Raw genomic sequence first — 110115 nt, 5'->3', positions numbered from 1 at the left:
CGGCCGGTTGATGCGACTCAGGAGCGGCCGGCCGAACGCCGTAAAGGTCCCCGTTGCTAGGCTGAGGTGATGTCCTCGAACCCCGTAGCCCTCATTACCGGCGCCTCCCGGGGCATCGGCCGCGCCATCGCCGAGGAGCTCGGCTCCACCCACCACCTGCTGCTCGGCGGGCGTGACCTCGGCGCGCTCGCCGACCTGTCGTCGTCGTTCCCGTCGGCGGAGCCGTTCGCCGCGGAACTGCGCGACGCCGGCCAGGTGGCCGCCGCCGTCGCCGGTATCCCCCGGCTCGACGTGCTCGTGCACTCCGCGGGCGTGCTGCGCATGGGCGCGGTGGCGGACGTCGCGGACGACGCCTGGCGGGAGAGCTTCGAGGTCAACGTGTTCGCGGTCGCTTCGCTCACCCGGGCACTGCTGCCCGCACTGCGCTCCGCCGGGGGGCAGATCATCGCGATCAACAGCGGCTCGGGGTACGCCTCCGGTGCGGGCTCGGCCGTCTACAGCGGCACCAAGTTCGCCCTGCGCGCGCTCACCGACGCCCTTCGCGAGGAGGAGCGTCCGCACGGCGTGCGCGTCAGCTCCATCCACCCCGGCCGCGTCGCCACCGACATGCAGGAACAGCTCCAGGCATGGGAGGGCAAGGAATACACCCCCGAGGCGTGGATCCAGCCGGACCAGGTGGCGAAGGCCGTGCGCCTCGCCGTCGATGCCACCCGGGAGTCGACCATCGAGTCGCTGAGCATCCGGCCGTCGGGCATCAGCCTGGGCTGACGGCTGACGGCTGACGGACGACGGACCTGCCGTGCGTGCATCCACCCGTGGTGCGCATTCCCGGGGTATCTGCTCCCCTGCGGGGGTGAAGTACCCCCGGGTCTGGACACCCGCCGCGGCGGACCGCCCTGAGGCATGACCAGTTGCGAGACGGTTGCGGGTGGAAGGGCGCCTTTCGTCAGGCCGGGTGGACCACGCGGGGCTTGCCGAACTGGGTCTGCACGCCCGGCGAGAACAGCACCGATTCCGGCGGGCCCTCGACGCGCAGGCCAGCCGAACCGAGGAGGGCGTCGTCGAACTCGGTCAGCACCGCAGGGTGCAGCGGCCACGGCGTATGGGTGTTCGGGATGTACAGGGTCCGCCCCGCGAGGGTGCTGTGCAGCCCGAAGCGCGCCGTCAGCTCGAGCGAGAGGTGATCGTCGGCGATGGTGTCGACGTCGGGCCGGACCGCGAAGCGCGTGCCACCCTGCCTCCGGAAGCGGTCGACGTCGTACCCGTACTCCTGGTCCGGACCGGATCCCCGGACGATGGGCGCGCACCGCGACCACACGTACGGGATACCGCCGGCCCGCGCGGCGAGCACGACGGCGAGGCGTGAGGCGTCGAGGGTCACGAACACGACTCCGCGCGTCCCGTCCGGCCCCCGCGAGTAGAGGCGCACGTTGATCTCGGTGAAGCTGCCGAAGAACGGCACGGGCAGCCCTTCGCCGATCCCCGCTCCGACCATCCGGAACCCGATGAGGCCCACCCAGGAGGAGCCGTCCACGACGTCGGGCACGACGCCGGCCGGCATGTAGCGCGCCACGGCCTCCGGCGCGATCCGCCAGTGCAGGAACACGGCGTCCGCCCAGAACTGGTCCATGATGACCGGGCGCGGCAGCTCCGGCGCGAGATGCCAGCCATCGGGCCGCGTGTCACGGGGCGGTACGGCGTGCGCCTCATGGCGCGTCTCAGGCTTCGGCACGGTCATATCAGCGGCTCCCCGCGGTCGTCGGGATGGTGGGTGATTCAGTCCAGTCCACCATGCGCGCAGGTCGGACCGCGCACTCGTCGGGGCCGGGCCACACGCGCGCGGGGCCCGACCTCAGAAGGCGTAACGGATCCGGCAGTAGGGCAGGTGCGTGGCGGCGAGGCGCAGGAACTCGTCGAGGTAGCCGCGCTTGTCGTAGGCCATGTAGCGCACGTTGGCGAAGCCGTTCTCCGAGCGCTTCGTCTCCTGGAGCTCGGGCCGCCAGAGGATCTCCTCCGCCTGCGGATGCCACCCGAGGTTCACCTCGTGCAGCTGCTGGTTGTGCGTGAGGAAGATGACCTCCGCGGCGAGCTGCTGCTTCGCTGCGGGCGAGAGGGCGGCGTCGAGCTGCTGCAAGAGCTCCCGCCAGTCCTGTTGCCACCCGGGCGTGACGATGACCGGGGAGAAGTTCACGTGCACCTCGTAGCCCGCCTCCACGAAGTCGTTGATGGCGGCGATCCGCTCGGCCACCGGTGTGGTCCGCACGTCGACCATACGGGCGAGCTTCTCCGGCATGAGCGAGAAGCGGATGCGGGTACGGCCCTGCGGATCCCACCCGAGCAGCTCGCGGTTCACGTACTTCGTGGCGAAGGAGAGCTTCGCAGTGGGCAGATCGCGGTACAGGTTCACGAGGTCCTGCACGTTGTCGCTGACGAGGGCGTCCACCGAGCAGTCGCTGTTCTCCCCGATGTCGTACACCCAGGCGGTGTCGTCGCATTGGTTCGGTTCCAGCTTCATGCCCTGACGGCGAACGTGCCGCTCGAGATAACCGCTGATCTGGTCGATGTTGGCGAACACCGTGATGGGGTTGCTGTACCCCTTGTGCCGCGGGACGTAGCAGTAGGCGCACGCCATGGCGCACCCGTTGGCCGTGGACGGCGCGATGAAGTCCGCCGACCTGCCGTTGGGTTTGGCCGTGAGCGACTTCTTGACGCCGATGATCAGCGCCTCCGTCTTGATCCGCACCCAGCGCTTGACGTTCGCCTCGTCACCGCTGAGCTCGGGGATGCGCCAGTGGCTCGCGACCTCGACGACGTCCGCCTCCGGCCAGCGCGCCAGGATCTCCTGGCCCCGCGGGAGCGCGGCAGCCGCCGGCTCGACATAGATCCGACTGATCTGGAGCAGCTTGGTGGCCTGCAGCATGGAACCCTTCTCGTGGCGGCGAATGCATCAAGACTACGAACCGCCACCGACACTTCCGGGGCCCGGCGATCCGCACCTACGCTGGTCGCATGGCGCTCCCGGAAGAGGACGACGACGGCGCGAGGCACGGCGTCGTCGACCTCGGCCTGCGCGACTCCGGAGGGCGATCGGGCGCATCCTACGCGTCCGGCCGAGCGGGAGGCACAGGCCCGGCACCGGTGGCAGGACCAGCCACGTCGGTGGGCACGGTGGGGACGACGGGCGTGTCCGGGCCGCGACAGGAATCGGGAATCGACGACGACGCAGGTGCGATCGACGCCCCATCGGCAGGACCCCCCTATAGGCCGAGGAGCCGACGTCGGGCTGCCGCAGTCGCCATCGCGGTGCTCGCCGTGCTCGTCGTCGCCGCGAATCTCGCGCCGCGCGACCCCGGAGCAGCGCCCGAGCGGGGCGTCCGCGCGCAGGATCGACCGCTCGCGGTCTGCGAGGCCGTCGCCTTCGCGAACCAGACGGGCGGACTGCCGTCGAAACCGGCCGTGCTCCCGCAGCGCGCCACCGGATACTTCTCCTTCATGGACGCCGGGAGCAGATCCGCTGTTGCGAGCGGGCTCTTCTACCGGGACGGCTCCGTGTCCCTGTGCCGGCCCGTTGCCGACCCTGGGAAGGGCGAGCCGCGTCCCGAACAACCCGAGCTGCCGGCCCTGAGCGACAACCGCACCTACGCCTACGAGATGCGCGGCGGCGAACTGACCCTGGTGGGGGAACGGGCGGCGGACGGCACCATCACGCGTCGAGAGGAGTGAGGTGAGCCCGCTCGTGCCACGCCGCACCGGGGTGTCGCGCCGATCTTGCGGAATTCCTGCGTCCTGACGGCGGTCGGCGCCCGGATCGCGATGACAAAATTACTCCGACGGAGCACACGCCATCGGAAATCCCCTGTCGCGGCGATCGAAGTCAGAAGAGGTTTCAAGTCGATGAGTACACCACGCCCGCCCGCTGCCGGGGGCTCTGCGGCCCACACCCGTCCCACGCTCCTCGTCATGACCGGTGGTCGCGAGGCCGAGCGCACGGGAGCCATGGCCGACCGCCTGGCACTGGAGACCGAGCATCTCATCGAGGCCCTTGAGGAATCGGTGGCGCGGCTGGCGCTCGCCCACCGCGCCAGCACGCCGCTGGTCCAGGACAAGATCGCCGACGACGAGGCGTTCGCCTGGGTGCAGCAGTCCATCGAGGACGTCTCGGCCACCCTGCGCGGCCTGTCCCTCGGCCGGGTGTCCGTGGACGACGGTTCCACCGAGACCGCACTGCGATCGGTCAGTAACCCCGCCTGATCTGCCTCACGAGTGCCTGTGACGCAGTACTGACGCGCGTTGCCCGATGACCTCAGGCGGCGTCGGGAACGTACTGCTCGTACTGTTCGAGAGTTCCGTCCACCACGGGCATCTCGATGTCGGTCACGGTGCCGGCGACGCTCAGGGAGAGCACCGTCCTGGCTCCCGCGGCGTCGTCCGACGTCCGCAGCATCGCCTCGTTCGTGTCCAGCGGCAACTCGCCGTCAGCGGGCACCGTGAGTTCGAGGCGGTCGTCGTCGTCCTCGACGACCACGATCACCTCGTCCTCCGTGCCGTTGACGAGTGTTCCGAGCAAGCGCGCCGGCTCGCCCTCCCCCGCCGTCACGAGCAGCATGCTGCGGACCTCGATGTCCCCGACCGAGCCGTCGGAGCCAACGGCGATAGCGGCCCTTGATTCCTCGGCGGGCGTGCCGCAGGCGGCGATCGAGACGAGTGCGGCAGCGGCTGTGAGGGCGTGCAGGACGCCGGTGGAGCGACGCATCGGGTTCCTTCCGTGGGAGGTGGGGTCGCTCACCACTCTAGGGAGGCACCGTGTCGGTGCGGGTCTCGATGCCGCAACGTTTCCGCCGGCCGGACGGAAACGGGCGGAAGACGTCGGGCGGATCAGATGGACTGACGCGCCCGGATCCCGGCCCTGCCCATGGCATCCGTGTACGCGGACTGGATGTCCTTGAGCCACAGTTCCTGGTTCGCCGGGGTGCCCTTGAAGGCACGCTCCCCGGGCGAGCGGACCTCGTAGATCTTGAAGCCCCGCTTCGCGATGGCCCTGTTCTCGAGCTTCATGAGGCGGCGGGCGGCCTTGTGGGCGTCTGCTCCGTGCGCCACCAGCGCCGATGCGCGGGGGACCTGCTGCAGGAAGGTGAGGAGCGGCTTCACGCCGTCGGCGATCTGGTCCATGGTGAGCGCGCGGTCCTTGCCCTCCGGCAGGTACCAGGGGTGTGCGTTCCACGGCATGATGGCGTCGGGACGCAGGCCCACGGCCTCGTAGATCTGCGCCATACGGATGCTGCTGGGGTCATCGTTCTCGAAGGAGACGAAGCCGGACGGCAGGGATGCCCCGGGGTTGGAGAAGAGACTCACGATCTTGCAGCCGTCGACGTCGTGGACGGGGTCGATGTACGGCACCTCGGAGCCCGGCTTCGCCTCGGCCAGGGTGTCGCACAACCGGTTGACGTCCTCGATCTGCGGATCGTATCGCTGTTCCCACTGCTGGGCCCTGTACGTGGGGTCTGCCATGCGCTGTACCAATTCCGCCTCCTCGCGGACGGCGCCAGAGGTGGCGCGAACATGTCCGCAGACTCCAAGACTACGCCAGTCGCCGTCGGGCGCCTTCGACGCGCGCCCTGACGGCAGCCCGGCGACGGGCTCTGACCGCTGCGCGGCGCTCTCGCTCACCAGTCGTGGACGGTGCCGTCGGAGAGGCGGTTGTAGGGCAGGTAGGCCTGCTGGTAGGGAAACGACGCCGCGGCCTCCTCGTTGAGCTCCACGCCCAGGCCCGGCGTGTCGCCGGGGTGCAGGAAGCCGTCCGTGAACGTCATGGACTGCTCGAACACCGTGGTGGTCTTCTCGCTGTGCTCCATGTACTCCTGGATCCCGAAATTGTGGATCGCGAGCCCCACGTGCGACTGCGCCGCCAACCCCACCGGTGACACGTCCGTGGGCCCGTGAAACCCCGACTTGATCTGGTACTGCGCCGCGTAGTCCATGACCTTCTTCAACGGGCTGATCCCACCGAAGTGCGTGGACGCCGCCCGCACGTAGTCGATGAGCTGCTCGCGGATCAACGTCTGGAAGTCGAAGACCGTGTTGAAGACCTCACCCACCGCCAACGGTGTGGTGGTGTGCTGCCGGATCAGCCGGAACGCGTCCTGGTTCTCCGCCGGCGTCACGTCCTCCAGCCAGAACAGGTCATACGGTTCCAGCGACGTCCCGAGCTTCGCGGCCTGGATCGGCGTCAGCCGGTGGTGCGCATCGTGGAGCAGCGGCAGTTCCGGACCGAACTCGTTGCGGACCGCCTCGAACACGGTGGGGATGTGCCGCAGGTACGCCCGGGTGTCCCAGTCCTCCTCCGTGGGCTGCGCGCCCCGGCCCGCCGGCTCGAAGTCGTACCGCTCCCCCGTCGCCTGGGCCTGCGCAGCCACCCCGTAGAGCGCGGTGATACCCGGCACCGAAGTCTGCACCCGGATGGACGTGTAGCCCTCCTCCAGGTGGTGCCGGATCGAGTCGAACAACTCCGGGATGTCCCGGCCGGAAGCATGCCCGTAGGTGCGCAGCGCCGTCCGCGACGCACCTCCCAGCAGCTGATAGACCGGCATGCCGGCGGCCTTGCCCTTGATGTCCCACAGCGCCATGTCGACCGCGGCGATGGCGGCCATCGTCACCGGACCCCGACGCCAGTACGCACTGCGGTACAGGAACTGCCACGTGTCCTCGATGCGGTGGGGGTCACGGCCGATGAGCAGCTGGGTGACGTGCTCCGTCAGGTAGGACGCCACCGCGAGCTCACGCCCGTTCAGCGTCGCGTCCCCCAGGCCCGTCAGCCCCTCGTCCGTCGTGATCTTCAACGTCACGAAATTACGGCTCGGGCTCGTCACGATCACATCGGCAGCAACGATCTTCATGCGTCCTCCTGGGGGTAGTCCACGTAGGCGAAGCGCCGGCTGTCCGGCGCCCAGCTGTTGACGTTCACCGTGCCCTGGCCGCCGAACAGCGCGACGGCGTCCCAGGCGTTGCGCGCGTCGGCGTCCGCCACGCGCAGCACCACGGGCTCGTTCCCGGGGTGCCCCTGAACCCCGGGCGCGTAGCTCAGGTAGACGAGGCGGCTGCCGTCGGGTGCGAGGTGCGGGAACCAGTTGACCCGCTCGTCGTGCGTCAACTGCTCCACGCCGCTCCCGTCCGGGCGCATGCGGAAGAGCTGCGAGTGCCCGGGCGTGGTGGCGGCCCGCTCCGAGTTGAAGTACAGCCACCGGCCGTCCGGGCTGTACTCGACGCCGTCATGCGGGCGGTCCGTCTCGGTGAGCCGCCGGGTGGCGCCGTCGGCCACGTCCACCGCATAGATGTCGTGGGCGGGGTCGCTCTTCGCGCGGCCCACGTGCACGAGCGTGCGTCCGTCCGGCGAGACGCCGTGGAGGTACCGGGCGTGGAGGCCGTCGTCGGGCCTCGTGACCCTACGGGCGTCCCCGCCCTCGGTCGGCACCTCGTACAGATGGCCGTCCTGCGAGGAGAGGTAGAGGAAGCGGCCGTCCGCGGAGAGCACGTGATCGTTGTTCGCGTCGGTGACCGTCCCGGTGAACAGCACCCGCGGCTGACCACCGGCCGCAGCGGCCGTGCGGTAGAGCAGTCCGTCGCAGTTGAAGACGAGCCAGGCGCCGTCGGGCGTCCAGTTCGGCGCCTCGATGACGAAGTCCTCGGTCTCGAAGACGCACGAGGACGTCCGCGTGCCCACATCGAACACCATGAGGCGTGCACGTTGCCCCGGGAGCAGTCGGCGCCACGGCCCCGCGGCGTGACGCGGCCCGTCCGTCGTCGTGGTTCGCTCGTTCACCGTCGTCCTCCCGCGTGGCCCTGGGCAGCTCGGTCCCGAGGGGGCGGCGCCGCGGACGTCCGCAGCGCCTGCCCGGCTCAGGAGAGGGTGGAGGCGAAGGGGTCCCAGTCCTCGGGCAGGGGCTCCGCGGCGGTGGCCGTGCTGGAGAGCGAGACGAACTCGCCGGCATCCACACTCTCCGAGATGGAGACCATCGCGTCGAGGACGTGGAAGGCCATCTCGCCCTGCGCGCGGTGCGGGCGGCCCTCGCGGAGCGCCCGTGCCATCTCGAGGACGCCGCTGCCGCGCGTGGAGGTCGCACCGACGGCGGGGATGGTCTCCGGCTCGTCGGAGCCGCGACGCGTGATCGTGAGGTCTCCGGTGAAGTTGTTCGGGTCAGGGAACGCGAGCGTGCCCTCGGTCCCGGTGACCTCCACGAAGCCTGCGCGCTTGAGCGGAGAGTCGAAGCTGAAGATGCTCTGCGAGGACTCCCCGTTGGCGAACTGCGCGATCGCGCTGACGTGGGACGGCACGGTGACGTCGAAGACCTCGCCGGCCTTCGGACCCGATCCGATGGTCCGCGTCTCGCGGGACTTCGAGCCGAACCCGGCCACCTTCGTGATGGCGCCGAAGGTCTGCACGAGGGTGGTCAGGTAGTAGGGGCCGATGTCGAACAGCGGACCGGCCCCCTCCTGGAAGAGGAACGCGGGGTTCGGGTGCCAGGACTCCGGGCCGGGCGACTGCATCAGGGTCAGTGCCGTCAAGGGGACGCCGATGTCACCGCGCGCCACGAGCCGCAGTGCGGTCTGCAGCCCGGCCCCGAGGAAGGTGTCCGGTGCGCAGCCGAGACGCAGGCCGGCCGCGTCCGCGGCCTTCAGCAGCCCGAGCCCGCTCTCGCGATCGAGCGAGAAGGGCTTCTCGCTCCACACGTGCTTGCCGGCGGCGACGGCGGCGGTGGCCACCTCGACGTGCGCCGCGGGGATGGTCAGGTTGACCACGATCTCGACGTCGGGGTGGTTCAGGGCGTCCTGGACGCCACCGGAGGCGGCGACGCCGAACTCGGCGGCGCGGGTCGCGGCGACCTCCTCGAACATGTCGGCGACGATGTGCACCGTCACGTCGGGGAAGCCGGTCAGGTTGGTCAGGTACTCCTTGCTGATGACCCCGGCGCCGATGACGGCGACTCCCACGGGCCCTGTGCGCTGGGTGTGCACGGCGTCGCTCATTTCTTTCCCTCGTTCAGGTAGGTGAGGCTGTCGGCGACGGCCGTGAAGACGTCCCCGTCGAAGTCGTCGAGTTCCACCACGGCGGCCTCGAGGCCCGGAACGGCGTCCAGCACGTCCCAGACGCGCATGGAGCCGTGACCGACGGCCACCTGCTCCCTGTCGTTCTTGGTGAGCGGGCCGTCCTTGATGTGGACGAAGCGCACGCGGTCACCCAGGCGGCGCAGCAGCTCGGCGGGGTCTTCGCCGCCCACGGCGGCCCAGTAGGTGTCCACTTCGAGGACCACGGCCGGGTCGAGGTGGCGGGCGAGCACCTCCAGCCCGGAGACGCCGTCGATGCGCTCCTCGAGCTCGAACTCGTGGTTGTGGTAGCCGACGGTGATGCCGTACTCGGCACCCTTGCGCGCGGCGGCGTTGAGCGCCTCGGCGGTGGCCTTGATGTCGGCTTCGGCGGTCCAGTGGCTGCGCTCCACGTGGGGATCGATCACGGTGCCGATGCCGAGCTTCCGCGCGGCCTCGAAGATCTCGTCCTGGTCGGCGCGGAGCAGGGGCGCGTGTCCCGAGGGGGCGCTGAGGCCGTTGGCGAAGAGGGCTTCGGCGAGTTCGTCCGCGGTGGCCACGAAGTTGTAGGGCTCCACCGCGGTGTAGCCGAGATCGGCCACGCGCTTGATGGTGCCGGGGAGGTCCGCCCCCATCGCTGTCCGCAGTGTGTAGAGCTGGAGTGAGTACGTCACTGGAGGGTCTCCTCGTCGAGATCGGGGTGGAACTGAACCGGTTCAGGCACTACGACGAACCTAGGTGATATGTGGAAGGGGGTCAAGGAATTCCTCGCGCTAGGGTGGTGCCCATGGCCAGAGAGACGATAGCGAGCCTCGCCAAGAGGCTCGGCATCTCGAAGGCCTCCGTGTCCTACGCCCTCAACGGCCAGCCCGGCGTCAGCGAGCTCACGCGGCGCCGCGTCCTGGACCTCGCCGAGGAGCTCGACTGGTACCCCAGTTCCTCCGCCCGCGCCCTCTCCCGCTCACGCGCCGGCGCCGTGGGCATGGTGCTCTCGGCGGACCCCCACCTCATCGGCACCGAGCCGTACCACATGGGCCTCCTCGCGGGCATCGAGACCGCACTGGCGGAGGGCGATCTCGCGCTAATGCTCCGCATGGTCACGAAGGACCCGGCCCACGAGCGCGCCACCTACGAACGGTGGGCCGGCGAGCGCAAGGTGGACGGCGTGCTGCTCTTCGACCACCTGCGCGAGGATCCCCGCCCCGCGCTCCTGGAGCGTCTCGGGCTCCCGTTCGTGCTGCACGGCGCCCCGATGTCCACGGCGCCGCACGGCTTCTCCAGCACGACGGCGGACCACGCCGCGGATTCCGCCACCATCCTCGACCACCTGCGCGGGCTCGGGCACCGGCGGATCGCGCACGTCTCCGGCCCGCAGCTGTACCTCCACGAGGAGGAGCGCATCCGGAACGTCCGCCGGTGCGCCGAGCAGTACGGCCTGGAGGTGGTGCACCACGAGGCCGACTACTCCCTCGAGTCCGGGCGGCACGCGGTCACCGCGCTCCTCGGCGGGGCATCCGGTGACGCCTCCGGTGGGGGATCCGGTGAGCGACCCACCGCCGTCGTCGTCGGGAACGACCTCATGTCCATGGGGGCCCTGCTGGCCCTCCGCGCGCTGGGCCTGCGCTGCCCCGAGGACGTGATGCTGGTGAGCTGGGACGATTCGCTGCACTGCCAGCTCTCCTCCCCCGGCGTCACCTCGCTCGCGCGGAACCCGTGGCGCCAGGGGCGGGTGGCGGCCGAACTGCTGCTGGCTCTGCTGGACAACGGGCAGCCCCGGACACAGGCCATGCCACCGAGCGAACTCGTGGTGCGGGCGAGCACCGCCGCGTGAGCGCTTCGGAATAGTCGCGTCTTCCGCTGTGTCGCTCATCTTGCTCTCATCCGTGCTGGTTAGCCTGAGCAGGTACGGCTTCCCGCCGTGACCTGCAGCCGGTGACTACCTGGGGATCGCCGGCCGAACCACGAGTGAGGTACGCATGCGAGATCACCAGGGCCCCGAGTCCGCCCACGGCCGCCCGCGGGTGCTGATCGTCGCGACCGGCAGGGACCGCGGTGCACTGGCAGCCGTCCGCGCCTTCCACGCCGCAGGATGGTTCGTGGGCGTCGGCACGCCCGAGGGCGGCGGCGTCCTCGGCTCGTCGTCGGCCTGCGACGCCACCTACGTGGTCCCGAGACCACGGAACGACGGCCTGGCCTTCATCGCCGGCGTGAACGCCGCCGCGGCGGACGGCTACGACCTCGTGTTCGGCGGGGGCGACGACTGGATGGCCGCGCTCTCCGCCTACCGCGGCGAACTCCTCCTGCGCGTGGCGCACCCCGCGTTCGACGTCGTCGAGACGGTCCTCGACAAGGTGCGGCTCGGTGAGTACGCCGCGAAGGTGGGGCTTGCCGCCCCCCACACCGAAGTGGCCACCGACGAGGCGCTCGCGCACTGGGACGGCCCCGTGGTCGTGAAGTGCCGGGAGCACTGGGCACCCCAGCAGACCCGCCCGCTGCGCATCGAGGCCAAGCGTTTCGCCTCCGCCGACGCCGCGCGGCCCCAGGTCGAGCGCATCCGCGCCGCAGGAGCCCGCCCCGTGCTGCAGGCGCCGATCACCGGGACGCTCGGGGCCGTCATCGGCGTGTTCCACGAGGGCCGTCTGCTCGGCCGGACACAGCAGGTCTCGCCGCACCTCTGGCCCACACCGAACGGCGCCTCGGCGCGCGCCGTCACCGTCCCCGTGGACGAGGAGCTCGCCGCAACGGTGGAGGCCCTGCTGCTCGAGCTGGGATGGCACGGCCTCGTGGAACTCCAGTTCCTCACGGGCGCCGACGGCGTACCCCACCTGATCGATCTCAACGGCCGCTTCTTCGGCTCCCTCGCGCTCGCGGAGTCCGCCGTCGACGGCCTGGTGCGCACCTGGGGCGAGACCGTCCTCGGTGTGGACACTCCGCACCTCGCGGACGGCGCGGCCGGACGCCGGTACTCGTGGTTCGCCGGGGATCTGCGGCGTGCGCGCCTCGAGCGGCGGAACGGCCTGCTGCTCGACGTCGCCTCCACCGTCCGGTGGTCCCTCACCGCCCGGCACAGCACGTGGAGCCCGCAGGACCCGTGGCCCTCCCTGACGCTGGCGCTCGGCAGGGTGGGTGGCCGTCGCTACGTTCAGGTCCTGCGGCGGGCCGCGCGCAGCATGTCCAGAGGGACCAGGCGCTCCGGTGCCCGCAGGAGTACCAGCCCGGCGATGTAGACGGCGAGGACACCCACGCCGACCACGGCACCGACGAGCAGCGGCGCTCCGCCGTCGAGGAGAGCGAGCAGGCCGGCGCCGCTTCCCATCGCCACCGAGCCGATGACCACGGCCCGGACCAGGAGCTTCCGCGTGCGCGCGCCGTCCACCGCCCCGTGCCGCCGTGCGAGCAGCACGCCGTTCGCAGCGGCCGCCGCCACGAGGGAGACGCTCGTGGCGAGCGCGATGCCCGCCACCCCCATCACGGGTGCCAGCAGGAGGTCCCCGACGACGTTCACGACCATCGCGGCGAGCGCCACGAGCACGGGCGCCCGGGCATCTCCCAGGGCGTAGGACGTACTCACGAACACCTGCCGGACGCCCATCGCCACGAGCGCGGGGGCGTACCAGAGCACCGCGACGGCGGTGGCAGCGGCGTCGTCCTCCGTGAACGCGCCCCGCCCGTAGGCCACCCGGACGAGAGGGAGCGCCGCCACCACCAGGACCAGGGTCAGCGGGACCAGGACGGTGACGGTGACGGACAGGCCGCGGGTGACGAGGCGCCGGATCTCCGGCGCGTTGCCGGCCGCCGCGCCGAGAGCGGGGTAGAGCGGCACGAGCAGCGAGGCGATGAGCAGGGTCTCCGGGAGGTTCACCAGGCGCCAGCCGTAGGAGAGCGCGGTGATGGCGCCGTCCCCCAGGGTGGAGCCGACCGCCCGGTCCACGAGCGAGTTGACGTTGCCGATCGCGCTACCCACGAGCAGGGGCGGCATGAGGCGGGCGATCTCCCGGAAGCCGCGATCACGCAGCGCGAACCGGGGGCGGATCCGCAGGCCGATCCCGCGCAGTGGCGGGAACTGGAGGAGCAGGCGGGCGGCCGATCCCACCACGAAGCCGACGGCGAGGGCCTGAATACCGAATCGCGGCCCGAAGAGCCCGGCAGCGCCGATCATGATGATGTTGAAGGGCACGCCCTGCAGCGAGGACCAGACCACGCGCTGGTGGGCCTGCGCCACGGCGGCCAGGAGGTCCGTCCCCGCCACGAGCACCACGGCGAGCAGCATGATCCGGGTGAGCGTCACGGCGAGGTCCGCCTGCTCGCCCTCGAAGCCGGGAGCGAGCACGGCGGTGATCGGGGCGGCCAGCAGGCCGACGACGACGGCGCCGAGTCCCAGCACGATCATGGCGACCGTGATCGAGGTGTCGAAGGAGCGGTGACCGCGGCAGGTATCGCCCTCGGCGGCGACCTCGCGGGAGACCACCGGGATGACGGAGCGGGCCATCGCGTACGCGATCAGCCCCAGCACGACGTTCATCAGGCCCTGCGCCACGAGGTAGGCGTCGAGCTCGGGGCCCGCGCCGTAGACCGCGGCGATGACGACGTCGCGCACGAAGCCGAAGACCGTGGAGACCGCCGTCAGGGCGGTGACGACGACGGCGGCACGGGACACGCTCACTTCCGCCGCCTCCTGATGCGTGCCCGGTTCGGATCCCGATCATTCTGGCACGGCCGGGCCGTTCCTCCGTGCGTCACCCCGCCGGTCCTCCCTCCGGCGTGGGGCCGGGCGTAGGGTCGGACCACGGCTTCACCAAGGAACGCGTGCCCTCGATCCTGCTGGTCGACGGCATGGGGGTGCAGGGTGATGCCCACGCGGGTGGAACCGTCCAGCACCTCTCACGCGTCCGTGCCGATCCCACCCGGCCCAATCTGCGGCAGGTGCACCTGATCCCCGCCGAATTGTTCGACGACCTCGAGCGGGACGGCTTCACCGTGGGACCCGGTGACCTGGGCGAGAACATCACCACCCGCGGCGTCGATCTCCACGCCCTCCCCGTCGGCACCCTGCTGCTCGCCGGCCCGACGCCGTGATCGAGGTGCACGGCCTGCGGAACCCCTGCTGGCAGATCGACCGCTTCCAGGACGGACTCCTCAGGGCGGTGCTCCCACGGGACAGCGACGGGACCGTGCACCGACGAGCGGGGGTCATGGGCACCGTGCACCGCGGAGGTGTCATCATGGCCGGCGACGCCCTGACAGTCGAGTTACCCGCGACCCCTCATCGACCCCTCGAGCGCGTCTGACCCCCGGCGCCGTCACCCGGACGCGTACCGCAGCGCGGTGCTAGGTTGGATCGCAGTGACATCCTTCTTCTTCCTGTGACCTCGAGTCCCTCCAGCAGCTCCCCGGCGCTTCCCTCGGAAGCGGTGATCCCGTGCGCCCCGGAAGGGAACTCCTTCGTGAGTTCCCCTGGCACCCGGACCCCCGCCGATCCCACCCGGAGAAGGCATCATGAGCACACCCTCCACCAGCCACCCCACCTCCCCCGCCGAACGCCGGCACCTTCGCCCTGACTGCAGCCGGTGCTTCGCCCTGTGCTGCACGGCCCTCGGTTTCTCCCGCAGCGCGGACTTCGCCGTCGACAAGCCCGCCGGGACTCCCTGCCGAAACCTCGACGCCCGATTCTCCTGCACCATCCACGACAGCCTGCGCCCGCGGGGCTTCACGGGATGCACCGTCTTCGACTGCTTCGGAGCCGGCCAGAACGTCGCGCAGAACCTCTTCGAGGGGGTCAGCTGGCGCGCGGCACCCGAGACGGCCCCTGCCATGTTCGCCGCCTTCGCGACAGCCCGGAAGCTGCACGAGATGCTCTGGTACCTGGCCGAGGCAGCGGTCAGGACCTTCGATCCGGAGACGTCGGAGGCGGCGACGCGGCTGGGCTCGATAATTGAGGCGGCCCTGACCGACAGGCAGCGGATCACGGCCCTGGACGTCGACGAGGTGCACATAGAGGTGCGTGCGGTCCTGATGGACGTCAGCGAGGAGGTGCGCTCCTCCTACCTCGCGACGGGCGGTGAGCACCTCGGCGCCGAGCTCGTCCCCGGAGCCGACCTGATGGGGCGGCGGTTGTCGCGGAGGTCCCTGTGCGGTGCCGACCTCCGGGGTGCCTACCTCATCGCCGCAGACCTGCGGGGCAGCGACCTCTCGGGCGCGGACCTCCTGGGCGCGGATCTACGGGACGCCCGCCTCGACGGCGCCGACCTGTCGACGTCCCTGTACCTGACGCAGGCGCAGGTCGCGGCCGCCCGGGGGGATGCGACGACCCTCCTCCCCGGCGATCTCGAGCGACCGCCTCACTGGTCCTGACGGAGGAGCGTGAGGTCTCGCCGGACGTAGCGCAGGTGCGCCCACTCCTCCTCGAGGATCACCCGGAGGCAGTCGCCCACGGTGGGGTGCCAGTCGCCGCCACCCCACGGGTTCTCGCGTTCCTCCGCGAGGAGGTCCTTTGTCGCCGTCGCCAGGACATCGGTGACCTGCTGCTGGCGCTCCTCCCGGACCGCGAGGACCTCCTCGTAGGACGGCGGGTCCTCGCGGAAGATCGACAGGTCGAATCCCGCCTCGGCCGCCCCGGTGAACATCAAACCGATCTCGTGGAACGGCTGCGGTGTCCCGAGGATCCCGCGGCCGAGCCAGGCGTCGGTCGCCAGGACCAGATGCCGCAGGGTCTGGGACAGCGACCACTCGTCCGGCACGTGCGCGTCGACCAGCTCCATCGGGGTATCCGCCACGGTGCCCTGCCACGCTGCCTGCACGGCGAGCCACCCCTCACGCAGGCCGTCGGGGGTCTGCGCCTTCTGCAACTCGCGGCCGGGGAACAGCCGGTTGAGCTCGGCGTCCACCAGCGGCACCACGTCGACCCCGTTGACGAGGAGTCTGCCGAAGAAGAGGTCATGGCTGTCGATGTCGAGTCCGTCCACGTCGACGCCGCGCATGGTCATGCCGCTGACGTCGGAGAACCGGAGGGTGGCACCGCGGAAGCCGGTCCTGACGAAGGTTGCGCCGTCGAACTCTCTCGTACCGAAGTAGGTCGTCATCGCCTCATTGTGGGGTGGACGGGCGTCAGGAGCCAGAGGTGCTGGCCCCGACATCGTCGTCCCGCACGTCCGGTCAGGGCGGCACGGCACCCGTCCCGGCGGCGATCAGGCGGAGTCCCTGATGATCAGCCGGTAGCTCAGCGGCGCCTTCGAGCTGCGGGTCCGCTCGTCAGCTCCGTCCATGATGCTCGCCAGGACATCCACCGCCCGGCGTGCCAGGTCCGACTTGTCGATCGCGAGGGTCGTGAGTTCGGGGGTGACCAGCTCACCGACGTCGAGCCCGTCGATGCCGACGACGCTGATCCTCCCGGGGACCGACACCCCGGCGCGGATCAGGCCCTTGAGGGCGCCGATCGCGAGGATGTCGTTGTAGGCGAGGATGGCGTCCATCGCCGGGTAGCGGTGGAGCAGTTCCGCGGCCGCGACCATCCCGCCGGTGGTGGTCTCCTCGGCGCGGAACTCGGATCCCACGGACCACGGCAGCCTGTGTGCCTGGAGGTACCGCCGGTATGCTGCCCGACGCGCGGAGTCCATCTGCACGGTGTCGATCATCGCGATCTGGCGGCGCCCGGCAGCGACCAGGTGGTCGAGCGCCACCTCGACGCCCGCCGCGTGGTCGAACTCGACGAAGGAATCGAAGCCGTCGTCGGCCGACCCGTCGAGGATGACGGTGGGGATGCCGCTCACGGCGCGCTTGAACACGTCGAGCGGGAGGGCTCCCACGCTGCCCGCCTGGCACCCCGTGATCACGAGGGCGTCGACGCGCCGGAGCAGGGATCGCAGCCGCGCTCCGGCGGTCTCCTCGGTGTCCCCGACGTCGCAGAGGATCACGCTCCATCCGCGCTCCGCGGCGATGCGACTGAGGGCTGCTGCGAGCTCGGGGTAGTAGGGGTTCCGCAGGTCCTCGACGACGAAGCCCACCGTGGTGTCCCTGCCCCTCACCAGGCCCTGCGCCGCCCTGTTGGGCCGGTAGTTCAGGGCGCGCGCGGTGTCGATCACGCGCTGGCGGGTGACGTCGCTGATATCCGGCAGGCCGTTGAGGGCACGGCTGACGGTCTGGCGTGACACCCCGGCTTCCCGTGCGACATCGAGGATCGTCGCGGCCTTCGGTGTGCTTGCCATGCCCGTCAGCCTAGTGCTAGCGTTCCGTGAACGCTCCCGTGAACGTTCACGGACTGCGTCTCACCCCCCACACGGCGGGTATGTGCTGACCCGTCGCACCTTCCCGCTCCCCGCGGTGGCGGACGCGCGGGTCGACGACGACAGGTGGCAGGACATGACAGATGGGGACCACCGGAGTGAACGTGATCTGCGGGCCCCGACGCTCCGGGATGTCGCTCTCCGGGCGGGCGTGTCCGCACAGACCGTCTCGCGCGTGGTGAACAACCAGCCCATGGTGCACCGTGAGACCCGGCGGGCCGTCGGGGCCGCCGTCGGCGAATTGCGCTATCGACCGAACCGGGCGGCACGAACCCTCGCGACGCGACGCTCGCAGCTGATCGGCGTCGTACTCCCGCCCGACGGGCGGACCGACCACGGCGCGTCCCTCCTCGCGATCGACCACGCCGCGCAGCAGCGCGGGTACGCCGTCGTCGTCCGGCACATCTCGACGACGGCGCCCGCACTGACCCGGGGACAACTCACCCTGCTCGTGGACCTCGGCGTCGAAGGGCTGATCATCGCGTCCCCCGCAGCGGAGCTCGTCGAGGCGGTCGCGGCACTCGCCGCTCCGGTCCCCGTCGCCTATCTCGACGCGGCCCCGGACGCCGGCCACAGCCCGGACTCCTGGTACGGGCAGGCCGCGAGGACCGCCGTCGACCAACTCGTGGCTCTCGGCCACGAGCGCACCCGGAAGGCCTGACATGACCGCCACCCGATCCCCGTCCCTGCGGCCCGGCCGCGACCCCGAGCGCGCACGCCTCGGCGTCAACGTGCTGTTCTTCACCAACGGCGCGATCTTCGCGAGCATCCTCCCCCGGTACCCGGAGATCAAGGAGGCACTGGACCTCACGAACACGGCGTTCGGTGCCGCCGTGGCCGCCTTCCCCCTCGGCGCCCTGGTGGCGGGACTCGCCGCCGGCGCCCTGATCCGGCGGTTCCGGTCCTCGCGCGTGGCGATCGTCGCGACCCTCCTGTGCGCGGCCGGGATCCTGCTGGCGGGCACGGGCACCAGCTGGCTGCTGCTGGCCGGCGGCCTCTTCCTCGCGGGGGCGATGGACTCCATCACGGACGTCGCCCAGAACTCCCACGGGTTGCGCGTGCAGAAGCTGTACGAGCGCTCCATCCTCAACTCCTTCCACGCGGTCTGGAGCATCGGCGCCGTCGGCGGAGGGGCGGTGGGAGCACTCGCGGCGCAATCGGGCACGCCTCTCGCACTCCACCTGGGGCTCACCGCCGTGGTCTTCGGGGTGGCCGCCTGCGCCATCTACCCGCTTCTGCTCGCCGGACCGGAACCGGACGAGGAACCGGACCGAGATCCGGCCGAGGAACCCGGGGTGGAACCCGACGGGGAACCCGCAACGGACGGGTCGACGGCGGACCGCCGGGACCGCCGCTCGCCCGGTGTGGCCGGGTACGCCGTCCTCCTCGCGCTCGTCGTCATCGCCTCCTCCGGTGCCATCGTGGAGGACGCCGGGAGTTCGTGGGCCGCCATCTACCTCAGCGGCTCACTCGCCGCCTCGTCCTTCACCGCCGGGCTCGGGTTCATCGCCCTGCAGGGCATGCAGTTCGTCGGGCGGCTGATGGGGGACCGCCTGGTGGACCGCTTCGGTCAACGGCTCATCGCGCGCCTCGGAGGGCTGTGCGTCCTGCTGGGGATGGGCGGAGCGCTCGCGTTCCCCAGCATCCCGACCACGATCGTCGGCTTCGGCCTCGCCGGACTGGGCGTGGCGACGCTCATCCCCGCGGCGATGCACGCAGCGGACGAGCTGCCCGGGTTCCGGGCCGGGACCGGCCTGACCCTCATCAGCTGGCTCCTGCGCCTCGGGTTCCTCGTCTCGCCGCCGGTCATCGGTGCCATCTCCGACGCGACCGAGCTGCGGTACGGGCTCCTGATCGTCCCGTTCGCCGGTCTGCTCGTGATCATCCTGGCCCGCGTCCTGTCCCCGAGGGCACGGGCCTGACGTGCCCGTCGCGCGCCGCACGTCGCGGCGCGCGTGAGCTGCCCGTCCGTCTGACAGGCTGGTCCGGTGGACGACGCGACGCTGCAGCAGAGGATCGAACGCTTCTACGAGCAGGAGTTCGACGACGACGACCCCGCGGGCACCGTCGCGCGGATGACGGACCTCCTCGCCGACCGGCCGGAGGGCGACGCCGAGGCCCTGTTCGAACTCGCGGGTGTGCACGACGCCCTGGGGCTGGAGGAGCAGGCCATACCCCTCTACCGCCGCGCGATCGGCGCCGGGCTGGAGGGTGAGAGCTCGCTCCGCGCGCCGATCCAGCTGGCGAGCTCCCTCCGCAACACGGGAGGTGCGGCCGAGGCCGTCACGATCCTCGAGGGCATGCCCCCTGCGGGCCCCGACGAGAGCGCCCGTCTGGCCTTCCTCGCCCTCGCCCTGCACGACGACGGGAGGCACGGCGATGCCCTGAGGACGGCCTTGCTGGCACTGATACCCACGCTCGACGGCTACAAGCGCTCGCTCACCGAGTACGCGGCAGAGCTGCGCGGCTGACCGGGTGGGTGTCGACCTGCTCGCGGCGAGTACGCGGGAAATCACGGCGGCGGCATCGGCGGCGGATGATCCCCGTCAACGGGCCGCGTTGGACGAGATCCAGCACCACCTCCGCGAATTCGGACAGGACGCCCTCCGGGAGTTCCGCGAGGAGTCGGGCATCACCGGCGAGACCTGGTTCTCCCCCGTAGTTCTCGACGCGGACATCCACGCCCTGTCCCCGTCCTTCGGGCCCTGCACCAGCCACCTCGACCTTGCGTACGCCGCCGTGGTCCCGCGCAGCGCCGGGATGAGCGTCAGCGCGGAGAGCGAGGATCTCCAGTGGTGGCCGCTCGATGCCCTGCCCCCGGGCGGCGTCGGCGGCCTCGCGGAACGCGCCGACCGCGTGCTGCGCATGGTCGAACGGCAGCGTCGCTCCGGCGGCACCTGAGGTGTGACGAAAGCGGGGAGGGTGTGAGGACGGGACCGGCGAGGGTGCGGTCGTGAACGGATCACGGCGAGTTCGCCACGGTCGTGACGACGCAGGCCCTCCTCGCCCTCCCGCCGGCCTGACCGGCCTCCCGCGTCAGGAACTCCCGGGGCCCTGCGGCGCGAGCGCCCACGCCGCGATGGTCGCGGCGACCTCGGCCGGCGGGACGCCCACGGTGTTCACCACGTGCGCCTCCGCACCCAGCCAGGAGCGGATGGCCTCGTCGTACGGCTCGAGGTACCGGAGCCGGAACGAGGACGGGCCGAGCACGGAATCGTCCATGATCCGCGCGCGCAGCGTGTCCTGGTCCGCGTGCAGCACGACGTGCCGGACCGGCACCCCGTACGAGGCGAGGCCCTCACTGATCTCGCGCCAGTACTCCTCGACCAGCACGGTCATGGGAATCACGAGCGTGCCGCCGGTGTACTCGAGGATGCGCCGGGCCGTCTCGACCACGAGCGGCCGCCAGGGCGGCCAGTGCTGGAAGTTGTCGGTCTCGGGCAGCCCCGGGTACACGTCCATCAGCGTCTCGCCGACCTTCTCGGCGTCGAACACCTGCGAGTCCGGGATCAGCTGCTGCACGAGCCGGGCGGTGGTCGTCTTCCCTGCGCCGTGGGTGCCGTTCAGCCAGACGATCATGGGCCCATGCTAGCCACGGCGGCCCCGACGACGGTCTCCTACCCGGCCGTCGCGAGTGCCGCGCCGAGCGCCAAGGCGTCGCCTGCGAGCGAGAGCGCCCCCCGCACGCCCGACTCGTCGGCCAGGGCCGGCGCCACCACGTAGCCGCTGGCCACGTCCGTGAGCGGATGGTCGCCGAGCGCGCCCCCCACCAGGACGGCGAGCTGCGCACGCACGGCGTCGAGCAGCCCGGGCGTCTTCAGCACCCCACCCCCCGCGATGATGCGCTGCGGTGCCGCCGCGTACGTGACCGTGGCCAGGAGCTGCGCGATGTAGTAGGCGGAGAGTGCGACGGCGTCGCGGCGCAGCGGACCGAGGTCCGTCCCGGGCCGCCCCCAGCGGGCGGTGATCGACGGACCGGAGGCGAGGCCCTCCAGGCAGTCGCCGTGGAACGGGCAGACTCCCGCGAAGGTGTCGGCGGGGTGCCGCCGGATCACCAGGTGACCCATCTCGGGGTGGCTGCGCAGCGTGAAGGGCGCACCGTTGACCACGATCCCGGCGCCGATCCCCGTTCCGACCGTCACGTAGGCGACGTCGTCGACCCCGCGGCCGGCGCCGAAGCGGTGCTCACCGAGCGCCGCCCCCGTCACGTCCGTGACGACCCGCACGGGGGTCCCGGGTGCCAGCCGGAGGTTCGCCACCAGATCGGTGTCCTGCCAGCCGGGCTTCGGGGTCGACGTGATCCACCCGAAGCGGGGCGACGAGGCATCCACCTCCACCGGGCCGAAGGAGGCGATACCGACGGCGTCGAACCTGCCGCGGACGGCGTGGGGCGCGAGGAACTCGCGGATGGCACCCAGGGTGCGCTCGGGCGTGGTGGTGTCGATGCGCGCCTGGTCCACGAAGGTGCCGGGTTGCAGCGGGTCCGCGACGGCGCAGATCACCTTGGTGCCGCCGGTCTCGATGCCCGCGATCACCGTGGTACATCCCCTGGTGCCGCCGACGCCGCGCGGGAGCCGAACGCTCCCGCACCGCTGAGCGCGGCACTGTCACCGATGCACCGGATGACCGGCGAGCGCTCGGCGACCGCGAGGTCACCCCCGGAGAGCGCGCCGCCGTCGCGCCTGCTGACGGTGAGGACGGCGGTCTCCCCGGGCAGGAGCGTCAGCATCATCTCGTCAACCGCGAGCTCGCGTGCCGGTACGTCCAGCGCGTCGGCCAGCCGGTCCGCGAAGAGGCAGAGGTCACGGAGCAGCGTGTGTGCCTCGATGGACACCCGCACCACGCCGTCGGCGGCAACGGCGTGGGCCGTGAAGGACGGTTCGGCGATCACGAGGTCGGCGTCGGGCGCGAAGAACCACGTGGAACGCAGCCCGTCGACATCCGCCACGAGGAACTCGGACGTGCTCGCCACGGCGAAGGACGCCGGCAGCGGCCCCCGCGCGGTGCCGTCGGCCGCGGCGGTGAGGGTGATCGCCTCCGAGGCGATCACCTCGCCCTCCATGGTCAGGCGGCGCACGACGACGTCGGCCGTCCACGCGGCGAGGCCGTCGTTGACGATCACGACCTCGAGGCCGTCCGGTCCGGTGGGATCGGACGTGCCGCCCGCCGTGACCGGCACGATCGCCAGCAGGTGGTCGGCGAAGGAGCGGCGGAGCGCGTACCAGACGGGCTTCTCGATGCCGTCGCCGTCCACCGCGGACCAGCTGAGCACGGGCCAGCAGTCGTTGAGCTGCCAGATGACCACGCCGGCGCACCGCTCGCGGGTCCGCAACCACTCGGCACCGGCGGCCTGCGAGCGCGCCTGCACCATCTGCGTCAGGTAGTGCCAGTCCTCCGCGGCGGTGGGCTCGCCGAAGTAGGGAGCCATGCCGCGGGCCAGTTTCTCCATGCCGTCCGCGGCACGCATGTGGTGGGCCACCTGCGGGTTGTCCGGCACGAGGTCACCCTCGGTCACGACCCTGCGGAGGGTGGACCAGGCCGGGGGCGCGCACCAGCCCATCTCGGACACGAAGGGCGGATCGACATCGCGGTAGTGCACGTAGTCGACGTTGTTCCAGACCTCCCAGATGTGCACGGGCCCGGACTCGCGGCCGTTGGGGTGCTCGTCCAGCGACCCGGACCACGGGCTGTTCGGGACGTACGGGCGGGAGGGGTCCAGGCGCGCGATGACGCCGGGCAGCACGTCGGTGTAGAAGGCCGCGCCGTAGGGCCGGTCCTCCAGGATCTCGGGCCAACCCCAGTCGTACATGCCCCACACGCACTCGTTGCCACCGCACCAGATCACGAGGCTCGGGTGCGAGGAGAGCCTCGCCACGGCCTGCTCGGCCTCGGTGGTGACGGCCGCGATCATCGCCTCGGACTCGTCGTACGCGGCGCACGCGAACAGGAAGTCGTGCCAGACCATGAGGCCGCGCTCGTCGCAGCCCGCCATGAACTCCTCGGTGGAGAAGTACCCGCCGCCCCACACGCGCAGCAGGTTCGCGCCTCCCGCCACCGCCTGGTCGAGGCGCTCGCCCAGGCGCTCCTCGGTGACCTCGGCGATGAAGGGATCATCGGGAATCCAGTTGTAGCCGCGCGCACGCACGCGCCGGCCGTTGACGACGAGCGCCCAGCGGGAACCGAGGGCGTCGGGCTCCTCCTCCACCACCACCGTGCGCAGGCCGATCCGCCGCTCACCCACCGCGTGGGCGCCACCGTCGTCGTGCACCTCGACGTGGAGGCCGTAGAGCGGCTGGCCGCCGAGGCCCACGGGCCACCACAGCTCGGGGTTCTCGACCGTGAGGTCGAGTACGGTGTCCTCGCCCGCAACCGGCACGGTGACCCGCGCGGCCTCGCCGCCGTCGGGCGCCGTCAGCACGCCGGTCACGCGGAGACCAGCCGCCGCGGCGGCCGTCTCCAGACCCACGCTCACGGAGACGCGGGCGGATCCGCCGTCGAGCGCGACGACTGGGCGGATCGACGCGATGCGCGCGCGGGTCCACGCCTCGAGGCGGATGGGCTGCCAGATGCCGGCGGTGACGTAGTGCGGCCCCCAGTCCCAGCCGAAGTTGCACGCGCTCTTCCGGACGAACGGGTAGGGCTCGTCGTAGGGGCGGGGCAGCTCGCCGACCTCCGCCTCGCAGGCGTGCGCGGCGTCCCAGGCGGAGCCGAACGTGATCTCGAGCAGGTTCTCCCCCTGGATCAGCAGGTGCGCCACGTTCCAGCGGTAGGCGATGTGCTGATCCGCCGTCGTGGCCACCTCGTGCCCGTTCAGGCGGACGGTCGCGAAGGTGTCGAGGCCCTCGGCGACCAGTTCCAGGCGGTCCCCGGCAGGCTCCCCGTCCCAGTCGAAGCGCCTGGCGTAGGTCCAGAGCGAGTGCCCGATCCACATCTGGTCGGCCTCCCGCAGCCCCACATCGGGATCCTCGAGCAGACCGGCGGCCAGCAGATCGGTGTGCACCTGGCCGGGCACGGTCGCGGCGATGGCCTCGCGGGAGGTCGCGTACGACGGCGAGCCCTCCGGTCCGTCGGTCCAGGTGAGCTGCCAGGCGCCGCCGAGGTCGAGGGACTGCGGGGCGGGGGTGGGAACGTTCATGCACGTGCTCCAGGTGGTTCGGGCGGCGCCGGTGCGGCGCCGGTGTGGTCTCGGTGTGTCGGTGCTGGGTGCCCGGGCGGGTCAGGCGCTGAGGCGTTTCTCCGGGTTGGGTGCGGCCTCCGCGAGGAGCCGCGTGTACTCGTGCTGGGGGTTCAGGATCACGTCGTCGGCCGGTCCGCGCTCCACGATCTCCCCCTTGTACATCACCAGGATGTCGTCGGAGAAGTGGCGGGCGGTCGCGAGGTCGTGCGTGATGTAGAAGACCCCGAGGTTCTCCTCGCGCTGCAGGTCGGCCAGCAGGTTGAGCACGCCGAGGCGGATCGAGACGTCGAGCATCGAGACGGGTTCGTCCGCCACGAGGATCTTCGGCTCGGGTGCCAGCGCACGGGCGATCGCGATGCGCTGACGCTGGCCGCCGGAGAGTTCGTGCGGCTTGCGCTCGGCCATGTCCGGGTCGAGCCGCACGCGTTCCAGCAGCGCGGTGACACCGGCCAGGACCTCCTCGCGGCCCGTGGCCTTGCCGTGCAGGATCAGCGGCCGCCCGATGTGGTGGGCGATCGAGTGGTACGGGTTCAGGGAGGCGAACGGGTCCTGGAACACCATCTGCACGTCGCTGCGGTACTGGCGGAGGCCCGCCCCGCGGCGTCGCACCGGCTCGCCGTCGAGCATGATGCTGCCCGACGTCGGCTTCTCCAGCTGCATGAGCAGCTTCGCGAGCGTCGACTTCCCGCTGCCGCTCTGGCCCACGAGGGCCACGGTGCGGCCGCTCTCGATCGAGAAGCTGACGTTGTTCACGGCCTTCAGGACGCTGGACCTCATGCCCTCGCGGAGCTTGTACTCCTTGACGAGGTCCTGGACGGCGAGGGTGCTCATGGGCGGTCTCCGTTCTGGGTCCGGGAGCCGCCGCGGATGAAGTCGCCGCGCGCTCCCGTGAGGCTGGGGAAGGACGCCAGCAGGCGCTTCGTGTACTCGTGCTGCGGGTTGGTGTACAGCTCCACGGCGTCGCCGAGCTCCACGATCTCGCCCTCGCGCATCACCGCGATGCGGTCGCTGATCTCGAGCAGCAGCGGGAGGTCGTGGGTGATGAAGACGGCAGCGAACCCGAGGTCCGCGCGCAGCCGCGTGATCTCCCGGAGGATCTCCCGCTGCACCACGACGTCGAGGGCCGTGGTGGGCTCGTCCATGATCATGACCTGAGGGTCCAGCGCCATGGCCATGGCGATCATGACGCGCTGCCGCATGCCGCCGGAGAGCTCGTGCGGGTAGGAGCGCAGCCGCCCGCGGTCCACACCCACGCGCTCGAGGAGGTCGCCGCACTTCGCTCGGCGTTCCTTCTTCGACAGGTCCGGGCGGTGGGTGGAGAAGATGTCCTCCATCTGCCGCTGGATGGTGATGACGGGGTTGAGCGAGTTCATGGCGCCCTGGAACACCATGGCGATCTTGTCCCAGCGGAAGGCCCGCAGCTCCTCGCCGCTGAGCTCGTTGAGGTCGATCGAGTAGCCCTCGCGGGAGTGGAAGTGCGCGCTCCCGCCGGTGATCACGGCCGGCGGCTTGAGCAGCCGGTTGATACCGTAGGCGAGCGTCGACTTGCCGCACCCGCTCTCGCCGGCGAGTCCGAGGATCTCGCCGCGCCCGAGGGAGAGGGTCACGTTCTTCACGGCCTTCACCACGCGCTCACCCTTGTACTCGACGCTGAAGTCGTCGATGGTCAGCACGGGGTGCTCGCGCGCCTGGGCGGCGCGCTGTCCGCGCTCGTCGCGGTCGGGGCGCGCGACGTCGTCGTGCCCTGCTGTGGAGGACGCGCGCCCCTCCGCGCGATCACCGAGGTCCTCGATGCCGACGGCGTGGGCACCGCGGTCCGCGCCGCTCACAGGGCATCGTCCTTCGTGGCCGCACGGAGCTCGGCCTTGCTGATCTTCCACGAACGCCGCGCGGCGCGGGTCTGGGAGCGCAGCTTCGGGTTGATGATCTCGTCGATCGAGAAGTTGATGAGCGCCAGTGCCGCGCCGAACAGGGCGATCATGAGTCCCGGCGGCACGAACCACCACCAGGCACCCAGCCGGAGTGCGAGGCCGTTCTGTGCGTAGTAGAGCATGGTGCCCCAGGTGAAGGAATCCGCGGCGCCGAGGCCGAGGAAGGAGAGCCCCGCCTCGCCGAGGATGGCGAAGATGATGGCGAAGACCACCTGCGAGGCGAGCAGCGGGATCAGGTTCGGGAGGATCTCGACGCCCAGGATGCGCCAGGACTTCTCACCGGAGACCCGCGCCGCGGCCACGTAGTCGCGGTTGCGCACGCTCAGGGTGAAGCCGCGCAGCACGCGGGCGGAGCCTGCCCAGCCCGTGAGCGCCAGCACCACGGAGACCAGAAGGATGCTCTTCTCGGGCACGTAGCTGGAGATGATGATGACCAGCGGCAGCCCGGGGATCACGAGCATCACGTTGCTGAACAGCGAGAAGGACTCGTCGAGCCAGCCGCCGAAGTAGGCGCCGATGATGCCGAAGAAGGCCGAGAGGAAGAGTGTCAGCACGCCCACGATCAGGCCGACCGTGAGGGAGCCGCGCGTGGCGTGGGCCAGCTGCGCGAAGACGTCCTGTCCGGTCTGGGTGGTGCCGAGGAGGTAGCCGTCCGCGGGGCCGGCGAGCCCCACGTTGTTGACCTCCGACGGATCTCCGACGAGGAACGGGGCGACGATCCCGAAGAGGGTGATGCCGCCGGCGATCGCGAGGCCGATCGCGAGCTTCGGCGTCATGGGGGGCAGGGAGCGCTTCGGCCGGGTGGACCGGGCGCTCGCCGCGGCGATCCCCGGATCCTGGGTGGTGGTTGTCATGGCGATCCTAGGTTCGGGCCCGGGTGCGGGGATCGATGAACGAGTAGAGGAGGTCGACGATCAGGTTGGCCCCGAGGACGGACAGCGTGATCACGAGGAACAGGCCCTGCATGAGCGAGTAGTCGTTGCTGCCGACGGCGTTGAGCAGGGCCGAGCCGATGCCCGGGTAGGAGAACACCGCTTCGGTGACGATGGAACCGGCCACCACGAAACCGAGCGAGATCGCGAAACCCGCCACGGACGGCAGGACGGCGTTGCGCGCGGCGTAGGTGGTCATGATGCGGCGCGGGCGGAGACCCTTGGCCTCGGCGGTGAGGATGTAGTCCTCGGAGAGCGTGGACACCATCATGTTGCGCATGCCGAGCATCCAGCCGCCCACCGAGGAGATCACGATGGTGAGCGCGGGCAGCGTGCCGTAGTAGACGACGCTGCCGATGAACGCGAGGTTCCAGCCCGGGCGCACCTCGTAGACGTTGTACCCGCCGTTGAGCGGGAAGAGGTCCCACATGCCGCCGAGGACGAACAGCAGGATCAGCGCGAGCCAGAAGTAGGGCACGGACTGCAGCATGGTGGTCACGGGGATCAGGTTGTCCAGCCACGAGCCGCGTTTCCAGCCCGCGAGCATGCCGAGCGCCACGCCGAGCACGAAGGAGATGACCGTGGCGATGCCGATCAGCCCGATGGTCCACGGCAGGGTCTGGCCGATGATGTCGGTGACGGAGGCCGGGAAGAAGGCCACCGAGGTACCGAGGTCGAGGGTGACGAGCTTCCCGAGGTACTGCCAGTACTGCACGAGGAGCGGGGCGTCGGTGTTGGTCCCGAGGAGCAGCTCCACCGCCTCGCGAGCCTCGGGCGTCACGGGACCGCGCTGGGCGAGCTTGGCGAGCATGATGTCCACCGGGTTGCCCGGCAGGAGGCGGGGGAGGAAGAAGTTGACCGTCAGGGCGGCCCAGAAGGCCACGAGGTAGAACCCGAGCTTCTGAAGGATGTATTTCATGGGGAGGGACTTTCCACGGCTGGTCGGGTACGGGCCGGCCGTCGGGCGGGAGTCCCTGGGGACACCCCACTCGACGGCCGGCGCCGGCCTGGAGGACTGTTACTCGGCAGGCGTGATGCTCTTCAGCACGATCCCGTTGTCCCAGGCCTTCCAGGTGGCCGCGAGGGCGTAGGGGTCCTCGTTGGTGGGCCAGCCGGTGGCGCGCTCCGTGTTGAACTCGGTGAGCAGGGAGTTCACGTAGATGGGGATGTACGGCATGTCCCGGACGATCTCCTCCTGGATGATCCCGTACTGCTCCTTCTGCACCGCTTCGTCGTTCGTGGAGCGTGCGGCCGCCAGGGCCTCGTCCACCACCGGGTTGGTGTAGCGCGCGGTGTTGTTGTTCAGCGCGGACTCACCCACCGGCGTCGTGTTCGCCGAGTTGTACCACTTCTCGTACGCGTAGTACGGGTTGTTGGAGGGCTGCAGGCCGATCGACTCCAGCGTGAGCTGGTACTGGCCGATGTTGAGGTTGTTCACCCACTCGTTGTAGGTGATGGCCGTGGGGTTGAGCTCGATCCCCACCTCGCGGAGCTGCTGCGACATGGCGTCGTTCAGCGAGATGAAGTCGCTGTACCCGGTGACCGTCTGGATGCTGAGCGTGAGGCGCTCGCCGTCCTTCTCGCGGATGCCGTCACTGCCCTCGGTCCAGCCGGCCTCCTCGAGGATCTGCCGGGCTTCCTCGACGTTCGCGGTGGCCGGGGTCTCGGCGTTCTCGGGATCGGCGATCCAATCGGCGTCGCGCTCCGGGAGCACGAGCGTGGGCGATGCCGTTCCGGCGAAGCCGCCGCCGGCCAGCGCGTTCAGCTGCTCGCGGTCGATGCCCTGGTAGATCGCCTGGCGGACGGCCGGGTCCGTCTGCGGGCCCTCGCAACCGAGTTCCTCGTTGGAGCAGGTGAAGATCGAGGCAGTCAGGGCCGGGGTGTTGACGTAGGAGAGGCTCTCGTTGTCGGCGAGGATCTGCTCCAGGCCGGGGAGGAACGAGCTCATCCAGTCCACCTCGCCCGCGAGGAGGGCGCCGGTCGCGGCGTCGGCCGTGTCGAGGGAGATGTACCGGACCTCGTCGATGGCGGGCTTCCCCTCCTCCCAGTAGAGGTCGTTCTTCTCGAGGAGGTAGCTCTGCGCCGTGAAGTCGGCGACCTTGAACGGGCCCGTGCCCACGGGGTTCGAGTTGATCTCCGTGATGGGGTCCGCCACGTTCTCCCAGATGTGTGCCGGGACGATCCCGCGGTTGCCGAGCACGCTCGGCTCCTGCATGAAGGAGTTCTCCTCGAAGGTCAACACCACCGTGGTGTCGTCGGTGGCCACGGCCGTGGCGGCGAGGCCGGTGGTGTTCAGCTCCGGGGTCTCGTTCACGAGGTTGAAGGTGAAGGCGACGTCGTTCGCCGTGAACGGCTCGCCGTCGGACCACTGGACACCGGCGCGGGTCTTGATGGTCAGTTCCGTGCCGTCCTCGTTCCAGCTGAACGACTCGGCCAGGAGGGGCGTGGGCGGCTCGTCGGAGGCCGCGTTGTACCAGAACAGCGGCTCGAAGATGACGCCCAGCGTGGGCTGGAGCGCCGTCGAGGAGAAGGGGTTGAAGTTCTCGGAGATGGTGCCGGTCGCTCCGTTGAAGACGCTGATCGCGGTGCTCTCCGAGCCACCGTTCTCGTTCGCCGCTCCCCCGCCGCCACCGGCACAGCCGCTGAGGGTGAGGGTTGCGACGCCGAGCATCGCCGCGGCGGCCAGGCCCAGTCGCCTGCGGCCCGAGAGTGTTGAGGACATCTTTGTACCTTTCATCTGTGGCGGCGACAATGCCGCGGACAGGCCGACCGGATGGACCGGGACGAACCGTTGACTACTTTCTTAGGCCACTTTATTATCTAAGTCAAGTAAGTCTGTGACCTATGTCTCACGCTCTGAACCAGCCGGAATGCCTTCAAGGGAGAACAGCATGCTTGGTCGTACTCAGCACTCGCGCACAGGACGAACGGTCGCCGCACTCGGGGCCGTGGCAGCACTCGCCGCAGGGCTGCTCTCCGCCGCTCCGGCCTCCGCGGCACCACCGTCGCCCGACGTGCAGCGGAGTGGCCCACCCGTGGCGGTGGATCTCGCGGACGGGAAGGCGACACCGGAGACCCGCTCACTGTTCGCGTACCTGCAGTCGGTCCGCGGCAACGGGATCCTCTTCGGTCACCAGCACACCACCGACTACGCGGTGACGGATCCCGCCCCGAACGGGCTCGCCTCCGACGTCAAGAACGGCGTGGGTGACTTCCCCGCCATCTTCGGGTGGGACTCGCTGATCCTCACCGGGGACGAGCGGCCCGGCATCTCCGGGGCGACGCTGGACCAGAACGTCGACGTGCTGGTGGACGGCATCAAGAAGGCGGACGCCCTCGGCGGCATCAACACCATCAGCTCGCACTTCCCGAACTTCGCCACCGGTGGGCGCTACAACGACACCGGCGGCAACGCCGTGCGGCAGATCCTGCCCGGCGGTCCGAACAATGCCGCGTTCCTCGAATACCTCGACGCGTTCGCGGACGTCGCCGAGGAATCGGTGGACGAGGACGGCAAGCGGATCCCGATCATCTTCCGGCCGTGGCACGAGAACAACGGCGGGTGGTTCTGGTGGGGCGCCGGCCACACTACCAGCGCCGAGTACCAGGAGATCTTCCGCTACACGGTCGAGTACCTGCGGGACGTCAAGGGCGTCCACAACTTCCTCTACGCCTACTCCCCCAACGGGACCTTCGGCGGCACCACCGAGACCTACCTGAAGACGTACCCCGGCGACGACTACGTGGACATCCTCGGGTACGACCTCTACGACGGCACGAACGGCAGCCAGCAGTGGCTCGACTCCCTCGTGGCCGACACCGCGATGATCTCGCGCATGGCGGACGAGAAGCGCAAGGTCTCGGCGCTCACCGAGTTCGGCATGAGCGGGGCCCTGAAGCCCAACGGCCAGAACCCCGACCTCGCCTGGTACACGAGCATCCTGAACGCCCTGCGCAGCAACCCCGATTCCGCGAAGACGGCCTACGCGCAGACCTGGGCGAACTTCGGGTTGGAGCAGTACTTCGTGCCCTACCCCGCCTTCGGAACCACCCCCGAGCATGAGCTCATGCCCGATTTCCGCGCATTCCACGCCGACCCGGCGAGCTACTTCGCCGGTGATCTGACGAACGTGTACGAGCGCCGCACCCTGCCCGTCCAGCAGAAGGCGACGGTGCACATCGTCACCCCCACGGACCGCCAGCGTGTCACCGGCCCGACGACGACGGTCCGCGTCAGCGCGGCGGGCGTCAGGAACCCGCAGGCCACCTTCTCGGTGGACGGCGGCCCGGCACAGGCCCTCACCCTCGACGCCGCAGGGTACCTCTCCGGCTCGTACACCGTGCCCAACGGCAACCAGGAGTCACGGACCGGCGTGCTCCGCGTCACCGTCACGGAGGGCAACGGCAAGGGCAACAAGGCCACCTTCACCGATGAGGCGCTGCTGCTCCTCGGCCCCGCACCCGTTGCCGTACCCGGGGTCGTCGACACGTTCGAGGGCTACTCGGGCGACGACGTCACACTCGACGAGGTGTACACGAGCGCCGGCGTCAACGCCATCGCCCACTCCGCCGAGAACAAGGCAGGGGGAAGCTACGGACTCTCCTACAGCTACGACTTCGCGTCGCAGAACTACACGGGGATCGGCCGCACGGTCGATCAGGACTGGTCCGGCTTCACCTCGCTGAACGCCTGGATGCTGCCCGACGACTCGGGCACCGGCGCCACGCTGCAGGTCGTGGCCGACGGCGTCTACTTCGAGTACAACGTACCGCTCTCGGGTACCGCACCGCTGCAGGTCTCGGCGCCGTTCTCCGAGTTCAAGCCGGCCTCGTGGGACACCGCGAACGCGGGCGCCGTGCTCGACGCCGGGAAGCTGGCGAACGTCACCCAGTTCAGCCTCTACCTCGGACAGGGCCAGAACGGCGTCCAGCAGGGCACCATCTACGTGGATGACATCATCGCCAGGTAGAGCACGCAGCACACGAGGGACCGGCGACGGCGGCCATCGACCGTCATCGCCGGTCCCTCCTCTGTGCTGCCGGTGTGGCTTGTCGGTGCTGTCCCGGCGCCCTACATTGAGCCCATGAGCCACACCGACGCCTCTCGCCCCGGCCCCGCGCAGCCCCCCGCAGCCGGCGCGTCGGTCTCGTCGCCGACCTCGCAGCCGGCGTCTTCGCCGGTGTCTTCGCCGGTGTCTTCGCCGGTGTCTTCGCCGGGCTCGGCGGCGGGCTCGGCGGCGGGCTTGGACGCGGGCTCGGCGGCGGCGGAGGACGCGGCGGCACGGGGCCTCGCCGTCGAGCTCGTGAGCCGCGACGGCGAAACCGATTTCGGCGACCTCGCGGCGGCGCAGGGGCTCTCGGAGGACGACGGCGTGAAGACCCTCGTCGTCAAGATCAGCGGTGGCACCCCGGTCTTCGTCCTGATCCCCGGCACGAGACGCCTGGACTGGGCGAAGCTGCGCGCCCTCCTCGCCGTGAACAAGGCCTCCCTCGTGACACCCGAGGCCGCGCTCGAACTGACCGGGTACCAGCCCGGCACCATCACGCCTCTCGGCAGCCGCACGGCGCTGCCCGTCTACGCCGATGAGCGGATCACTGGCCGGGTGGGTATGGGATCGGGTGCGCTCGACACGCTGCTCTTCACGGACGCCGAGGCCCTCCTCGCCTCCCTCGGCGCGGTCGTCGGGGACGTCACCTCCGCCGTGACGCGGTGAACCGGATCCTCAGTCCAGAACCCGGGCGTAGCAGACGGAGTGGTCCTCGCCCGCGTACAGGCCGAAGTTATCGATCCGCCGGTACCCCTCACGCTCGTAGAAGCGCATGGCATCGGGCTGCTCCGTCCCGGTCTCGAGCAGCAGCTCCCGGCAGCCCCGGGCGCGCGCCTCGTCCTCCAGATCACGCAGCACCGCCGTGGCGACGCCCTGGCCGCGCAGCTCCGGCCGCACGTACATCCGCTTGATCTCGAACCCGCCCTCACCGAGCGGACGCAGACCGCCACAGCCCACGGCCTCGCCGTCGGCCGTGCGTGCGACCACGAAGTAGGGCACGTTGTCCGCGGTGGGCGGCTCGCCCGGTTCGTGGTCCTCGCTCCCGTAGCGCACGTGCAGCTCCGCCTGCTGAGCGGTCCGGAGGAGCACGGCGTCGGGGGCGTCGTACGTGGTGCGATCGATCGTGAGGTGCACGGGTCTCCGTTCGGCGGCGGGTGTCAGCTCCATCCTTCAGGATCCGGACCCCCGCCTGCATCACCCGTCCGGCTCGGCCTGCAGGTGGACCAGCACCGCCTGCTCGGGACTGAGCACGCCACCGGCCTCGACGACGTCCGCAGGCTGTCGCTTTGGTGAGGCACGGGACGGTCAGGGTGTGCCTCGGGCCACGGGACCAAGCCCTTCAATGCGTGCACACCGGGGCGGGCGCCGCATGGTGATCGAGGTCCGCCTATCGCTGAAGGCCCATTGGTACTAAGTTCATCTACTGAAGATAGTGACCGATCAGAGGACATACCGTGCTGCAGGGAACCATCGTCTTCGCCGGTGACAGCGTGACGGATTGCGGCCGCCGCGAGGATCCCGAAGGGCTGGGTCACGGCTACGTGCGTCTCCTCGCCGGCAACGAGACGCTGGTCGGCGCCCGGGTCCGCAACGCGGGCGTCGGCGGGGATCGCCTGGCCGATCTCGGCGAGCGCTGGCACCAGGATGTCGTCGCCCTCGAGCCGGACCTGGTCACCGTGCTCATCGGCATCAATGACACCTGGCGCCTGTTCGACAGCGGACAGCACTCCGACCCGTCGGCGTTCGAGGATCGCTACCGCGGCCTGCTCGGCGCGTTGGGACCCGCCACGCGCATCGTCCTGATGGAGCCCTTCGTGCTGCCGATCGACTCAGGGCAGGAGGCCTGGCGCCCCGACGTGCAGACCCGGATCGACGCCGTCCACCGCCTCGCGGTCGAGTTCGGAGCAACGGTGGTGCCGACGGATCGCACACTCCGCGAGAGGGCCGCGACCCTCGGGGCAGAGGCACTCGCCGCCGACGGCGTGCACCCCACACCCCTGGGCCACCAGGAGATCGCCGACGCCTGGATCAGGGCCGTGGAGCGGTGACCGCGGCCGACGAGCGGAGGTCGACGGCCCAAAAGGTTAAGCCTTCAACTTCCCGAGGCCCTGAGCTACCATGGACCGTGATCGAAAAGACCCGCCGCCGCGAGTCTTCCCGAGGTAGAATCATCGACCTCATCCGCTCCTGGGGGCCGATCAGCCGGGTGGAGTTGGCCGAGAAGACCGGGCTCACCCAGGCCACCATCTCCACGCTCGTGAGAACCCTCCTGTCCGAGAACATCGTGGTGGAATCCGGCCGTGGTGAATCGACCGGCGGAAAACCCCGGATGTTCCTCGAACTGAACCCTGCATCGCGCCTCGGCCTCGGCGTGCACATCGGGCAGGACTACATCACGTACATCGTGGCCGACCTCCGCGGGCACGTGATGGCGCGGCGACGCGTCGAGGGCCCGGGAGACACCAGCCCCCTGACCGTGGTGAGCCGTATGACGCGTGACATCGACGCGCTCATCCTCGAGTCGGGCGTGGCACGGTCGAGCATCGTCGGGCTCGGCATCGCGGCGCCGGGTCCGCTCGACCGCGTGGCCGGCACCGTACGGTACGCGCCGTCCCTGGAGATCTGGAGCGACTTCCCCATCAGGCGGGCGCTCTCCTCCACCACCGGCTTCCACTGCGAGTTCGACAACGACGCGACCGCCGCGGCGATCGGCGAGTACTGGCTCGGCGCCACGGAGGGGTACTCCACCTATGCGTCGGTGTACATGGGCTCCGGCATCGGCTCCGGGATCGTCATGGACGGCACCATCTACCAGGGCGTCAGCTCGAACGTCGGGGAGATCGGTCATGTGAGCGTGGACGCCAGGGGGTTGCCCTGCCCGTGCGGGAACATCGGCTGCCTCGAGCTGTACGCGAGCCCGAAAGTGGTGGTGGCGCAGGCAGCCGCTGCCGTCGTAGCCGGGACGCTCGACCTCCCGCTCACAGGGGTGATCTCGGAGGACTTCGCGGCCATCGGTTCGGCAGCGACCGACGGCGACGAGACGGCGCTCCGCCTCATGCGGGAGTCTGCCGAGTACGTGGCCAGCGCGGTGATCTCCATGGTGAACCTCCTCGATCTCCAACTCATCGTCCTCGCCGGAAGCGCCTTCTCCACGGCCGGGAGCTTTTATGTGGACATCATCTCCAGTGCCCTGGCGGAGCGCGCACTGGCCCGCGCCATCCATCCGGTCGAGGTCCGGCTCTCGGTCAACGGGAACGACGCCGCGGCGCTCGGCGCCGCGACCCTGGTGCTGCAGGACAGGCTGTCCCCGCGCAGCCTCAGATCGGTCTCCTTCGCCTGAGGGACCTGATACGCCCGATGCGCGGCCGGCGACTCCGGAGCGGGTCAGAGCGCTATGAGGGCATCCACGATGTCGCACGTCTCGGTCCGCGTGGTGTAGTCCGCACGCACGTCCATGAGCCGGATGGTGCCGGTGGCGTCGCTGACGAGCACCGTGGGGAACGGGATGGTCGTGGTGCGGTCCATCGCAGCACCCACCACGTCCATCCCGAGCGCAGCCCGTGCGCTCATCGCCTCCTCGCTCGGAGTCATGACGATCCCCAGGCTGCGGGCGAGTGCGTTTCCCTCGTCGCAGTACAGGTCGAGCGTCACTCCCTCCGCCCGGGCGGAAGCGGCCGCCCTGTGCGGATCCTGCGGGCTGACCGCGAGGAGCCTCGTCCCGAGGGCGTCCACGACCGGTCGCAGCTCCCGCTGGTAGGTCCTCAGCGCGATGGTGCAGAACGGGCACCACGAGCCGCGGTAGAAGACGATCACGGCGGCGGCACCGACGAGCAGCGTGCTCAATCGCTCGGACGAGCCGTCCACGCCGCACAGCACGGCGTCCGGCAGTTTGTCACCGACCACCGCCGTGTCCCTCGGCACACCGGCACGCCGGAGGTCCTGCTGCTCGCGCTCGAACACCCTCGCGAGCTCGGGGCCGATGCGCGCGTTGAAGGTGGGTAGGAAGTTCTCGACCTGCGACGCGATCGTTGCCGTGAAGTCCGTCCTTCGCTTCATTCGCTCTCCTTAGGGCAGGCATCGACATGCCCGCACCCACACCCATTGTGGCGGAGGTCACCAACGATTCCCAGTAACGGCTCGCACGCGCCCGGTGTGGGATGCGCGAACAAAGGACCGCTTCACCCGCGCCACGGCACGTGTTCGGAAACCGACGGCTCAGCAGGAGCCCTCTGCGCTTAACCTGCGCGGATCCTTTGGCACACTTCAGCGGAAGTCCGCCCTACTGTGCTTCGTCCGGCGGCAGAATAGAACCAGACCGCTGACACCCCGGCAGATCCTTCAGCCCGGAGCAGGCGCTCGACGACAACGGCAAACCCGGCGTGAGCCGGGGACGCAAAGCCACGGGACCCACGCGGTCAGCCGGGCCACCGAAACCAGTGAGGTCACATGTCTCCCGCCCTTCGCTCCCCGTTCCCGGCATCACTTCCGAGCCCAGCTGTCCTCCGCCTCGTGATCATCGCGGTGACGAGCGTGCTCCTTCTCGTCGGTCTGACGCCGTCGTCCGCCGGTGCGGCCGCGACGATCAGCCTCAGCAGCGCGACGGGCGCGCCCGGAGCCGCCGTGACCGTGACGGGCGCGGGCTTCCCGAAGCGCGCGACGACGACCCTCACCGCGGGTTCAGCGACGGTCACCGTCACGACGACGTCCACCGGCGCCTTCCGCACCTCGATGGTCCCGGCGGGTTCCGGCGCCATCACGGTGACGGCGACCGCCGGCACGGTAGCGGCTCGCGCCACCTACACCGTCACGCCGGCGCCTACACCGGCCCCATCGCCCGTCGACCCGGCCGTGAACCCTACGAAGGGCATCCGGTTCGGCGTCGGCACCAACGGCGGCCCTGCGGCCGCAGCCGAACTCGACGAGGTGGCGCGCCTGGCCGGCGAGGCGCCCTCGATCGTGCTCTCCTACAAGGACTTCCGGCAGCCGGCCCCCATCGCGGAACTCGACGCCGTCCGCGCGCGTGGCGCGGAGACCCTCCTGACGTGGGAGCCCTGGGCCTGGGGTGGCGGCGTCGACCAGCCCGCCTACTCGCTCGACCGCATCACGGCGGGCGACTACGACGCCCACATCCGCGAGTGGGGCCTGGCACTCGGCGCCTGGGGCCAGCCCGTGTACCTGCGCTTCGCGCACGAGATGAACGGCGACTGGTACCCGTGGGCCGAGGGTGTCAACGGGAACGGCGCGGGCGACTACGTCGCGGCCTACCGCCACGTCCATGAGGTCATGGCCTCCACGGGTGCCTCGAACGTGCGCTGGGTCTGGAATCCGAACGTGCCCTACTGGGGTTCGACCCCCCTCGGCGGCCTCTACCCGGGCGCCGGGTACGTCGACGTCGTGGCCCTCGACGGCTACAACTGGGGGACCTCGCAGTCCTGGAGCGCATGGCAGGAGCCGGAGGCACTCTTCGGCGAGGGCATCGCGCAGCTGCGACAGCTGGCTCCCGGTAAGCCGATCGTCATCGCGGAGACCTCCGCGTCCGAGCTCGGCGGCTCGAAGGCAGGGTGGATCAGCAGCCTCTTCGGCTACCTGTCCGCCCAGCCGGACGTCGCCGCCCTCGTCTGGTTCCACATCGACAAGGAAGCGGACTGGCGCATCAACAGCTCCACGACGGCGTCCGATGCCTTCAGAGCGGGGCTCGCCGCACGTCGGTGACTCCGGTGCAGGTCGCTCCTGTAGGTGGCGCGTTCCGCAGGCGCGTCAAACTCACGAGGTGTCGTTTCTGCCGCATCAGGTCGAGACAGTAGTTAGCGTGCTTGAGGGTGTCCCGTTTAGGGCGCCATCACCGGGCTTTTTCTCGGGCGGGGCATATGGGAATCGCTCTGATCAGGCGTGAGTAAGTCAAGCTGTCAGTTCGCACGGTCGCCTGCACAGATGCTCAAGGTCGTCTGCACGGCCGCAGACCGACCGGCTTACGGGCGCCTCGGAATCCGGATCTAAGACTCGTTTACAACCGAGGCAATTTCGTCCGCGATTTCGGCGATCGTGTCCGTGGCTGTGTTTCGAGCGATCTTGTCCACAAGAGAAGGGGACTGCCTTGCGATCTCGTCTCGAGATACTTCGTGCCAAATCGGAAGCATGCGTTGATCGCCGTTGACGCTGAGCCCGATGATTCCATCGAGTTCGTACTGAGGCCAGCCCTTCGCGAAAAACGAACTCGACAGGATGACGATGCCGAAGGCGCTGTGGGCTAGTCCGTAGTCGATCTTTCTGCGTAGGCTGTCACCGATCCGCAACTCGGTCTTGTCGAGCCACACCTTAAGCCCACGTTCTCGCAACGCAATTGCAAGAGGTTCAGCAACGGAAGACTTGTCTTCACTCGCGTGGGAAATGAACACGTCCCACGTCTCACCGTCTTCGTTCGGAACAACGGGCGGACGTTCGTGTCGGATCCCTTGCAAGGACTGTTGCGACGCCGACTTCGCGACAGGTAACGCCGGGGGTTCAACGGCAACCGTTGAGCGCACACTCCCCGCTTTCAAACCCATCAGGTCAACGGTCAAGTACCAGCTTCCTGTGCGCGGGACCGTAATCCGGAAGGGAGAGGTCTTGACCAAGCCTCCAAAGAACTTGTGCGCTCTGCCGTTCTTGTATGAATTGAAGTTCGAGCTGTCCATCAGGCGCACATTGGCGGCTTTGGTCAGTGTCACGACCACGGTCGCCCCCTTGTCGAGGCGGTTCCAGTGATACTTCGTAAACGGCAAGCCTGCCATTTCGCCCTACCTCCCCGACCTTGTGTGGCCGTATTGTTCACCCTGGCCCGCTAGGACCTTATCGAACCACACGCCCCGGACACGCTGGCTTCTCGGAGCCTATTAGGCTTAGCAGCTCCCGCGTTGCAACACATGAGGATGCCGACCTCACCGACGATCTCGACAATCAAATCCCCAGAAGCCCGAATCAGGGTTGTCATGATTGAACGTGCCCCTCGGCGTCTGAACCAGAATCGGTCAAGGATCCTTTAGTGGTCATCCGGTAGGACGGCGCGGCCAGTCTCGTACTCGAGGAAACCGTCCTCCTGAAGCTGCGACGGCCGACCAGCAACTCCCTGAGCGAGATCCGCAGGGCAGGAGAACGCGATGAGGCTCGGAGACATGACGTCAACCAGACACCCCTGTTCCGCCAGCTCCGACGATAAGCCGTGCCAAGCATTTGGGAGATCCGAGGTAATGAGAACCCGGAATGTTGAAGCACCAGATTTCTGCGCGATACCTACCGCGACGTAGGGCCCCTCTGCTGACCGAATCCCTTTGACCAGGTCCCCGAAATTCACGTCGTAGAGGTACATGGGCACGGCGACAATTGTCAGTTCGTCGTCACTTTCGGGATGCGCGAGGAGTCCCTCCCACGCTTCCTCCGTGTCTTGATCAGGAGGCAAAGCGAACCAGACTGTTTCTGTTGGGCCTGCAGCAGCGGGTACCGGCTCCAGGGCCCCTTCCACCCAGTGAGTGACGAGGGAAGGGTGTTGTATGTACCTCGGCGTGAGCTGACACTAACCGCTACGAAAGTGGTGTCCTGCTGCAGGATCCTTGATCGGCACAAATTAAGTATCGTCTGTGATGATCCATCGGGACGTGTTCTTAGAGCGAAAGAGACCATACCAGTGAAGGAATTTTCCCCAGTTGCATTCGTGCGGAAACTCAGGATGAAACGTGCGGTAAGAGTCTTCTTCGTTTTTTCGATTATGACCGTTTTGGCGCGCCCGTCGTAGTTGGGCTTCTCGGCCACAATACAGGGATGCCAATCGGGCTGATCGTTGTATTTTTGATGACGCGTATAGTGATCTATGCACGGTCGGACCCGGTCTACGCACGAACGACATGAAATCGCTTGCAATTCCCGTAAGGAATCAGGGATTGCCCCGCCTGCTGACATGATGACCATTGATCTCGGGCGGTGACCCTGCGGTCACTGCAGAGCGGAGAAGAACGGCACAAGCACCGCGATGCAGAACAGTAGGGCAGCAATAGCGGCACCGAGTCTCATCTGCGTCCTGCGGAGAACGTCCCCTCCACTCAGCTCTACGCGCTCTTTCCGCCGGGATTCCCAGTCGAGCACCTCACGCTCATACGGGGTACCCCCGACCACTCCGGATCGGAGAAGTGCGAACCGCTCGGAGGTGTCCCACTCGTCGCTGCTGCGTCGGTCGCCAAACGGCGGCAGGGTCCAGTTTGTTCGCAGGCCTTGGAGCAAAGCCAGGACTGCTTCCATCGGTTTGTTCTCAAGAAAATTGCGTTGTGTCCAAGCCACTTTTGCGCGTTCCAAAGGGAACCCAAGTTCCACCTCGTCTCCTTCGCGTCGCACCACAAACGCCACCCGGGGTGGTGATCCGGCGGCGCCTCGGGGCGCCGTCAACTTTGCGACATGCACCCAGTGGAAGGATGCGACCACTTTGGGCCTCGGGCCACGCCCGAGGAAAGTAACGCCGTCGCGTTCAGCCATGACCGTGAAAAGCCGTGGGAGACCGGCTTGCTTCAGCCCGGCGACCTCCGGCCGGACCTTCTGCAAGGCAGCCAGGAACGTGGCGTCGCGCCGGCCCTGTAGCACGGTGTAGTGATTAAGCTCTGCGGCAGTCTGGAAGAAGCCATTTTCACGAGCGTCAAGGAAAGAACACATTGTCGCAGCGAGAAGTGCGCCCAGCACGGCTTCTAGCAGAAGGAGCCGGACCGACAGATCCTGGGCCGCTATCTGGAGGAACAGCCAGTACCCCAGCATCGCGACGCTCGCACAGGCGGCGGCGAAAGTTGCCCTCTTCTCACGGAGGCGAAACGTCCAGGTTCGGCGGACCAGGCGTTGCTCGTTCGCTTCGCCGGCGGTACGCGGCTCACCGTTCCGCCGCAGTACCTGGAACTTCATCCGTGCTGTATCGTCGCGGCCTGCTTCGTCCGGGGGAAGCGGAACTTTACCGCTGCTTTCCGCCCCCCAGGACGAGTAGGCGCTGCTCAATTCCGGTAACAGTGCCCGCAACTTCTCCAGCTCGAGGAGGAGCCGTTCGTAATCGATCTTTGTAGGCGAGATCCCGAAACGCTCCAGCCGACCCCGGGAACCCGCCGTAGAAAGCTTCCCAGGTCCGGGCTGTGACTTGAGCAGGTACCGCGCAAAGCTGGTTGTCATGAAATGGCAATTGTCGAGTGCGTCGGCGTAGAGGTCCATCCCCTCCGGCCCTCGGACACCGGCAAGAACCACAGAAGTCCGTTCGAACTGCACTGTGGCAAAGGACGCCGCCACATCGAGCAGCAGAAAGATGTTGGATGCCCCATATCTGGCGCATCCGGTTTCTGCGAGGCTGCCGTGCTCCGGAAGGTCAAGCGCCTTCTTGACGCTCTGAACGACCCGGGTGAACATAGTGCCCCCGTGGGCGCGTTCTATGTCGCGGAACACCAGAAGATCCAATATGTCGGCTCTGATTCTCGTAACAGCTGTCGTCAGTGAATACTGCGATTTCCCGATAGATGCTGCGTATCGTTGGCCCAGGAACGCCGCGATTCCCGGGCTGTTGCGGCCGATGCCGGGATGAGTGATGACGCTGCTCTCGTTACCAAGTTCACGCTCGATTTCGCGGAGTACCCGGAGATCCAGCTCGTCAAGGAGGACGAGTGCGTGCTCAAGTTCCAGTGCGCCTTTGTCGCCGTCTCGTGCACTAGCCCGGACGGCGGCTGAAATCCGATTAACCGCTGCGGCTCGTTCAGCCCGCTCTTCAACCTCCATGCGTGTCCCCCGTTAGTTTCAGACAAGACCCGACGATGACGCCATCGGCTTGATCCGACTACTGGCTGCTCCACCCTTATAGTTCCTTCGGAATATGTGGAGAAGCCGCTCATTACCCCGAAGGTCGCACGGCAAGCTTCTATTGTGCCTCAGAGGTAGCACTTCTTAGCTTGGTCCCGGGTACTTGCCGGGATATTCGTCATACCGGCCATTCCCTGCCCCGGTCTTTAGCCTTCAGCGCGAGTGAGACTGGATGTTTGTTGAGGGATCGGCGTCCGGTCGGCATGAGGGGGTCAGGCAGCTTCACCTGCAGCAATGACGTAGGAAGCGACTTCAACAGACGTCGGTCAAGAGGTTGACGACGATCAGTAGTGGCACCTCGAACGCGGCCTGGCACCGGCTCCGGTCGGGAGCACGGCGACGAAGGGGGACTCCGCCGCGGCGTTCTCCGCGCTCGCCCCGCTCAGGGGCTGGCAGCGTGGACACCACCAGGTCCGACGACGGCCGGGATCGTTGGGCACCTCCGCGCGGACCGCGACCGTGGCGCCGCAGCGGAGGCATGGCTTCCCTGCCCTGCCGGCGACCCAGTGCTGCTCACCCTTGCGCGTGTTGCCCGTGGTCACCTGGTAAGCCGAGCGGTGCGTCGCGGAGAAACGCAGGCAGCGGGCGCCCAGGGTCACGAGGGCGTGGAGGTCCACCTCGGCGACCATGGTGTCCGGATGCACGCCGCGGAGGAAGCACAGCTCGTTGGCCCACAGGTTGCCGAACCCCGCGACATTCCGCTGGTCCAGGAGGGCGGCGGCGATGCGGCGTACGGGGTCCCCGGCCAACCGGCGCACGGCCTCCGGCGCGTCCCAGTCGTCCCGCAGTGGATCGGGGCCGAGGTGCCCCACGACGTCGTCCTCGGCCTTCGTGGGGACGAGATCCACGACGGGGAGGTCCACGCCGTAGGCCGTGGGGCCGCCCTCGGTGGCGAGGAGTACGCGGACGTCCGGCAGCAGCGTGCGAGGTAGCCGTTTGCCGGGCGCGGTGATGGTCCACGAGCCCTGCATCAGGAGGTGGGTGTGGAGCGTGAGCCCGGAGTCGAGGCGCATGAGCAGGTGCTTGCCGTGCGTCACGTGCTCGAGTACCCGCATGCCGTCGAGGGTGTCGGTGGCGTGAGCGGCCACCCGGAGATCACCCCGGCTGAGGAGGCGCCCGTCGAGGCCGGCGCGCATCCTGCGCGCGAGCCGGTAGACGCTGTCCCCCTCGGGCATCCGACCTCCCTGTCTCCTGCAGCTACGCGTTCACACCGTGTACGACTCACGCTAGCCGTCGCCACCGACACCTTCGTAGGCCGCATCCACCCGCCCCGCTATCCATTCGAGCCCCCGTTGTACAGCAGCGGAGTGGGGAGCCCTTCGCCCTCGCCCGGCACCCCCGGGTGGTCTACATTCGGGGAAACCCAGATGGAGGGAGAACAGCATGAAGAACAAACTCGTCTTCGGGGCAGGCCTCGCGGTCGGCTACGTGCTCGGCACCAGAGCGGGCAGGCAGAGCTACGAGCAGATCAGGACCAAGGCGCAGCAGCTGTGGAACAACCCGAAGGTGCAGGACACCGTCGCGTCCACCACGGGCACGCTCAAGAGCAAGGCGCCCGAGGTGCAGGAGAAGCTGCAGGGCGTCCTCAAGAAGGGCGGCGCCGGAGCAGCGGACGACGGCGCCAAGGCACCCCAGACGCCCGGAGCGGACGTCGGCGCGAGCGGTGACCTGCCCCTCGGCGTACCGCCGGTGGTCTCGGCCCTCGACGACGCCGGTTCCGGCACCTCGAGCAGCTCCGGCACCTCCGGCATTCCCGACGACGTCACGGACCTCGGGATGAACACGGGACCGACCGCAGGACTGGACAGCGCGTCCGACGGCGGGCTGGACGGCGGAGGAGACCACAGGGCCGCGAGCGGCATCACGCCCGGGACCCTCGGTCCCAGCGGAGGCGACCCCCTCGACATCGAGGAGACGCCGTTCCAGCAGCAGGACGAGGACACCCGGCCGGATCTCGGGAAGTAGAGGACCGCCCTGGGCGGCGCGCGCCGCGCAGGGGGTGCAGGCCGCAGGAGGGCTCCGGTCTCGACGGGGCCCTTCTGCCGTGCCCGAACCACACCCTCGGATCAACCGCACGGGCTACAGCCGACTAACTACTCGGCCTCCCGATCGACCGGGGCCCCCGGCTGCCCGACTACCCGTCAGACCTCCCGGGTTGGCTGCCCGGCCGTCACACGCCCTGTTCCACCGGCCGCCTCACCTCGAGGCAGGCGTCGCACTCCTCCCGCACCAGGATCGCGTTGATGGCGACGGCCACCCGGTAGGCGTCCCCCGCCGCCGGGAGGAGCTGAGCCGCCGGGTCGGCGAGGTTACCCACAGCCCACACGCGTGCCACCGAGGTGCGGCCCAGGTGGTCGGTCTCGAGGCAGCCGTCGTCCCGCCGGTCGCAATCGAGGGCGTCGATCAGCGGCGACCCCACATCCGCACCAGGTTCGCAGAAGAGGGCGGAGCAGGGGATCACCGAGCCGTCGTCGAGCCGGACCGCCTGCAGCGCACGCGGCACCCCGGGAGCATCGGACGAATCATCGGCGTCGCCCGCGTCCGGCCTCGCCTCCGAATCCGCCGACGCCAGCTCGAAGCCGGCCACCATCCCCTCGACGATGCGTACGCCGCGGCTGCGGAGTCGGTCCGCGTCGTCATCGGACACCGGACCGAGCAGGTGGGGGAAGAACGTGACGTCGTCGGACCACTGCCGCAGCAGCACCGCCTGGTCCACCGACGCCTCGGACGAGCCGAGGACACCGAGCGTGCCGTCCCGCACTTCCCAGCCGTGGCAGTAGGGGCACTGGAGGAGTCCGCGCCCCCAGGCCTCGCGGGCACCGGGGACATCCGGGAGGACGTCCCGGAGACCCGTCGCCAGGAGGACCTGGCGGGCCGGGACTGAGCGGCCGTCGTCAAGCTCCACCGAGCAGCCGTCGTCGGACGGGGTCACCTGCCGCGCGGACCCGTCGAGGAAGGTGACCGCGTAGGGCGCGAGGTCCTGCCGTCCGAGCTCCACCAGCTCGGCGGGCGGCGTGCCGTCGCGGGTCAGGTAGCCGTAGGCGGCGTGAGCGGGCTCGTTGCGTGGCGCACCGGCGTCGATCACCGCGACCGCCCGTCGGGCACGCCCGAGCACCAGCGCGGCGGTGAGGCCGGCGACCCCGCCGCCCACGATCACGACGTCGTACGTCCCCTGCGTCTCCATGCAACCATCCGACCACGCGCACCCGGGCCCGCGGCGTCGCAGATTCTGCTTGCGGTCAGGCCTCCGGGGGTGCGATGCCGACCTCGCGGCCGAGCGCGCGCACGAGGGACGCGAAGCGCTCGCTCCCGGCGAGATCCTCCACCAGCACCGCCTTGCCGTCCTCATCTGCGAGGGGGATGCGCCAGTTCGGGTACTCGTCATTGGTGCCGGGCTGGTTCTGCGTGCGGCGCTCGCCCACAGCGTCCGCGAGCGCGACGCCGAGCAGCACCGAGGGCGTCTGAGCGATGAACCGGTGCAGGCCCTCGACGGTCTCCTGCACTCCCGCCTCACCCTCGGCGAGGAGCCCGCGTTCGCGCAGCAGCGTGAGGAACTTCTCCTGCACTGCCCTGTCCTCGGCCTGCTCCTCCTCCACCGGTCGGCTCAGGAGGCCCAGCCGCTCGCGGAGCTTCACGTGCTCCCCCGCGAGGTAGCCGGCGCTCGGTGGGAGGTCGTGCACGGTCACCGTGGTGAGGCAGCCCCGACGGTAGCTCTCGGGCGGCAGCGGGCCGTCGTCGTCCTGCTCGAACCAGAGGATGGAGGTTCCGAGAATGCCGCGCTCCGCCAGGTACTCCTGGACGCCCGGCTCGAAGACGCCGAGGTCCTCGCCGACCACCACGGCGCCGGCACGCTCCGCCTCGAGGGCGAGGATGCCGATCAGTGCCCGGTGGTCGTAGTAGACGTAGGCGCCCGCCCCGGGAGCCTGGCCCTGGGGGATCCACCACAGCCGGAAGAGCCCGAGGATGTGGTCCACCCGGATGCCCCCGGCGTGGCGGAGGATGTTCCGCAGCATGTCGCGGAACGCGGCGTACCCCGACTCCGCGAGGCGCTCGGGGTGCCACGGTGGCTGGCTCCAGTCCTGGCCGTGCTGGTTGAACATGTCCGGGGGTGCGCCCACGCTGATACCGCTCGCCAGGACGTCCTGCAGCGCCCACGCGTCCGCGCCGCTCGGGTGCACACCCACCGCGAGGTCGTGCATGACGCCGATGCCCATGCCCGCACCGGTGGCCTCGAGCTGCGCCTCCTGGAGCTGCTCGTCGACGAGCCACTGCACCCACTCGTGGAACTCGATCCGCGCCGCGTGCTGGTCGGCGAAGGTGCGGGCGGCGTCCGAGCCGGGGCGGCCGACGTCGTCCCACTCCGGCGAGCCCGGCGCGAGGGTCTCCGCGAGCGCGGACCAGAGGGCGAAATCGGCGAGGCCCTGGCCCTGGTGGGCCCGGTAGTCGTCGAAGGCGTGCTGGCGCTGCTCGGGGCGCGGGACGGCGAAGATCAGCTCGAGGGCCTCCAGCTTCGCGGCGTAGCTCGTGTCGCGGTCAAGCAGGTCGATGCTCGTGTTGGCGGTCGCAAAGCCCGCGGCGAGCTCGTGCACGCGGGCCCTGCCGGCGTCGTCGAGCCGCGCGAATTCGGGGATGTCCTCGATCCGCAGGTACAGCGGGTGGAAGTAGCGGCGCGTGGTCGGCAGGTAGGGCGAGGGCTCCACCGGCGGGGTGGGTTCGGCGGCGTGGAGCGGGTTGACCAGAACGAACCGGGCGCCGTGCTGTGCCGCGGCCTGGGCGATACCGCCGAGGTCCGCGAGGTCCCCGATACCCCAGGACGACGACGACCGCGCCGAGTACAGCTGCGCCATCAGCCCCCAGGTGCGGCTCTCCATGAGCGCGGCCGTGGTGCTCAGCGCGTCCGGCGTCACCACGAAGGAGCAGGAGGTCTCCTGCCCGTCCACCGTGGCGTGCAGCGTGTGCCAGCCCAGCGGCAGGTCGTGGGGCAGCCGGCCCTCGCGGCGCTCCATGGTGCGGCCGTCCACCTCCCGGGAGCGGACGGCGTCGCCCACCGTCCCGGTGAAACGCACGCCGTCCTCGTCCACGAGCCACAACTCCGCCTCCGCCCCTGCGGGGGCGTGGAGGGTGATGTGGTCGGCGTCGCTGCGGCGTACGACGACGACGCTCGGCAGGACCTCCCGCCACGGCCCCGCGTCCACGTCCTCCAGCGCTGCGGCGATGGCATCCTCCGAGGAGGCGTCGACGCCGAGCGCGCCGAGGACGGTGACGAGGGTCTCGGGTAACACCGTGGCCGGCTCGCCGTCCCAGCCCTTGAAGGTGGTGCCCACGCGGTGCGCTTCGGCGAGCTGCTCGAGCGGTGTCGGGGTTCTCGGGGCTGCTTCTTCGTGCTGTGTCGTGTCGGCCATGCCTTCAATCTAGGCATGCATCAGGGGGTGCTGCATCCGCAGATGCCCGCCACCGGCGATTTGACGGGGCCGCCGGGGCACCGCGGACGGCTCGCAGCCCGGTGATCGACCGGCAACCGGACCCTCGGTCACCTCACTGCTGGCCGGCGCGCCGGCCGCGGTGGCACTGTGGCGCCCATGGCCTATTTCCTCGAATACGTGGTCCCTGCTGAGAGTGGCGGGGCCGAGGTACCGCTCGACGACGACGGCGACGGCGTCACGATCCCGCTCGGCGAGAACGCGGAGCGGGTGGTGCACCTGGATGCCCTACCGGCGCGCAGCCGTATCGCTGCGGACACGATCGAGGACGCGCGCGCCGAGGCGGAGCAGCTCCTCCTGCACAGCAAGGCGGACTCCGGCGAGCTCTTCGAGGATCCGGAGGACTCCCTCGAGGCCGGCTCAGGGCGGCGCGTGGGTGCGTTCCGCGAGGGCACGGGGTGGGACGAGGGCTGAGGCCCTACCCGCCGTTCTCCGCGGACGGGGCGGTCCCGACGTGTCAGGCAGGCAGGTCGTGTCCACGGACGTAGTCGCGGTGCATCTCGGTCTGCGACAGCGCGGAGAGCAGCTGGAAGCCGTGGAGGCCCTCCCACCCGGCCGTCCACGTGAGGTGTGAGGCGATCTCCCAGACCGTGGGCTCGGTCCCGTCGGCGTCGGCCCGCGCCAGCGCCGCTGCGACCTCGCGGGTCCTCGTCAGGTGGTGCGCGGCGCACTCCGAGGCGCGCTCGGAGAGGCCGCGGAAACGGAAACCGTGTCCCGGCAGCGCCTCGTACTCGGGGTAGCGCTTCACGGCGTCGATGGAGGTGAGGTAGTCGGCGAGCGCGTTCGACGACGTCGCTCCCCCGAGTCCCAGCCCCGCCACGACGTTCGGCAGGACGTGATCACCGGTGAGGAGCAGGCGGCGATCGTCGTCGCGCAGGCAGATGTGCCCGGCCGTGTGACCGGGCGTCGCCATGACGGTCAGTGTGAAGCCGGGGATGTCGAGGGTCTCGCCGTCGGACAGTCCCTGATCGACGGCGAGGGAGAGGCTGGGCGGCGAGCGGTCGAGGTGCTGTGCCAGCTCGTCGTGACGCTCATCCGGAACGCCCCACCCGGCGACCCGCCGCCGAGCGGCGCCGACGTCGAGTACCCGGTCGCGGTGGCTCTCGAGCGTGCGCCGCTCGATGTGGTGCAGCGCGAGCGGCGCGCCCGTGGCCTTGCGGAGCCGGGCAGCCATGCCCACGTGGTCCGGGTGCAGGTGCGTGCCGGTGATCCCCTGGACCTCCGCCCTCGGCGCGATGCTCTCCAGTGCGCCTGTCAGGCGCGCCCAGTTCTCGTCGGAGTCCCACCCCGGATCGACCACGTGTACGCCGCCGGGTCCCACGAGTAGATAGCCGAGGGAGTAGGCGAGGTGGCCGCCCGGCATCGGCTGCGCGAGCGCCCAGACGTCGTCGCGCACCTGCTCGAGGGGCGGGAGCTCGCCGCTCTCGAGGGCCTGCTGCTGGTGCGTGCTCGAATTCTCCATGCGTCCTCCGGGGTCCGCTCCATTGAACCAGTGCGGCGGTGGTTCACCGGCGCTCGTTGGCGGCAGCGGGGGCGGGTCTGCAGGAGCGGGCTGGTTCGACGTCGAGGCCCGCGTGCGAGGATGACGCCATGACTCGCGGGGAGGAGCTGCTCGAAGGGCCGCGTGGGCGGCGACTCTGCCTCGAGCTGGCCTTGGAGCTCTCCCAGGACCTGTGGTCCCCGGTGCTGCACCTCGCCGGCTCCCTCGATCCCGACATGGGCACTGCGCGCGCGCACCTGGTCGCCAGCTTCGACGACGACCCGCCGACGCTGGTGCGGGAAGCACCGCGACCACCGGCGGTATCGGAGGTGGCCCGTCTCCTCGGAGGCGTGGATCCGACCGCCGTCGACGAACGCCGCATCCACCGGGCGTTCGCCGAGTCCGTGGCCACGGCCCGCGGCTGGCAGGGACCCGACGGCGAGGACATCATGGCGGCACTGCCGGAGATCCGGCACGCGCTGCTGCCCCTGGCCGAGCAGGTCATGGGGACGCCGCTCGGCAGGTCCCTCCGAGCGCCCCGGCAGACCTCCCAGTGGCACATCGGCTTCCGCGGCGCCGCGGACCCGGCCCGGCTCCCCCGCGATCCGGGCGGAGAGCTCGAAGCCTGGGCGGCCGCCGCCCGTGCGGAGGAGGAACGGGCGCACCACGATCGGCCTACCGACCCGCGGGCGCCCTACGGCGGCACGTGGTGGTCTCACGCCGAGCGCCTGCTGCAGACGGTCACCCGCGTCCCCGAAGCCCTCGATCTCGTCGAGGATGCGCCGGCCGAGAAGGTTGCCACAGCGGTATCCGTCCGCGGTCTCGGGCGGACGTTCGAGATCGTGACGGCGGACGACTGGGCGAGCCTCTGCCGTGATCACCCGCTCGACGTCACGGCGTCCCGCCGCCATTCCTGGTTCGCCGTCACGGGCCGGGACGGACCGTGGGTGATCCCCGACTGGCAGTCGGTCGCCGCCGTCTGGGATGCCGTCCACCTCACCGCCTTCGCCTACCTCCGCTGCGCGACGTCGCGCATCGAGGTGGACGGGACGCGCGCGTCGGTCATCACCGGCTGGAACCCCGACACCACCATCTGGCTGACCGACGTCGCCCGCGAGTGGATCGAGCCGCGGCAGTACTGGCGGCGGTCCGTCCACGACGGCGCATGGGTACTCACGGACTGAACCTCCAGGAGAGCGACCAACCAGCATGGCTGCAGATGACATTCATGAAGGCTACGCGCGTCGCCGATCATGCCCCGCAGGACGTAGACCCGGGGGTACTGCTCCCCTGCACGGGTGCAGTACCCCCGGGGATGAGCACCCGCCGCGGCGGCACCGATCACGGAGGCCGGCGGTGACGTCCCGGACAGCACGGAACCGCCGTCATTCCCGACGGCGGTTCCGTGTCGAACGGGCGCTGCTGGGTGTCAGCCTCCGAAGAGCGCGGGCACCCGGGTCAGCGTCTGGAAGACGCCATAGGCGAGGGGCACTCCCACGAGTGCCCAGACGACGGCGATGCGTGCTCCGGCCATGTCAGGCCTCCCTTACGGATTCTCGGGGTGTCGATGTTGCCTTGGTGGGTTCGTGGAACCGGGGATCCACGGGCTTGATGAGCAGGTTCGCGATGAAGCCGACGATCAGCAGGCCCACCATGGTGAGCAGTGCCGGCTGGTAGGCGCCTGCGGTGAGCTGGCCCGGTGTGCCCTGCGCGTCGAGGAACGCGTTGACGATCAGGGGTCCGGCGATACCCGCAGCCGACCACGCGGTCAGGAGACGGCCGTGGATGGCGCCCACCTGGTAGGTGCCGAAGAGGTCGCGGAGGTAGGCCGGCACGGTCGCGAAGCCGCCACCGTAGAAGGAGATGATCACGAACGCGAGGAACACGAACAGGAGCGTGGTGGACGCCCCGGCCAGCGCGAGCACCGTGTAGAGAGCCGCTCCGACACCGAGGTAGACCATGTAGATCCGCTTGCGTCCGATGATGTCCGACGTCGACGACCAGATGAACCGGCCGGCCATGTTGCCGATCGAGAGCAGCCCCACGAAGCCACCGGCGACCGCGACGGTCACCGCAGTGGAGCCGTCCGAGCCGCGGAAGAAGTCCTGGATCATGGGCGAGGCCTGCTCCAGGATGCCGATGCCGGCGGTCACGTTGCAGAACAGCACGATCCAGACGAGCCAGAACTGGCGGGTCTTGATGGCATTCGAGGCGGAGACGTTGTCCGTGGTGACGAGTGGCTTCGACTTGAGCTGCGACGGGTCGAAACCGTCCGGCTTCCAGCCGTCCGCGGGCACCTTGATGGTGAAGGCTCCGAACATCATGTACACGAGGTAGATCACGGCGAGCGTCAGGAAGAGCTTGCCGACGGCGTCACCGCTCGCCACCCAGCCCTCGGCGCCCGAGTTGGGGTCGTACATGCGCAGCAGCTGGGTGGACAGCGGGCTCGCGATGAGCGCGCCACCGCCGAAGCCCATGATCGCCATGCCGGTGGCCAGCCCCGGGCGGTCGGGGAACCACTTGATGAGGGTGGAGACGGGCGAGATGTACCCGATGCCGAGCCCGATGCCGCCGATCACGCCGTAGCCGAGGTAGACGAGCCACAGCTGGCTGGTGAAGATGCCGAGTGCTCCCACGAGGAAGCCGGTGGTCCAGAACAGGGCCGAGGTGAACATGGCCTTGCGCGGCCCGTTGCGGTCCACCCAGGTGCCCAGCACGGCGGCGGAGAGACCCAGCATCACGATCGCGATCGAGAAGATGATGCCGATCTGGGTCAGGTTGGAGTCGAAATGTTCCACCAGTGCGGTCTTGTACACGCTGGTGGCGTACGCCTGGCCGATGCACAGGTGAACGGCCAGTGCGGCAGGTGGAATGAGCCAGCGGTTGAATCCCGGTGGCGCGATGGTTCGTTCGCGGTCAAGCCAACTCATCGGATACCTCTCTGTGAGCGTGAGTGGCCGCCCCACGGCCATCGTTGATGAAGGCAAGTATGCGGTGCATCACACCGAACTGGGAAAACACTACGACGGGCGGTAGTCGTGGCGCGACGAAATGCGCAAGTCGCACAACTCACAGGAAGGGTGCTTACCACTTCTGCTTACACTCTGCCCCATGGCCACACTCGCACATGTCCCCGACACCAAGCTGAAGCGGGGCATCTCCGGACCCCTGCTCTACCTCTTCATCCTCGGCGATGTACTGGGAGCAGGCGTGTACGCGCTCGTGGGGGTGATCTCGGCCGAAGTGGGCGGCGCCATCTGGATGCCGCTCATGGTCGCTCTCGCCCTCGCGCTGCTCACCGCGGGTTCCTACGCCGAACTCGTGACGAAGTACCCGAAGGCCGGTGGGGCGGCCGTGTTCGCCGAGCGGGCCTTCAAGACCCCGTTCATCTCGTTCCTCGTGGGCTTCTGCATGCTCGCAGCGGGAGTCACCAGCGCGGCCGGGCTCGCGCAGGCCTTCGCCGGCGGCTACCTCACCACGTTCATCGACGTACCGGCGGTCCCCGCGGCACTGGTGTTCCTCGTGCTGCTGGCGCTGCTCAACATGCGCGGTATCAAGGAGTCGGTGCGGAGCAACGTCGTCATGACGGTCATCGAGGTCTCCGGGCTGGTGCTCGTGATCGTGGTCGTCGGCGTGTTCATTGCGGGCGGCAACGGGGACCTCTCCCGCGTCAACGAGTTCCCGCCCGGCGTCGGCCCCGCCTCCGCGGTGCTCGCGGGGTCGCTGATCGCCTACTACTCCTTCGTCGGCTTCGAGGTCTCCGCGAACGTGGCCGAGGAGGTCAAGGATGTCAGCCGCGTCTACCCGCGTGCACTCTTCGGGGCGCTGATGACGGCTGGCGTGGTGTACCTGCTCATCGGGCTCGCGTCCTCGGCCGCGATGCCGCCCGAGCAGCTGGCAGGTTCGACGTCGCCCCTTCTGGACGTCGTCGCGGCCACAGGAGCGGGCATCCCTACCTGGCTGTTCAGCCTGGTGGCACTGATCGCCGTCGCCAACGGCGCGCTCCTGACCATGATCATGTCCAGCCGCCTCACTTACGGCATGGCCGAGCAGGGCCTCTTCCCCTCCGTCTTCAGCCGGGTGCTCCCCCAGCGCCGAACCCCGTGGGTGGCCATCGTCGCCACGACCGCCGTCGCCATGATCCTGACCCTCACCGGCGGCCTGGAGTCCCTGGCCTCCACGGTGGTGCTCCTGCTGCTCTTCGTGTTCCTCAGCACCAACATCGCGGTGATCGTGCTCCGGAAGGACCGCGTGGATCACGAGCACTTCCGCATCCCGGTGGTCTTCCCGTACCTCGCCATCGCCTCCTGCGTCCTGCTGCTCACACAGCAGACGGGGGAGATCTGGCTGCGCACCGGCATCCTGCTGGCCGTGGGCCTGGCGCTCTTCGGGCTCCAGCGCCTGGTGCGCGGCAGGGCGGCAAGGGCGTCGTCCGGGCAGTAGCCCCGGATCAGCCGGGCACCTCGGAGGCGAACACCACCTTGAGAGAACGAGGTGGGGCCCCGCATTCTGGCTACTTACGTGGGCACGCAAGAGGTGACGGCCCCGATGGGCCCTGACCCCGAGCCGGGTGCACCTCCTCGCGCGGCGCTGCACCGTCCGCGCATCGCGTGAACCGACCATGGCGCCCCAGTGGGTACCGGCGCCATCACCAGACGTGCGGTGCCGGTCTCCGGGTGCTGGGAAGAGTGGTGTTCAGCCGCCACTCGTGGATCCATGCGGGCAGCACCATGTCGGCGGGCGGCGTGCCGAACGCCGCGACGACGTCGTCCATGCCGACCGGGCCCGCCGTCGAGACAAGTCGCGTGCCGATGTACGCGCGGGCGTAGATCTCGCCGTCCACCACGGCGCGCTGCTCGAAGTAGATGGCACGCTCGTCGAGCCCGATGATGCGGGTCTCGATCGAGTACCGCTGCCCGAGACGCAGCGATTTCCTGAAGCTGATCGTCTCCCCCGCCGCGACGGGGCTCCACCCGCGGCGCCGCATCTCACGCCACACGCCGCTGCGCACCATGAGGTCGAACCGGCCCAGGTCGAAGACCGAGAAGTACATGCCGTTGTTCATATGCATCGCGATGTCGATGTCTGTCAGCAGCACCGTCAGGGAGGTGCTGCCCGCGTCCCAGATGCGCAGCGGCGGCCTGCGGCGGGACACGACCAGCAGCAGCAACGTGCGCAGGAGGAGGTGCATGCGCTCATATTACTCACCGGTAACGTGGAACGGCACGGGGCGGTGCACCACGGAATAAGGACCCGGAACCACCCGTTGCCGCCGTGAGGAAGCACCACGGAACCACGTTCGCCGAAGGAGCACTCATGACCGCCAGTACGCAGATCCAGCTCGCCACCCGGCCCGTCGGGACCCCCACGGCCGAGAACTTCTCCACCGTCACGGTGGACCTGCCGCCCCTCGGCCAGGACGAGGTGCGCGTCCGCAACGAGTTCGTCTCCGTGGACCCCTACATGCGCGGACGCATGAACGAGTCGAAGTCCTACATCCCTCCGTTCGGCCTCGGCGAGACGATGACCGGCGGCGCGGTGGGCAGGGTGGTCGAGTCGGCGTCATCAGCCCTTCCCGTCGGCACCGCGGTGCTGCACAACCTCGGCTGGCGCGACCTCGCGCAGGGCCCTGCCGCGCACTTCTCGCCCTTGCCGGAAACCGATCTCCCGCTGTCCGTGTTCCTCGGCGCCGCCGGGATGCCCGGTCTCACCGCCTACGCCGGGCTCACGCGCATCGCGGGGCTCACGGAGGGCGACGTCGTCTTCGTCTCGGGCGCGGCCGGCGCCGTCGGCTCGATGGCCGGGCAGATCGCACGCCTCCTCGGCGCCTCACGCGTCATCGGGTCCGCGGGATCGGCCGAGAAGGTGGACCTCCTGCGAACGCGCTACGGGTACGACGACGCCTTCAACTACAAGGACGCACCCGTGCGGCGGCAGCTGCGGGATGCGAGCCCCGACGGCATCGACGTCTACTTCGACAACGTGGGCGGCGACCACCTCGAAGCGGCACTCGACCGCCTGAACACCGGCGGGCGCGCGGCGCTCTGCGGCGCCATCTCGCAGTACAACGCCACCGAGCGGACACCGGGTCCCGACAACATGGCGAATCTCGTGATGCGATCGCTCACCCTCAGGGGATTCATCGTGTCCGAGCACCAGGACCTCCAGCCGGAGTTCGCGGAGCGGATGACACGCTGGCTCTCCGACGGCAGCGTGGTGTTCGACGAGACCGTCGTCGAGGGTATCGACCACGCGGTGGACGCCTTCCTCGACATGATGGGCGGCGCCAACACGGGGAAGATGCTCGTGCGCGTCTGAGGCCCCGGCACGGGACGGCCGGACACGCTGGGATACTGCCGTCATGACCGTCGAATTCACCTGCACCACCACCACCCGCCTCGCACAGGCCGAGCTGTTCGACCGCTCCCGCAGCATCGACGCCCACACGGAGTCCATGCGGTTCTCCCGCGAGCGGGCCGTGGGCGGGGTGACCACGGGCCTGATCGGCATGGGCCAGCACGTCACGTGGCGGGCCTTCCACTTCGGTGTCCCGATCAGGATGACGAGCGCCATCACGGAGTACGAGGCGCCCCACCGCTTCGTCGACCAGCAGGTCCGCGGGCCGTTCCGCGCCGTCCGGCACGTCCACGAGTTCTCGACGGACGACGGCGTCACCACCATGGTGGACAGGATTACGTTCACCGCGCCCTTCGGACCGGTGGGCGCCGTCGTCGAGCGCGTCCTGCTGCGCCCGTACCTCCGCCGGCTGATCGAGGTGCGGAACGCACACCTGGTCGCCCCGGAGCGGGCCTAGGCCTCCGGGACGGACACCCGCACGGAGTCGAGCCTCTTGCGCTGCTCCGGCGTGAGCAGGGTGCGGTACTGGGGAAACTCCCGGAGGAAGTTCCTCACCCGCGGGCAGTAGGGCACCACGGAGATCCGGCGACGGTGCGCGTTGAGCATCACCTGGCGGATCAGTGCCGGCTCCACGTCCGTGGGATCGAAACGGGGGTCCACTACGGCCTGGATCAGCACGGCGTAGGAGCTCTTCAGCTCGTACTTGACATGGCCCACCATGGTGCCGTCGCTGAAGAGTTCGAAGCGCGAGAACAGCGCGTTGTCCCGGAAGCCCGTGCGCACCCTGACGGGTGGCTTGTTGCTCTCGGCCTGTACCTCGCGGCGTTCGATCTCCCTGACGAGCTCCTCGTACTGGTAGATCGCCTCGGCGGGCGGGAAGTCGCGGTCAAGCTGACGGTACGTCTGATTGCACAGGACACGGAGGTGCCGGGTGCTGACCACGGTGAGATCGCCGGGGAACTCCGACTCGTCCAGCCGCGAGGCCGGGGAAGGAAGCGCGGCAGGTGCTGCATTCCAGTCGACATGGCTGTCGGTGGGAGGCGTCATGCCTGCAGGACGGTGTTCGACGAACGGGAAAGTGAACATAGCAGCTCCACGAAGACGGATCGTGGCCCGCTGCTGAGCCATACACGCACCATAGGCCTGCTGAAGTCTTTCGGAGAAATTAAGTGTACTTATTACTGCCGACAGTCTGCCGCGGTGCTAGTGGCGCGTCCTTCGCCTCTCGTGTAGCGGGTTGACGTGGAACCCGCCAGGACGGAAGGGTGACGTGGTACCCCTTCCCGATCAGGAGCTCCCCCATGGCACTCGCCCCCACCGTCCAATTGCGCAGCGGTGCGCGCCTCCCCCTGATCGGCCTCGGGACGTGGCCATTGACCGACGACGAGGCGGCCGGGACCGTCGACACCGCCGTCCGGGCGGGGTACCGCCTCATCGACACCGCGGAGAACTACCGCAACGAGAAGGGTGTGGGCGAGGGCATCCGCCGCTCCGGTGTTCCGCGCGAGGAGCTCTTCATCACCACGAAGTTCAACCGTGAGCACCACAGCCGCAACGACGTGCGGCGTGCGTTCGAAACGAGTGCCGGGCTCCTCGGGGTCGACTACATCGATCTCCTGATGGTCCACTGGCCGAACCCTGCGCAGGGCCGCCATGTCGAAGCCGTGCAGGGCATCGCCGACCTCCTGGAGGAGGGCCTGGTCCGCGCAGTGGGCACGTCCAACTACACACCCGCGCACCTGCAGCAGGTGATCGACGCCGGGCTGGTCCCCGACGTCAACCAGATCCAGCTCGACCCCGAGCGACCCCGCATCGAGGAACGGGCCTTCCACAACGAGCACGGCATCGTGACGGAGTCCTGGAGCCCCCTCGGCCAGGGAAGCGGTCTCCTCGACGACCCGGGCATCGCCGCGATCGCCGAAGCGCACGGCCGGACGCCGGCGCAGGTGGTGCTGCGCTGGCACGTGCAGCAGGGGCTCGTCGCCATCCCCAAGTCCTCGAACCCCGACCGGCTGGCGCAGAACCTCGCCGTGTTCGACTTCGAGCTCTCCGGCGCCGAGCTCGCCGCGGTCTACACGGCGGACGGCGAGGATGCGGACGTCGTGGACTCCGACGAGTTCGGCCACTGAACCACTCCTAGAGTCGCCTCTTCTGCTGACACCGGCTCCGCCCGCCGGGAGGGCAGTAAGCACGCTCAGTTCCTCACGGGCCGGGTTGAACGGCCTGCGCGGGAGCATCGACCGGAAGCAAGATCAGCATGGCGGGCGAACCCGGCAACCAGACCCCGAACACCCCTGATGTCAGCGAGACGGAACTGCGCGGCATGAAAGTGGACGAGCTCCGCGAGGAGGCCAAGGAGGAGGGGCTCCCGGGCACCTCCGGGAGCCGGAAGGGCCAACTCGTCGACGCCGTCGCCCAGGCGAAGCAGGAGCATGCCTCGGGAGCGGGCGGGTCCGGCGACGGGTCCGGGGATTCGGACGACCTCGGTGCCGGGCCCGACGGCGGCAGGATCCGCACAGGTCCCTAGACGTCGAAGTCCATCAAGTACTCGCAGGAGATCACCTCACCCGACGGGCTGCGCCGCGTGAGCTGGGAGGAATGGTTCCGGACGTTCGACGAGCGCCAGGTGAACTTCGTCTACCAGGAGCAACGCAAGGACGGGAACCAGTCCACCTTCTTCATCCTCGAGAGCCCCAGCCGCGAGGACGCCTGACGCCGGACCGAGGCTCTGGCTCTGGCTCTGGCGTGGGGGAAGCGCGCGCGGCCATATCCTTGGCGTGGTGCCCTTCTCCGCCGACAGCCGCGCCTTCCTGACGGCGGTGCCTCGACCCGGCGGGCTCCCTCCACCCCCCGAGAGGAACCCGCGTGCTCGAGATCGTCGTCGTCCTTCTTGCCGGCTTCTGGGCGGGCATGATCAACGTGGTGGTGGGATCCGGCACGCTCGTCACGTTCCCCACGCTGCTCCTGTTCGGGTACCCGCCGATCGTCGCGAACATCTCCAACAACATCGGCCTCGTGGGCGGCGGGCTCTCGGGCTCGTGGGGATACCGGCGGGAGATCGTGGCCAACAAGCGGCTGCTGGTCCGGCTCCTCCCGCTGTCGGTCCTCGGCGGGATCGGTGGCGCGCTGCTCCTGCTCGTCCTGCCGGCGGAGGCCTTCCAGGCGATCGTGCCCGTGCTGATCATCATCGGGCTCGTGATGGTGGCCCTCGCTCCACGGCTGCAGCGCGCCGCCGCGGCCAAGGCCGGTGAGGAAGCGCCGGACACCGCCCCGAGCACGCGCCGTTCGCTGCTCCTGCTCGGCGGCATCGCCCTGCTCGGCGTGTACGGGGGCTACTTCGGTGCCGCGCAGGGCATCCTGATCGTCGGCTTCATGAGCATCGTCACCATCCAGAGCCTGCAGCGCATCAACGCCATCAAGAACCTGCTCACCACGGCAGTGAACGCCGTGGCAGCGGTGACGTTCATGCTGTTCGCGTGGGACTCCATCAACTGGACCCTCGTGCTCCTCATCGCCATCGGCGCAACGCTCGGTGGCCTGGTGGGAGCTCGCGTGGGCCGGAAGCTCTCACCCGTCGCCCTCCGCGCCACCATCCTGGTGATCGGTAGCATCGCACTGGTCCGCATCGTCTTCTTCGGCTGACCGCACACCACCTCGGGAGTCCCCATTCAACGCTTCACCTGCGCCGTCTGCTCGGCGCCGCTCTTCTTCGAGAACTCCCGCTGCCTCGCCTGCGGCACGCCCCTCGGCTTCCACCGCGGTGAGCGCATCCTCGCACCCCTGGACGACGACGGCGTGTACCGCGACCTCGAAGGGCAGTCGCTCGTGCGCTGCGTCAACCTGACGCTCTCGGGGTGCACCTGGCTGGTGAGGGAGACCGGCGACGAGTGCTTCAGCTGCACCCTCACCCGCAGCCGCCCCGAGGACCATGACACCACCGGGCTGGCGCAGTTCCTCGACGCCGAGCGGTCCAAGCGGCACCTGATCTACGAACTGGACGTCCTCGGGCTGCCGATCGAGGACAGGATCCAGAACCCCGAGCGGGGGCTCGCCTTCGACCTGCTCTCGAGCGTGGAGGAGAAGGTGGTGATCGGCCACCAGAACGGGTTGATCACGATCGACCTCGCCGAGACCGTGGACTCGCACCGGGAGAAGATGCGCGCGAAGCTCGACGAGCCCTACCGCACCATGCTCGGCCATTTCCGCCACGAGACCGGGCACTACTTCGAGGGCACGCTGGTGTTCTCGGACCCCGCCCTGACGGACCACGCGCGCAGCATCTTCGGCGACGACCGCGAGAGCTACAAGGACGCCCTGACGCGCCACTACGCCGAGGGTGCGCCGGAGGACTGGAAGGCGAGCTTCATCTCGCAGTACGCCACCATGCACCCGTACGAGGATTTCGCCGAGACCTTCGCGCACTACCTGCACATCTGCGACACCGTGGATACGGCGTTGCACCACGGACTCGCGTCGGGTCCCGGCCCCGCGACGAGCGAGGACTTCGGCGAGGTGGTGCGGAAGACGTGGATACCGCTCTCGGTGGCGCTCAACCAGGTCAACAGGAGCATGGGTGCCAATGACCTCTACCCGTTCGTGCTGCCACCCGCGGTGATCGACAAGCTGGACTTCGTGCACCGGCTGCGCGTGCGTGTCGGGGAACCCGTCCACCCGGACGGCGACGCCGCGCCGCCCACAGCCGGTTAGGGCCTCACGGCCAGAGCATCTCGCGATGCCACCCCTCGCCGAACCGCGTGTACTTCAGGCGCGTGTGCCGGCGCTCCTGATCGGCCTGCCAGAACTCGACGGCGTCGGGGGCCACCGTGAAGACGGTCCAGGTGGTGGACACGAGACCACCCGCCTCCTCGATCCGCTGCACCTGCTCCTGCACAGCTGTCTCGACGTCGGCCGTGTCCCTCAGGGGCGCGCTCTGGCTGCCGGCGAGGACGAGGGCCCGCGCCACGGGGTGGCGGCGCTGGAAGTCGGCGTCGTTCTCCTCGGTGGTGCCCGTGGACACGGTTCCCCTCACACGCACCTGACGTCCGGCGTCGGGCCAGAAGAACGTCAGGGCGGCGGCGGGATGGGCGGTCAGCTGGCGGCCCTTGGGGCTGTCGCTGCTCGAGGCGACCTGCCAGCCGGCTGCCGTCACGTCCTTCACGATCACCACGCGCGCATCCGGCACGCCGGCGTCGTCCACGGTGGCGAGGTTCACGGCGTGCGGAGCCATCACGCCGTCGGCCACCGCCCGCTCGAGCCACTCGACGAAGAGCTCGATCGGCGAGTCCGGTGCATTCTCCGGATCGAAGGGAGGCATCTCGTCGGGGAAGACGGGGACGCCGCGGACGATGTCGCGGATTTGGCGGATATCGCTCATGCGGTCAGCCTAGCCGTCGCCTCCCACGGGGTGCCGGGCAGGTCGCCGAACGGTCGCTGGACGAGATGCCGGGCAGGATGCCGCGTGGAGGGCAACCCCACCCGCTCCCCACGGCCAGGTTCCACGCCGCTGCCGGCATCGTCATAGAGTCGATGGATGCCCCTCCACCAGGACACCCATGTCGGCCGGCGGGACCTCACCCGGTGGACCACTCCCCTCGGCCGCTTGCTCGTGCGGTGCGTCGGTCCGATCGCCCGGGCCATCGGTGCACACGCCGCACTGCTGCTGCTCATCGCCGTCGGCGGCGGGGTCGCCGCGGCGCTCACCGCGGCCTCCGCGGAGGTGTACGAGTCCGTGGTGGAGGCCAACGGCGTCGCCGCGCTCGATCAGCCGGCCCTCGGTCTCGCGGTGTCGCTCCGCAGCGGGCCGGTCGATGCCTTCATCACGGGCTACACGAACATCGGCGGACCGGTGGGCATGCCCATCCTCGCCGTCGCCGTCATGGTGCTGCTCGCCGTGCGCCGACGTTCGTGGACGCCCGTGATCCTCCTGCCCGCCGCGGCGTTCGGCTCGCTGCTGATGACGGTTGCGGGGAAGGATGCCATCGGACGCCTGCGGCCTCCCATGGACCTCGCCGTGCCCCCGTACGAGACCTCGCCGTCCTTCCCGAGCGGGCACTCCCTGAACGCGCTCGTCATCGCCGGCATCGTCGCGTACCTGCTGGTGATGCGGCAGGAACGCACCCGCACGCGCGTCGTCACCATCACCCTCGCGGCGCTGTTCGCCGTGTCGATGGGCCTCACCCGCGTGTTCCTCGGCCATCACTGGCTGACGGACGTGCTGGTCGCGTGGACGCTCGGGCTGGCGTGGCTCGCCGTCGTCATCACCGCGCACAGACTGTTCCTCACGTTCCGGCTCCATCGCGCGGCCGGACACACTGGGCAGGTCAGCGGCGAACCGGCATGATGGTGCTGACCGGGACGACAGCGCGGCAGACCGCGCACCGGGCAGGGGAGCAACCATGACGAACGATCCGACCACCGGCCCGCACTCTTCCGGTAACGAGTCCACACCCTCCGACGGCGGCGCCTCCGGCCAGCCGAGTAACCCGTTGAACGGCCCCGACGCCCAGCCCTACGACGGCGGCGCGTACGGCCGGACGAACAGCCACGACAGCCGGCCGTACGACGCGGATCAGCCGTACCAGCAGCCCTACGAGCCCAGCCAGACCCAGCCGTACCAGCAGGGCTACGGGCAGACTTATGGGCAGAGTTACGGCCAGAGTTACGGGCAGGGCCAGGGCTACCAGCCGGGCCAAACGCAGCCGTACGGTCAGCTGCGGCGCTCGCCCGCCGGTGAGAGCGCGGCGCAGCTCTCGCTGATCCTCGGGATCGTCGGCCTCTTCTTCGCCGGCATCGTGCTGGGGCCCATGGCCATCTGGCAGGCGGGCAAGGCGGAGAAGCTCGGGGTCCAGGCCACCGCGGGTAAGGTGCTCGGCTGGATCAGCACCATCCTCTGGGCGCTCGGCGTGCTGTCCGGAGTCGCATTCCTCGTCATCATCCTGGCCGGCCTCGGCGCGGCGGGCAGCTACAGCGGCTGAGCCGCACCTACTCCTTACCGGCGCAGAGGGCCCGCCGGGGCCCAGCGGGAGGTCTGCGCAATTTGTCTCCGAGCTCGTCGGGTCAGTACCTCCCTCTTCGTCGCGGATCTCGCGGCGACACCGCAGGGCCGCCATCAAGCTCGGCTCCGATTCCCGCGGGCCCTGCTTCTTGGCACGACCGATCGCTGGAGGTCCGCCCAGAGTCGTCTCCGGCATCGCGCGCGTGAACCGAGCCGAAGTTCTCGCCCTGTTCACATCAACTCAAGATTGAACTCACATGGGTCGGTGAAGCTTTCCTCCGGACGAAGATCCATCTCTCTTCTCACCAGCATTGGAGCACCCATGCCCTCTTCCAGCCGGACAACCTGGCCGTCTCGCTTTCCTCCCCCGAGCAGGACGCCCACGACCATGGTGGCCTCGCTGCTTGCGATGGTCACCATCGCAGCGGGGTCGTCCCTGTCGACAGGGACTTCGTCCGCTCATGCAATCGATGAGCCCCTCACCACCGCTGGCAACCTCTCATCCGTCGACTCGCCTGCCGAGACGAACGCCACGAGCGATCTGGCGTCGCGATTCACCTTCGCCGTGCTTCCGGACACCCAGTTCTACTCGCGGTACGCGACCTCGCAGTTCGAGCGCCCGGACCGCTACGGGCCCGGCAACAACCCGTTCGCAGAACAGACCGAGTGGCTCGCCACGCACGCTGAGGAGCTCGAGATCCCCTTCGTCGCGCACCTCGGCGACGTCGTCGATCAGGTGAACCAGGACGGTGAATGGCAGACCGCGGACCGGGCCATGCGCACCCTCGAAGAGGCCGCGCTCCCGTACTCGATCCTCGCGGGTAACCATGACGTCCGGAACAGTTCGGACACCGTGTACGACACCGAGTAGGACCTCGCCCGAGAGCCCTACCTGAAGTATTTCGGTAAGGACCGCGCCGCTGGTCAAGCGACCTACGGCGGCAGTGACCCGACGGGCATGAACCAGTACCACGTCTTCGAGGCCGAGGGGCAGGAGTTCATGGTCCTCGCTCTGTCCTGGCGGGCCTCCGACGCGACGCTGGACTGGGCGAAACAGGTCATGGCAGCCCATCCCACGGTGCCCGTCATCCTCACCTCCCACGAGGTCATCGACATCGAATCCGACGGCGTCACCCCGAAGGACACGGCCTACGGACTGCGCCTGTGGAACGACCTCATCCGCGGCAATGATCAGATCTTCATGACCCTCAACGGGCACTTCCACGGCGCCGCACGGCAGACCAAGCTCAACGACGCAGGGAACACAGTCACGCAGATCGTCACGGACTACCAGATGGCCTACGAGGGCGGGAACGGGTACCTCGGGCTCTTCGAGTTCGACCTGACCAACAACCGGATCTCCATGCAGACCGGGTCACCCTGGGTGGTGTCGAAACCGACCGAGATGCTCACCTCGTTCGACCAGGCATTCCTCGAGGGGCCCAACCAGCAGTTCACCATCGATCTGGACTTCCGCGACAGGTTCAGTGGCTTCAACCCCTCCTTCACTGCCGGCTCCGCGGACGAGCCCTCTCTGACGCAGAAAGCCCGGGAGATCCTGCTCAAGGACTTCACCGAACCCGAAGCGCCCGTCGTCGTCCCCCCTGCCTCGACCGAGGACTACCCCGAGGTCGAGGGCACTCTCGCCCACTGGCGCATGAACGGCAGGGAAGGCGTCCTGCCCGCAGGCGGAACCATCCCCGACGTCGAAGCAGGTGCTGACCTGACCCGGGCGACGACCGCGGAGTCGGGATCCCCCACCGCGCAGGACGGCGATGTCACCGTCACCGGCGACGCACACCCCCTCTCAGCCGACAGCGCTGCCATGTGCTTCACCGGATCGAGCAAACGCACCGACCGGTTCAGCTACCTGACCACACCGGTGGACGCTCCAGTCAACAACGCTGCCCTCCCGAACGGCTACACGATCGAGACGTTCCTGAAAATCGACCCGACGTGGACCGAGGACGACAACGCATGGATGAAGGCGATCGTCCGCTCCGGCAACCGGTCGAAGATCGGCGTGCCGCAGACCCGCTGGGACTGGACTGCGAGCCCGGCGGCTCTCGGCGTATCGAGCCTCAAGGAATTCCAGTGGACAGAAGTACCAAGTGACACCACCAAGGGTGACCGCACCAACTGGTCCGGGGAGATCATCCTCGACCGCTGGGTCCACGTCGCCCTCGTCAACAAGCCCGATACCGCGGAGACCACGATGTACGTCGACGGTGCGCCCGTGCTTCGAATCGCTACCAACACGATCGGACACGGACTGCAGCAGAACATGCCCTGGCTCTTCGGCTCCGACTGGGTCGATGACAAGGCCACGAACGGGTGGAACGGATGCATCGGTGAGACACGCGTCGTCGATCACCCCCTCGAGCAGTCCGAATGGCTCACTGCCCGCGCAGACGTCAACGACGTCGCGTTCACAAGCCCCGTCGACGGAGCCACAACCAAGCCGCTCAAGCACGTCACCGGAACAGGTGTGCCGGGAGCGACCATCACGATGACCGGCAGCATGACCGCGACAACAACGGTCGACGACGAGGGTCATTGGGCGATCAGCACCCGCAAGCCGGTCCTTCCCGGCAACCGGAACCTCACCATCACCCAGAGCCTTGGGGAACGGGTGTCGGAACCCCTGACTGTCCAGTTCCGGGTAGGAGGCAAACCCACCGCCAGCTGATCCTCCACCCCTCAGTGCTCCCGCGGCACAAACGTGCGCCCCTACCTATGAAGGCAGGGGCGCACGTGCGTTGTGCAACCAATCGGTGCTACTGGTCTTCATCGCCGCGCAGCACCACTTCCTCGAAGGGCTCGCTCACACAGGGCTGAAAGGCTGAAACGGTAAAGAAGGAAGATCATCAATCAATGGTGGTCGCGGTGACAACTCGACGGACCGCAGGTCATCGGTCACCCGGCCAAGATACAGCTAGGCATCTTCGGCCTGATCGGTTGCGGACAGCGTTCCCAGGAGTTCCAGGGCATCGGAACTCGGGCTGCCTGTCTCTGCGTGGTAGATCAGGAGCTGATGGCCCGGCGTGCCGGCGACTTCCAGCGTCTCGTAATCCAGAGTGACCTCGCCAACCTCCGGATGGAGGAAGCGCTTCGCTCCTTGTGTCTTTGTTCGTACCTGGTGTTTCTGCCACATCGCTGCGAACTCGCTGCTGTTTTGGACGAGCTTCTCAGCAATCTGTGTCGCTCGGGCCCGGGAGGAAGGCATCCCTTGGGCCGATCGGAGCGCTGCGACACTGTACTCGGCCACCTGATCCCAGTCCCGGTAGAACGTCCTGGCGTCAGAATCGAGGAACACCATGACAAGAAGGTTTTCGGAGAATCGAAAACCTGGGAAAAAGATGTCAGCGATACGATTCCTTGCGAGTACGTCGAAGGTCGGATTGAGTATCAGCGCGGGCTGCGACGGCCAGTTCGCGATGAGGCGGACAAGATTTGGGGAAGGAGTCACTCCCAGGGGTCGGGCGAGAGGTGGCTCAAGACCAGCGAGCCGATACATGTGCGTTTTCTCGTCCCCAGTCAGTCTGAAGATCCGAGCCAGCGCCTCAATGACTTGAGGAGAAGGATGCTTCTCACGTCCTTGCTCGAGACGGGCGTAGTAATCGACGCTGATGCCCACGGTTGATGCAACCTCTTCCCGCCGCAGACCGCTCACCCGCCTGGGTCCGTAGCTGCGCAGCCCTAGCTCCGCGGGCTGGGTAGCAGCACGCTGCACTCGAAGGTAGGTACCGAGATCTGATGTGATCATGGATTACAGCCTATGTTCGCTGATGAGGGACGTGCGTAGCTCTGCCACACCTAGCCTCACTTTGCCTCGATTCCTGCGGTGCGCGCGATCAGTTCAAGCGCCCTACGGCCCGGGATGCAACGCGCAGTGCTACACCCGATAGGCAACCGCGATCTGAGCGTCGCAGGCGCCTAGCAGCCGGTCCTAACGCAAGGGTTACGGGACAACCAGACGCCGAGTTCTCGAGTGGTCGGGTGTCGGCGAGCAGCATAGGTGCGGCACACCCACGCCGTCTCGACAAACACTTCCTACTGTTGAAGCGATGCGACGACAGCCCATTGAAGTCGCGGTGTTTACAGGAGAATTATATGAGTGCCTCAAAAGCAGCCTCCGACGTGCACGTCGTCGGGATGTGGGTAACAGCCGATGGCCACATCCGTCAGGAGCTTCTTCCCGACGGCCGGTACGACGAAGCGAGGGGGAACAGGACGAGCGCCTACACCGGCACCTATCAGGTCGCCGGATCGCATCTGGATTACCGGGACGACACCGGTTTCACTGCTACGGGTGACATCAGGGACGGAGTTCTTTATCACGAGCACCTCGTGCTTTACCGCGAAGATGACAAAGGATAGGCACCCTCCGTACTACGTTCCGGCAGTTCCGTCAGTGATCCCCAGTAATTGATGCTCACGTAATTTCGGTGCTTGCCTATAGTTCCTGATGGTGAAACGCGAAATCAACTATGTAAAGGCCATCGCAGCATCATATGAAGAACGAAGGGACTGCACCGGTAACGGAAGCAGTCCCTTCTCATGCATGGAAGGACGATTGTGATCAAGGCCTCGTCAAGCGCGGCTAGGGAAGAGTGGAGAGGGTGCTGGCACCAAGCGCCAGGATCGTCCCGGCCACGGTTGCAAAGACGACAGTAGTGCCAGAAGTGGGAACTATGAGATCAAGCTGGAGAGAACCGATGAGTTGCCCCCTCCGATCATGCACAGGCTGGTGAAAAGAACCGCCAGGCTGCGGACGAGCACGGTCCCGACGCACATGAAGATGCGACTCATGGGCCCACCAGGGTGACCCAACACTCGGCTGGGAGCCCGTTGGCTGGACCGCTCAGAGGGAGCCTCATCAGCCAAGCAGCAAGGAGCACGACTGTGCCAGTGAAGAAATTTACGAGAGTAGTAGTCAGCGGCGAGCCGTAGGACACCGAGGTAGGGCCGTTCACAGCCTGGTGGGAAGCAAGCTGGCGAAAATCGAGGCTGGGCGACGTGTGGTCACTCTCCTACCTCGAGATAGTTCTGCTCATGACTGGCTCGCTCCTGGTCGGGCAATAGGCACGTGAGTTGCAGGTAGATCCGTCCTTCCAGCCCTCATACATGCAGCGGCTGGAAGGACGGCCCTGTACTACTTGCGGTCGAGCCGGTACATGACGTGATGCAGGCGATCCCCCACGAAGTCGCCGAAAGCCCAAAAGCCGAGGTCGTCGAGGTAGTCGATCCGCGTTCCGTCGATCCAGAAGCGTCCCTGGTAGGCGTGCGGTCGGCCTCCTCGGGTTTCGTCGTAGCGGCCGTCAGCGGTGAGCTCCTGGTAGAGGAAGTCGTTCTCATCGATCCACATGCCCAGGTAGGGGCTGTCGCTGAGGTCCTGGGGTCCGGTGCTGGTACCGGACCCACTGAAGGTCGTGCGGAGGTTGGTGTAATCCCATCGCACGATCTCGCCCTTGGAGAACAGAGCCATGACCTTCTCGGGGTTGTTGATGAGGGTGTCGGCGGCCTGGGCGATGGTGCCGGCGAATTCGGTGGGAATGACAGCAAGGTCCATATGATTCCCGGATGTGATGGTGCCGATCCGGTCCGTGCGCTTGCTACGCAGTCCGAGGACCGCGAGGGAGTCGATGACTGTCGGCACGATCGTCATTCCTGCACAGTCGATGAGGATCATGCCATCGTCGCCGGCGGCCGTGAGAAGACCCGGCCCGACCCCATAGATGGTGTCTCCACCGTAGAGAACGTCTCCCCGAGGGAAGTCGCCGGTACGCGGATCGAGCGTAAGAACGGTTCCGCCGGTAAGCAGGGCGAAGTGCTGTTCCCCGCTTTCACCTGTGAGGGTTCGGAAGGTCTCCGCGTTCCACGTCGGAACGAAGGAAGTTTTGTCTGTCGTGTTCGGGGTGCTCATGAGGTGCTCCGTTTTCCTGAAGGGCACGAACGGCCCGCCAATAATCGTCGAGGTTGCGTCCATCTCCAGCGCTGTGCTGAGCGGACATTGATCAGTCTCGGCAGTACGAAGGAGAGCAGGAAGGCAACGCCTCACCCCGGGTGTAGGACACCTACGTCACCGCTTAGCAGCGGGATACCTCACGGGCATCAGTGCGGGCAACATGAGTGATCACAAGCTGTTGCATGAGACGTGAAGGAATCGAGAAGGGGCCGCACCCAAGAAAGGTGCGGCCCTTTGCCCCCGCGATGCGCCTCTGAGGAACGCGCACCATGCATTCACTACTGCTGACTCGCACCGGGACCATGAGCAGTTTGGCTTTTCGCTCTGACGCCGAATGTCTTCATGCGCTGCATCGAGTTTCTCAGCGGACGAGAGGACGTCTCCTCTCGTTTCCACGAAGACGCTGGCGCCGTCCTGACCCACTGTCCGTTCCTGATCGAGGAACGCGACACGGTCGAACATCGCTGCGACGGCACCGATGTAACCGCAGATGTGCTCAGCACCGTCGAACACCTACCACGGGCAGAGGAACCGTCGATATGGCACGTTCTCCCTGCACTTCCAGCCGCCCCAGCCGACCTGCCGCCTAGCGCGTGGGGAAGAGCCGGCCCAGGTTGCCGTCGGACGGGAAGTCGGCGGAGCCGGGGCCCGTGGCGACGATCAGTGGATCGGGGGTCCCGACGACGTCGTGGTCCTTCTCGTCGTAGTCGAGCACCGACAGCACATGGCGGATGGCCTCGATCCGGGCCCGCTTCTTATCGTTGCTCTTCACGATGGTCCAGGGGGCGTCGGCCGTGTTCGTGGACAAGAACATGGCTTCCTTGGCCTCGGTGTAGGCGTCCCATTTGTCGAGTGACTGCAGATCCATGGGGCTGAGCTTCCAGCGACGCACCGGATCCGTGTGGCGCTGGGCGAAGCGCCGGCGCTGCTCCTCCTGCGACACGGAGAACCAGAACTTGATGAGGTGCAGGTCGCTCCGCACCAGCATGCGCTCGAGCTCCGGAGCCTGCCGCATGAACTCGAGGTACTCGGCCGGCGTGCAGAACCCCATGACGCGCTCCACCCCCGCACGGTTGTACCAGGAGCGGTCGAACAGGACGATCTCCCCGCCGGACGGCAGCACCGACACGTAGCGCTGGAAGTACCACTGGGTACGTTCCTTCTCGCTCGGCTTGTCCAGCGCCACCACACGGGCACCGCGCGGGTTCAGGTTCTCGGTGAAACGCTTGATGGTGCCGCCCTTGCCCGCGGCGTCGCGCCCCTCGAACAGGACGGCCACCTTCTCACCGCGCGCCCTGACCCAGCCCTGCATCTTCAGCAGTTCGATCTGCAGCGCCCGCTTGGCCTTCTGGTACTCACGCTCGGTCATCCGGGTGTCGTACGGGTAGTCCTCCCGCCAGGTGGGCTGGTCGGGATGCGGCAGCACCACATGATCGACGTCGTCCGTGTGGGGAGCGGGTACCGGCACCGGCACACCGGGCGCCTCCGCGGGGCCGACGACGGCGGTGCCAGGATCGTCCGTCCCCGCGTCGTCGGGCGTCCCCGCGTCGTCGGGCGTCTCGGCGTCGTCGCTGGTCACGGGGCGCGCCTGAGCGGTCGTCCCGTCAGTCGTCTCGTCCGTCGTCTCGTCAGTCATCGTGCTCCTCGTCATCCTCCTGCAGCCACTCGAGCGCCTCCTCCTCTGCGCTGAAGAAGCGGGTGAGCGACATCGACTGGTGGGCGAAACCCGTGATCACGGCGTCCACCGGGTCAGCGCAGATCAGCGCGACCTTCGGCCCGATATCGGTGGTGGTGATGAGCTCCCGGGCCTCGGGGTCGATCCGCACCAGCTTCCGCACATAAACGGCGAGTCCCGTGAAGTCCCCACCCGTCAGGTCCTGCAGCACTTCTCCCGAGCGCGCGACGTCGGCGACAGTGATGATCACACCCTCGTTCCATCGCAGCTTCACGATGGAACCACTGCGTTCCATCGTGAAGGAATCCGGCTGATGAACCATTCAGACCCTCCGGGAAGCGGTGCGTATCGGTCGCCTCTCCGACACCGACTCCCCATCGTGGCAGAGGAGCGCCGGCGCCGCTGCGGAAGGGCATGCACTCCGACGGGGTGGACGGGCATAGCCCCGGGCGCTATGCCGCGTCACCCGACGCGGCCGGAAGGTGCAGCGGGGCGGGCGAGGAATGGACCGGCTCGGCTGCCGGTTCTGACCGGTGCAGGCACCGTCGACCAGGAGGACACCGTGACACGACCATCGGCAGTGGAGAGCTGGACCCGTTTCCGTGCGGCCCGGGATGCGGCACTCGCCGAGCCGCACGGCTGGCTGACTCTGACGTCCTTCCAGTGGCTCGGCGCAGAGCCCGCGCCGGTGGAGCACGTGCCGGGGCTGTGGTCCGCGGACCCGGAGGGTGCGTCGGTCATTGCCGGGCCCGACGACGCCCTGACGGAGCTCGCGACGGACCGTCCCGTGGTCGGGGCTCTGATCGTGGCGCTCGAGGACGAGGAGTCGCTGATGTGGGTGGCCCACGGAGGCGGGGACGGCCGGCGGATCGTGGTGGAGCTCGCGCGCCGCGCGGGGCGCTACGCGATCAGGACGAGGGACGCAGAGGCCCCGACGCTCGCTCGCTTCACCCGGGTGCCCGTCTTCGACCACGCGCCCGACCTCGTGGTCACGGCCCGATTCGAGCCCTACGCGGAGCCTCGCACGGAGGTGATCCGCACGGCGCACCCGGAGGTGTCCGGCGAACAGGTCAGCGCGGGCGATGTCGTCTTCACGCTGCCGGGCGGTGAACGGCAGCATCGTCTGCGGGCCGTCCAGGAGGAGAACGGGTCCCTCGCGATCACGTTCCACGACACCACCAACGGACTGAGCACCGCCCCCTGGCGGAAGGTCTCGACCGGCCGGCCCGGGCCGGACGGCACGGTGGTCATCGACTTCAACCGCTCGGTCAACTACCCCAGCGCCTTCACGCCGTTCGGCACCTGCCCCATGCCGGTGGACGGCAACCGGATCGACACTCCCATCGAAGCCGGCGAGCAGGTGCCCGCCGGCGGCGAGGGGTGAGCTGGTGGAGCTCCTGTCAGGCCTTCGCGTCGGGATAGATGCTGCGCGTCTCGGTGCGACGGTTGCGGTTCGTGACCCAGTCCGAGGGGTAGACCTTCGGCAGGACGTTCGAGAGCGCCAGGCAGGCGTAGATCACGGTGTTGATGGCCACGAAGGCGGCCAGCACGGCGAAGAGGTTCGAGTGCAGCACACTCTCCGGGAGGAGGATTCCGGCGGGGACGATGATGGCGGGGCTCATGGCTCAGGCTTCCTGTGACTCGAGGGTGCGGGTGGACGAGGCGTGGTCGAGGTGCTTCCACGCGGCCTGGCGGCCGACGGAGATGTCGATGATGCCCTTGACGTAGATGATGTTGAGGACCATGTCGAAGACGAGCTCGGGGAAGAGCGTGGCGGCGAGCAGGCGTGCCCTCCAGCCGCCCTTCCACACCGTGATGACGCGCTCGGCGGTGAACAGCAGGCCGAGGCCGAGCCAGAACGGGAACCACACCCACTCCTGCAGGGCCACGATGGTGATGAGGATGAGCCCGAGGTAGGCGCTGAGCGCGATCACGCCGTAGCCGATGCCGAGCTGCTGCGCCCAGTACCGCATGGTCGAGGAGGTGAGACCGTAGGCACCGATGTTCTCGAGGGCACCCCGCTGCCAGCGCAGGCGTTGGTTCCAGAGCGTCCGCCACGACGGCATCAGCTCCGTGACCACGGTGCACTGCTGCGGTGAGATCATGAGCCCGCCGAGGGACTTGATGGCGATGGTCAGCTCGTTGTCCTCGGTGAGGGCGGCGGTGTCGAACACGTCGCCCTGCGTGCCCGGGATGGAGGTTCCGCGGCTCGCGGCGATGGTGCGGAGCGCGACGGGCCGGAAGAGCGACGCCGTGCCGGTCAGCACGAACACGCGGCCGCGGCGGCGGCGCATGAGACGGCCGTAGCGGATGTACTCGTTGCGCTGGAACTGGCCGATCAGGCCGTGCCCCTCCTCGCCGTAGAACAGGCCGCCGACGGCCATGAGCGCGCGGTCCTGCTCGAAGCGCATGGCAGCGTGCGAGAGGAAGTCGTCGTCGAGCTGGGTGTCGGCGTCCATGACCATGACGGCGTCGTTGTCACCCTGATGCGGGAGCACGAGCGTCAGCGCCTGGTTGAGGGCGCCGGCCTTCTTCTTCGTGTTACCCACGGACTCGATGACCTCCACGCCGGCCTCGCGGGCCAGGCGGACGGTCGCGTCCGTGCAGTTGTCGGCGACCACGATGATGCGCTCGGGCCGGTGGGACTGCGTCTTGAGAGAGGCGATGGTCTGCGGGAGCGACGCCTCCTCGTTGTGAGCGGGGATCAGCACCGTGATGGTGACCTCGCCGGCGAACTGGCCGCGGTTCGAGGCCATGACGATCTTCGGGGCCAGGGGGCGGTGGCCGGAGTCCACGGAGCGGCGCGAGGAGATGGCGATGCGGCGTTCGACGACGGCGAGGCCGGCGGCCGTGAGGAGCGCCAGCGCGATCGCGGCGAGGATGACGCCGGCCTCGGGAGCCTCGGAGTTGTACAGCACGCTCCAGACGCCGATCACGGCGTCCCTCGATTCGGAGATCGAGGTGTCGGGCCCCTGGGCCGCGACGGCGAGCCAGAGGAGACCGGCGGCGGCCAGGACGATCGCTGCGATCACCAGACCGACCACGCGGTCGAGCTTGCCCCGTGAGCGGTAAGTCGGCGGCGTCGCGTCGTCGTGCGTCTCGTCCTCGACGGCCGGTGCGCCGTCACTGTGTCGTGTCCCCTGCAGTGTCATCGCGGTTCGTGTCCCCTGATAGGCAGTCGATGGCGGCTCGATCCGAGCGCCGGGTCTGGTTTCGCCCGGTCTCCCCGGCGTCCTGACGAGTCTTTCGTCGCAGCCTTGATCGGGCCCCGCGGGAAGTCCGAAGAAACCCGCAACAAACGGCGTGGCTACCGAGCGCCCGGTGCGGACACCGAAGACGAGGGGAAGATGTGGGGAAGAATGGAATCATGACCCATCCGGCGGACGCCCTGCTCCCCCGGCCGCGACGCACGCTCGCCCCGGGCGCCGTCCACGTACCCGGCTGGCTGGACCCCGAGGAGCAGCGCACGCTCGTGGAGCTCTGCCGCACGTGGGCGAGCGGGCCGGTGCCGATGCGCAGGGCGCGGATGCCGCACGGCGGCGTCATGTCGGTCAGGAGCATGAGCCTCGGGTGGCACTGGCTGCCCTACCGCTACAGCCGCACGGCCGATGACGTCGGGGGCGCCGCCGTCGCCCCCTTCCCGGACGTGCTGCGCACGCTGGCCCGCAGCGCCGTGGAGACCGCCATCGACGCCGGTGCCGCGGAGACGTACGAGCCGGACGCGGCGCTGATCAACTTCTACGACGACGACGCCCGCATGGGCATGCATCAGGACCGGGAGGAGCGCATCGACGCTCCCGTCGTCTCGCTCAGCCTCGGGACATCATGCGTGTTCCGCTTCGGCAACACGACGAACCGGAACCGGCCGTGGCAGGACGTCCAACTGGAGTCGGGTGACCTGTTCGTGTTCGGCGGGGCGTCGCGCTTCGCCTACCACGGTGTGCTCCGCACGCTCCCGGGTACGTCGCCCCCCGATCTCGGTCTCGACGGCCGGCTCAACATCACCGTGCGCCGAACCGGCCTGTCCTAGCGTGCGGCGAGGATCATGCCCCGCGCGTAGGCCGCCTGGCCCGCGTGCTGCACGGCGTCGTCCACCACACTGACCAGCCGCACCAGCAGCGTGACCGGTGGGTCCCAGCGCTCGTCCACCACCGTCCGGAGGTCCTCGTCGTCGAGCCCCGCGATCAGGCTGAGGGTCAGCGCATGGACGGCGCCGAAGTAGTCGAGCAGCTGCTGGGCGGAACTCACGGTCACGGCGCCCACCTGCTCCGGCGTGTGGCCGTAGCCCGTGTCCTCGGGATCGAGCTCCAGCGCCCAGCGGTCCGCGTAGCCGTGGGCGAGCCACACCTGGTCGTGGCCGAAGGCGTCCGCGAGGTGGTCGTCCTCCACGCGGGTGAGGTGCCAGATCAGCCAGGCGATCGAGTTGCCGGTACCGCCGGGCCGCTCGGCGAGCTCCCGGGCGTCGAGGCCCTCGAGGGCGCCGCGGACGAGGTCCGGCACGCGTCCGTGGGCCTCGGTGAGCACGTCCACCGATGTCATGGCTGATTCCTTCCGCTCGCCCGCCGCGCCGGTCGGCGCACTGCCCGCAGTCTAGGCGTCGGTGCGCGTGGCGTCGCGGGTGACGCCGGACTCGCGGTAGAAGCCCTCGATGTGCTCCCGGACGAGGGTGGCCGCACCTGCGCCCCGGCCCGCCGTCACCGCCTCGAGGATGCTCCTGTGCTCCCCCCGCAATCGCTGCGACGTCGCGGACCAGTCGGGGAGACCCTCGGTGAGGCGCTGCGTGTACTCCTGGATGGAACCGCGGAGCGAACCCATCATGGCGCCGATCAGCACGTTCCCGGCGGCGCCGGCCAGCGCCACGTGGAACAGCGCGTCGAGTTCCAGGAAGCGGGCCGGTCCGTCGTCGTGCCCGTCCATCTCGTCGAGGAGCCGCGCGGCATCGGCGAGGGAGGGCGAGTCCGGTGAGGCGTGGGCGGCCGCCCAGGTCTCCAGCAGCACGCGTGTCTGGACGATGTCCGCGACCGGCAGGTGCGTGCTGGCCACGTGGAGGCGGAGTGCGGAGTCCAGGGCGAGTGCCGGGTTCGCGGTGATCACGGTGCCCGCGCTGGGGCCGGATCCCACCCCCGCGCGGACGACGCCGAGCGCCTCCAGCACCCGGGTGCCCTCGCGTACGGACGCCCGGGAGATGTTGAGCTGCTCGGCCATCGCCCGCTCGCCGGGGAGGCGGGAGCCTACGGCCAGGCGTCCGGCAGCCAGTTCCTGCTCGAGCCAGGCCGAGACGACCTGATGGTTACGCATGCGGCCAGCATAGCTTGTGTGGTCGGACCACAGGTCGTAGGATCGGTGGCCAGACCGCTCCGGCGGTTCCCGGCGTTCGTGTGCGCCGCGCCCGACGACGAGCAAAGGCCCCTCATGCAGACACCCTCGAGCAGCTCCGTGCCTCCCGCCCTCAAACGCCGCGTCCCGAAGGTCGCCGACCTCGCGCCGCTCATGCAGTTCAAGAAACCGGAGTTCAGCGCGGCGGCGCGGCTGAAGCGGGCCAACACCATCTGGGACCTCCGCGACATGGCGAAGCGCCGCACTCCCACCGCACCCTTCGACTACACGGACGGCGCAGCCGAGGCGGAGATCTCCCTCGGGCGTGCCCGCGAGGCCTTCCTGGACCTCGAGTTCCGCCCGGGCATCCTGCGGAACGTCCAGACCGTGAGCACCGTGACGCCGATCCTCGGCCGCGATTCGGCGCTCCCCTTCGGTATCGCCCCGACCGGCTTCACCCGGATGATGCAGTCCGAGGGCGAATACGCCGGCTCCCGTGCCGCCGAGGCCGCCGGCATCCCGTACACGCTCTCCACCATGGGTACGGCGTCCATCGAGGACGTCGCCGCCGCCGCGCCGAACGGGCGCAACTGGTTCCAGCTGTACCTGTGGACGGACCGCGAGCGCTCCATGGAGCTCATCGCGCGGGCAGCCGCCGCGGGGAACGACACCCTCATGGTCACGGTGGACACCGCCGTCGCCGGTGCGCGACTGCGCGACGTGCGGAACGGCATGACCATCCCTCCCGCCCTGACGCTGAAGACCGTGCTCGACGCCTCCTACCGGCCGGCGTGGTGGTTCAACTTCCTGACGCACGAGCCGCTCTCCTTCGCCTCGCTCTCGCGCTACTCGGGCACCGTGGCGGACCTCATCAACTCGATGTTCGACCCCACGCTCACCTTCGAGGACCTCGACTGGCTGCGCAGCGTCTGGAAGGGCAACCTCGTGGTGAAGGGCATCCAGACGCTCGACGACGCCAAGAAGGCCGTGGACCACGGCGCCGACGGCATCATCCTGTCCAACCACGGCGGCCGGCAGCTCGACCGAGCACCGGTGCCCCTGCACCTCCTGCCGCACGTCGCGGCGGAGCTGAAGGGCAAGACGGCGATCATCCTCGACACAGGGATCATGAGCGGCGGTGACATCGTCGCCGGCATGGCGCTCGGGGCCGACTTCACGCTCATCGGCCGGGCGTACCTGTACGGACTGATGGCCGGCGGGCGGAAGGGTGTGGACCGCACCATCGAGATCCTCGGGACGCAGACCGCCCGCACCATGCAGCTGCTCGGCGTGAACCGGATCGAGGACCTCACCCCCGACCACGTGCGCCTGCTGGGCGACGCATCGGTGAACGCCGCGGTGCGCACGGACCTGCCCGCGGCGGCCATGTCCCTCTGATCCCGGCACGCACTGTGTTCACCGATTTCATCAGGGCCTGGAACCAGGGCCGGAACGCCGCGCTCTACGAGAAGGAGAACGCCGCGATCGACCACGAGGGCTCGCTGTGGCGCGCTCTCCGGGCCGCCGGCCCGTGGGAGGGCAGGGACCTCCTCGACCTCGGCTGCGGCACGGGGTACTGGCTTCCGCTCTATGCCGGGGAGGCCCGGCGGGTGTACGGGGTGGAACCCGATGAGTCCCTCCTCGAGGCGGCGCGCGGCAGGCCGGGCGGGGCCGAGGTGCTCCACGGGTCGGCAGAACACATCCCGCTCCCCGGCGCGAGCGTCGACGTGGTGCACGCCCGCTTCGCCTACTTCTTCCCCTCGCCCACGAACGACTGCTCAGGCGGACTGGCCGAGGTCCTGCGGGTCCTCCGGCCCGGCGGCACGCTGGTGGTGATCGACAACGACCAGCGTGAGGGCGAGTTCGCCGAGCTGCTGCGGGCCGAGGACGCCGCGGAACACCAGGGTCCGGGCGCCTTCATCCTGAAGTGGTGGCGTGCACAGGGAGCAACGAGCCGACAGGTGATGAGCAGCTGGACCTTCGGATCCCATGGCGACCTCGCCGACGTGGTGGGGATGGAGTTCCCCGGGGGCGCGGCCCACCCCTGGCTCGACGATCACCCTCACCGGACGTCCCTGACCTACGGCTACCTGCTCCACACGCTGACGGCGCCGGCGGCCCTCTGACGCTGGCGTCACAGGGGCTGTGGCTCCACGTCGTCCCGGAGTGGGTAGGATGAGCCCCCGGTGCTGCCTTCGGCATTGGTTCAGACGAGAGCCGCCCGTCATCTCCGTCGTACCCAGAAAGGCGATCCCTTGGACTCGCGACTCACCCCTTCACAGCCCTTCCCCGAGGACCTCACGTCCCTCGACCTGCCCGACGTCGAAGTACTGAACAGCAAGGTCGAACGGGAGCTCGACCACGAGCACATCAATCACGGCGAGACACATCCCGAGACGGATTTCCGCCACGAGGAGCTCGACGAGGAGCTCGACCGTCGCGACGCCGACTCGGCGTCCGACTCGGCGTCCGACTCGGCGTCCGACCAGCAGTCCGTGGACGAAGAATCCCGGAACACCGCGTCGTCCTGACCCCCGGGTCGACGCGGGTTCTTCCTGTCCAAGGACCACCCGGTTCTTCTCCCACTCCGCATGAGCTGACCGTTCGACGAAGGAACCGCCCGTGCCCGACGAAGGCGAACTCGCAGTCCAGGCATCCGCTGACCGGATGACCGCCCTGCTGCAGGACATGGTGCTGGACAGCGCCGATGTGCACGAGTTCCTCCACGGCCTGGTGACCGTCGCCGCGCAGGCGTTCTCGGTCGATCACGGCGAGGTGTTCTGCGGCGTCACGCTCCTCCGGCCGAGATCGATGGCCACCGTGGCGAGCAGCAGCGAGCGGGCGCAACTCATGGACGAGGTGCAGTACGGGTTCGACGACGGGCCCTGCCTTCTCGCGGCCCGCGAAGACCACACCGTCCACGTGCCGGACTTCCTCCTGGAGACCCGCTTCCCCGCGTACCGGGAGGCGATCGCCCGCCATGGGGTCCGATCGGCGCTGGGCATCCCCATCCGGCTGGATTCGGGGGCGAGCGCGGGCCTCGACTTCTACTCCCTCGAACCGCACGCCTTCGAAGCGCGGAGCATCGCCGTGGCGGAGGGGATCGCCCGCGACGCATCGAAGTCCCTGCGCCTGGCCGTCCGGATCGCCGCGCTCGACGACAAGGCCGCGCACATGACCGCCGCCATGCAGTCACGCACCACCATCGATCTGGCGGTCGGCGCCATCATGGGTCAGAACCGGTGCACCCAGGACGAAGCCATCGCGATCCTCCGCACGGCGTCCCAGGGCCGCAACCTGAAGCTCCGGGACCTCGCAGCCGACCTGCTGATGTCCCTCGGGCAGAAGGACCCCGTGCGCACCCACTTCATCGATTGACGGCGGCACCCGTCCCCTCCTAGGTGCGGCCCCTCGACCGCGCTTCGGCCTGCTGCTCGCGGCCGCGTTCGACGAGGCGGTCATCACTGGACGCGTTACCCCTGAACTCGATGGCCACGCCCTCCACCTCGTCCATCACGGCCCGGGCGGCCTCGGTCACAGCGAGGTCGGCGTCCTCCTTCGGCAGTGCCGGGACGACGGCGATGGCCGTCACGGCGTCGTCGTCGTCCGCCGCAGTGGCGCTCGGCGCACCGTCCCCGCCGTCGTCCGCCGCAGTGGAGACGGGGGCAGGGGCGACCGCCGCGGGCCCTCCCGTGGCGTGCCGGATGCAGAGCTCGGCGACCTCACGGGCGTGCGCGTGCATCACCGAATGGGCGGCTCCCTCGATCTCGACGACGCCGGCGGTCGCGGGGAACGTCCGGCCGAGCTGTGCGACCCAGGGGCGCGGACATACGGCGTCGTGCTCACCGCGGATGACGAGCGTGGACGCCCGCACGCGGGCGGCCGCTTCCTCGATGCGGTAGGACATCATGCGCGGGAGGATCTTCAGGAACCAGCCGAATCCGCACGTGAGGTACGCGACCACGGCGAGCAGCTTCACCCGGAAGGGCTCCCGCAGACCCGCCCTCAGGAAGCGGAAGGCCTGCACGGGCACGGAGCGCGCCGTCGCCTCGATCACCGGGCTGATCAGCACGAGGGTGGAGAGCTGCGGCCGGGACGCCGCGAGTTCGGTGCAGATCTGGGTGCCCATGGAGTGCCCCACGATCACCGGGTCCTCGAGCCCGAGATCCTCGACGGCCTTCGCCACGAGGTCGGCGAACTGCGCGATCGAGAGGGCGTGACGCGCGTGCGGCACTCCGCCGAACCCGGGCAGATCCAGCGCGTGCACCGGCCCGAACCGCAGGAGGTGGGGCGCGAGTTGCTCGAAGTAGTGGGAGGACACCCCGATACCCGAGACCAGCACGAACGCGCGCCCTCCGGCCTCCCCCACCGAGCTCACACGCGCCCAGACGCCGTCGCCGTGGACCCTCCGGACAGTGATGTCCGGGCTGTGCTCCGACCGCCCTGTTTCTGCCACGTCTCATTCTGATACCGGACGGCGGCAAAGCCTGAATCCGGGACTACTATTCAGGCAGGGTCCCGCTGGGGCGGACCCGATTCATCAGTCTGGGGAGACACACATGGAGCGTGGGCGAATTCGTCATGCGTTGCGATACAGGCGTGCACGGACGCTGCTCTACGTCATCGGCCTGTTCTGGCTGTGGGTCTGGCTCGGCAGCGCCGCACTCCTCGAGGGTCTGTACCACTCGCCGCTGCACGCAGCGCTGGCCATGTACGCCATCGCAGTCGCCGTCCTCGTCTCCCTCCCCACCGCACTCCTCGCCGTCCTCCGGATGATCCTGGCCCACCCCGGGCGCAATGGCGTGGTCGTGGCGCTTCCGCAGCGTGCCGCGCCCCCTGCTGACACCGCGGACTGGTGGGAGGACCGGCATCGGCTCCTCGGCGGGCCGATCACCGCGTCCATCGCCCGTGTGTCCCCGGCACGACCGACGTCGCCGGTCTTTCCGGGCGGGCCGGACCATCCGGGCGTCCGCGCCGAACGAAGAGCGTAAGCCGGGCGGTGTCCGTCCGGCCTGCGGGCCGCGTGTGCGCCCCGCACTACCGCGGGGAGCAGCGTGCAGCATGTGGATCGCGGTACGGCCGCGCTGCTCGCGCTCGGCGAGGAGGTCGACGACGGCGAACGCGGCCACGTCCGCGCCTGCCCGGAGTGCGAGTCCGCCGTCGCCGTGGTCCGCGCGGACCTGTTCCGCCTGAACGACCCCGACTCCCCCGCACCGCCGCCGCCTGCGTCCGTGTGGGAGCGGATACTCCGGCGCCTCGACACCGACGGCCGATCCGCACCGTGAGCGGACTCCGCGCGCCATGAGCATCTTCGCCGGGCTGCGCAAGCCCCCTGACGGACGCACGTGTGCGATGGACGCGATCCGCCGGCCCTGCAACGCTGATCGGTAGACCATGCCGAGCAGGCTGACCGACGTCCCAGGGGGCCACCATCACGTCATCCTCCCGTTCGTCGGGCGCGCGGCCCGGCGACTCCCGGCCGGGCCCCGGCCTGTCCTCCCCGCAGGAGGCAACGCGGCGCAACGTCCTCGTCGGCGTGCTCTTCGGCCTCGGGATCGTCGCCTTCGTGGACGAGACCGTGTTCCATCAGCTCCTCCACTGGCACCACTTCTACGACCGGTCCACGCCGGCCGCGGGGCTCGTGTCCGACGGCGTCTTCCACGCCTTCAGCTGGTTCGCCACGGTGGCGTCCCTCTTCCTGTTCGCCGACCTGCGACGCCGCGGCATCCTGCACCTGCGTACCTGGGCTGCGGGCATCCTCCTCGGCGTCGGCGCATTCCAGCTGTACGACGGCCTGGTGCAGCACAAGGCGCTCGGCCTCCATCAAGTGCGGTACGGCGTGGACCTGCTGCCGTACGACCTCGTGTGGAACCTCTCCGCGTTGGTGATCCTCGGCGCCGGCGCCCTGATGCTCCTCGGGCTCCGACGCACGGCGAGGTCCACCCGTGGCGGTGCCTGACCCGCACGGGCATCCGCTGCCGCCGGGGTCCGGCGCCGGGCTGCCCGGGGAGGCCACCGTCGTCGTCCTCTGGATGGTGCTCTGGGTCGCGCTGGCGGTCCTCTACCCGCTCGCCGGCAGGGGTGCCGCCCTGCGGGGGCGCGGCAGCTGGCCGCCCGGAAGGACGGCGTCGTGGCTCGCAGGCGTGGGCCTCGGCGTCGCCGTCACCACCGGCCCCGTGGCGAACCACGCCGCCGGCTCGCTCACCACGCACACCGCCGTGCACGTCGTGCTCGCGATGATCGCCCCGGTGCTGCTGGTGCTCGGCGCGCCCGTCACGCTGATCCTCCGTGCAGTGCCGGCGCATGCCGGACGGCGGATCAGCAGGATCGCGCGGTCCCTACCGGTCAGGGCCATGACGCATCCCGTGACCGCCGCCGTGCTGACCACCGGGCCCATGGCCGCGCTCTACTGGGACGGCTCGGGCCTCGCGATGCTGCACCGCCCGGTGCTGGGACCGCTCCTGCACCTGCATTTCCTGGCGTCCGGCGCCCTGTTCGCCTACGCCGTCGTCGGCCCCGATCCGAACCCGCACCGCGCAGCACCCTGGCTGCGCTGCGCGGTGGTGGTCGCATCCATCGCGGCGCACGGCGTGGTCGCGAAGCATCTCTACGGCGTGGCGGAGCGGCCGGGGCTCCCCGCCGACACGGAGCAGGCTGCGCAGCTCATGTACTACGGGGGCGACGCCGCGCACGCACTGTTGCTCGTGGTGCTCTGCGCGCAGGTGTACCGGCGGACGGGGCGCCGGCTCCAGCCGGCAGTGGTCGCTTCTCCCCAGCGCCTGGCCTGACCATCGGGCTGTGTTGTTAGCCTTGCCGGAGTCACGGACCGACATCCACCCGAAGGACCTCCATGCCCCGCCCCCTGACCGTCGCCGGTCTCGCTCTCGCCACCCTCCTCGCCCTGACCGCCTGCTCCACGCCCTCGGAGGAGGCACATGCGAGCCGGACCTACTCGTCGGAGGAGCTGTCCGGGTTCCTCGGGGAGGTCACGGACGCGGACGGGGAGACGCTGAGGGTGATTCCCACCGCCGATCTCGCGGAGGGCATGGCGCAGTCCAAGGCGTTCCTCGAAGGCGTGACGATCACTCCCGAGGAGTGCAGCGTCTACGTGTCCAACAGCTTCGACGTCCCTGAGGACGCGGGGTACGCCACCGGGGTCTCGGGCGCGGAGGGCGACGCCGTCCAGACCCTCGTCTCGGTGGCCTCGTCCGACGACACCGCGTTCACCGAGGAGCGGCTCACCGCCAGCACGGAGGCGCTCGACACCTGTGCCACCTTCACACTGACGACCCAGGGCTTCGAGGTCACCCAGACCGTCGAGTCGCTCGACGCCGGCACCGACGCACAGGAGACGTACGGGACGGTGACCCGACAGACCTCGGGTGACGGCGGGGAGCAGCAGACCATGACCGTGATCGGCAGCAGCGGGTACCTCTCCGTCACCGCCGTCCGAACCGCGACGGGCGAGGTGCCCGAAGGGACGCAGGGCCAGCTGGAGGAGCTGGTCAACTCCACCCTCGCGGCCGTCGGCTGACCACAACCGCCTACACCCGCGGGAGCCCGATGGCGTCAGCCACTTCGTCACGGCGCTGCCGGGTGGACAGAAGTAGGTCATTCCTCATATAACTAGTTTTGTGAACTATCAGCCGTGATACTTCGCGGACGGACAAAGGACGATGAGGACATGACGCAGACGCTCGACGCAGCCCAGCCCGCCACCGATGCTCCGCTCCACTGCGGCGACGCCATGGTCCTGCGCGAGACGTCCTACCGCGGGACGCCCTACGGCGTCATCGGTGAATCTGCACGGCCCGCCGACATCGAACTCGTCTGGGCCTGCGCCTGCGGCTTCCAGCTGGCCCACGAGGAACCCGCCTACCTGGCCCTCGCCCTCTCCCCGTACCTGCGGAAGGTGGCGGCGGCGGCAGCGGACGTCGAGTCCACCCGGTGGCACCTCGACCAGGTGACGGAGGAGCTCGAGACCGCGGTGGCCGACGCCGTGGAATCCGGAGTGGCGATCGACGTCATCGCGGACGCCGCGGACCTCGAAGCCAGGGAGACCCATCAGCTCGTCCCAGGCGGAAGCGAACTCATCGACGTCGGATAGGCCGGCGAACGGCCCGATGCGGACCTCCGAGTGGATAATGGAGGTGCACACCATGCTCCTGAGGAGGGCCGCATGAGCTCGAACGACCAACCGGGCACCATCGACACCGTCGACTTCACCCCCTGGCCCCGTCCTGTGCCCACGCACGTGCTCAGCGGGATCAAGAAGCTGTTGCTCGTGCTGACGATCCTCGTGGGAGTGCATCAACTCCTGCCGTCGACGACGATCGGATCGTCCCTGAGCAGCACGTTCACCCTGCTGGTGGTGATGTCCTGGCTCGGGCCTCTGGCACGGATCCTCGCGGCGAAGCCCTGGGAGCGGAAGAGCGGCGGGGAACCGGCGAAGGACGCGTAGCCGCAGGTTATCCGCAGCACGTCACGGATTCATTAACTTCCACATACTGTTCGCTTCATGACCCTTTCTCTCGCCCTCTCGGGCGCTCTTCCCCTGATGACCACCTCGACCACCAACGACGCCGCAGCGGCTGCGGGTGCGGCAATCGGCGGACTCATCAGCGCGGTGTTCGGGATCCTGATCCTCGGCCTGGCCCTGATGGGCATTTTCAAGAAGGCCGGGCGGCCCGCGTGGGCGGCCTTCGTCCCGGTCTACAACATCGTCGTCCTCCTGCAGATCTGCGGGCTCTCGCCGTGGCTCGTCCTTCTGGCCTTCATCCCCGTCGTGCAGATCGTCCTCATCGTCCTGATCGCCATCAACCTGGCGAAGGTCTTCGGTAAGGGTGTCGGGACAGCTGTCCTCATCTTCTTCTTCGCGGTGATCATGTACTTCGTCCTCTCGTACGGCTCAGCGCGCTACCTCGGCACCGAGGCAGCCCGCCTCCCGCTCAGCCAGGCTCCCAACGCCCAGATGAGCAGCTACCAGGCCTGAGCGACGCTCGACCACTGATTGGTAGATCGACCGGATGCAACAGAGCGCGGCACCTCTCGTAGGGGCCGCGCTCTTCTGCTCTCGGTACTGTTCCGCTGATCGCCCGCGATCGGCGGCACAGGATCGCTCCGCCGTATCGATTCCGCCGCGTCAGCTAGGCCCGGCGCGGTCCGTCAAGGAGGAAGGTGAAGGCTGTGGGCATCGTCCTTCGAACACCGGGCATCGACGAGCTCGGTCAGATCGGCCGTGTGGTGGGGTCATGGCACCACGACGGCGGGGCGCTGCAGCTACATCCCGGCGATCTCGGCTGGTACTCCCTGAGGGGGCCGGTCGCCACCGCCGCCGCCATGCGCGTGTGGTCCCAGGACGGATCGCTCCTGGCTGTCGCTCTCCTCGACGGTGCCGACCTGCTGCGATTCGCCGTCGACCCGACGCGGTGCCGTGATGACGCTCTCGCCGCTCGCGTCGCCGCCGACGTGGATGACCCTTCGGCCGGCGTCCTCCAAGCAGGAGCGGCAACCATCGAGGCACGTGGTGCAGCCGCTCTGACGAATCACCTCGCACGGAACGGTTGGTCCGACGACGAACCGTGGACACCGCTTCATCACGATTTCTCACCAGAGCCCGACGCCTCGGCCCTTCGGACCGAGATCCTCGAACCAGCGCAGACCGCTGAGTGGGTGGCTGTCCACTGGTCCGCCTTCCGAAGCACACCGATCTCCGACGAGGACCGACAACGCTTCGTGCAGGGGTGGCGTCTGGCGACGATGAGCCCCTTCGTCCGCGGCGCGCGCATCCTGGCCCTCCGGTGCAGTGAAGGGCCAGCCGTGGCGGTCGCGGCGGTGTGGTCCGCCGACGAGGGACGTCCCGGGCTCATCGAACCGCTGGCGGTGCACCAGGACCACCGTGGTCGCGGGTACGGCACGGCGATCACCCGAGCAGCAGTGGACACACTTCGTCGGATGGGCTCTTCGAGCGCCGTCGTCTGCGCGGAAGCCTCCAACACCGCTGCTGTCGCAACCTACCTGGCGGCGGGTTTCGTGGCGCACGCAGACGTCACCGACTGGAGGCGTCCCGGCTGACGCCTTCGCGTTGCCCCGTCCGTGGGGCGAGGAAAGACCACTCACGAGGTGGTGGCAAGCCGTTTCGTGAACATCAAGGTCGCGCTGTCGTCCAGCACCACACTCTCGCCTGCCCGCACTGCGCGGTTCGCGTACATCAGGCCTTGACCATCCGGGACGTACCCGCGGCCTACATATAGTCGGTGAGCCGCACCGTAATCGGCATACAGTCCCACCCCCAATCCGATCACAGGTGAGCGTTGCCCTGCGACGTGCTCGAGGTGATCGAGCAGACACGTTGCGATTCCCGCTCTGCGTTGGTGCGGGAGCACGTTGAGGTCGGAGACCTCGGGAATGCCCTGATCGGCTTCTCGAGGTTGCTCGCGGCGCAGGCCTGTCGCAGGATGACCGGATCCTCCGCCCGGAACGGACGGACCACGACGTCGCTCCCATACCGCGGTGCAGAGCTCTGGTTCATCTCGAGCGCTCGCATCGATCGCAGGATTGCCCGTTGCTTGCCGCTGTCATCACCCGATCGTCACCTGTGCGGCGATGAACCGCGTGAGCGCGACGATGTGCAGGTACCCGTAGAAGACGGACGGGCCGATGCTGAGAGTCACGAAAGCCAGGTTCGACGGCCAGACCCACCAGCTCGTGGAGCGACGGTCGAGGAAGAAGCTGAGGCAGGCGAAGAGCGTCAGCCAGGGCAGCGCCATGATGGTTGCGCCGACGAGGAACTCGAGGATAGGGCCGCCCGCCGGGCGATGGCCGAGCAGTGAGAGGTTGAAGCAGGCCAACGGCAGCCATGACCCTACGGCGATGATCTGGAGCACACGTCGAAGAACGCCGCTGTCCGGTCGGGCGGACAGGTCGGACCTTCTCATGGTCCTGACCTCGAGCTGTGTCATGGTGTCCCCCGTCGTCGTGCCTCGCACCCTACGCCGTCGTCGTCCTGGGAACTACGGTCCGTCGACCCGCTAGGCTCCGAGCGGCGTCAGCAGGCCCACATGCGAAAAGCGCGGTTCCTCGATGAGGAACCGCGCTCTTCACGCATCCGATGGTGGAGCTTGGGGGAATCGAACCCCCGACCTTTTCATTGCGAACGAAACGCTCTACCAACTGAGCTAAAGCCCCGAACACCACTTCTGAACACCAACACTGTACCCAGAAGGACGTCCGACACCCAAAGCCGCGGGGTGCGGGGATCGGTCCGCGGACTGTCAGGCACCGGGCGTAGTCTTCGACCCATGCCCAGCAACTCCCCCGCGCGGACCCCCGCACCCCAGGTCCCGGACGTCCGGCCATGGCCCGCCCTGTGGTCGCTCGTCATCGGCTTCTTCATGATCCTCGTCGACTCCACCATCGTCTCGGTGGCGACGCCGGCCATCATGGCGGGGCTCGACGCCGGGATCGACAGCGTCATCTGGGTCACCAGCGCGTACCTCCTGGCCTACGCCGTGCCGCTGCTCGTGACCGGCCGGCTCGGGGACCGTTTCGGCCCCAAGCGGATCTACCTCGTGGGGCTCGTGGTGTTCACCCTCGCCAGCGCGTGGTGCGGTTTGTCCGGAACCGTCGAGGCGCTCATCATCGCCCGCGTGCTGCAGGGGTTCGGGGCGGCCCTCATGACGCCCCAGACGATGTCCGTCATCACGCGCATCTTCCCGCCAGAGCGCCGCGGCGCAGCCATGGGACTGTGGGGATCGGTCGCGGGCATCGCGACGCTCGTCGGGCCGATCGTCGGCGGGCTGATCGTGGACTCCGCCGGCTGGGAGTGGATCTTCTTCATCAACGTACCCATCGGCGTGATCGGCTTCATCCTCGCCTCGCGTCTCGTCCCCACCCTGCCGACGACGTCGCACCGCTTCGACATGATCGGCGTCTTCCTCAGTGCGGCGGGCCTGTTCTGTCTCGTCTTCGGCATCCAGGAGGGCGAGAGTTACGACTGGGGCACCATCGCCGGGCCCATCTCCGTCTGGCTGCTGATCATCACGGGCATCGTGCTGCTCGTCGCGTTCGTGCTGTGGCAGCGGGTCAACCGGGGCGAGCCGCTCGTGCCGTTGAGCCTGTTCAGGGACCGCAACTTCTCCCTCGGTAACACGGCGATCACCTCCATGGGCTTCGCCATCACCACCATGACGCTGCCCCTCATGCTGTGGGCGCAGACGGTCCGCGGCCTCTCCCCCACGCAGGCCGCACTCCTCCTCACGCCGATGGCCATCATCTCCGGTGTGCTGGCACCGTTCGTCGGGAAGTACGTGCAGCGCAGCAATCCCAAGTACATGGCGATCGCCGCGTTCGCCGGACTGTCGATCGCGCTGTTCTGGATGGGCTCGATCCTGACAGCTGACGTGCCCATCTGGATGGTGCTGCTGCCCGTCGCGCTCATCGGGCTGGCGAGCGCCGGCATCTGGGCGCCCGTCTCCCTCACCGCCACGCGGAACCTCGCGCCGTCCCTCGCAGGTGCGGGTTCCGGCGTGTACAACACCACCCGGCAGATGGGCGCCGTGCTGGGGAGCGCCGCCATCGGAGCGATGATGCAATCCAGGCTCCTGGCGAACATCGGTGGCGACGGCGTCAGCGCCACCCCCGGCGCCGCACTGCCGGAGGAGGCGAAGGCGGGGTACGCCCTGGCGATGGGGCAGTCGCTCTACCTACCCGCCGTCGTCATCGTCATCGGTTTCCTCGCGGCTCTGTTCTTCGCGAAGCCCCAGCAGACCACCGCATGGGCGAGCGATGCCGGAGCGGCGGTGCCCAACGCCGGAACGCCGGCGTCCTCGAACGACACACCCGAACCGACCCAGGACACACCCGCCGGGCCCTCCGGAGCGTCCTCGGAGAGGTCACGCTCCGGAGAGCGGGAGACGGCGCCTCACCCCCGGTGAGCCACCGTCGGCGACACCGACATCGTCGAAGACATCCCCGTTGACATCGCCGGTGACACTGCGTCCGTTGCCTCGGGCACCGGTAGCATGGCCCCATGGCTGACGAGACGCAGGACACATTCAAGGATCAGGCAGGCGCTGACGCCAAGGAGGTGTCCGACGACTTCGCGGTGAAGGAGCACGTCTCGCCGTCGGGCCTGAAGTACACCACCACGACAGGCCGCCTCGTGCTGCGCCGGGAGGAGACGAAGGACGGCAAGGCCGATGGCTTCAAGCCCAAGGCCGAGATCTTCATCGTCGCGTACACGAAGCAGGACGCCGAGCCGGGCCGTCCCGTGACCTTCGCGTTCAACGGCGGTCCCGGGTCCGCGTCCGTCTGGCTGCACCTCGGTTTGCTCGGCCCGCGGCTCGTGAACTCGGGCGACGTCGGTGCGATGACCCCCGCGCCGTTCGGCCTCGTCGACAGCCCCGACTCCCTGCTGGAGTCCAGCGACCTCGTGATGATCGACCCCGTCAACACCGGTTTCTCCCGCGTGGTGAAGGGCGAGAAGGCGGACGAGTTCCACGCCTTCGTGGAGGACCGTGATCTCGTGGCGGAAGTCATCCGGCTCTGGACCACACGCAACAACCGCTGGCTCTCGCCCAAGTACCTCGTGGGCGAGTCCTACGGCACGCTCCGGGCGGTCGCCGTCGCCGGCCGCCTCTTCGACGCCTACGGCATGGCCGTCAACGGGCTCGGCCTCATCTCCACCGTGCTCAACATGTCCACGCTGCGCTTCTTCCCCGGCAGCGACCTCCCCTACGCGCTGCATCTGCCCACCTACGCCGCCATCGCGCACTACCACGGGCGCCACGGCGACCGCGCACTGTCGGACGTCGTCCGGGAGGCCGAGGAGTACGCGGCCCGCGACTTCGGGTACGCCCTGACGCAGGGCACCCGCCTCACGGCGGAGGAGCAGGACGACGTCGTCGCGCGCCTGCACGCGATCACCACGCTGGACGAGGCGTTCATCCGCCGTACCAATTTCCGCTGGGCCTACCACGAGTTCGCGGCCGAGATCCTGCGCTCCGAGGGTCTGGCGGTCGGTCGGATCGACGGCCGGTTCTCCGCGAGGCCGGAGAGCCTGCAGGCCTCGGACGCCTTCGACGACCCCAGCATCCGCGCGATCACCGGGCCGTACTCGGCGGCGATGAACCACTACGTCCGCGCCGAACTGGGCTACGAGAACGACCTCCCCTACGAGATCCTGACCGCGCGGGTGCACCCCTGGAGCTACCGCACGTTCGAGGGTGCGCCGGTGGACGTCTCGGGCGTGCTGGAGCGGTTGCTCGTCCACAACCCGAACCTCCGCGTGCACGTCGACTACGGCTATCACGACGGCGCCACACCCCACTTCGCGGCGGAGTACGTGTGGGCGCACATGAACCTCGACGAGCACGCCCGGGCCCGCTTCACGCACCACTATCACGAGGCCGGGCACATGATGTATCTGAATCCGGTAGCACGGGACACCCAGCTCCGCGCGCTGCGGGCGTTCGTCACGCACGAATCATCGGCCGGTTGATCATCAGTACCATGAGGAGCACGGCGCATCCCGTCGTCGACCCCGCCAACCAAGGAGCCCGCCGTGCTGAAGAGAATCCTCATCGCCCTCGTACCCGTCATCGCCACCCGCATCATGAACAAGCGCCGTGACGGCCAGCAGCCCCGGGCCGACAAGCAGCGCTACAACGGCAACTGACGTCCGCGCACGGCATGGACGGTCCGGCCATGGCTCGGCGTGACGAGGACGGCTTCGCCGACATCCGCTCGTACGCGGCCATCGGTGACGGCCGGACCGTGGCCCTCGTGGCGCTCGACGGCTCGATCGACTGGTATCCGACGCCGGACCTCGACTCCACGCCGGCGTTCGCGCGGCTGCTCGATGCCGACGAAGGCTTCATGGCTCTGGCGCCGACCACGGACTTCAGCGTGGAACGGCGCTACGTGGAGGGCACGAACGTCCTCGAGTCCGTCTACACCACGGCCACCGGCACCGCGCGGGTCACGGACTCGCTGAACACCGGTGTTGCCGGGCGGCTGCCGTGGGGCGAGTTGGCCCGCCGCGTCGATGGACTGACCGGCGCCGTGGACATGGCGTGGTCCATCACGCCCGGCACCTGCTTCGGCTCCGCCTCCCCATGGCTCGACGGCGACGCCGACCACCCGGTCCTCAGGATCGACGCCGTGGGGCTCAGTATCCGCGGTATCGACCACGGACCCAAGGTGGCGGAGGGAAGACAGGTGGAGGGGGCCTTCACCACGTCAGAGGGCTCGCGGCACCTGGTCGCCGTCGTCTCGACGCATGCGGAACCCCTCCCCCAGCCCGATCCGGCGACGATCGACGCCGGGGTGGACCGCACCATCCGCAACTGGCAGGCGTGGTCCGACGAGCTCGCGTACGACGGCGACTACAGGCCGGAGGTTCTCCGCAGCGCCCTCGCGCTCAAGCTCCTCCTGCACAGCCCTTCCGGCTCCATCGCCGCAGCAGCCACGACCTCCCTCCCGGAGAGCGCGGCCGGTGGCAAGAACTGGGACTACCGCTACGCCTGGGCGCGGGACACCGCGTACACGCTTCACTCGCTGACCCGCGCGGGTCTCCGGGAGGAGGTGCATGCCGCCGTCTCCTGGATGCTCAAGAACCTCCGTTCGCAGGGCTCCGACCTGCAGGTGTTCACCCGGCTCAACGGCGAGACCCCCGATGGCACGAGCCGCCCCGACCTCACGGGCTGGAGGAAGATCGGCCCCGTGGTGGACGGTAACCCGGCCGCCGGGCAGCTGCAGCTCGGTGTCTTCGGCGACGTGTTCGACATCGTGTGGCAGTACGTCCAGGCCGGGCACCTGCTGGACCCGGCCACCATGCGCCAGCTCGCCGATCTCGCCGACCTCACGTGCGACATCTGGCGCCGACGCGACGCCGGCATGTGGGAACTGCCCGAGGAACGCCACTACGTCACCTCGAAGCTCGGCTGCTGGAACGCGCTGCGGTGCGCCGTGATGCTCGCCGAGCACGGACAACTGCAGGGCCCGGTGGAGCGGTGGGCCGCCGAGCGCGACAGCATCGAGGCCTGGGTGCACGAGCACGGCTGGTCGGAGGAACGCCAGAGCTACATCTGGTACCCGGGCTCCACGGAACTGGACGCCTCGATCCTGCTGCACGCCATGAGTGGCTTCGACACTGGCCCGCGCATGTCCTCGACCCTCGACGCGCTGCGAGACGAACTCGGCGCAGGGCCTCTGCTCTACCGCTACAGCGGCATGCAGCACGAGGAGGCCACGTTCGTGGCCTGCGCCTACTGGATGGTGTCGGCACTCGTCGCCGTCGGCCGCCGCGACGAGGCCGTGGACCTCATGGACCAGCTGCTGCCGCTCGCCAACGACGTCGGCATCATGTCGGAGATGATCGAACCGTCGGACAACTCGTTCATGGGCAACATCCCCCAGGGGCTGAGCCACCTCGCACTGATCGTCGCCGCCCTGTCGATCTCCGGGCGCTCCTGACCGGACGCCCGCCCGGCAGGCCACCTGTCAACGGGGTCAGGCGGTCGCGAAGTAGACGTACACGCCGATGACCCACGTGGTCCCGGCCAGGCACGCGAGGCCCAGTTCGGCAAGGATGCCGAGCCCGGTGGCCTTCAGCGCGTGCAGGCTCGAGGTGAGGGCGGCCCGGCCGTCACGCTGGCGCGAGTACTCGCTCGCGAACAGCCCGAGGGCGAACCCGACGAAGAGGCCCACCACGGGGATCACGAACATGCCGAGGATCCCGGCCAGCACGCCGACGGTGACGGACCGGCCGGGGATCTGACGTTGCTTGAGGGTGCGGCCGGTCAGGACGATCCCCGCGGCCAGTCCGGCTCCGGCGAGGACGGTCCCGATCGCGAAGACCACCCACCCCTCGGTGCTCGCGACCGTCAGTGCCCAGGCCAGCAGCGAGACGATGATCAGGATGCTGCCCGGCAGCACCGGGATCACCACGCCCGCGATACCCACGGCGATCAACGCTCCGCACACCACCGTCATGAACACCTGGAGATCCATGGCTCCAGTCTCGCACCCGGAGGCACCGCCGCCCTGCATGCCCACTGCGCCGTCGTCCCGCGAGAGCGCGGTGCGGCTTATGGACCGGGGCGGGGTCCCGCGTGGAATACTGGGGCGGATAGTAAGCCACCTTAGCGAGCCTGCGGGCCCCGAGATCAGGAGGACCCATGAGCACACCGGTATCAGGCGCCGCCGACGGCGCTCGCCGCGACGACTCCACGGACGGCACCCGCCGCGAGGACGCCCAGAACCCCACCGAGGTCATCGACACCGGACGGTCGGGGGCGGGGGCGAGCAGCGCCGGGCGCGCGGACTCCGGTCCGGGCACCGGGAGCGGTCCACGGGACGACGACGGCGGCAGCACCTACGTGCCCGGCGCATACTCGGCGGACGAGGACACGAGCGGCGACTACGTACCGGGCATGTACTCGGGTGGCTCGGACGCCAGCGACTCCTCCAGGACCGACGCCCCGACCTCCGCCGGCGCCGGCCCAGATTCAACCCCGACCCGGCGGCAGGACCCCACGCCGGTCTCGGCGACCCGACAGCACGAGCCCGCCACGCAGGCCCACACCCAGGCCCACACCAAGGCGGTGCCGGTGAGCGCCACGAAACACGCGGACGACGACGACCGCGACCGCACGCGGGAACACCGCCTGCCGCGCGGTGCGGCCACGGGATCCGCCGACGTCGACACCCGACCCCGCTCCGGCGTGCCGACCCTCGATGACCGGAAGCTGCTGCACCAGCGCGAGAAGGAACACTTCGGCGGCATGAAGTTCGGCGCCGGGTTCTTCGGCTGGCTCACGGCCACCGGCCTCTTCGTCCTACTCTCGGCACTGGTCGGGGGCATCGCGGCGCTCCTCGGTATCGGCGGCGACCTCTCGGCGACGAATCTCCAGAGCGGCTCGGCCGCTGCGCAGTCCACGGGTGTGACCGCCGCCGTCGTGCTGGGGGTCATCCTCCTCGTGGCCTACTTCGCGGGCGGATACGTGGCGGGCCGCATGGCCCGGTTCAGCGGCCTCAAGCAGGGTGTCGCCGTCTGGCTCTGGGCCGTGATCGTGGCCGTCGTGCTGGGGATCATCGGCCTGATCGTCGGCAACCAGAGCGCCGTGACGGATCGCTTCCAGGGTGTCGGCGTGCCGTCCGCGCAGGATCTCGCGGGCCCCGGACTGATCAGCCTGCTCGTCGTCGCCGCCATCGCGCTCCTGGGTGCGATCCTCGGCGGGCTCGCAGGCATGCGGTACCACCGGCGGATCGACCGCACCGACTTCGACGCCCTCGAGGACGCCGGGTAAATGTGCAGGACCACCCGGGTCCTACACAGTGATGCCCCGGACTCCGAGAGGAATCCGGGGCATTTCCGTGTGCGGCAAGCGCGGGGTGGATCAGGGCGAGGGCATGCCGCCGTTGACGTTGAGGGTCTCACCGAGCACGTAGCTGGATTCCGGCGAGGCCAGGAACACGTAGGCGGGCGCGAGCTCGGTGGGCTGACCGGCGCGGCCCAGTGGGGTGTCCTTGCCGAACTCCGGCAGGGCCTCGGCGGGCTGACCGCCGGAGGGCTGCAGCGGCGTCCAGATGGGTCCGGGCGCCACGGCGTTGACGCGGATGCCCTTCGGAGCGAGCTGCTGCGCCAGTCCCTTGGTGAAGTTGTTGATCGCGGCCTTCGTGCTGGCGTAGTCCACGAGCGTGGCAGAGGGCTGGTAGGCCTGGATCGACGTCGTGTTGATGATCGCCGAGCCGGGCTGGAGGTGCTTGAGCGCCTCCTTGGTCACCCGGAAGAACGAGTAGATGTTCGTCTTGTAGGTGTGGTCCAGCTGCTCGTCCGTGATGTCCTCGAGGGCTTCCACGGCGACCTGCTTGCCCGCGTTGTTCACGAGGATGTCGAGCCCGCCGAGCCCGTCCACCGCCTGCTGCACCAGCGAGACGCAGTACTCGGGGTCCTTGAGGTCACCCGGGATGCAGACCGCCGTGCGGCCCTCGGCCTCGATGAGCCCCTTGACCACCTGGGCGTCCTCTTCCTCCTCGGGGAGGTAGGAGAGGGCGACATCGGCACCCTCCCGCGCGTAGGCGATGGCGACGGCGGCACCGATGCCCGAATCGGATCCAGTGATCAGCGCCTTCCGGCCGACGAGCCTGCCCGTGCCGCGGTACGAGATCTCCCCGCGGTCCGCCTTCGGCTGCATGTCCGATTCCAGGCCCGGCTCGGGCACGTGCTCCGCCGGCGGCTCGATGCTCTCGAAACGGGTGACCGGGTTCTGGAAGGTGTACTGGTCGGTTGATCCTGCTGTGCTCTCGGAGGTCATGTCACTTCTCCCTGTGCGGTGTGCGTGTCCCGCGCCACGAGGGCGCTCCATGGGCTGTCGACTGGGCCGTGAAGCTAAGCCTGCTTATTACCCTAGGTGTGGAGCGGGTCGGGGACAACCGGAGACCTCGGCAGGACGGCGGTGGCGCTGAACCGGGTAGCGCGTTACGGGCGTTCCCGGCTCACCCAGCGTCCATCACCGGGAGCGAGCGAACGCAGCGTCAGAAGATGACCGAGAACAGGCCCGCACCCACACTGAGCACCAGGGCGATGATGACGAGCCAGACGACGGGGGTTTGGAGCTTGCGCATGCGGTCCATAGTGGAGCCAGTCTAGCCGCGGACGCACCGGCGGGCCGCTCCGGCATCCGGCCGCTGAAGGGCGACGGCCCGAGCGGCCGCCGCCCTCTTACTCATCGCCGCGCTGCCAGTTCGGCCGCGACCGGGGCGTCGGGCGCGTCGACCTTCGCCCCGCGAACAGGGCCCGTCCTGGCATGGGTGCCGAAGATGACGAAGCCCACGAAGGTCAGCCCGCCCACGAGGTTGCCGAGCACGGTCGGAAGCTCGTTCCACAGCAGATAGTCCCCGATGGTGAAGTCGCCGCCGAGCATGAGCCCGATCGGGAACAGGAACATGTTCACGATGGAGTGCTCGAATCCCATGTAGAAGAAGAGCATGATGGGCATCCACATGGCGATGACCTTGCCGGGCAGGCTGTCCGACATCATGGCTCCCACCACACCCGTGGACACCATCCAGTTGCAGAGGACACCTCGCACGAAGAGGGTCAGCATGCCGGCCGCACCGTACTCGGCGTAACCGACCGTACGGCCCTCACCGATGGTGCCGATCGCCTGGCCCACCTCACTCGGCGGGGTCGAGAACCCGTAGGTGAAGACGATGGCCATGAGCACCGCCGTCGTCAGCGCCCCGGCGAAGTTCCCCAGGAACACCAGCCCCCAGTTCCGGAGCATCGCCCCCAGCGTGACGCCGGGCCGCTTGTCGAGCCAGGCGAGCGGTACCAGCGTGAAGACACCTGTGAGGAGGTCGAAGCCGAGCAGGTACAGCATGCAGAACCCGACGGGGAAGAGGACCGCCCCCAAGAGGGGCTGACCGGTCTGCACGCTGATCGTGACGGCGAAGGCCGCCGCCAGAGCCAGGATGGCTCCGGCCATGAAGCTCCGGATCAGGGTGTCGCGGGTGGACATCAGGGCTTTGGCCTGCCCTGCGTCGATCATGCGGACGGCGAAGTCTTTCGGGGCTACGTAGGACATGGGGGTGCTCCGTCTCGGGCTCGGTCTACCACTGGTACTTCAGGAACTTGCCGTCGATGATGACGCGCACGCGGTCACCGTCGGGATCTGCGCGCCGCTCGAGCTCGACGTTGCAGTTGATCGCACTCATGATGCCGTCGCCGAACTCCTCGTGGATGGCCTCCTTGAGAGCCGGGCCGTACACCGCGAGGAGCTCGTAGAAGCGGTAGATGGTGGGATCGGCCTTCAGCGAGTCGCTTTCCAGGCGGTAGGGCTGGCGCTGGAGGGCCAGCACGGTGTCGTCGTCGAGCCCCAGGAGCGTGCCCACCTCCGCCGCGGGCCCGGCGGGCACAGGGTGGGAGCCGAGCAGCGCGGCGATGGTCCACAGGAGCGGGCGGTCGATGTGTTCGGCGACTGCCGCCCAGGTCGTGCCGGTGCGTTGCACCGCTCCGCGCACCGCGTGCGTCGCGGCGTCACGGGGGTCGTTCCACGTCATGATTCCTCCAGATGGGACGGGAGGCCGGGTGCCTCCTGACGGGATCCAGCCCACCAGCGGCGCGGGGCACACGACTAGGCCTTCCGCGCAGAGCACCCTGCAGAACACGCAGGCGGCCGGCAAATTAATGCTCGTGAAACACGCCGGCAACGCGGCGGGAAACACAACGCGGATACCGTGGACCCCACGACGGGAGGACCCATGACCGCGTTGACTCGTCCTGGTGGGATCCATGGCCCGAACGGCTCGTCCGTGGATGCCGCGCTGCTGGCGGAGATCATCTCCGCCGCCTCCGTCCCCCTCTGGGCCATCGGCCCCCAGGGGCGGGTGGTGCTGGCCAATACCGCAGCCATCTCCTTCCTCGGGTACCGCAGCGGCGTGGACGTGGTCGGCGGCCCGAGTCACGACCTGCTGCACAGGATCCGCCCGGACGGCTCGCACTACTCCTCCCACGACTGCCCGATCGTCCGCTCGCACGGTTCGACCGGCGTACCGACCGCCGCCTCCGAGTGGTTCCTCACCCGTCATGGGGATCTGCGACCCGTCTCCTGGTCCGCCCGGCCGATCGGGCGCTCCGGGATGACCCTGCTGCAGTTCCGCCCGGCGCCGCCCGCCGTCGGACGCGCGGGCGTCGTCACGCCGGTGCGTCGCCCGATCACGTCCTCCAACTCCGCGCACAGCCGCACCACCGTTCGGGAGAACGTCTCCACGATCATGCGGGCACGCTTCCGCGACCCCATGTTCTCCCTCGCGGAGTTGTCCGCCGAGACCCACCTGTCGATCCGCTCTTTGCAAGCCCTCTTCCAGGGCGTGGGCCGCCCGCCCGGAGCCGAGATCCGGCGGCTCCGCCTGGAGCATGCCTACTCCCTGCTGCAGGCCGGACACGGCGTCCGTTCCGCCTGCCACGAGAGCGGCCACCTGGACCCCGACTCCTTCAGCCGGGCGTTCCGACGCCATTTCGGGGTGCCTCCGAGCCGCGTCCAGCCGACGACGACGCCCGCGCACAGTGACGAGGAGGACCGGTGTCCGCTGCCATCCGCAGGAGCGTGACAGCGGTCCTTCAGCCGCCAGCCTCCCCTGGGTAAACTGGCCGCATGACCCGGGACGAGGCGGATCCTGCGCGTGCCGACCGCGCCGCGACGACCGGCGAGGCTCCCCGTGCGCGTGAGGCAGCGCCGTCGTCATCATCATCCGACGCGCCCGCCGGCGTCGATCTGTCCGTGCGCAGCGCGGAGGAGCGCCGCCGGACGTTCATGGGCATCCTCGTCAACACGGGCGTCGCGAACATCACCACCAGCTACCTGTGGTTCGCCCTGACCTTCTGGGCCTACCTGCAGACCCGCAGCGTGATCGCCACCGGCGTGATCGGTGGCGCTTACATGCTGCTGATCGCGCTCTCGAGCATCAGCTTCGGCACCTTCGTGGACCGCTACCGGAAGCTCTCGGTGATGCGCTTCGCGGGGGCGTTCACGCTGCTCATGTTCGTGCTGGCCGGCGCGCTCTTCCTCGTGATCCCGACGGACGCCATGCTGGACCTCCGCCAGCCCTGGTTCTGGCTCTTCACGGTGATCATCCTGTTCGGTGCGGTGGTCGAGAACATGCGCAACATCGCGCTCTCCACGACCGTCACCATCCTCATCGAGCCCGATCGTCGGGCGAACGCCAACGGGCTGGTCGGCATGGTGCAGGGCATCATGTTCATCATCACGTCGGTGCTCTCGGGGCTGTCCGTGGGCTTCCTGGGAATGGGCGGCACCATCGTCGTCGCCCTCGTCCTCACCGCCCTGGCGCTCGCCCACCTGCTCACGCTGCGCATGCCCGAAGAGGTGCACGCTGCGGCGTCGGACGCCCAGGGCGGTTTCGACCTCCGCGGCTCCTACCTCGCCGTCCTCGCCGTGCCGGGCCTGTTCGCCCTGGTCCTGTTCTCCACGTTCAACAATTTCGTGGGCGGCGTCTACATGGCGCTCATGGATCCCTACGGCCTGGAGATGTTCTCCGTGGAGATGTGGGGCGCGGTCTTCGCGTTCGGCGCCACCGGGTTCCTCGTGGGTGGCGCCCTGATCGGTAAGTTCGGGCTCGGCAGGAACCCGCTGCGCACCATGCTCCTCGCGGTGGTAGCCATGGGACTCATCGGGGCGCTGTTCACGGTGCGCGAGTGGGCGTGGCTGTACGTGCTCGGGATCTGGCTCTACCTCGTGCTCGTACCGTTCATCGAGGCCGCCGAGCAGACGGTCATCCAGCGCGTGGTGCCGCTGAACCGGCAGGGGCGGGTGTTCGGGTTCGCCATGGCGTTCGAGTCCGCCGCCGCCCCGCTCACGGCGTTCGTCGTCGCGCCCCTCGCGGAGTTCCTGATCATCCCGTACGCGCGCTCCGCGGAGGGCGCCGAGCGGCTGGCCCCGCTCCTGGGCGAGGGCACGTCGCGCGGGATCGCCCTCGTGTTCCTCGTTGCGGGCATCGTGATCATCGTCGCAGCGGTGCTCGCCTTCCTGACCCCCGTGTACAAGCGGATCTCGGCGTCCTACCTCGACGCGGCGGCAGCGGAGGAAGCACCCACCGAGGACGTCGACGGCGCGGTGCGGGTGGAGCAGGGCTCCACGCCCGACGGCGGCAGATAGGCGCCGGCGCACCTTCCGGGAGCTGGTGTCCGACACAACATCCACCCGGCTTGACCCTGTTCCTTGCACATGGTTTCAACTGGTCCCGTACCAGAAATAGAGCCGCTCCGCAGCTGACACCGACTCGCATCGAATGCGACGATCTGCAGCCCCGGGCGGCCCCGGAACCGAGGAGAACACAGTGGACAATCCGTATGAGGGAGTGCGCGAGTTCGTGCAGCAACTCCCCGAGATCGTGCAACCGATGGGCGTCGCCCTCGCCGGCACCATTCCGTACATCGAGGGCGAGGGAGCAGCAGGCATCGGCATCCTCCTCGGGATCAACCCGATCGTCGCGGCTCTCGCGGCGATGATCGGCAACTTCCTGAGCGTCCTCGCCGTCGTCACCATCAGCTCCCGCGTGCGGGAGAAGGTGGTCGCCGGGCGCGCGGATCGCGCTTCCGCGGACGGTGCCGTTCCCGCAACCACCCCGCGCCGGGCGAAGGGGCAGCGACGCCTGCAGGGCTGGCTCTCCCGCTTCGGCGTGCCGGGAGCGAGCCTGCTCGCCCCGCTGGCCCTGCCCACGCAGCTCACCGCGATGTTCTTCGCGGCGTCGGGCGTCCCGAAGCAGCGCGTGCTCGTGTGGCAGGCTGTTGCGATCGTGCTGTGGACCGTCGGCGTCGCCCTCCTGGCCACCGGAGCCGTGCGCCTGCTCGGGTGGTAGAACACCTCACAGGAGGAGGATGGCCGGGAGCGACGACGAGGAGGGGACGGAAGATGGGCTGGAGCACGCGCGAGCTCGCCGACCTGGCGGGCACCACGGTGAACACGGTGCGCCACTACCACCGGATCGGGCTTCTCGAGCTGCCGGACCGGTCCTCGAACGGCTACAAGCAGTACGAGGTGCGGCATCTGGTGCGCCTGCTCAAGATCCGACGCCTGCGGGACCTCGATGTGCCGCTCGACCGGATCAACGAGGTCACGGACGACGACGATTCCTCGACGGAGACGCTCAAGCTCATCGATGCCGAGCTCGCGGCGAGCATCGAGAGACTGCAACGGGCCAGGGTCGAGATCCGCGCGATCCTGGAGGGCTCCTCCGTCGCGGGAGTTCCCGCGGGGTTCGAGGACGTGGCCTCGCACCTCTCCGAGCCGGACCGCTCGCTGATGCTCATCTACGAGCAGCTGTACGACGACGCCGCCATGAAGGATCTGCGTGAACTCCTGACGGCCGATCCCGATGCGGCGAGCAAGGAGTTCGACGCCCTGTCCCCGGACGCCGAGGAGTCGGTGAGAGGCGACCTCGCGGTTCGTCTCGCCATCACGTTGGCCCGCACCATCGCCGACTACCCGTGGCTCCTCGACCCCGGGGAGCACCTGTCGAAGAGCCTTGCCGTGACGGAGCGGACGTTCCTCGAATCGGTCACCGCCCTGTACAACCCGGCGCAGCTGGACGTCCTCGCCCGTGCCGGCGAGATCGCGAAGAAGCTTCGGACACCCGACGAACCCTGAGGGTCGAGCGGCCAGGTCTCCGACGACGTCACCTCGCGGCGAGGTACCGGATCTTCACCAGCTCCGAACCGGGCAGGACGCTCGCGTCGATCAGACGTAGGCCCGCCCTGGAGCCGGAGTACAGCTTGCTCCCCTCTCCGAGGAGGGCAGCGCCGACCAGCACGATGAGTTCGTCGACGAGCCCGAGCTCGAGCAGAGGACTCCAGGTCGTCGCACTGCCGAACATCACCAGATCACCGGTGCCCTCCTGCTTCAGGCGTGTGAGTTCCGCCGGAGCTGCGGACCTCGGGATGATGCGCGTGGTTCGTGCCCACGGTGCGTCCGGATCCTCCGTCATGGAATCGCTGACGACCACCTTCGGCAGCGTCAGGACGAGGCGCGCGATGTCGTGCTCGCGCTCGTTCGCGGACGCATCCACTGCGACCGCGGACCAGAAGTCCCAGTTCTCCGTGAACCACGTACTGCCGTAGACGCAGGTGCCGGCGGTCCGCAGCAGTGCGAGGTTGTGGGTGTTGAAGGCGTCCTCGAAGGGCATCACACCAAGATCGCCATCGGGGCCCTGGAAGTAGCCATCCAGTGATGCGAGGACCGAAACCACGAGTCTGGTCATGCGGTGAGCGTACAACTCCCTCACCGCACCGTCAGAGCTCCGCCTTCCGTTCCCCGGTACGCTCACGGCATCGAATGTCAGTCCTGGGATGGGGGAAGCACCGTTGGGTATTGATGGAGTAGGAATCCTGATCGTCGTGGCCATCTGGGGTGTTCCCCTGTTCCTCGGCTCACTGCTGCTGTACTGGATCATCCGGCTCGGGGTGAAGCACGGCATGCGCTCCTCCTCCGCCGAGGCCGCCCATCGCGCGGTCCCCGCGGACGGCGTCGTGGGTGCGGAAGCAACCGGTCCGGATCCGGGATGACACGCGCAATCGAATCGTGGTCGTCGGCGATGACGGTGCATCAGGTCGTGCAACCCCGAGCCAGGGCGCAACGGTCACGCTCCCGGTCGGTAGAACCAGCACCGAAATTTCTCATGCGCACCGTCACCAGAATCATCTCCCTGCTGCTCGTCGCTCTCATGTTCACCTCCTGCCGTTCGAACGAGAGCGAGGAGGAGACGACCAGCCGATATGTGGACAACATCTCCTCCGCGATTCAGTACGACGCCTGGGAGGCACTGGTCCCCACCATCGAGGACGGCTCACTGGCGAACCTCCGCTGGGAGGTCATCAGTGCTGATAGCACCATGGCGGTGGACCTCACCCACCTAGGGTTCCGGTTCGACTCGAGCAGCGAAGGAATCCTCAAGTACAACTGGGAGGAAGAAGGGTTGAGGGAGCAGTATGACGGACCGAAGTGAGCAGCGATGAGTGAGGCGCTGGAGATTCTGATTGCAATGCTCGGCGTCGTGCTGTTCTGCACACTGCTCTGGTTGATCGGGCGGTATGAGTTCTCTGTGAGGCGGCCACGTCGGGACACTCCCAAGGTGAACGCCGTGGTGAGGCGCATCGAGCAGCACGGTGTGGACATTCGACCCGGCGAGAAGCTGAAGCCCTACGGAGAGGAGTGGAGCTTCCTCACATACGTAGCGGACCATCCGAAGGGGTATGACGTGGACCCGCAGCGTCTGCAGCAAGCCCTGGCGCAGTACGATCCCTGGGTGGAGGAGATCAAGAGGGACATCGGGAAGAGGTCATGGTGGATGAGCATCTGAGCCCTGCTCACCCCGACCGGACTGCCCCCACCACGAAGGATGCACAGGTAGGACTCGTGAGCCCGGTCGACACGAACCAGGACAGCAGCGCTTCCCGTCACGGCGGGGGCGCGGTCCGGCGGTCTCGCCTGCGTAGGCGGCTGATGAATTCCTTCTTCTTTCTGCTCCTGTGGACGCTGTTCTTCACAGCACTCGGCGGCTTCACCGAACCACCAGCGATCGGGGTCGTCATCATCGCGGCCATCATGGCCACTCTCGTGTTGATCCTGACCACATACATCGGCCGCAGGCCGAAGCTCGGGGACGTCGACGTCACTGGTCTCTGAGGCACCTCCCTGCCGCGGGCAGCCGTCGGCCTCAGGCGGACGCGGCGATTCGTGCGCGGGCGAGGCGCTTGAGCCCGTCGGCGGGCCGCACGAGCTCCGGCCAGCGCGGCTGCAGGTCGTCGCCGAGGGTGACCTTCCGGAGCCGCCGACCGAACATCGGCACCACCCATTCGTTCAGCCATGCGCTCTCCCGACGGAGGCCGGCAACCAGGCCGGCGTACCCCTGCCGTTCGGGCAGCTGCGGGACGAGGGAGTGGTCCACGCCGAGGATCCTCAGCACGTGGGCCGCGAGGTTGCGGTGCCCGGCGGGCGACATGTGGAGGCGGTCGGCGTCCCACAGCCCGGGGTCGGAGTACTCGTCGAAGCACCAGTAGTCCACCAGCACGGCGTCGTACTCGCGGGCGATCCGCCGCACGTGGTCGTTGTACAGCCAGTTGCGGCGCTTCATGGGCTCGAAGACAGGGCTGAGCGGGATGTCGAAGCCGGTGAAGAGCAGGGGCCGGGCACCTGATCGGGCGATGCGCTCCACCATGGACTCGTACTCCCGCATGAGCGCGGGCATGTCGGCGCGGAGCTCGAGGATGTCGTTCCCGCCCGCATACAGACTGACCAGTGTGGGTTTCAGGGCCAGTGCGCGGTCCACCTGTTCGTCCCGCACGTGGTGCAGCCGCTTGCTGCGGATCGCGAGATTGGCGTACTCCCACTCCGGGTCCTGACGTGCCAGCTGCTTCGCCACGCGATCGGCCCAGCCACGCACCCCGTTGGGGAACTTCGGGTTCCAGTCGCCGACACCCTCCGTGAACGAATCCCCGATTGCCACCCAACGCCCAGCCATCCGATCAACGCTAGCCCAGGGCCGCCAACAGCGGGCGACGACGGGGCGAACGTCGGGTGAATCGCGGCCGCGTGATCACCCGGGGGCCCGCATACGGCGTCGCCACCGACGCCGCCGGCGTCGGCTTCAGCGCAGGGGCGCGACCGGCCCTGTGCGTCGCACAGCTGACACCTCGCGTTGGGGAGGCGTTTGCGCTCCGGTTACGGGCCTCCTCTACCGTGGCGGCGGTAGTGACCGTTGGGTCACGTCACGCAGAGAGGCAGACATGACGAACGCAGATCAGTCCACGATCAGCAGGCGGACCGCGTTGGCCGCCGCCGCGACCCTGGGCGCCGTGGGGATGTCACTGGCAACCGGCCCCGGAGCCACCGCGGCCCCTGGACCGAAGGCTCCCAAGCCCACCCTCGCATTCCGCCCCGATGGACGGTTCAAGGTGGTCCAGTTCAACGACACCCAGGACGACGAGCAGACCGACCGCCGCACCATCGAGCTGATGGACAGGACGTTGGACGCCGAGCGCCCCGACTTCGTGGTGATCAACGGCGATGTCATCACCGGCGGCTGCGACACCGAGCTGCAGGTCAAGCAGGCGCTGAACCACGTGGTGCAGCCCATGGAGAGCCGTCAGATTCCGTGGGCAGTCACCTTCGGCAACCACGACGAGGACTCGGCGGGGCCGACGGGCATGACCGAGGCGAGGATGCTCCAGTTCCTGCAGACGTACACGTACAACGTCAATGCGAACTCCACCGACGGAGTGACCGGTACGTCGAACTCCCTGCTGCTGGTGCAGTCCTCGACGTCCAAGGACCCCGCCTTCGGTCTGTGGCTCCTCGATACCGGCCGGTACGCCCCGGACAGCATCAACGGCCAGAACTTCGAGGGCTATCCGGACTGGGACTGGGTGAGGATGGACCAGGTCGCCTGGTACCGCAACGTCTCCATCGCGACGGAGAAGAAGTACGGGCGGAAGATCCCGTCCCTCATGTGGGGTCACATCCCACTCCATGAACACCGCATCATGTGGTTCGCCAGCCTCGACTCCCGCACCGAGGCCGACCACCAGCGCGCCCTGAAGAAGCACGGCATCGTGGGTGAACGGAACGAGGACGAGTGCCCCGGCCCGTTCAACTCAGGTCTGTTCAGCGCCTTCCTGGAACGCGGGGACGTCCGCGGCTACTTCGTGGGCCATGATCACGTGAACACCTACGTGGGCAACTACTACGGCGTGGAACTCGGGTACGGGCCGGGATCCGGGTTCGGCGCCTACGGCCTTCCGGGCGCGGACCGCAACCGCCTGCGGGGCGCCCGGGTCTTCGAGCTCGATGAGAACCACCCCGGCGTCTACAAGCAGACCCGGCTGGTGTTCGCCAAGGACCTCAAGATCGACCTCACGGCCAACGACCAGCCGATCGTCCCCCGACCGCTGAACGCGGCGCAGGGCTGACACCTCCGGATAAGCCCCTCGAAAGAGCCGCCGACCCATCTCCTCCGTCTGTCCGCCCGGGACGGAGGAGATGCGGCGTGGGGCTGATGGGCAGTCACCTGCGCCGCCGTCAGCCCGTGATGGCAGTCTTCTCCAGGTGCGCCGCGAGGACGTCGCGGACGCCGGTCCAGGTCTGCTGTCCGTAGCGCTCGTTGTCCACGTGCCGCAACTCGGCCTCACCACTGAACATGCTGACGAAGTACTGCATGCCCTGCCACGCGGGGAACGTCGCCTCCTCGTCCCTCGACACACGCCGCCCGATGCGCGCCATGCCGGACAGGATCCCCGTGGTACCCGCCCACTGCGTGGTGAACGGGGTACCCGTCAGATCGCTCATGATGCGCGCGACGTCCCGGGCCGTGACGCGGTCGCCTGCGACCTCGACGACGCGGGGTGCGTCGTCGTCCAGTGCCACGTGCGCGACGGTACGGGCGACGTCGTCCTTCGTGGTGAAGTCCAGGACCTGGTCCGGTGAGGACCAGTAGAGCACCCTGTGCCGCGCGAAGAGGATCATCGGGGCCTGTCCGGTGAGCATGTCGGTGAAGGCGCCGTTCAGGACGGACGTTGCGCGGATGGGCGCGGCATCGAGGTCCGCCGCGAAGTCGCGGCGCAGCTCGAAGTTGCGGTTGCTGCCCGGGGTGACGCGCCGGTAGTCGGCGGAGTAGTCGGAGGGGATGAAGCGGGGCACCCCGGCCTCGACGGCCGCGGCGAGGAGCGCCCGCTGGGCGTCGAGGACAACCGTCCGCGCGCCGCTGACAGCGGAGACGACGACGTCGGTGCCGGTGAGTGCGGCGACGAGGCCGGCGTGATCTGTGTACGCGGCTTCTCGGATCTCCACGCGGTCCCGGTCCCCGTACTGGGCCTGCGCGGTCCCGCTCCCGGGACGGGTCAGGACGCGGACGAGCGCTTCGGGGTCGGCGGCCTGGAGTTCACGGACGATCCGGCGGCCGAGGTCGCCGGTGGCGCCTGCGACGAGGAGGGTGGTCATGACGGGGTGCTCTTCTCTGTGGGGGTGATGCCGCGGCCGGTACGACGACGCCGGGTCGAGGAGGGTTGCTCCGCCACCGGCTGCTCGGCGCCTGCGGGCGGCCCGATGCAGGATTCCGCGTCGCCGGCGACGAGCGCGACCCGCGCCATGAGCCGCCGAAGCTGCGCCTGCTCGTCCGCGGAGAGGTCACGCATGAGCACGCCCTCCACCTCGCGGAGGGCTGCGCGGGCGGAATCGAGGAGTGCGCGGCCAGGGGCGGTCGGGAGGACCTGACGAATCCGGCGATCCTGCGGATCCGGCCGGCGTTCCACGAGGCCTGCGCCTTCAAGGGCGTCGACGACGTAGGTCATCGCCGTCTTATCGATGCCGAGGCGCTGGGACAGGACCAGCTGCGACGTCGGCTCCTCGGTGGTGACGGCCACGAGCACCTGGTAACCGCGAGGGCCGCCGGGTACATCAGCCACCGCTCCCGTCGCCATCCGCGAGAAACCCTGCGACATCGCCTGGAGGGACCATCCGAGTTCGGTCCGGATGCCGCCGGCCTCCCAATCGATGCCGGAGGGATCCATGGAGTCCGGCGCAGGCGAGGAGGGCATGACGCAATGGTAGCGCGTCAAGACGATCTTAAACACAGACGATCTGTGCGTAAGATGACTTCACATCCACGGTCGGCTTCCCCGACCCCAGCCCGAAGGTCGCCATGCCCCACGCCAACCCCGCCACCTCCCCCGCGGAGCAGCCCACCGATGCCAGCGGCATTCACCCGTTCACCCTCCACGTCCCGGACGCCGATCTCGACGATCTCCGCCGTCGCGTCCTGGCCACGCGATGGCCCGACCGCGAGACCGTGACCGACACGTCGCAGGGGCCGCAGCTGGAGAAACTGCAGGCGCTCGCCCACCACTGGGCCACGGCCTACGACTGGCGCCGCACCGAGTCCCTGCTCAACGCGTGGAGCCAGTTCACCACCACGATCGACGGCCTCGACATCCACTTCGTGCACGTGCGGTCCTCCGTGCCCGGGGCGCGGGCGTTGCTGCTCACGCATGGCTGGCCGGGTTCCGTCCTCGAGTTCCGGCACGCCGTCGGGCCGCTGACCGATCCCGAGGCCCACGGAGGGGATGCGGCGGACGCCTTCGACGTCGTCATTCCCAGCCTTCCCGGGTTCGGGTTCTCCGGGAAGCCGACCGGGACGGGCTGGGACACGCAGCGGACCGCGAAGGCGTGGGCCGTGCTCATGGAGCGTCTCGGCTACGACCGCTGGTTCGCCCAGGGCGGCGACCTCGGCGCGTCCGTCACGGCCGAACTCGCGGCGCTGCAGCAGTCGGAGGAGATCGGGCTCGCCGGCATCCACCTCACCATGGCCCTCTTCATGCCCTCGGACGAGGAGATGCGCACCGCCTCCGCCGACGAGCAGGTGATGCTGCAAGAGGGCGGGTACTACTGGCAGACGCTCTCCGCCTACTCGCAGCAGATGTCCACCCGGCCCCAGACGATCGGCTACCCGCTCTCGGACTCGCCCATCGGTCTCGCAGCCTGGATCTACGCGATGTTCCAGGACGTCGGGGGCTCACACGACCGCCACGGGAATGCCGAGGCACTGTTCACCCTCGACGAGATGATCGACGACATCATGCTGTACTGGTTGCCCAACACGGCGGCGTCGGCCGCCCGCATGTACTGGGAGGCGGGCAGGAACGGCTGGGCCAACCCGGGAACGCTCGAGGAACCGCTCACGCTTCCCGTGGGGCTCAGCATCATGCCGGGCGAGTACGTCCGCCGCTCACGCCGCTGGGCCGAGCGACGCTACACGAACCTGGTGCTCTTCAGCGAGGTGGCCGACGGCGGGCACTTCGCGTTGCTCGAGCAGCCCGAACTCCTCGTCGACGACATCCGCGCGACGACCCGCGGGCTGCGGTAGGACGCCCCGGCCGGATCGGCGGGATCACCGACGCCGCGCAGAAGGGTCGCCAGGACGACTGGCTGATCACGATGCAGGCGGAGGCAGAGGCGGAACCCACGTTCCGCCGGTGGTGAAGCGAGGGTCTGAAGACAGGCTGCCGTGGGTGAAGGCCTGGCCCGAGACCACTGCGACACCTCCGCGCGAGCCCCTGGGCTGACGACGGATCGGTCTCGCCGGGGCCAGCCCAGTCACGGGCGCTAGGGTGGCTGCATGATCGCACTCGTGCACGCTCCGGCAGACCTCGTCGTCGGCACCAGCGACGGCGTCCGCGTCCGATTCGCCGGGGTGGAACTGGCGGACGCGCCGGGCTATGTCGGCGCCGCCGCCGGCACGTCGGGCATACATCTGCTCCTCAGTGGGGTGCGTGGGGATGAAACGCTGGCACGCGATGCGCGGTTCGAGCAGGAACGTGCTGACTGGGCGGACCGGCGTCGCCTCCCGGGATCGGACACGACGGAGAACCCACCGGTCATGCCTGCCATCGCCGTGTTCGACGGACTCAGCACGGTCGTCTCCGACGACGTCGGTACCGAGTACCACCGTGCAGGCGGCGTGGTGGCAGGAGACGGGACGCCATGGGATGCCCGTTGGATCTACACGCCGGCCCCACCGGTCACCGCCCGGACCCTACGCCTCGAGTTCAACGTGGACGGAACGCCGGCAGGGGTTTCCTGTGAGTTCGCCCTGTCCTCCGACTCCCATCGCTAGCAGCGCGATCATGGACGGCTTGGCACCACGACGGCTTGCTGGGACCGGCGCCGCCGTCGGCCTGCTGTCGCTCGTCCTGTACGTGGGCGCGGCGATCGCCTCCGCCATCGACTACAACCTGACCGAGGCGGCGGAGCTGCCGATCGACGGGCCGCCGTCGATCATCCTGCTCGCAGCCGCTCTCGGACAGGGACTCGTCCCTGTCGCGCTCACCCTGCTGGTCCTGGTGTTGGCCCTTCGGCGTCGTCACGGGGGAAGAAGGCGGCCCGACGACGAACCACGCCACTCGTGAGTCGTCGGGCGAAACTCGCCGATGCAGCCCGCCGTACGTGCCATCGCCGTCTGGGAGGGCGTCCCGGGCGCCGCCCGCGTTAGGCTCCGAGCATGCGCAAAGACGTCATCCCGGATCCCGCCAACAGCCGCGCGTTCTACAAGTTCCTGACCTCCGTGGTGGTGCCTCGGCCCATCGCCTGGGTGTCATCGACGTCCGCGGACGGCGTGGACAACCTCGCACCGCACTCCTTCTTCACCATCGCGTCCGTGAACCCGCCGATCGTCCAGTTCACCTCCGTGGGCCGCAAGGATTCCGTGCGCAACATCGAGGCGACGGGCGAGTTCGTCGTCGCCTTCACGCCCGAGCACCTCTTCGAGGCGGTCAACGCCACCGGAACCGACTTCCCGCCGGACGTCAGCGAGTTCGACGCCGTCGGCCTCACCCGCGAGCCCAGTCTCACCGTCACACCACCGCGCGTGCGCGAATCACCGGTGGCCCTCGAGTGCCGCCTCCACCTCATCCAGGAGATGGGCGACTGCACGCTCGTGTTCGGCGAGGTGCTGCACGCCGTTGTCTCCGAGGACGTGCTCGACGGCGACCTGCCGGCCATCGACGCGCTGGCTCCCCTCTCCCGCCTCGGGAAGAACGAGTGGGGGACGGCGGGCAGCATCCGCGAGATCACGCGCATCCCGGTGCAGCAGTGGCCCGGCCATTACGCAGATTCCCCCTCCTGACAAGGGATGACGCGCGTGTCCCGCCCCACAGGTGCTGCTCAGCGTCCTGACCTACAGTGAGGTCATCTGCGGGTTAGCACCCCATCCCCGGCTGGGAAGCCTTCTCGCTACCCCAGGGACAACCATGAGTGTCACCGCTGCCCCCCGCACCGTCCGCATCTCGCGGCCGAACGACGTCGTCGCCTCCTACTCCGTGCTGCTGAAGCAGGTGCGCAAGGAAGGCCTCCTCACCCGCCGACGCCGGTTCTACGTCTCGGTGTTCGCCCTCCTCACGCTCGCGATGGGCGCCGCATGGACGGGCTTCGCCCTCCTCGGTGACACCTGGTTCCAGCTGCTCATCGCCGCCGCGCTCGGCGTGGT

At 68.8% G+C, this 110115-nt stretch carries 118 protein-coding genes, 1 tRNA gene, 1 pseudogene and 1 riboswitch (1 of these 121 running past the window's edge); of the genes and pseudogenes, 66 read left to right on the top strand and 54 right to left on the bottom strand.

Annotation, left to right across the window (positions count from 1 at the left end; all coding sequences use genetic code 11):
* The first annotated feature begins 69 nt into the window (after positions 1 to 69).
* Positions 70 to 768, top strand: a complete 699-nt coding sequence (locus AC4D12_RS00885; RefSeq protein ID WP_490947902.1) for an SDR family oxidoreductase — start codon at positions 70 to 72, stop codon at positions 766 to 768.
* Positions 769 to 946: 178 nt separating this feature from the next.
* On the opposite strand, the gene AC4D12_RS00880 is transcribed toward AC4D12_RS00885, so the two are convergent.
* Together AC4D12_RS00880 and AC4D12_RS00875 are read right to left on the bottom strand one after the other, a co-directional pair.
* Positions 947 to 1630 carry a YqjF family protein gene (locus tag AC4D12_RS00880; RefSeq protein WP_490948753.1) on the bottom strand — a complete coding sequence of 228 codons (684 nt, stop codon included), beginning with the start codon at positions 1628 to 1630 and terminating at the stop codon, positions 947 to 949.
* 222 nt (positions 1631 to 1852) lie between these two features.
* Positions 1853 to 2920, bottom strand: coding sequence for a spore photoproduct lyase family protein (locus tag AC4D12_RS00875; RefSeq protein WP_490947901.1), 1068 nt, complete (start codon positions 2918 to 2920; stop codon positions 1853 to 1855).
* A gap of 89 nt (positions 2921 to 3009) precedes the next feature.
* Here AC4D12_RS00875 and AC4D12_RS00870 point away from each other — a divergent pair, with 89 nt between their 5' ends.
* Both AC4D12_RS00870 and AC4D12_RS00865 read left to right on the top strand, forming a co-directional pair.
* The gene (locus AC4D12_RS00870) at positions 3010 to 3723 is read left to right on the top strand and encodes a hypothetical protein (protein WP_490947900.1); all 714 of its coding nucleotides are present in this window, start codon (positions 3010 to 3012) and stop codon (positions 3721 to 3723) included.
* Between the two features lie 171 nt (positions 3724 to 3894).
* On the top strand, positions 3895 to 4251 hold the full coding sequence (locus AC4D12_RS00865) for a hypothetical protein (protein WP_490947899.1): 357 nt from the start codon (positions 3895 to 3897) through the stop codon (positions 4249 to 4251).
* A gap of 52 nt (positions 4252 to 4303) precedes the next feature.
* Here the strand turns inward: AC4D12_RS00865 and AC4D12_RS00860 are convergent, their stop codons facing one another.
* From AC4D12_RS00860 to AC4D12_RS00835, 6 genes are all read right to left on the bottom strand, one after another.
* The gene (locus AC4D12_RS00860; protein ID WP_490947898.1) at positions 4304 to 4753 is read right to left on the bottom strand and encodes a hypothetical protein; all 450 of its coding nucleotides are present in this window, start codon (positions 4751 to 4753) and stop codon (positions 4304 to 4306) included.
* Between the two features lie 122 nt (positions 4754 to 4875).
* Positions 4876 to 5508, bottom strand: coding sequence for a uracil-DNA glycosylase family protein (locus tag AC4D12_RS00855; RefSeq protein ID WP_490947897.1), 633 nt, complete (start codon positions 5506 to 5508; stop codon positions 4876 to 4878).
* Between the two features lie 155 nt (positions 5509 to 5663).
* A complete protein-coding gene (gene manD / locus AC4D12_RS00850; RefSeq protein ID WP_490947896.1) occupies positions 5664 to 6893 on the bottom strand; it encodes a D-mannonate dehydratase ManD in 1230 nt (409 codons plus the stop codon).
* Entirely contained in the window at positions 6890 to 7816 is a 927-nt protein-coding gene (locus AC4D12_RS00845; protein WP_490947895.1) for a TolB family protein, read from the bottom strand. The genes manD and AC4D12_RS00845 overlap by 4 nt, the downstream gene beginning before the upstream one ends.
* Before the next feature lie 77 nt (positions 7817 to 7893).
* On the bottom strand, positions 7894 to 9021 hold the full coding sequence (locus AC4D12_RS00840) for a Gfo/Idh/MocA family protein (RefSeq protein WP_490947894.1): 1128 nt from the start codon (positions 9019 to 9021) through the stop codon (positions 7894 to 7896).
* Positions 9018 to 9752, bottom strand: coding sequence for a sugar phosphate isomerase/epimerase family protein (locus AC4D12_RS00835; RefSeq protein ID WP_490947893.1), 735 nt, complete (start codon positions 9750 to 9752; stop codon positions 9018 to 9020). The genes AC4D12_RS00840 and AC4D12_RS00835 overlap by 4 nt, the downstream gene beginning before the upstream one ends.
* Before the next feature lie 113 nt (positions 9753 to 9865).
* Between AC4D12_RS00835 and AC4D12_RS00830 the strand changes: the two genes are divergently transcribed.
* Both AC4D12_RS00830 and AC4D12_RS00825 read left to right on the top strand, forming a co-directional pair.
* The gene (locus tag AC4D12_RS00830; RefSeq protein ID WP_490947892.1) at positions 9866 to 10909 is read left to right on the top strand and encodes a LacI family DNA-binding transcriptional regulator; all 1044 of its coding nucleotides are present in this window, start codon (positions 9866 to 9868) and stop codon (positions 10907 to 10909) included.
* Positions 10910 to 11054: 145 nt separating this feature from the next.
* Positions 11055 to 12305, top strand: coding sequence for an ATP-grasp domain-containing protein (locus AC4D12_RS00825; RefSeq protein WP_490947891.1), 1251 nt, complete (start codon positions 11055 to 11057; stop codon positions 12303 to 12305).
* On the opposite strand, the gene murJ is transcribed toward AC4D12_RS00825, so the two are convergent.
* Positions 12221 to 13741, bottom strand: a complete 1521-nt coding sequence (gene murJ, locus AC4D12_RS00820) for a murein biosynthesis integral membrane protein MurJ (RefSeq protein ID WP_490947890.1) — start codon at positions 13739 to 13741, stop codon at positions 12221 to 12223. The genes AC4D12_RS00825 and murJ overlap by 85 nt on opposite strands.
* A 143-nt stretch (positions 13742 to 13884) precedes the next feature.
* Between murJ and AC4D12_RS00815 the strand changes: the two genes are divergently transcribed.
* The 3 genes from AC4D12_RS00815 to AC4D12_RS00805 all read left to right on the top strand — a co-directional run bounded on the left by AC4D12_RS00815 (position 13885) and on the right by AC4D12_RS00805 (position 15429).
* Positions 13885 to 14154 carry a hypothetical protein gene (locus tag AC4D12_RS00815; protein ID WP_490947889.1) on the top strand — a complete coding sequence of 90 codons (270 nt, stop codon included), beginning with the start codon at positions 13885 to 13887 and terminating at the stop codon, positions 14152 to 14154.
* Entirely contained in the window at positions 14151 to 14366 is a 216-nt protein-coding gene (locus AC4D12_RS00810; protein WP_490947888.1) for a hypothetical protein, read from the top strand. Before AC4D12_RS00815 ends, AC4D12_RS00810 begins: the two co-directional genes overlap by 4 nt.
* 208 nt (positions 14367 to 14574) lie before the next feature.
* The gene (locus AC4D12_RS00805) at positions 14575 to 15429 is read left to right on the top strand and encodes a pentapeptide repeat-containing protein (protein WP_490947887.1); all 855 of its coding nucleotides are present in this window, start codon (positions 14575 to 14577) and stop codon (positions 15427 to 15429) included.
* On the opposite strand, the gene AC4D12_RS00800 is transcribed toward AC4D12_RS00805, so the two are convergent.
* Together AC4D12_RS00800 and AC4D12_RS00795 are read right to left on the bottom strand one after the other, a co-directional pair.
* Positions 15417 to 16157, bottom strand: coding sequence for a DinB family protein (locus tag AC4D12_RS00800; RefSeq protein WP_490947886.1), 741 nt, complete (start codon positions 16155 to 16157; stop codon positions 15417 to 15419). The genes AC4D12_RS00805 and AC4D12_RS00800 overlap by 13 nt on opposite strands.
* Before the next feature lie 105 nt (positions 16158 to 16262).
* Positions 16263 to 17279 (bottom strand): LacI family DNA-binding transcriptional regulator, encoded by a 1017-nt coding sequence (locus AC4D12_RS00795; RefSeq protein ID WP_490947885.1) that lies wholly within the window; start codon positions 17277 to 17279, stop codon positions 16263 to 16265.
* Between the two features lie 154 nt (positions 17280 to 17433).
* On the opposite strand from AC4D12_RS00795, the gene AC4D12_RS00790 reads away from it, so the two are divergent.
* The 4 genes from AC4D12_RS00790 to AC4D12_RS00775 all read left to right on the top strand — a co-directional run bounded on the left by AC4D12_RS00790 (position 17434) and on the right by AC4D12_RS00775 (position 20258).
* Positions 17434 to 18018, top strand: coding sequence for a LacI family DNA-binding transcriptional regulator (locus AC4D12_RS00790; protein WP_490947884.1), 585 nt, complete (start codon positions 17434 to 17436; stop codon positions 18016 to 18018).
* Position 18019: 1 nt separating this feature from the next.
* A complete protein-coding gene (locus AC4D12_RS00785) occupies positions 18020 to 19279 on the top strand; it encodes an MFS transporter (protein WP_490947883.1) in 1260 nt (419 codons plus the stop codon).
* A gap of 66 nt (positions 19280 to 19345) precedes the next feature.
* Positions 19346 to 19828 (top strand): tetratricopeptide repeat protein, encoded by a 483-nt coding sequence (locus AC4D12_RS00780; RefSeq protein WP_490947882.1) that lies wholly within the window; start codon positions 19346 to 19348, stop codon positions 19826 to 19828.
* A gap of 4 nt (positions 19829 to 19832) precedes the next feature.
* On the top strand, positions 19833 to 20258 hold the full coding sequence (locus tag AC4D12_RS00775; protein ID WP_490947881.1) for an NUDIX hydrolase: 426 nt from the start codon (positions 19833 to 19835) through the stop codon (positions 20256 to 20258).
* Positions 20259 to 20393: 135 nt separating this feature from the next.
* Here AC4D12_RS00775 and AC4D12_RS00770 read toward each other — a convergent pair whose 3' ends face one another.
* The 8 genes from AC4D12_RS00770 to AC4D12_RS00735 form a co-directional block, all read right to left on the bottom strand.
* A complete protein-coding gene (locus AC4D12_RS00770) occupies positions 20394 to 20936 on the bottom strand; it encodes an AAA family ATPase (RefSeq protein ID WP_490947880.1) in 543 nt (180 codons plus the stop codon).
* A 38-nt stretch (positions 20937 to 20974) separates the two neighbouring features.
* Positions 20975 to 21892 (bottom strand): ROK family protein, encoded by a 918-nt coding sequence (locus AC4D12_RS00765; RefSeq protein ID WP_490947879.1) that lies wholly within the window; start codon positions 21890 to 21892, stop codon positions 20975 to 20977.
* Complete coding sequence (locus AC4D12_RS00760) at positions 21889 to 24492, bottom strand: glycoside hydrolase family 2 protein (RefSeq protein ID WP_490947878.1); 2604 nt, start codon at positions 24490 to 24492, stop codon at positions 21889 to 21891. The genes AC4D12_RS00765 and AC4D12_RS00760 overlap by 4 nt, the downstream gene beginning before the upstream one ends.
* A gap of 81 nt (positions 24493 to 24573) precedes the next feature.
* A complete protein-coding gene (locus AC4D12_RS00755) occupies positions 24574 to 25365 on the bottom strand; it encodes an ABC transporter ATP-binding protein (protein WP_490947877.1) in 792 nt (263 codons plus the stop codon).
* Positions 25362 to 26207, bottom strand: a complete 846-nt coding sequence (locus AC4D12_RS00750; RefSeq protein ID WP_490948752.1) for an ABC transporter ATP-binding protein — start codon at positions 26205 to 26207, stop codon at positions 25362 to 25364. The genes AC4D12_RS00755 and AC4D12_RS00750 overlap by 4 nt, the downstream gene beginning before the upstream one ends.
* Before the next feature lie 152 nt (positions 26208 to 26359).
* Positions 26360 to 27319: an ABC transporter permease gene (locus AC4D12_RS00745; protein ID WP_490947876.1), complete on the bottom strand. Its 960-nt coding sequence runs from the start codon at positions 27317 to 27319 to the stop codon at positions 26360 to 26362.
* A gap of 7 nt (positions 27320 to 27326) precedes the next feature.
* Positions 27327 to 28316: an ABC transporter permease gene (locus AC4D12_RS00740; protein ID WP_490947875.1), complete on the bottom strand. Its 990-nt coding sequence runs from the start codon at positions 28314 to 28316 to the stop codon at positions 27327 to 27329.
* 99 nt (positions 28317 to 28415) lie between these two features.
* The gene (locus tag AC4D12_RS00735; RefSeq protein ID WP_490947874.1) at positions 28416 to 30119 is read right to left on the bottom strand and encodes an ABC transporter substrate-binding protein; all 1704 of its coding nucleotides are present in this window, start codon (positions 30117 to 30119) and stop codon (positions 28416 to 28418) included.
* 169 nt (positions 30120 to 30288) lie between these two features.
* Here AC4D12_RS00735 and AC4D12_RS00730 point away from each other — a divergent pair, with 169 nt between their 5' ends.
* Together AC4D12_RS00730 and AC4D12_RS00725 are read left to right on the top strand one after the other, a co-directional pair.
* Positions 30289 to 32367, top strand: a complete 2079-nt coding sequence (locus tag AC4D12_RS00730; protein ID WP_490947873.1) for a glycosyl hydrolase — start codon at positions 30289 to 30291, stop codon at positions 32365 to 32367.
* A gap of 234 nt (positions 32368 to 32601) precedes the next feature.
* Positions 32602 to 33111, top strand: coding sequence for an aminoacyl-tRNA deacylase (locus AC4D12_RS00725; RefSeq protein WP_490947872.1), 510 nt, complete (start codon positions 32602 to 32604; stop codon positions 33109 to 33111).
* A gap of 9 nt (positions 33112 to 33120) precedes the next feature.
* Here AC4D12_RS00725 and AC4D12_RS00720 read toward each other — a convergent pair whose 3' ends face one another.
* The gene (locus tag AC4D12_RS00720; RefSeq protein WP_490947871.1) at positions 33121 to 33579 is read right to left on the bottom strand and encodes a GNAT family N-acetyltransferase; all 459 of its coding nucleotides are present in this window, start codon (positions 33577 to 33579) and stop codon (positions 33121 to 33123) included.
* A gap of 320 nt (positions 33580 to 33899) precedes the next feature.
* Here AC4D12_RS00720 and AC4D12_RS00715 point away from each other — a divergent pair, with 320 nt between their 5' ends.
* A complete protein-coding gene (locus AC4D12_RS00715) occupies positions 33900 to 34493 on the top strand; it encodes an SGNH/GDSL hydrolase family protein (RefSeq protein ID WP_490947870.1) in 594 nt (197 codons plus the stop codon).
* A 77-nt stretch (positions 34494 to 34570) separates the two neighbouring features.
* The gene (locus AC4D12_RS00710) at positions 34571 to 35785 is read left to right on the top strand and encodes an ROK family transcriptional regulator (RefSeq protein ID WP_490947869.1); all 1215 of its coding nucleotides are present in this window, start codon (positions 34571 to 34573) and stop codon (positions 35783 to 35785) included.
* A 44-nt stretch (positions 35786 to 35829) separates the two neighbouring features.
* On the opposite strand, the gene AC4D12_RS00705 is transcribed toward AC4D12_RS00710, so the two are convergent.
* Positions 35830 to 36501 (bottom strand): peroxiredoxin-like family protein, encoded by a 672-nt coding sequence (locus AC4D12_RS00705; RefSeq protein WP_490947868.1) that lies wholly within the window; start codon positions 36499 to 36501, stop codon positions 35830 to 35832.
* 301 nt (positions 36502 to 36802) lie between these two features.
* A riboswitch (cyclic di-GMP riboswitch) is annotated at positions 36803 to 36877 on the top strand.
* A 14-nt stretch (positions 36878 to 36891) separates the two neighbouring features.
* Between AC4D12_RS00705 and AC4D12_RS00700 the strand changes: the two genes are divergently transcribed.
* Complete coding sequence (locus AC4D12_RS00700) at positions 36892 to 38157, top strand: glycoside hydrolase family 26 protein (protein ID WP_490947867.1); 1266 nt, start codon at positions 36892 to 36894, stop codon at positions 38155 to 38157.
* 281 nt (positions 38158 to 38438) lie between these two features.
* Here the strand turns inward: AC4D12_RS00700 and AC4D12_RS00695 are convergent, their stop codons facing one another.
* The 4 genes from AC4D12_RS00695 to AC4D12_RS00680 all read right to left on the bottom strand — a co-directional run bounded on the left by AC4D12_RS00695 (position 38439) and on the right by AC4D12_RS00680 (position 43466).
* A complete protein-coding gene (locus AC4D12_RS00695) occupies positions 38439 to 39215 on the bottom strand; it encodes a DUF1883 domain-containing protein (RefSeq protein WP_490947866.1) in 777 nt (258 codons plus the stop codon).
* A 248-nt stretch (positions 39216 to 39463) separates the two neighbouring features.
* Positions 39464 to 39943: a DUF4265 domain-containing protein gene (locus tag AC4D12_RS00690; RefSeq protein ID WP_490947865.1), complete on the bottom strand. Its 480-nt coding sequence runs from the start codon at positions 39941 to 39943 to the stop codon at positions 39464 to 39466.
* Between the two features lie 467 nt (positions 39944 to 40410).
* Positions 40411 to 42210, bottom strand: a complete 1800-nt coding sequence (locus tag AC4D12_RS00685; RefSeq protein ID WP_490947864.1) for a hypothetical protein — start codon at positions 42208 to 42210, stop codon at positions 40411 to 40413.
* Between the two features lie 365 nt (positions 42211 to 42575).
* Positions 42576 to 43466, bottom strand: a complete 891-nt coding sequence (locus AC4D12_RS00680) for a DNA-formamidopyrimidine glycosylase family protein (protein WP_490947863.1) — start codon at positions 43464 to 43466, stop codon at positions 42576 to 42578.
* A gap of 208 nt (positions 43467 to 43674) precedes the next feature.
* Here AC4D12_RS00680 and AC4D12_RS00675 point away from each other — a divergent pair, with 208 nt between their 5' ends.
* Positions 43675 to 44256 carry a hypothetical protein gene (locus AC4D12_RS00675; RefSeq protein ID WP_490947862.1) on the top strand — a complete coding sequence of 194 codons (582 nt, stop codon included), beginning with the start codon at positions 43675 to 43677 and terminating at the stop codon, positions 44254 to 44256.
* 205 nt (positions 44257 to 44461) lie between these two features.
* Here AC4D12_RS00675 and AC4D12_RS00670 read toward each other — a convergent pair whose 3' ends face one another.
* Positions 44462 to 45475 carry an NAD(P)/FAD-dependent oxidoreductase gene (locus AC4D12_RS00670; RefSeq protein WP_490947861.1) on the bottom strand — a complete coding sequence of 338 codons (1014 nt, stop codon included), beginning with the start codon at positions 45473 to 45475 and terminating at the stop codon, positions 44462 to 44464.
* Between the two features lie 55 nt (positions 45476 to 45530).
* On the bottom strand, positions 45531 to 47693 hold the full coding sequence (gene malQ / locus AC4D12_RS00665; RefSeq protein WP_490947860.1) for a 4-alpha-glucanotransferase: 2163 nt from the start codon (positions 47691 to 47693) through the stop codon (positions 45531 to 45533).
* 177 nt (positions 47694 to 47870) lie between these two features.
* Between malQ and AC4D12_RS00660 the strand changes: the two genes are divergently transcribed.
* Positions 47871 to 48185 carry a hypothetical protein gene (locus tag AC4D12_RS00660; RefSeq protein ID WP_490947859.1) on the top strand — a complete coding sequence of 105 codons (315 nt, stop codon included), beginning with the start codon at positions 47871 to 47873 and terminating at the stop codon, positions 48183 to 48185.
* 43 nt (positions 48186 to 48228) lie between these two features.
* Here AC4D12_RS00660 and AC4D12_RS00655 read toward each other — a convergent pair whose 3' ends face one another.
* Complete coding sequence (locus tag AC4D12_RS00655) at positions 48229 to 49233, bottom strand: MBL fold metallo-hydrolase (protein WP_490947858.1); 1005 nt, start codon at positions 49231 to 49233, stop codon at positions 48229 to 48231.
* A 128-nt stretch (positions 49234 to 49361) separates the two neighbouring features.
* Here AC4D12_RS00655 and AC4D12_RS00650 point away from each other — a divergent pair, with 128 nt between their 5' ends.
* On the top strand, positions 49362 to 50435 hold the full coding sequence (locus tag AC4D12_RS00650; RefSeq protein ID WP_490947857.1) for a hypothetical protein: 1074 nt from the start codon (positions 49362 to 49364) through the stop codon (positions 50433 to 50435).
* 245 nt (positions 50436 to 50680) lie between these two features.
* On the opposite strand, the gene AC4D12_RS00645 is transcribed toward AC4D12_RS00650, so the two are convergent.
* Positions 50681 to 50785, bottom strand: coding sequence for an MFS transporter small subunit (locus AC4D12_RS00645; protein ID WP_490947856.1), 105 nt, complete (start codon positions 50783 to 50785; stop codon positions 50681 to 50683).
* Position 50786: 1 nt separating this feature from the next.
* Complete coding sequence (locus tag AC4D12_RS00640) at positions 50787 to 52181, bottom strand: OFA family MFS transporter (protein WP_490947855.1); 1395 nt, start codon at positions 52179 to 52181, stop codon at positions 50787 to 50789.
* A 181-nt stretch (positions 52182 to 52362) separates the two neighbouring features.
* On the opposite strand from AC4D12_RS00640, the gene AC4D12_RS00635 reads away from it, so the two are divergent.
* Positions 52363 to 53694 (top strand): APC family permease, encoded by a 1332-nt coding sequence (locus AC4D12_RS00635; protein WP_490947854.1) that lies wholly within the window; start codon positions 52363 to 52365, stop codon positions 53692 to 53694.
* Positions 53695 to 53899: 205 nt separating this feature from the next.
* Here the strand turns inward: AC4D12_RS00635 and AC4D12_RS00630 are convergent, their stop codons facing one another.
* Positions 53900 to 54442 (bottom strand): thioesterase family protein, encoded by a 543-nt coding sequence (locus AC4D12_RS00630; protein ID WP_490947853.1) that lies wholly within the window; start codon positions 54440 to 54442, stop codon positions 53900 to 53902.
* 125 nt (positions 54443 to 54567) lie between these two features.
* Between AC4D12_RS00630 and AC4D12_RS00625 the strand changes: the two genes are divergently transcribed.
* Together AC4D12_RS00625 and AC4D12_RS00620 are read left to right on the top strand one after the other, a co-directional pair.
* Positions 54568 to 55569 (top strand): NADP-dependent oxidoreductase, encoded by a 1002-nt coding sequence (locus AC4D12_RS00625; RefSeq protein ID WP_490947852.1) that lies wholly within the window; start codon positions 54568 to 54570, stop codon positions 55567 to 55569.
* A 43-nt stretch (positions 55570 to 55612) separates the two neighbouring features.
* A complete protein-coding gene (locus tag AC4D12_RS00620) occupies positions 55613 to 56065 on the top strand; it encodes an SRPBCC family protein (protein WP_490947851.1) in 453 nt (150 codons plus the stop codon).
* Here the strand turns inward: AC4D12_RS00620 and AC4D12_RS00615 are convergent.
* The gene (locus AC4D12_RS00615) at positions 56062 to 56694 is read right to left on the bottom strand and encodes a GNAT family N-acetyltransferase (RefSeq protein ID WP_490947850.1); all 633 of its coding nucleotides are present in this window, start codon (positions 56692 to 56694) and stop codon (positions 56062 to 56064) included. The two genes, AC4D12_RS00620 and AC4D12_RS00615, sit on opposite strands and share 4 nt — an antisense overlap.
* Before the next feature lie 215 nt (positions 56695 to 56909).
* Between AC4D12_RS00615 and AC4D12_RS00610 the strand changes: the two genes are divergently transcribed.
* From AC4D12_RS00610 to AC4D12_RS00590, 5 genes are all read left to right on the top strand, one after another.
* Positions 56910 to 57737, top strand: coding sequence for an aldo/keto reductase (locus tag AC4D12_RS00610; RefSeq protein ID WP_490947849.1), 828 nt, complete (start codon positions 56910 to 56912; stop codon positions 57735 to 57737).
* Between the two features lie 128 nt (positions 57738 to 57865).
* Entirely contained in the window at positions 57866 to 58135 is a 270-nt protein-coding gene (locus AC4D12_RS00605) for a Rho termination factor N-terminal domain-containing protein (RefSeq protein WP_490947848.1), read from the top strand.
* A 57-nt stretch (positions 58136 to 58192) separates the two neighbouring features.
* On the top strand, positions 58193 to 58321 hold the full coding sequence (locus AC4D12_RS00600; RefSeq protein ID WP_490947847.1) for a hypothetical protein: 129 nt from the start codon (positions 58193 to 58195) through the stop codon (positions 58319 to 58321).
* Positions 58322 to 58473: 152 nt separating this feature from the next.
* Positions 58474 to 59250 carry a sulfite exporter TauE/SafE family protein gene (locus AC4D12_RS00595; protein WP_490947846.1) on the top strand — a complete coding sequence of 259 codons (777 nt, stop codon included), beginning with the start codon at positions 58474 to 58476 and terminating at the stop codon, positions 59248 to 59250.
* Between the two features lie 24 nt (positions 59251 to 59274).
* Positions 59275 to 60315 carry a zinc-binding metallopeptidase family protein gene (locus AC4D12_RS00590; RefSeq protein WP_490948751.1) on the top strand — a complete coding sequence of 347 codons (1041 nt, stop codon included), beginning with the start codon at positions 59275 to 59277 and terminating at the stop codon, positions 60313 to 60315.
* A 4-nt stretch (positions 60316 to 60319) separates the two neighbouring features.
* On the opposite strand, the gene AC4D12_RS00585 is transcribed toward AC4D12_RS00590, so the two are convergent.
* Complete coding sequence (locus AC4D12_RS00585; protein ID WP_490947845.1) at positions 60320 to 60982, bottom strand: pyridoxine/pyridoxamine 5'-phosphate oxidase; 663 nt, start codon at positions 60980 to 60982, stop codon at positions 60320 to 60322.
* A 156-nt stretch (positions 60983 to 61138) separates the two neighbouring features.
* Between AC4D12_RS00585 and AC4D12_RS00580 the strand changes: the two genes are divergently transcribed.
* Together AC4D12_RS00580 and AC4D12_RS00575 are read left to right on the top strand one after the other, a co-directional pair.
* Positions 61139 to 61948, top strand: a complete 810-nt coding sequence (locus AC4D12_RS00580) for a phosphatase PAP2 family protein (protein WP_490947844.1) — start codon at positions 61139 to 61141, stop codon at positions 61946 to 61948.
* Between the two features lie 55 nt (positions 61949 to 62003).
* Positions 62004 to 62582 (top strand): DUF4190 domain-containing protein, encoded by a 579-nt coding sequence (locus tag AC4D12_RS00575; RefSeq protein WP_490947843.1) that lies wholly within the window; start codon positions 62004 to 62006, stop codon positions 62580 to 62582.
* A 251-nt stretch (positions 62583 to 62833) separates the two neighbouring features.
* On the opposite strand, the gene AC4D12_RS00570 is transcribed toward AC4D12_RS00575, so the two are convergent.
* Positions 62834 to 63022 carry a hypothetical protein gene (locus AC4D12_RS00570; RefSeq protein ID WP_490947842.1) on the bottom strand — a complete coding sequence of 63 codons (189 nt, stop codon included), beginning with the start codon at positions 63020 to 63022 and terminating at the stop codon, positions 62834 to 62836.
* 145 nt (positions 63023 to 63167) lie between these two features.
* On the opposite strand from AC4D12_RS00570, the gene AC4D12_RS00565 reads away from it, so the two are divergent.
* Entirely contained in the window at positions 63168 to 63473 is a 306-nt protein-coding gene (locus tag AC4D12_RS00565; RefSeq protein WP_490947841.1) for a metallophosphoesterase family protein, read from the top strand.
* Positions 63474 to 63560: 87 nt separating this feature from the next.
* Entirely contained in the window at positions 63561 to 65291 is a 1731-nt protein-coding gene (locus AC4D12_RS00560; protein WP_490947840.1) for a LamG-like jellyroll fold domain-containing protein, read from the top strand.
* A gap of 246 nt (positions 65292 to 65537) precedes the next feature.
* Here AC4D12_RS00560 and AC4D12_RS00555 read toward each other — a convergent pair whose 3' ends face one another.
* Entirely contained in the window at positions 65538 to 66368 is an 831-nt protein-coding gene (locus tag AC4D12_RS00555; protein ID WP_490947839.1) for a helix-turn-helix transcriptional regulator, read from the bottom strand.
* Positions 66369 to 66715: 347 nt separating this feature from the next.
* On the opposite strand from AC4D12_RS00555, the gene AC4D12_RS00550 reads away from it, so the two are divergent.
* A complete protein-coding gene (locus AC4D12_RS00550) occupies positions 66716 to 66982 on the top strand; it encodes an Atu4866 domain-containing protein (protein WP_490947838.1) in 267 nt (88 codons plus the stop codon).
* 428 nt (positions 66983 to 67410) lie between these two features.
* On the opposite strand, the pseudogene AC4D12_RS00545 reads toward AC4D12_RS00550, so the two are convergent.
* The 4 genes and pseudogenes from AC4D12_RS00545 to AC4D12_RS00530 form a co-directional block, all read right to left on the bottom strand.
* Positions 67411 to 67584, bottom strand: a pseudogene (locus AC4D12_RS00545) (DMT family transporter); the annotation flags it as partial.
* A 173-nt stretch (positions 67585 to 67757) separates the two neighbouring features.
* Positions 67758 to 68591, bottom strand: coding sequence for an Atu4866 domain-containing protein (locus AC4D12_RS00540; protein ID WP_490947837.1), 834 nt, complete (start codon positions 68589 to 68591; stop codon positions 67758 to 67760).
* 565 nt (positions 68592 to 69156) lie between these two features.
* Complete coding sequence (gene ppk2 / locus AC4D12_RS00535) at positions 69157 to 70206, bottom strand: polyphosphate kinase 2 (RefSeq protein ID WP_490947836.1); 1050 nt, start codon at positions 70204 to 70206, stop codon at positions 69157 to 69159.
* Entirely contained in the window at positions 70199 to 70567 is a 369-nt protein-coding gene (locus AC4D12_RS00530; RefSeq protein WP_490947835.1) for a DUF7793 family protein, read from the bottom strand. The genes ppk2 and AC4D12_RS00530 overlap by 8 nt, the downstream gene beginning before the upstream one ends.
* Before the next feature lie 240 nt (positions 70568 to 70807).
* Here AC4D12_RS00530 and AC4D12_RS00525 point away from each other — a divergent pair, with 240 nt between their 5' ends.
* Positions 70808 to 71629: a DUF1684 domain-containing protein gene (locus AC4D12_RS00525; RefSeq protein WP_490947834.1), complete on the top strand. Its 822-nt coding sequence runs from the start codon at positions 70808 to 70810 to the stop codon at positions 71627 to 71629.
* Positions 71630 to 71645: 16 nt separating this feature from the next.
* On the opposite strand, the gene AC4D12_RS00520 is transcribed toward AC4D12_RS00525, so the two are convergent.
* Positions 71646 to 71867, bottom strand: a complete 222-nt coding sequence (locus AC4D12_RS00520) for a hypothetical protein (protein WP_490947833.1) — start codon at positions 71865 to 71867, stop codon at positions 71646 to 71648.
* A 3-nt stretch (positions 71868 to 71870) separates the two neighbouring features.
* Entirely contained in the window at positions 71871 to 73397 is a 1527-nt protein-coding gene (locus tag AC4D12_RS00515; RefSeq protein WP_490947832.1) for a glycosyltransferase family 2 protein, read from the bottom strand.
* Between the two features lie 215 nt (positions 73398 to 73612).
* On the opposite strand from AC4D12_RS00515, the gene AC4D12_RS00510 reads away from it, so the two are divergent.
* Positions 73613 to 74275 (top strand): alpha-ketoglutarate-dependent dioxygenase AlkB family protein, encoded by a 663-nt coding sequence (locus AC4D12_RS00510; protein WP_490947831.1) that lies wholly within the window; start codon positions 73613 to 73615, stop codon positions 74273 to 74275.
* On the opposite strand, the gene AC4D12_RS00505 is transcribed toward AC4D12_RS00510, so the two are convergent.
* Entirely contained in the window at positions 74272 to 74784 is a 513-nt protein-coding gene (locus tag AC4D12_RS00505) for a mycothiol transferase (protein WP_490947830.1), read from the bottom strand. The two genes, AC4D12_RS00510 and AC4D12_RS00505, sit on opposite strands and share 4 nt — an antisense overlap.
* A 51-nt stretch (positions 74785 to 74835) precedes the next feature.
* On the bottom strand, positions 74836 to 75543 hold the full coding sequence (locus AC4D12_RS00500) for a FadR/GntR family transcriptional regulator (RefSeq protein ID WP_490947829.1): 708 nt from the start codon (positions 75541 to 75543) through the stop codon (positions 74836 to 74838).
* A gap of 114 nt (positions 75544 to 75657) precedes the next feature.
* Between AC4D12_RS00500 and AC4D12_RS00495 the strand changes: the two genes are divergently transcribed.
* From AC4D12_RS00495 to AC4D12_RS00480, 4 genes are all read left to right on the top strand, one after another.
* The gene (locus tag AC4D12_RS00495; protein WP_490948750.1) at positions 75658 to 76959 is read left to right on the top strand and encodes an alpha-hydroxy acid oxidase; all 1302 of its coding nucleotides are present in this window, start codon (positions 75658 to 75660) and stop codon (positions 76957 to 76959) included.
* Positions 76960 to 76973: 14 nt separating this feature from the next.
* Positions 76974 to 77687, top strand: a complete 714-nt coding sequence (locus AC4D12_RS00490) for a class I SAM-dependent methyltransferase (protein ID WP_490947828.1) — start codon at positions 76974 to 76976, stop codon at positions 77685 to 77687.
* Between the two features lie 129 nt (positions 77688 to 77816).
* On the top strand, positions 77817 to 78092 hold the full coding sequence (locus tag AC4D12_RS00485; protein ID WP_490947827.1) for a hypothetical protein: 276 nt from the start codon (positions 77817 to 77819) through the stop codon (positions 78090 to 78092).
* Between the two features lie 91 nt (positions 78093 to 78183).
* Complete coding sequence (locus AC4D12_RS00480) at positions 78184 to 78939, top strand: ANTAR domain-containing protein (RefSeq protein WP_490947826.1); 756 nt, start codon at positions 78184 to 78186, stop codon at positions 78937 to 78939.
* Positions 78940 to 78958: 19 nt separating this feature from the next.
* On the opposite strand, the gene AC4D12_RS00475 is transcribed toward AC4D12_RS00480, so the two are convergent.
* A complete protein-coding gene (locus tag AC4D12_RS00475; protein ID WP_490947825.1) occupies positions 78959 to 80017 on the bottom strand; it encodes an alpha/beta fold hydrolase in 1059 nt (352 codons plus the stop codon).
* Positions 80018 to 80147: 130 nt separating this feature from the next.
* On the opposite strand from AC4D12_RS00475, the gene AC4D12_RS00470 reads away from it, so the two are divergent.
* The 9 genes from AC4D12_RS00470 (at position 80148) to AC4D12_RS00430 (ending at position 85635) form a co-directional block, all read left to right on the top strand.
* Positions 80148 to 80552, top strand: a complete 405-nt coding sequence (locus AC4D12_RS00470) for a hypothetical protein (protein ID WP_490947824.1) — start codon at positions 80148 to 80150, stop codon at positions 80550 to 80552.
* Between the two features lie 63 nt (positions 80553 to 80615).
* On the top strand, positions 80616 to 80846 hold the full coding sequence (locus AC4D12_RS00465; protein WP_490947823.1) for a hypothetical protein: 231 nt from the start codon (positions 80616 to 80618) through the stop codon (positions 80844 to 80846).
* Positions 80847 to 81097: 251 nt separating this feature from the next.
* Positions 81098 to 81520, top strand: coding sequence for a DUF2243 domain-containing protein (locus AC4D12_RS00460; protein ID WP_490947822.1), 423 nt, complete (start codon positions 81098 to 81100; stop codon positions 81518 to 81520).
* Positions 81507 to 82349: a cytochrome c oxidase assembly protein gene (locus AC4D12_RS00455; protein ID WP_490947821.1), complete on the top strand. Its 843-nt coding sequence runs from the start codon at positions 81507 to 81509 to the stop codon at positions 82347 to 82349. Before AC4D12_RS00460 ends, AC4D12_RS00455 begins: the two co-directional genes overlap by 14 nt.
* Before the next feature lie 62 nt (positions 82350 to 82411).
* Positions 82412 to 83095 (top strand): hypothetical protein, encoded by a 684-nt coding sequence (locus tag AC4D12_RS00450; protein ID WP_490947820.1) that lies wholly within the window; start codon positions 82412 to 82414, stop codon positions 83093 to 83095.
* Positions 83096 to 83245: 150 nt separating this feature from the next.
* Positions 83246 to 83668 (top strand): type 2 periplasmic-binding domain-containing protein, encoded by a 423-nt coding sequence (locus AC4D12_RS00445; RefSeq protein ID WP_490947819.1) that lies wholly within the window; start codon positions 83246 to 83248, stop codon positions 83666 to 83668.
* Positions 83669 to 83740: 72 nt separating this feature from the next.
* Positions 83741 to 84022 (top strand): hypothetical protein, encoded by a 282-nt coding sequence (locus AC4D12_RS00440; protein WP_490947818.1) that lies wholly within the window; start codon positions 83741 to 83743, stop codon positions 84020 to 84022.
* A gap of 57 nt (positions 84023 to 84079) precedes the next feature.
* Positions 84080 to 84553, top strand: coding sequence for a DUF5684 domain-containing protein (locus tag AC4D12_RS00435; protein ID WP_490947817.1), 474 nt, complete (start codon positions 84080 to 84082; stop codon positions 84551 to 84553).
* Positions 84554 to 84738: 185 nt separating this feature from the next.
* Complete coding sequence (locus tag AC4D12_RS00430; protein ID WP_490947816.1) at positions 84739 to 85635, top strand: GNAT family N-acetyltransferase; 897 nt, start codon at positions 84739 to 84741, stop codon at positions 85633 to 85635.
* A gap of 506 nt (positions 85636 to 86141) precedes the next feature.
* Here AC4D12_RS00430 and AC4D12_RS00425 read toward each other — a convergent pair.
* Both AC4D12_RS00425 and AC4D12_RS00420 read right to left on the bottom strand, forming a co-directional pair.
* A complete protein-coding gene (locus tag AC4D12_RS00425; protein WP_490947815.1) occupies positions 86142 to 86522 on the bottom strand; it encodes a hypothetical protein in 381 nt (126 codons plus the stop codon).
* 150 nt (positions 86523 to 86672) lie between these two features.
* Positions 86673 to 86748 (bottom strand) — tRNA-Ala (locus AC4D12_RS00420).
* Positions 86749 to 86861: 113 nt separating this feature from the next.
* Between AC4D12_RS00420 and AC4D12_RS00415 the strand changes: the two genes are divergently transcribed.
* From AC4D12_RS00415 to AC4D12_RS00405, 3 genes are all read left to right on the top strand, one after another.
* Positions 86862 to 88496 (top strand): DHA2 family efflux MFS transporter permease subunit, encoded by a 1635-nt coding sequence (locus AC4D12_RS00415; RefSeq protein ID WP_490947814.1) that lies wholly within the window; start codon positions 86862 to 86864, stop codon positions 88494 to 88496.
* A 95-nt stretch (positions 88497 to 88591) separates the two neighbouring features.
* Positions 88592 to 90061: a S10 family peptidase gene (locus AC4D12_RS00410; RefSeq protein ID WP_490947813.1), complete on the top strand. Its 1470-nt coding sequence runs from the start codon at positions 88592 to 88594 to the stop codon at positions 90059 to 90061.
* A 206-nt stretch (positions 90062 to 90267) separates the two neighbouring features.
* Positions 90268 to 92037, top strand: a complete 1770-nt coding sequence (locus AC4D12_RS00405) for a glycoside hydrolase family 15 protein (protein ID WP_490947812.1) — start codon at positions 90268 to 90270, stop codon at positions 92035 to 92037.
* Between the two features lie 36 nt (positions 92038 to 92073).
* Here the strand turns inward: AC4D12_RS00405 and AC4D12_RS00400 are convergent, their stop codons facing one another.
* Positions 92074 to 92574, bottom strand: a complete 501-nt coding sequence (locus AC4D12_RS00400; protein ID WP_490947811.1) for a DUF456 domain-containing protein — start codon at positions 92572 to 92574, stop codon at positions 92074 to 92076.
* A 167-nt stretch (positions 92575 to 92741) separates the two neighbouring features.
* Between AC4D12_RS00400 and AC4D12_RS00395 the strand changes: the two genes are divergently transcribed.
* Positions 92742 to 93872 carry a YrzE family protein gene (locus AC4D12_RS00395; RefSeq protein WP_490947810.1) on the top strand — a complete coding sequence of 377 codons (1131 nt, stop codon included), beginning with the start codon at positions 92742 to 92744 and terminating at the stop codon, positions 93870 to 93872.
* A gap of 90 nt (positions 93873 to 93962) precedes the next feature.
* Here the strand turns inward: AC4D12_RS00395 and AC4D12_RS00390 are convergent, their stop codons facing one another.
* From AC4D12_RS00390 to cynS, 3 genes are all read right to left on the bottom strand, one after another.
* Positions 93963 to 94880, bottom strand: coding sequence for an SDR family oxidoreductase (locus tag AC4D12_RS00390; RefSeq protein WP_490947809.1), 918 nt, complete (start codon positions 94878 to 94880; stop codon positions 93963 to 93965).
* A gap of 411 nt (positions 94881 to 95291) precedes the next feature.
* Entirely contained in the window at positions 95292 to 96152 is an 861-nt protein-coding gene (locus tag AC4D12_RS00385; RefSeq protein ID WP_490947808.1) for a formate/nitrite transporter family protein, read from the bottom strand.
* Between the two features lie 25 nt (positions 96153 to 96177).
* Positions 96178 to 96627, bottom strand: a complete 450-nt coding sequence (gene cynS, locus AC4D12_RS00380) for a cyanase (RefSeq protein ID WP_490947807.1) — start codon at positions 96625 to 96627, stop codon at positions 96178 to 96180.
* Between the two features lie 201 nt (positions 96628 to 96828).
* On the opposite strand from cynS, the gene AC4D12_RS00375 reads away from it, so the two are divergent.
* The 4 genes from AC4D12_RS00375 (at position 96829) to AC4D12_RS00360 (ending at position 100733) form a co-directional block, all read left to right on the top strand.
* The gene (locus tag AC4D12_RS00375) at positions 96829 to 97677 is read left to right on the top strand and encodes a helix-turn-helix domain-containing protein (RefSeq protein WP_490947806.1); all 849 of its coding nucleotides are present in this window, start codon (positions 96829 to 96831) and stop codon (positions 97675 to 97677) included.
* A gap of 44 nt (positions 97678 to 97721) precedes the next feature.
* On the top strand, positions 97722 to 99242 hold the full coding sequence (locus AC4D12_RS00370; protein WP_490947805.1) for an MFS transporter: 1521 nt from the start codon (positions 97722 to 97724) through the stop codon (positions 99240 to 99242).
* A 181-nt stretch (positions 99243 to 99423) separates the two neighbouring features.
* Positions 99424 to 99945, top strand: coding sequence for a small multidrug efflux protein (locus tag AC4D12_RS00365; RefSeq protein WP_490947804.1), 522 nt, complete (start codon positions 99424 to 99426; stop codon positions 99943 to 99945).
* Between the two features lie 53 nt (positions 99946 to 99998).
* Positions 99999 to 100733 (top strand): MerR family transcriptional regulator, encoded by a 735-nt coding sequence (locus AC4D12_RS00360; protein WP_490947803.1) that lies wholly within the window; start codon positions 99999 to 100001, stop codon positions 100731 to 100733.
* Between the two features lie 28 nt (positions 100734 to 100761).
* Here AC4D12_RS00360 and AC4D12_RS00355 read toward each other — a convergent pair whose 3' ends face one another.
* Entirely contained in the window at positions 100762 to 101343 is a 582-nt protein-coding gene (locus AC4D12_RS00355; protein WP_490947802.1) for a dihydrofolate reductase family protein, read from the bottom strand.
* Between the two features lie 136 nt (positions 101344 to 101479).
* Here AC4D12_RS00355 and AC4D12_RS00350 point away from each other — a divergent pair, with 136 nt between their 5' ends.
* The 4 genes from AC4D12_RS00350 (at position 101480) to AC4D12_RS00335 (ending at position 102767) form a co-directional block, all read left to right on the top strand.
* Positions 101480 to 101647: a hypothetical protein gene (locus tag AC4D12_RS00350; RefSeq protein ID WP_490947801.1), complete on the top strand. Its 168-nt coding sequence runs from the start codon at positions 101480 to 101482 to the stop codon at positions 101645 to 101647.
* A 113-nt stretch (positions 101648 to 101760) separates the two neighbouring features.
* A complete protein-coding gene (locus AC4D12_RS00345; protein ID WP_490947800.1) occupies positions 101761 to 102087 on the top strand; it encodes a hypothetical protein in 327 nt (108 codons plus the stop codon).
* A gap of 6 nt (positions 102088 to 102093) precedes the next feature.
* Positions 102094 to 102441, top strand: a complete 348-nt coding sequence (locus AC4D12_RS00340; RefSeq protein WP_490947799.1) for a hypothetical protein — start codon at positions 102094 to 102096, stop codon at positions 102439 to 102441.
* Between the two features lie 143 nt (positions 102442 to 102584).
* A complete protein-coding gene (locus AC4D12_RS00335; RefSeq protein ID WP_490947798.1) occupies positions 102585 to 102767 on the top strand; it encodes a hypothetical protein in 183 nt (60 codons plus the stop codon).
* Positions 102768 to 102798: 31 nt separating this feature from the next.
* Here AC4D12_RS00335 and AC4D12_RS00330 read toward each other — a convergent pair whose 3' ends face one another.
* Positions 102799 to 103602: an SGNH/GDSL hydrolase family protein gene (locus tag AC4D12_RS00330; protein ID WP_490947797.1), complete on the bottom strand. Its 804-nt coding sequence runs from the start codon at positions 103600 to 103602 to the stop codon at positions 102799 to 102801.
* A 265-nt stretch (positions 103603 to 103867) separates the two neighbouring features.
* Between AC4D12_RS00330 and AC4D12_RS00325 the strand changes: the two genes are divergently transcribed.
* Positions 103868 to 105049 carry a metallophosphoesterase family protein gene (locus AC4D12_RS00325; RefSeq protein WP_490947796.1) on the top strand — a complete coding sequence of 394 codons (1182 nt, stop codon included), beginning with the start codon at positions 103868 to 103870 and terminating at the stop codon, positions 105047 to 105049.
* A 109-nt stretch (positions 105050 to 105158) separates the two neighbouring features.
* Here AC4D12_RS00325 and AC4D12_RS00320 read toward each other — a convergent pair whose 3' ends face one another.
* The gene (locus AC4D12_RS00320; RefSeq protein WP_490947795.1) at positions 105159 to 106076 is read right to left on the bottom strand and encodes an NmrA family NAD(P)-binding protein; all 918 of its coding nucleotides are present in this window, start codon (positions 106074 to 106076) and stop codon (positions 105159 to 105161) included.
* The gene (locus AC4D12_RS00315) at positions 106073 to 106672 is read right to left on the bottom strand and encodes a MarR family winged helix-turn-helix transcriptional regulator (protein ID WP_490947794.1); all 600 of its coding nucleotides are present in this window, start codon (positions 106670 to 106672) and stop codon (positions 106073 to 106075) included. The genes AC4D12_RS00320 and AC4D12_RS00315 overlap by 4 nt, the downstream gene beginning before the upstream one ends.
* A 104-nt stretch (positions 106673 to 106776) precedes the next feature.
* Here AC4D12_RS00315 and AC4D12_RS00310 point away from each other — a divergent pair, with 104 nt between their 5' ends.
* From AC4D12_RS00310 to AC4D12_RS00290, 5 genes are all read left to right on the top strand, one after another.
* Positions 106777 to 107997 carry an epoxide hydrolase family protein gene (locus AC4D12_RS00310; protein ID WP_490947793.1) on the top strand — a complete coding sequence of 407 codons (1221 nt, stop codon included), beginning with the start codon at positions 106777 to 106779 and terminating at the stop codon, positions 107995 to 107997.
* A gap of 252 nt (positions 107998 to 108249) precedes the next feature.
* A complete protein-coding gene (locus AC4D12_RS00305; protein ID WP_490947792.1) occupies positions 108250 to 108747 on the top strand; it encodes a hypothetical protein in 498 nt (165 codons plus the stop codon).
* Positions 108748 to 108757: 10 nt separating this feature from the next.
* Positions 108758 to 109039, top strand: a complete 282-nt coding sequence (locus AC4D12_RS00300) for a hypothetical protein (protein ID WP_490947791.1) — start codon at positions 108758 to 108760, stop codon at positions 109037 to 109039.
* Between the two features lie 92 nt (positions 109040 to 109131).
* The gene (locus AC4D12_RS00295; RefSeq protein ID WP_490947790.1) at positions 109132 to 109755 is read left to right on the top strand and encodes a flavin reductase family protein; all 624 of its coding nucleotides are present in this window, start codon (positions 109132 to 109134) and stop codon (positions 109753 to 109755) included.
* Positions 109756 to 109879: 124 nt separating this feature from the next.
* Positions 109880 to 110115: the 5' end (the start) of a fatty acid desaturase family protein gene (locus tag AC4D12_RS00290; protein ID WP_490947789.1), read on the top strand. 847 nt of this gene lie beyond the right edge of the window; only the first 236 of its 1083 coding nucleotides appear in the window; it begins with the start codon at positions 109880 to 109882; its stop codon lies off the right edge, out of view.

It is taken from the genome of Arthrobacter sp. TJ-266 (genome assembly GCF_058269115.1).
Note: the sequence above shows the minus strand (reverse complement) of the source record. Positions and strands in the feature narration are given on the sequence as shown.

Excerpts from the sequence above, each read along its gene's own strand:
- AC4D12_RS00885 (WP_490947902.1), top strand. The coding sequence starts at position 70 with ATGTCCTCGAACCCCGTAGCCCTCATTACCGGCGCCTCCCGGGGCATC.
- AC4D12_RS00880 (WP_490948753.1), bottom strand. The coding sequence starts at position 1,630 with ATGGACCAGTTCTGGGCGGACGCCGTGTTCCTGCACTGGCGGATCGCG.
- AC4D12_RS00875 (WP_490947901.1), bottom strand. The coding sequence starts at position 2,920 with ATGCTGCAGGCCACCAAGCTGCTCCAGATCAGTCGGATCTATGTCGAG.
- AC4D12_RS00870 (WP_490947900.1), top strand. The coding sequence starts at position 3,010 with ATGGCGCTCCCGGAAGAGGACGACGACGGCGCGAGGCACGGCGTCGTC.
- AC4D12_RS00865 (WP_490947899.1), top strand. The coding sequence starts at position 3,895 with ATGAGTACACCACGCCCGCCCGCTGCCGGGGGCTCTGCGGCCCACACC.
- AC4D12_RS00860 (WP_490947898.1), bottom strand. The coding sequence starts at position 4,753 with ATGCGTCGCTCCACCGGCGTCCTGCACGCCCTCACAGCCGCTGCCGCA.
- AC4D12_RS00855 (WP_490947897.1), bottom strand. The coding sequence starts at position 5,508 with ATGGCAGACCCCACGTACAGGGCCCAGCAGTGGGAACAGCGATACGAT.
- manD (WP_490947896.1), bottom strand. The coding sequence starts at position 6,893 with ATGAAGATCGTTGCTGCCGATGTGATCGTGACGAGCCCGAGCCGTAAT.
- AC4D12_RS00840 (WP_490947894.1), bottom strand. The coding sequence starts at position 9,021 with ATGAGCGACGCCGTGCACACCCAGCGCACAGGGCCCGTGGGAGTCGCC.
- AC4D12_RS00830 (WP_490947892.1), top strand. The coding sequence starts at position 9,866 with ATGGCCAGAGAGACGATAGCGAGCCTCGCCAAGAGGCTCGGCATCTCG.
- AC4D12_RS00825 (WP_490947891.1), top strand. The coding sequence starts at position 11,055 with ATGCGAGATCACCAGGGCCCCGAGTCCGCCCACGGCCGCCCGCGGGTG.
- AC4D12_RS00805 (WP_490947887.1), top strand. The coding sequence starts at position 14,575 with ATGAGCACACCCTCCACCAGCCACCCCACCTCCCCCGCCGAACGCCGG.
- AC4D12_RS00800 (WP_490947886.1), bottom strand. The coding sequence starts at position 16,157 with ATGACGACCTACTTCGGTACGAGAGAGTTCGACGGCGCAACCTTCGTC.
- AC4D12_RS00795 (WP_490947885.1), bottom strand. The coding sequence starts at position 17,279 with ATGGCAAGCACACCGAAGGCCGCGACGATCCTCGATGTCGCACGGGAA.
- AC4D12_RS00790 (WP_490947884.1), top strand. The coding sequence starts at position 17,434 with ATGACAGATGGGGACCACCGGAGTGAACGTGATCTGCGGGCCCCGACG.
- AC4D12_RS00785 (WP_490947883.1), top strand. The coding sequence starts at position 18,020 with ATGACCGCCACCCGATCCCCGTCCCTGCGGCCCGGCCGCGACCCCGAG.
- AC4D12_RS00770 (WP_490947880.1), bottom strand. The coding sequence starts at position 20,936 with ATGATCGTCTGGCTGAACGGCACCCACGGCGCAGGGAAGACGACCACC.
- AC4D12_RS00760 (WP_490947878.1), bottom strand. The coding sequence starts at position 24,492 with ATGAACGTTCCCACCCCCGCCCCGCAGTCCCTCGACCTCGGCGGCGCC.
- AC4D12_RS00755 (WP_490947877.1), bottom strand. The coding sequence starts at position 25,365 with ATGAGCACCCTCGCCGTCCAGGACCTCGTCAAGGAGTACAAGCTCCGC.
- AC4D12_RS00745 (WP_490947876.1), bottom strand. The coding sequence starts at position 27,319 with ATGACAACCACCACCCAGGATCCGGGGATCGCCGCGGCGAGCGCCCGG.
- AC4D12_RS00740 (WP_490947875.1), bottom strand. The coding sequence starts at position 28,316 with ATGAAATACATCCTTCAGAAGCTCGGGTTCTACCTCGTGGCCTTCTGG.
- AC4D12_RS00735 (WP_490947874.1), bottom strand. The coding sequence starts at position 30,119 with ATGTCCTCAACACTCTCGGGCCGCAGGCGACTGGGCCTGGCCGCCGCG.
- AC4D12_RS00730 (WP_490947873.1), top strand. The coding sequence starts at position 30,289 with ATGCTTGGTCGTACTCAGCACTCGCGCACAGGACGAACGGTCGCCGCA.
- AC4D12_RS00705 (WP_490947868.1), bottom strand. The coding sequence starts at position 36,501 with ATGAAGCGAAGGACGGACTTCACGGCAACGATCGCGTCGCAGGTCGAG.
- AC4D12_RS00700 (WP_490947867.1), top strand. The coding sequence starts at position 36,892 with ATGTCTCCCGCCCTTCGCTCCCCGTTCCCGGCATCACTTCCGAGCCCA.
- AC4D12_RS00695 (WP_490947866.1), bottom strand. The coding sequence starts at position 39,215 with ATGGCAGGCTTGCCGTTTACGAAGTATCACTGGAACCGCCTCGACAAG.
- AC4D12_RS00685 (WP_490947864.1), bottom strand. The coding sequence starts at position 42,210 with ATGGAGGTTGAAGAGCGGGCTGAACGAGCCGCAGCGGTTAATCGGATT.
- AC4D12_RS00680 (WP_490947863.1), bottom strand. The coding sequence starts at position 43,466 with ATGCCCGAGGGGGACAGCGTCTACCGGCTCGCGCGCAGGATGCGCGCC.
- AC4D12_RS00675 (WP_490947862.1), top strand. The coding sequence starts at position 43,675 with ATGAAGAACAAACTCGTCTTCGGGGCAGGCCTCGCGGTCGGCTACGTG.
- AC4D12_RS00670 (WP_490947861.1), bottom strand. The coding sequence starts at position 45,475 with ATGGAGACGCAGGGGACGTACGACGTCGTGATCGTGGGCGGCGGGGTC.
- malQ (WP_490947860.1), bottom strand. The coding sequence starts at position 47,693 with ATGGCCGACACGACACAGCACGAAGAAGCAGCCCCGAGAACCCCGACA.
- AC4D12_RS00660 (WP_490947859.1), top strand. The coding sequence starts at position 47,871 with ATGGCCTATTTCCTCGAATACGTGGTCCCTGCTGAGAGTGGCGGGGCC.
- AC4D12_RS00655 (WP_490947858.1), bottom strand. The coding sequence starts at position 49,233 with ATGGAGAATTCGAGCACGCACCAGCAGCAGGCCCTCGAGAGCGGCGAG.
- AC4D12_RS00650 (WP_490947857.1), top strand. The coding sequence starts at position 49,362 with ATGACTCGCGGGGAGGAGCTGCTCGAAGGGCCGCGTGGGCGGCGACTC.
- AC4D12_RS00645 (WP_490947856.1), bottom strand. The coding sequence starts at position 50,785 with ATGGCCGGAGCACGCATCGCCGTCGTCTGGGCACTCGTGGGAGTGCCC.
- AC4D12_RS00640 (WP_490947855.1), bottom strand. The coding sequence starts at position 52,181 with ATGAGTTGGCTTGACCGCGAACGAACCATCGCGCCACCGGGATTCAAC.
- AC4D12_RS00635 (WP_490947854.1), top strand. The coding sequence starts at position 52,363 with ATGGCCACACTCGCACATGTCCCCGACACCAAGCTGAAGCGGGGCATC.
- AC4D12_RS00630 (WP_490947853.1), bottom strand. The coding sequence starts at position 54,442 with ATGCACCTCCTCCTGCGCACGTTGCTGCTGCTGGTCGTGTCCCGCCGC.
- AC4D12_RS00625 (WP_490947852.1), top strand. The coding sequence starts at position 54,568 with ATGACCGCCAGTACGCAGATCCAGCTCGCCACCCGGCCCGTCGGGACC.
- AC4D12_RS00620 (WP_490947851.1), top strand. The coding sequence starts at position 55,613 with ATGACCGTCGAATTCACCTGCACCACCACCACCCGCCTCGCACAGGCC.
- AC4D12_RS00615 (WP_490947850.1), bottom strand. The coding sequence starts at position 56,694 with ATGTTCACTTTCCCGTTCGTCGAACACCGTCCTGCAGGCATGACGCCT.
- AC4D12_RS00610 (WP_490947849.1), top strand. The coding sequence starts at position 56,910 with ATGGCACTCGCCCCCACCGTCCAATTGCGCAGCGGTGCGCGCCTCCCC.
- AC4D12_RS00605 (WP_490947848.1), top strand. The coding sequence starts at position 57,866 with ATGGCGGGCGAACCCGGCAACCAGACCCCGAACACCCCTGATGTCAGC.
- AC4D12_RS00585 (WP_490947845.1), bottom strand. The coding sequence starts at position 60,982 with ATGAGCGATATCCGCCAAATCCGCGACATCGTCCGCGGCGTCCCCGTC.
- AC4D12_RS00580 (WP_490947844.1), top strand. The coding sequence starts at position 61,139 with ATGCCCCTCCACCAGGACACCCATGTCGGCCGGCGGGACCTCACCCGG.
- AC4D12_RS00575 (WP_490947843.1), top strand. The coding sequence starts at position 62,004 with ATGACGAACGATCCGACCACCGGCCCGCACTCTTCCGGTAACGAGTCC.
- AC4D12_RS00570 (WP_490947842.1), bottom strand. The coding sequence starts at position 63,022 with ATGGTGACCATCGCAAGCAGCGAGGCCACCATGGTCGTGGGCGTCCTG.
- AC4D12_RS00560 (WP_490947840.1), top strand. The coding sequence starts at position 63,561 with ATGAACCAGTACCACGTCTTCGAGGCCGAGGGGCAGGAGTTCATGGTC.
- AC4D12_RS00555 (WP_490947839.1), bottom strand. The coding sequence starts at position 66,368 with ATGATCACATCAGATCTCGGTACCTACCTTCGAGTGCAGCGTGCTGCT.
- AC4D12_RS00550 (WP_490947838.1), top strand. The coding sequence starts at position 66,716 with ATGAGTGCCTCAAAAGCAGCCTCCGACGTGCACGTCGTCGGGATGTGG.
- AC4D12_RS00540 (WP_490947837.1), bottom strand. The coding sequence starts at position 68,591 with ATGGACGCAACCTCGACGATTATTGGCGGGCCGTTCGTGCCCTTCAGG.
- ppk2 (WP_490947836.1), bottom strand. The coding sequence starts at position 70,206 with ATGACTGACGAGACGACGGACGAGACGACTGACGGGACGACCGCTCAG.
- AC4D12_RS00530 (WP_490947835.1), bottom strand. The coding sequence starts at position 70,567 with ATGGTTCATCAGCCGGATTCCTTCACGATGGAACGCAGTGGTTCCATC.
- AC4D12_RS00520 (WP_490947833.1), bottom strand. The coding sequence starts at position 71,867 with ATGAGCCCCGCCATCATCGTCCCCGCCGGAATCCTCCTCCCGGAGAGT.
- AC4D12_RS00515 (WP_490947832.1), bottom strand. The coding sequence starts at position 73,397 with ATGACACTGCAGGGGACACGACACAGTGACGGCGCACCGGCCGTCGAG.
- AC4D12_RS00510 (WP_490947831.1), top strand. The coding sequence starts at position 73,613 with ATGACCCATCCGGCGGACGCCCTGCTCCCCCGGCCGCGACGCACGCTC.
- AC4D12_RS00505 (WP_490947830.1), bottom strand. The coding sequence starts at position 74,784 with ATGACATCGGTGGACGTGCTCACCGAGGCCCACGGACGCGTGCCGGAC.
- AC4D12_RS00500 (WP_490947829.1), bottom strand. The coding sequence starts at position 75,543 with ATGCGTAACCATCAGGTCGTCTCGGCCTGGCTCGAGCAGGAACTGGCT.
- AC4D12_RS00495 (WP_490948750.1), top strand. The coding sequence starts at position 75,658 with ATGCAGACACCCTCGAGCAGCTCCGTGCCTCCCGCCCTCAAACGCCGC.
- AC4D12_RS00450 (WP_490947820.1), top strand. The coding sequence starts at position 82,412 with ATGCCCCGCCCCCTGACCGTCGCCGGTCTCGCTCTCGCCACCCTCCTC.
- AC4D12_RS00445 (WP_490947819.1), top strand. The coding sequence starts at position 83,246 with ATGACGCAGACGCTCGACGCAGCCCAGCCCGCCACCGATGCTCCGCTC.
- AC4D12_RS00440 (WP_490947818.1), top strand. The coding sequence starts at position 83,741 with ATGAGCTCGAACGACCAACCGGGCACCATCGACACCGTCGACTTCACC.
- AC4D12_RS00435 (WP_490947817.1), top strand. The coding sequence starts at position 84,080 with ATGACCCTTTCTCTCGCCCTCTCGGGCGCTCTTCCCCTGATGACCACC.
- AC4D12_RS00425 (WP_490947815.1), bottom strand. The coding sequence starts at position 86,522 with ATGACACAGCTCGAGGTCAGGACCATGAGAAGGTCCGACCTGTCCGCC.
- AC4D12_RS00415 (WP_490947814.1), top strand. The coding sequence starts at position 86,862 with ATGCCCAGCAACTCCCCCGCGCGGACCCCCGCACCCCAGGTCCCGGAC.
- AC4D12_RS00410 (WP_490947813.1), top strand. The coding sequence starts at position 88,592 with ATGGCTGACGAGACGCAGGACACATTCAAGGATCAGGCAGGCGCTGAC.
- AC4D12_RS00405 (WP_490947812.1), top strand. The coding sequence starts at position 90,268 with ATGGCTCGGCGTGACGAGGACGGCTTCGCCGACATCCGCTCGTACGCG.
- AC4D12_RS00400 (WP_490947811.1), bottom strand. The coding sequence starts at position 92,574 with ATGGATCTCCAGGTGTTCATGACGGTGGTGTGCGGAGCGTTGATCGCC.
- AC4D12_RS00395 (WP_490947810.1), top strand. The coding sequence starts at position 92,742 with ATGAGCACACCGGTATCAGGCGCCGCCGACGGCGCTCGCCGCGACGAC.
- AC4D12_RS00390 (WP_490947809.1), bottom strand. The coding sequence starts at position 94,880 with ATGACCTCCGAGAGCACAGCAGGATCAACCGACCAGTACACCTTCCAG.
- AC4D12_RS00385 (WP_490947808.1), bottom strand. The coding sequence starts at position 96,152 with ATGTCCTACGTAGCCCCGAAAGACTTCGCCGTCCGCATGATCGACGCA.
- cynS (WP_490947807.1), bottom strand. The coding sequence starts at position 96,627 with ATGACGTGGAACGACCCCCGTGACGCCGCGACGCACGCGGTGCGCGGA.
- AC4D12_RS00375 (WP_490947806.1), top strand. The coding sequence starts at position 96,829 with ATGACCGCGTTGACTCGTCCTGGTGGGATCCATGGCCCGAACGGCTCG.
- AC4D12_RS00370 (WP_490947805.1), top strand. The coding sequence starts at position 97,722 with ATGACCCGGGACGAGGCGGATCCTGCGCGTGCCGACCGCGCCGCGACG.
- AC4D12_RS00360 (WP_490947803.1), top strand. The coding sequence starts at position 99,999 with ATGGGCTGGAGCACGCGCGAGCTCGCCGACCTGGCGGGCACCACGGTG.
- AC4D12_RS00355 (WP_490947802.1), bottom strand. The coding sequence starts at position 101,343 with ATGACCAGACTCGTGGTTTCGGTCCTCGCATCACTGGATGGCTACTTC.
- AC4D12_RS00345 (WP_490947800.1), top strand. The coding sequence starts at position 101,761 with ATGCGCACCGTCACCAGAATCATCTCCCTGCTGCTCGTCGCTCTCATG.
- AC4D12_RS00340 (WP_490947799.1), top strand. The coding sequence starts at position 102,094 with ATGAGTGAGGCGCTGGAGATTCTGATTGCAATGCTCGGCGTCGTGCTG.
- AC4D12_RS00335 (WP_490947798.1), top strand. The coding sequence starts at position 102,585 with ATGAATTCCTTCTTCTTTCTGCTCCTGTGGACGCTGTTCTTCACAGCA.
- AC4D12_RS00330 (WP_490947797.1), bottom strand. The coding sequence starts at position 103,602 with ATGGCTGGGCGTTGGGTGGCAATCGGGGATTCGTTCACGGAGGGTGTC.
- AC4D12_RS00325 (WP_490947796.1), top strand. The coding sequence starts at position 103,868 with ATGACGAACGCAGATCAGTCCACGATCAGCAGGCGGACCGCGTTGGCC.
- AC4D12_RS00320 (WP_490947795.1), bottom strand. The coding sequence starts at position 106,076 with ATGACCACCCTCCTCGTCGCAGGCGCCACCGGCGACCTCGGCCGCCGG.
- AC4D12_RS00315 (WP_490947794.1), bottom strand. The coding sequence starts at position 106,672 with ATGCCCTCCTCGCCTGCGCCGGACTCCATGGATCCCTCCGGCATCGAT.
- AC4D12_RS00310 (WP_490947793.1), top strand. The coding sequence starts at position 106,777 with ATGCCCCACGCCAACCCCGCCACCTCCCCCGCGGAGCAGCCCACCGAT.
- AC4D12_RS00305 (WP_490947792.1), top strand. The coding sequence starts at position 108,250 with ATGATCGCACTCGTGCACGCTCCGGCAGACCTCGTCGTCGGCACCAGC.
- AC4D12_RS00300 (WP_490947791.1), top strand. The coding sequence starts at position 108,758 with ATGGACGGCTTGGCACCACGACGGCTTGCTGGGACCGGCGCCGCCGTC.
- AC4D12_RS00295 (WP_490947790.1), top strand. The coding sequence starts at position 109,132 with ATGCGCAAAGACGTCATCCCGGATCCCGCCAACAGCCGCGCGTTCTAC.